Source organism: Pontibacillus sp. ABV4_188 (assembly GCF_056311905.1).
The window spans coordinates 2,477,457-2,590,934 of the sequence record NZ_CM149975.1; the positions used below are offsets into that span (position 1 = coordinate 2,477,457).

Below are 113,478 nucleotides of genomic sequence, written 5' to 3' on the forward strand. Positions count from 1 at the left end.
TTTATTGAAGCGTATGAGAACGATGTTAGTGCTTCTATTAATAATTATGAATGAAATGACAAAAAGGCTTGGAATGATTTCCAAGCCTTTTTGAGTGCTGTTTTTGTTTCTGATCATATATTTGATATAAAAACTAAACTAAGGGTTAATTTTCCTCCCCGGAAACTTAACTAATCTTCTTGAGAAACAACTATGGAAGAAGCGACGCTCTTGTTCAGCAATCGCACTCATTAGCCTTAAAACAGAACTAATTATTCTAAAACTTTCCAATCTTCATATGTATTAGCTTCTAAACCTAAATTTCCGGTACTTAACCAATCAAACGCTTTTAATACAAGTGGAAATGCATTGTTTAAACAGTAAATATCTATTTGAACGCTATCCCTTTAATGATATAGGCTCTACTTGATTCATAGGAACACTTCTCTCCTTAAGAGAGTAAATATAAATGGCAGGGATCATTAAAACCAACGCGCCTATAACTAACGCTGCATTTGTTGTAGCAAAAGCGGGGATGGCTCCAGATAAGAACGAACCCAGCATAGCGAAAATCCCTCCTAACACGTAAGTGGAACTTCTCACCCTTGAGAGGGCTCCATCAGGTGTGATTCCTTGATGAACAGAGGCTTGCACGACAAACGCCATCGATAAAGCTCCATCAAATAAGACCATACCGAAACACGATAACCAGTAATTATAGCTGATGCTTAATAAAAAAGTTCCCGCCCCTGAGATCGCAAGAAGAACAGCTAATGTCGGGATCCAACTCAGCTGATTCATCCACTTTAACAAGAGAACACCTACTATATTACCGATTCCTGCACACGCTAGAAGAAAACCTATTGAATCAGGGTCAAGATTGAGGGTATTCTTCCCATGAATAATTACAGTTAGCACGACGAAAGAGGTGGAAAAACTTAGTACACATATCGTCACTGTACTAATAAATTGGAATTCATTATCTACCAAGTACTTGAATCCTTCTTTAGATTTCTCCGCAAATGACCTCATCTTCTCACGGACCTGGTTCTCTTTTGAAGGAGATGCACCAACATCTTCTGTATACTTTACCCTCCACATCCAGATCATCGAGAGTAAAATAAATAGACCACAAATCGCCATAGTCATAGAAGCCCCATACCTAGCAATAAGGATTCCACCTATAAGGGGTCCAATGAGGGTCGCAATAGCATCTGCTGCCTCCAAGCTTGTATGAGCATTTACGAGTTTATCTCTCCCGGACACAGATGGGATCATAGCATTAAAAGCCGTTCTGCTTGCAAGGCCACTCACACCTGCCAAGAATAATAACGAAGCAATGAGCAGACTATTGATGTGATTGGACAATAGCAGTAATGACAGAAAGGAAACAATAATAAAGGAAAAGAGTTTTGAAAATACCGCAATAGTACGCTTATTCTTACCTTCAATCCAAGTTCCCATTGGCACTGCTAGTAGAATAGAACCTAGTTGCTGAGAAAGGGCTACTAAACCTGTAATGAACGGAGATTTAGTTAAACTTAAAACAATGAGCGGAATGGCTAGCTCCTTAAATCGCCCTCCTAATATACTACTTAAATTTGATGCCCACATTTTCATGAAATTGCGGTTCACCAAATAGTATGAAAACATTTTCAACACCTCTATTGATTTGATAAGAAAGTGGCAAAAATCTAAGTTTCTACTTTCATCTCCTGCATGATTCTTTCGACGCTTAACCCACATAAGAATATGTTGCCTTAAGCCCTTTTCCATACCAAACGAATAAATCAGTTCATAATTTTAATTAGTAAAAGTATTAATAACACAATTAAAGTTAAAATTATAAATACCACTGAAAGAGACACAATTGGGACATAACTCAAAAGACCACCTCTTTTCTTGCCATTAATAGTAATCAATTCTTTCAGGTGCTACATCAACCTCTATGATGATCACCTTTCCCAGCGGTTTCGTACCCATTCATGAACTACCGTTACAACCACTCTAATTGTTAGATGATGTAACCCCTAATAAAGTTTCATTTATTTATATTTTTAAAATAAAGTATGGGAATTAATAAGAAAATAGGACACGCCAGCATCCTTAGAAATTTCTTAAATATCGTTATCAAAGGGTATAAACTTCACCAAATCAGGCAATATGAATCACTCAGATATCTATATAGTTACTCCATCAATCCTTTCCCAATGATATATGAGAAGCGATAATTCAGCGCCACCTATTTTAATTTCCTCTTTTCTTAAAAATTTTGCACCATAATGCTCATAAAAAAATCGAGTTTTATTATCATCTAATACTTCGACAAATATTTTATTACAGCTTAACTCTCTAAGTTGTTGAAAAACCCGCTTCATCAGCTGTTTCCCTATCCCTTTACCCTGTTGCTCTTCAAGAAGATAAATTGAAGTTAAGTCACCAGCATTCTCATTGCTGTTATGTTCTCTCTTTCCACAATCGGCAAATCCGACGATCTCCCCATTTTCCTTTACTGCAACAAAAACAAAGTTACCATCTTTTGAGATATTCCTTTTCCATAACTCTGTTCTCTGTTCATAAGATAAATTTTGTAAGAACTCGTCAGGTATAATGTTTTTGTAAGTCGTCCTCCAACTATCCACATGTACCTTAGCAATCCCCTCGGCGTCACCATCTGACGCTCTTCGAATCCTCATTAAACCCCTCCATGTATAAATGATATTTGTAATAAAAAGTTAGTTGAGTCTACCTAAGTTCCCTTTCAACAAGTTTGTTTTTCCTAGCTGCATATATGCGACTTGACGGATTGTAATAGATATTCCTTTTACCATTCTCACTTATTGGCTTCAAGTGCTTTAATTCTTTTTTCCAATTTTTCTACTTTCGAAAATGCAAATAATGCAAGGCTTGACGCACCTGTCGCAAGAGAAAACGCCAAAATTACCATAGTGTTCATACCTACATCCACCCCATTAATGAAAGAAACGAATACTCTTATTCAGCAATCGCCCCTCCTCTAGTTCAAGACCTTTATCAATTCAATCTCATCTCTTATAGGAATACCATCATTGCCAATTAAAGGTATCTCTGGTTTTAACTTTCTTGCTTTTTCAACTGCATTACGTTTTATTTGATACAGGGTAAAACCTCGTTTTTGGTAAAACTTTAAAGCTGATAAGTTATCGTTTGAAGTTATTAGTTTAAGAAGTTTACACTTACTCTTAATAGCAAGATTTTCTACTTCTTGAACTAAGGAGGATCCAATCCCCTTACCTTCTTCAGTACTGTCTAATGAAATAATTTCACATTCATTATCTTTAATTATATATGTAATTAAACCAATGATTTCATCTTCTCCATTTAAAATAGTAAAACCATCTAATGCGCTACAATCGTATACGCCACTTGAGATCACCATTTCAGGGCTTCCCCAATGAAACTGAAAAAAATCTATTATTTTATTTCTCGATAAATACTTAGTTTGGAAGATTTCCATTATAAGCACCTCAATTGTTCTATACACTTTTTATATTAACTTGTTCCTTTACCTCAATAGTAAAGTGCTACCTTAACAACACCCCCCGCAGCACAAGCGGCAACTATTTCTTTGAACAATCTGCTTTTCTTGTTATTTTTTAGAAATAATATATTCTATATCAAAGCTTTTACCTGTATCTCTAATAATTTTCATCATGACCTCCTGATTAACCATTTTACTTTTTATTACTTCTTTCTTAAACAAACCTGCCGATTGTACAACTTTATTAAACATTACTTCCGCGTTACTAATAAAAGCGCTTGTACTTGCTCAACAATAGCACCCGTTTGTTGAATAAAATAATTTTTATTTAGACAACTCAATAAAGTAGTTTCTTATATCGGTCGGTAACTCTTCTACTGCAAGAATTTTTAATCTTGGTGTTCCTGGTGAAGTCATAATTACATAAGTTTTTTCCCCATACTCAATCAAAGTGAATTGTCCTACGCTATCAGCGTTCGTATCTAACCTATTTATAAAATCAAAATCTTCTTTCTTAAAGTTATCTTGATAACCCTCTAAGGTTAGTTGTTGTGCCTCTTCAAAATCATCTGCAAAAGAAATCGCTTGATATAATTCAAGTGAATTCTTAGGTGTATAAAAGTAAACATAGTATAATGAACCACCCAAAGAAATAAAGAATACGATTATAAAAAGAATCCACCATTTACGATTGTTTGTCTTTGGAATCCGCATGCATTAATTTCCCCTTCGCGACCCAATTTACCATAGTAACCCATTATCTTTATTAAATAACTCTTTGATTTAAGTTAAGTTGGTTCTCCAAATTCCAATTTTATTTTAACATATAATACCAGACACCTCCTTACTTTCCAGTTTTTTCAACACCCCGAACAACAAACTTATTATCTCGGGGATTTGTACGGTTACAAATAAAAAGGCTCTGTTAAAGAGCGAAGCGAACGAGGAAGCTTGGGAGTTCGTCCACAGGAAAGCGAGTGTTTTCCCCCGGCCCTTCTTACTCCCAACCCAATAAAAAACGTTAGCCTTAACTCACGATCAGTGGCAAATGATCTTAGTTTCGAGTCTTTCATTTAAGGGGGACTTATATGGAACAACATCAACACTACAAATTAACAGAGCCAGTAAAAATAGACCAAACACACTTGATTTGGTCTTCTAACTAGAACGTTAAATTGTAAGTTTCTCCACAAAATAAACGGGACTATTTATACCATTATTTATCCTTTTTGTCAGGTCTACTTTTGATTTCATTCTATTCCCTTTAAGAAGACCTCTACTAAATGTATTCTTGATTCCTCAATCTCGATACCGATCTTAAACCGTTCTTTCTTATGAAGATCAGTTTAGTTTAAGCCAGGTCTTGCGGTCACTATTTATTTTCCTTTCTCTAATGAACGTTTGGCATGCTGTATGGCTTTTTTCATATCGCTTGACGGGTCTTTTATAGAATTGCCGTGTCCGACTGCCAAATAAGTTGGATGATAGGATAAGAGTTTCTCTGCTGTCTGAAGAGCTACCTCCTTATTCCAGGTCGCCAATGCTGGAAATGGAAATGTCCAACGAAGATCTCCTGCTACCGCAATCCCACCTCTGGTTTGTAAAGCATCACCAGCTATTAAGCTATTTGTTCGCTTATCCAGGTAAGCCATCTGCCCAGGGGTGTGCCCAGGTGCTTCAATGGCCATTAACGAACCGACTTTGTCTCCTTCAGTAAGTAAGCGGTCAGGCCTCGTTCTTACATTTTTCGGTGCTCCGCCTTTAATCGTGTTTGTGCCTTCTCCTTCTTCTAACGATAAATCACCCTCGAGGATTTTTAATTCCCTTTTCGGGATAATGACTTCAACGTTTGGAAGCTCAGCTACTAATCCATCAAGAGCGCCAATGTGGTCGCTATGAACATGAGTTAATACAATTTTCTTTATCGGTTTCCCTATAACGCTTGCTGCTTTTAAAATCGCTTTTTTGTTTGTAGCAAGTGCAGCATCAATAAGAATAAGGTGGTCTACTTCCTCAACAAGATAACAATTTACAGGGAAGAGGTGCGGCATATAGGTTAACTGATAAATGTGATTTTCCTTCGTCACTCTCATCCAATCACTCCAAACTAATGGTATTCGTTTTACAACTCCTTTTTTCTCCACCCCCAAGGAGGACGGAGTCTTGAAAATACGAGTTTATGGAGTTGATCACATTTAAATTGGACCTCTTAATAATGAGATCCATGTATTATTCAGGAGGTCTGTTCCACCTTATCACTTCAGCATTAGTGATATTCACTTCTCCTAAGCTCAGGATATGTGGTATATAATGAAACATCCCAAATCGCTTCTCGCCTTTATGGTGTTGTTCCTCGAAGTATTCAATCGTTGCAGACGGAAGAGTCGTTAGCTCTTTATAATTGCTTGAGTTAATGATATGGATTTGATCCTCTCCAATTGCCGACGCCGGCCCCTTGTAGCTTTCTTTCTCATTTAGATAAATCACATTTTGATTATGATCTAAACTTGTAATCGGGATTTTATAAAACTGTAGTTGGCTACTTATGTTTACACCTAAGTCCTTTAAGGTTTTGTATACGAAGTATGGTTGAACAGGTAAAAAATGAACAACATCATTCCACAGGCAGTCTAGTTTGGGAATTCTCTTTTCTAACAACTTAGGTCTTTCTGGATGATCGTAATACTTTTTCTTATAAAGGTTGAGCAACTCTTTATCTTTTAAACGATTTAGCGGAACTAAACTTTCACCTTTCATGTTTTTAGGTACCATGTGATAAATGTATTGGATGTAGCATTCCCCCTTTAGAATCATACTCTATACATATTACCAGAATATTCCGGTAAATAAATAATTACATTTAATGGTTATTAGTGTTATAATAGTACTAGAAAAAGGTAGCCTGGTTATTTCAGGTTGCCTTTTTTTATTTATAACGTTAAATATAATACCCTTTATTTAGTGATGTTCATGATAACGGGTATAGAACTGTAATTAAGGTAAGAGTGCTATACTGAAGAAGTCCATAACATAACTACAGAAAAGGAGACGTGAAATGTGAATGCTATTCTATTACTGTTTATTGGTATCATCTTGACCACATTGTTATCCCTTCTTCTATATCAGCTTAGCCGGAATAAATCACATTGGCTTATGAAATACATACCTTCTGTTGCTGCAGCTTTAAGTATTGGTATCGTTTATTTAAAAATGATTTATATCTCTCAATCCTACGAGCCCATTACTGATATTGTTCTTATGATTATTCTTTCATTTGTGTTTGGAGTATCTTTATTAGCAGCTATTCTTATTGAATTCGTTTCTAGAAATATGTAAATTCTTTTAATTAGCCAGCCTAATGACTTCTCTTTCTTATTCTAATAAGAACGATTAAAAAACTCGTTCACCATCATGTTATAAACTTCAGGACGATCCATATTTGCTGTATGACCAGCATTAGGAATTAGTCCAATATTAATATTTTTATTCTTTTCTTTTATGTATTGTACAGCATCTACTTCGTGCATATCGTTACTGCCGTTAAGAATCAACATTGGCACCTTTAATTCCCTTAAGGTTTCATCAGAAACAGTTGGATAATGATAAGTCTGAGAATATAAGACCTTCCTTAACGTGTCATACCACTTATCTCCGTGAAGTTCCTTTAATTGGTTAGCAGTATTTGGCTCATTCTGTTCGATATTGGTGAAATAGTGGTATTGTGTTTCCATAACACTCTTAAAATGGTCTGGTATAAACGGGGAATAACCAGTTAGGACAATGCCCTTCAACAAGCTTGGCTCTCTTAATGCAACATGAATAGCAAGAGAAGCGCCTAATGATAATCCTAAAATATACCCTTCACCTTTCTCTTTGATTTGTTCAATAACCCAATCTAAAGCTTGGTCAAAATAGTCTTCATTAGCCTCCACTTTCGACGTTCCGTGTCCAGGTAGATCCATTACAATCGTTTCATAGCTGTCTTGAAAGAAAGATATTTGTCCTGAGAAGTGCGAGGGACCTGTTCCCATAAACCCATGTAACATATATACTTTATCCATTTATTTCACCTCAATTTAAATAATCTTAGACTACTTCTTATATTTCAATTAGGGGGAATCCATGGATCCCCCCTAACTTCTTACATATGAACCTCGACCTCTTGCGTTTTGCTGTATTTCGGAAACACCAATCTATTGAACATTAAATAAATCGTGCCTATCAATAACAGAATTCCAGATAACAGAAACACATACTGAACACCAAACCACTCTGTTAAAGCTCCAAACAGCAAGGTCGATACTCCGAATATGAGGGAGAAAACGCCAGACTGAAGGCCATAGATCTTGGGAAGTTGTTCATCTGTAGCTTCTTTCTGTAAAAATGTGTTCAGTGCCACACCTTTTACTTGGCCGAAAATGCCATGGAGGAAAGCCAGGGCTAACGCTAACCAGGCTACCTGGGTAAAGCCAAACGAGAGTGTCATGACCACGACAACAAAAGAAGCCCCTACCATGTATGAACGTAAATTGTGCTCCAAACGATTGTGGTATCTAGCACAAATATATCCTCCTGCAATCATACCAAGGAAGAAACATGTGTTAAGATACCCCCACCACGCCTCAGATCGACCAAGCACTTCTTCGACATAGACATAGATAATCGCAGCCACCCATACGACATTGGCAATAGCCTGCATACCCATTTCAATATGAATAACGCGAAACAGCTTAGAGCGCCAAATCACATTAAACCCTTCGTTTAGCTCTCCTATCATTCTCTTTTTTCCATTTTGTTTCTTAAAAGGAATTGGATCCCTTACCCCATTTAAGAGTACAGTTGAGGTGACAAAGAGAATAAAGGTTAACCAAATTAAGTTTTGTCCACCGATGAGGGAGGCAAGTAGCCCACCGATCGCCCATCCCCCTAGCTGTGTACTCTCTGTTACAATCGAGACGAAGCTGCTCGCCTTCACGAGCTCCTCTTTCTTCACTAATCTAGGTAGCATTGCATCTGTTGCTGGTAACGCCCAGCCATCTAACAGTGCAATGCTCAGAATAAATACGAACAAGAAGAGAATGGGAACTTGTGAAAGTGTATTCCATGTGGCTAATACGGACAAAACGACTGTTTTACTCACCTGTGAAGCCACAAGCAATGCCTTTAAAGGATACCGATTCATTAAGATTGGAGATACCATTCCGCTCATAAACCGGCCGAATGTATTCAAGAACGGAAGCATGGCTAATACAAATGCCGATTCCGCTGAAGCATACAGAAACGTAATAATCCCAACTATATATAGCACATCACCAAAATTTGCGAGCATCTGACCGCTCCATAGTAATCGAAAAGAATTCTTCATCATACGCCCTCCTATTTATCAATTGTTCTTTCTGATAAAAAGGAGTTTCTACATTGCGTTATGACCTACTTTCTTTCTAAATTTCACATCAAATCTTCTCCAAGACGATTCGTTCTCTTTTTCGTTCACAAGTTTCAAATGTTGGAGGGGATGATGAAGGAATCTTTTACGAAACAGGACAATAATGATTCGCAATCTTAAGTAGGCGATTAACATCTTCCGTTGCCACATGTTCACTTAAGCGAGCACCTGCAATGATAGGCGCCCATTGTAGGATTTCCTCTTTCTCCAAACCGCTCTTCTCACAGTATAGACGTAGATACAAATCTGCCAGTTCTTGCGAGTGCTGCAGGTAAAGCAAATACGTACGATACACATCAGCTCGAGGATCGCCCGAACTTGCATCAACCCAGTCAATAATCGTAATATCTGACTCCGATTGAATAAGGTTATATAAGTGAAAATCTCCGTGGCAAATCTTCGGATTATATTGGAATCCCTTTAGTAAATCTATTAGCTTTTGTTTTTGCACAGACTCAATCATAGGAGCTGAAGCAATTTGGTTTGCTAGTTTCTCAGTCATAGACTCCAAACCGTCACCAGGAAATGAATGCATGGTGACTTGAACCTCCACAGACCGCTTTAAATAGCGTTCAGCATGGTCAGGACTTTCCGTAAAGCGTTCTCCAATCGATCTTCCCTTTATGTATTCCATTACAAGGGCCGGTTTACCTTCATGAGTTAGCACGTCAATAATCCGGGGCACAGGAATTCCACAGGAACGGGCATATTCTTGTTTCTTCGCTTCTTTCAGCGCCTCTGTACTTGGTAAATGGTCTTTAAACACTTTTACTACATGTCCGTCACTCATATAAATAATGGCCGTATTTCCTTCTGCGATAGGTTCCCCAAGAATCATGTGCATCTCTCCTTCTATTACTTCAATGCTTGCTTATTCCCAAATTGAGCATAGCTAGATTATTAAAACTTTTTCTTTTTTGGGATGATTTTTATGACTTTTTAATACTTTTAACAATTAAGACACCAATTCCTACACCTATTACCAACATTACTAACATAAGAATGATGCCGAAGATTCCAAAATTACTTAACATCTTATTCACTCCTTTATAAACAAGGTCTACTTTAAACGTTTATCATGTTATATATGCAGGGTTTCCCAAGCTAACAATGCGCATAGTCACAAAAACTGTTAATATTGTAACATATTTGAATTATCTGATTTATGTAAATTCAGGAGGAAATACAAATGAGCTATGTTATGGAACTTAGAAAACTTGTAGGTTCAAGCCCCTTACTATTGCCTGGATCGGCCGTCATTATTATTAATGAGGAAGGTAAGCTATTGCTTCAACATCGGCGTGATGGTGAGTGGGGGCTCCCTGGTGGGTTGATGGAACTGGGTGAAAGCTTGGAGGATACTGCAAGAAGAGAAGTGAAAGAAGAGACAGGTCTTACTCTTGGTGAGTTGGAACTGCTGGATGTTTTCTCTGGACCTGAATATTATTTAAAATTAAGTAATGGAGACGAACTGTATTCGATCACTTCAGTCTATGTGACTTACAATCCATCAGGTAGCATTCAGATGGATGAATCAGAATCTATTGATCTTAAGTATTTCCCCATTCATGAATTGCCTGAAGGACTTAATGAATCATATTGGAATTACATACAAGCGTATTTTGAAAAAAGTACTTTATAACCCTTTCATCCCTGAGGAGGTATTGACTTGAAAATAAAACACATCCTACTCATTGTCGCTTCGGCTACAGTATACATCATTATAATGGTCAGCATCCTCTTAATGATCATGAAGCCTGACAATTCGGATTATGCCTTGTGGCTAAAGAATCACTATGATGTCCGATGCCTCGATGTAACCTGCGATTCATTTGAGGCGGAAGTAGAAAATGAGAACGGAAAAGAAAAGCAAATCACTATGGTTACCGCAAAGGAGAGTTATACTTCTGGTGTATTTACCATGAGAAAAGATGTAGCTTACCGCAATCTCGCAGACCCTTCCTACCACTTGGACTTAAAAGTAAGAGGGTTCTTTGATGAATTTTCAATTATTGAAGAAGAAGTAAACTTGCCCTCTAAGTAAGTTTTATAAAGATAAGGAAGAGACTGGACCTACATCACATGGTCTCTTCCTCCCTTCACTTCATTCACCTTAAATGTTTTTACATTTCTTCCGGTACATCTATTCCGAGCAGACTCAACCCCTCCCAAATCACAACGGCTACAGCTTCTGTTAACGCTAAACGTCCACCTAAGTAAGGCCCTTCTTCTAATATACGTACATTCGCATAATAACTGTTAAACGCTTGACCGAGCTTCAATAGATATTTAGCCACTTTCGAAGGGTCATAGTTTGCTGCAGCCTGTTTGATGACTCCAGGAAAACCATCTAGCTTTTGAACAATAGACCATGTGTACTCCCAGTCCTCTTCTTTAAAGGCATAAGGGGTAGTGACTCCTTCAGCTTTTCTCAAGATCGACTTGGCACGAGCGTACGTATACTGCAAATAAGGAGCCGTGCCCCCTTCAAACTTCAGCATCTCTTCATAAGAGAATTCTACGTCATTGAGGCGATCGTTTTTTACATCATGGAACAGGACTGCTCCAACACCGACCTTCTGTGCCACTTCTTCTTTCTGATTAAGGTCAGGATTCTTTTCTTCAATATTCTCTTTCGCAAACTGGATCGATTTCTGTAGTGCTTCATCTAAGAAAACAACTTTCCCTTTACGAGTGGACATTTTCTTACCGTCTTTAAGCATCATGCCAAAGGGAACGTGCGTAATTTCATCTGCCCAAGTGTAGCCCATTTTCTTCAATACAGCGCGAAGTTGCTTAAAGTGGAGGCTTTGTTCATTTCCAACAACATATAAAGAGGCAGCATAATTGTACGTTTCCTTTCTATATATAGCTGCAGCTAAATCGCGGGTTGTATAAAGTGTCGTACCGTCTGATTTCTGAATCAGAGCAGGTGGCATCCCTTCTTCATCTAAACGTACGACAAGAGCTCCATCCGACTCCTCAAGCAATGACTTCTCTTTTAACATCTTCAAAATCTCTTCGGATTGCTTATGAAAAGAAGATTCTCCTTTGTAAGAATCAAAGGAGACATTAAGAAGATCATAGATCGACCCGAAGGAATGAAGAGATTCTTCTCGAAACCATTCCCATAACTTCGTTGCCTCTTGATCACCTTGTTCGAGTTTTACAAACCAGGAACGTCCTAACTCCTCAAGGGACGGATCTTCTTTTGCTTGATCATGAAATTTCACATATAGCTTAAGTAATTCCTGAATGGGATTGGCACGCACTTTCTCCTCTTCCCCCCACATCGTATAAGCAGCGATTAATTTACCAAATTGCGTCCCCCAATCGCCGAGGTAGTTTAAACGAAATACAGTATAGCCACACTTCTCTAGAATATTGGCTACTGCATTTCCGATTACAGTTGAACGAAGATGCCCCATCGAGAAAGGTTTTGCGATATTGGGACTGGATAAATCCATCGTGATCGTCTTGCCATTGCCAAATGTGTGAGCACCGTAAAGCTTACCCATTAACTGAACGGCTTCTAAAACCTCTTCTGTAAAGGATGTTTTGTTAAAGAAAAAATTCACATATGGTCCAACCGCTTCCATATGAGACACAACAGAAGGTGATGGTTGTAAGTGTATGGATAGCTCATCTGCAATGGAAGCTGGACTTTTCTTGAAGATCTTTGCCAGTTCAAAGCATGGAAATGCAAGGTCACCCATCTTGCTGTGTTTCGGTACTTCCAGTAACGCTTCAATCTTTTCGGGTGATAGGTGTTCGTCTAATTCGTTTGCCAACAACGTCGTAATCTCATGTGTAACATTCATTCTCATATTCCCCTTTCTGCATCAAAAAACCCGCCTCTCCTCCATTACAGGAGGAGAGACGGGTATCGTTTCCGCGGTGCCACTCTCATTACCTTTCAGAAAAAGAAAGGTCAGCTTATGTACTTGATAACGGCAAGTCCCGACAGCCCCTACTTTCATTCAGAGCTATACCTCAAAAGTCCGGTTCATCGCTTGTTTACCACCAGGCTTCCACCATCCCCGGCTCTCTAAAGGTCATCAAACGACTACTCTCTTCTTCACAGGTTAAAATTGTTTAATTGGAAATTATTATATAGAAGGGCTTAAGGTTTGTAAAGGCATTCTGACGAACGAATCACCCTTCTTGTTGGAAATAAACGTTGAGACGTTTATAATAATATCAGAAAGGAGGAAACAGAAATGAAAACACTAAAGAAAGCAGACGTTATTAAAGAAATAAACGAGTTGATTCAATCCTTATCAACAGAAGACAGCGACCATATTAAAACCGACTTGGAACGAATCAAATCCATGATGGAGCAAATCTTAACTGAAGAAGATGAACTGTATTATAACCTTATCAATAAGTCTTTAGGCGAAGACTGGAATAATGAAAAGGATGATGCTTATAATGACATTTAACTCTAAAGACATCGTTTTAGTACCCTTTCCATTTGTCGATCAGAATACTTCCAAGAAACGTCCGGCCATTGTTTTAAATATCTTCACTCACACTCAACAATATAACAAATTAATTTGCGCGGCCATTACTAGCAAAGAGAAAAACCCACATCATGATCGGTATGAACATCAAATTACAAAAACCTCTTCGAACGGTTTACTTTACGAACAACAATGGGTTCTTCCTAATAAAATTTTCACTATAGAAAAAGAACTCGTGTTTAAGAAAATAGGTATAATAGACAATCACGACTTCCACACCACTATGTTAATGCTCCTCGACCTTTTCCCTCACTCCCCTAATTCCATAAATACGTAAGACACCTCATTGCAACTATCATTGATCTACTTCAAAAATACGATCTTCAAAGGACTCACCTTCGTATACCCTCTCAACAAATCGAATTTGGTTTTGGTTTTGATAGACCAATGTAGAAGCTCTTGTTCCATACTTCGGCGTATCAATAAAGAGAGGAGATAAGCTTCGCTCCCATTCTAGAGGAATGCCAGTGTCAGGAAGATCTTGATCACTAGCAGGCTCTGCTCGTTGAAGCGTTTGAAATAGACAAGGATCCAATTCACTTGAGCCACTGTCCAAGCACGCCCCCAATCCTTCTTTACCTTTTTGCACTTTCGGCCACGGTGTATCTAACAGATGATTGCTCAGGCCATAAATGCCTGGCTCTAGTTTCCGAATATCCCGTTCGCGGTTTGAATAATAGAATAAAGATTCCCCATCTGAAACGACGAGATTAAAGCCTGGGTATGAATGGTTCCTCTCATGAACAGCCTCTAGATATTCTCTCGGTGACGCGGTTCCTTTCAAGAAATCACTTACCAACTCCCCGCGCGTACGCTTTCCTTCTGTATCTTCACCTGGGTCTCGATAATTTGTCAGTGCTGCAAAACGCCCTTCCTTCGTGACACCTAGCCATGTTCCCATCTTTTCAAGATCTCTCCCTGCAAGCACATGTGGAGCATCCTCCCAAAAGTGGGCTTTGGCTGTTTCCCTTTGGTAAAACTCATCGCGGTTTGCTGCTACAACTAAATCATAAGTATCATCTATTTTATAAGCAAAGTTAATTAAACACATTGTCCATCCCCTCAATCTTCTATGAACTATTCTGCAATATTGCAAATATCACTAATGACAGTTTGAGTGTCTTTTGCGCCTTTTATTACAAACAAATGATCCGTCTCCGATACTGTAGGTGGTAAAAGATCTTCTTGTTCATTGACAGATTGCCCCTTTAGCACTTCTTCAAACGTAGTGGCAACTCTAAATATGTCGGTACTTCGATTCGTTCGTTCTATTCTTTCTTCCAGGACTTGATTAGGAAGATCGAAGTAAACGAGTATCGTCTTAATCCCTCTTTGGCGAAATTGGTCCAACAGCTTTGAACGACCCACTCTCGATAAATTTGCATTAGATAGAATCAAGTGGGCCTGGGTATAATCTAGTGCATAATCGAGAATGGACTGTGATACGACATATTTCAAAACGTTTGGCCCCTCTTCAGGAAGCATATCTTTATAATGCGTATTTATAAACGTAGCGTGATTGTCCTGATCAATGATATGGGAATTTGATAGATGGTGGTGCAACTCTTTAGCAAATGTGCTTTTACCACTATGGGTTTTTCCAACGGTTAATATAGCGTAGCGATTCAACCTTAATACCTCCTACAACTAGGTTTACCATGAGAACATAAAAGACATGCTTCTATCCATGAAACTAATTCTTTTCTTATTCCCTTAAAACAGCATACACGAGCACTTCCTTACCTGATAACTTAATAAACCGTTCTACTATCATTCCATTCTTTTCAGCTACTCTTCTAGAAGCCATGTTCTCAGGCTGGATAAGGGATATAAGTTTCTTAGCCTTTAAGTGTCGGAATCCATAATGCTTCAGAGAATTAGCCACCTCTGTTGCATAACCCTCCCCCCAATAAGGACGGGCAATCCAATAGCCAATCTCCCATTCCTCTGTCCCCTCAATTGTCTGAGGAACAATTCCAGCGTGTCCAATCTTGACATCATCTTCTTTTCTTATCAGCATCTTCAAACCGAGACTCGGATTCTTGTCATATGTGTCCAGAATCTTTCTCATGAAACGATGAACTCCTTTATCGTCCCTCGGTTTCCCCTCTCCTATATAACTCATCATCTCAGGATCTTGTAGCATAGAAGCAAGAAACGGTTCATCATCCATTCTGTAGTCCCTAAAGTATACTCTCTCCACACCCTCACCTCACCACTGCATTCGTATTACACTAATTATTTCAAATCAACCCACAATCGTCTACTAAATCATGGGATTTCGTCATGTTTTCACCCTGACAAGAATAGTTAATAACGAATGGATTTTTTAGATGAACGATTAAAATTAATTGGAACCGCTTTTCAAGAGTAGTACAATGTGGGAGAAATTTATGCTTTTATGAGGAGGAGATCCAATGGAACGTCCAGCTGGGTTTGGGGTTCGTTTTCTGGCTAACCTTATAGACGGAATCATTGTCGGGGTAATCTTAAGCTTTATTACATTTCTTTTCTATGGTGATTTCTATAAAGAGGATTATAATATTACAGATTTACTAAGCATCCTATACTTAATCATAGTCCCTGTGGTCTGGAAAGGCTATGTGATTGGAAAGCGGTTAATGAATGTTCGGATTGTCAAGAAGAACGGTGAGAATGTTACGATTCTAACCATGATCCTGCGTGTAATCGTTGCAGGTCTTCTTTACGGATTAACAATAGGAATTGCCTTTATCGTCAGTTCCATTATGGTCGCTGTAAGGGAAGACAAGAGAGCGATTCATGACTTTATTGCTGGTACGTATGTGAGGGATGAAAGATAAATAAAGATGTTCCTTTAACCTCACTACTTCTATACGACCCGGCTTGTATGACAGTTAAAAAAATAAGAAAAACCGCAATTCCTAATAGGAATGCGGTTTTTATTTATACAAAGCATTTTTAGATTTAATCTGGACACCTACCTATTGTACAAAAACAAGTTCTGCACTTTCCCCTCTCTTCTTAAGGCTACGCTTCACTCTCCAAATCACAATTCGAGAATGTGTGGCGCTCACCCCAGATGAAATTCTGTAGAACAATTCCCAAGAGTCCTATCACTGCCAAACTTAACCCAATTCCCCTAAAAGCCAGCAATACCCCAAATTGGCTAATGAGAATACCTCCAATCAAGGGGCCAGCGATAAATAAGACACTCAAAGTAGAATCCACAATTCCTGACACCCTGCCAATCGCTTCTTGAGGTGGTTCTTTTTGTATAAGGTAATTGATAGCTGTAAATGTTATTCCATTCCCTATTCCACCAATAATTGAAAGGCCTAGGGCTACAGTCACTAGGTTGAAGGGATCAAGGAAACCAAACCCAAGAACCATGATTCCTATCAACGCACTACCCATACCGAAGAACCATCCATACCTAAGGATTTCATCTAATCGATTTAAATAAAGAACTACAATAAGGGAACCCATCCCAATGCCAGAAATCGCCCACCCCGTTAGTTCAGGTTTATTAGGAAATACCTCACTAAACAACGTTACGATTTGAGTATCAATCATTTGAATCGTTAATGTGCTTACAATCCCAAACATCATGCTGGCAAAGAGGACCTGGCTTTTTAAAACGATACGCCATCCTTCTTTCCATGAAGTGAAGAAACCGCTCGCTTCTTTGATCTCTTGAACTTCATTCTCCCCAAGGTCTTGATGTTTCACTTCTACCTTAAGTAAAATCATCCCAGACAGTATAAAGGAGGCAGCATTCACTACTATGGATACTTCTGGTGAGAAGAAACCCGTTACGGAACCACCGATCAGGGGGCCTACAACTTTCATAAGTTGATATAAGCTTCCATTAATCGTTACTGCTTTCATAATATCTTCTTCTACTACGATGCTTCTCATTAAGCCTTGTTGAGCAGGAAAACTAACTACTCCCACAGCGTTGCGCAAAAAAAGGACAGGGAGCGCAAACCAAGGTGAAGTGGTTAATACGATCAACAGAGTCAGCCCTCCACGAATCCAGTCTGAGTAAATAAGTAGTTTCCGTTTATCTTTTCGATCTGCAAATACACCTGCAAATTGTCCTAATAGGATACTAGGTATAGCATACATAATCGGGATTAGCGCAATTAACATCGGATCTGCTTGCCACGTATATCTGAATAAAATAAGAACAGCTACAAAGTCAAACCAATTGCCAAGGTTCGATAGGGCATTGGCTAAAAAGTAAGGTACAAAATTTCGATTTCGCCAAATGGATTCCTTCTTTTCCATCTTCATCCTCCTCTGATTTTTTTCTTAATCACATCATAATGTGCGAATGTCAGAAGATTATCAGAGGAGAAATTTTAGGCTGCTACCCTAAGTGGTCGTGTAACTGTTTATATATCTTTTGCTCTAAATCCGAAAAATGAAAGCTTTGAGCATACTGATCCATAAGGTGTTGATAACGCTCTGTAATAGCCCCTTTACTATTAAACTCTTTCATAAAGAAAAGAATAAGATTCACACTAATTAACTCACCTGGCGCGTAGCTCGCTTCCGTAAATTGTTTAAACCCTTTGTGGAACCATCTTTCTGCACCCTCATGGTCGTTTTTGTAGAGATGATAGATGCCTTTTATAATAAAGAAGGTGGACTGCTCTCTAGAATAAGGGTATTGCACTAGTAATTGTTCCATATCAAGCAGCTTTTCTTCTATTACTGAGCCGCTTTTTTTCAAAAATGCCAGATATAACTCTGTTAAGTAGAGGAGTGGGATAAAGCCCTCAAGCTCCCTCTCATAAATCTCTTTCTTAGATTCTTGAAACAATTGTTCCGCGTCTTCCAAGTGCTTAGTAAAAATGAGGAGTGGGATACGATTTAAAAGTCTGATTTCGTCTTTATGAAAACTTGGAATGTCCGGTGTATTCATAGCCTTTAAAAAGTAAGATAAACTCTTCTCTTGATCGGGCTGTATGTAAGAATAGATATGTAAAAGATAGTAGCACTTTTCCCAAAAGGTGACTTCCTCCGTTTCGACAAGTCCTCTAATATCCCCTTTCATGAATTGGAGATAAAGGCGACTCTGGCGATCTAAGGTCACACCAAATATGGCTTGATTCTCTTCAAGAACCTTCAAGGCATCCCCTTGTCCATACAAGTGATATTTATGAAACAAAGTATTTACGTTTGTAGATACTTCCCCATCTTTTAATAAAGGACTAACTTGTGTCTCTTTATGAACTCTCAAACGGTACCCCTTCCCTCTTACGGTCTCAATCTCAACCACAGAAGATAAAGCTTTTAGCTTTTTGCGAACTCGGTAGATGTGGTCATCGACCGTTCTGTCAGTTGGGGCTTCTAAATTCCATACCACATCAAGGAGTTCATCTCTTGTGAATATTCTTGAAGGCCATTTATACAGGTATTGAAAAAGCTGGAATTCCTTTGGTAGCAACTGAATGGAAATTGTCCTATATTTTATAATACCTTCGTTTTGTAACAACATAATTTCTCCCATATATCCACCCTCCAAAAAGACTCCTTATACCAATTATTTCAAAACCTTCTGAATCAGTCTATAAAAAGGCCGCAATTTCATTCTAAAATTGCGGCCTTTTCGTAGATAAGAATTAAAGCGTTACACGGCAGGAGGTCCAAACTTCCCATCTCTGAAATCTTGAAAAGCTTGCTTAATCTCTTCCATTGTATTCATAACAAATGGACCATGGGGAACGATGGTCTCCTTAAGTGGACGACCAGAATAAACAAGCACCCTTGTTCTTCTCTTGTTTGCTTTAAGGTGAAGTGTACTTAGCTTTTCTGTGTCTCCATCCTCCTCATAACTCAGTGTAGCAACACCATGTTTCTTTAAGCTAGTACTCTCTTCTCCAATTTCTACGTCCCCTGACAGGACATATAGAAAAGCATTATGATCCTCAGGGAGCTCTAGTGTATACGATGCATCTTCTGTAAGGTTTACTTCGGATAATGTAAAGGGAACGATGGATTCCATTGGCCCTGTTACTCCTGCTATGTTTCCGGCATACACTTTAACGGTGCCTCCGTTGAAACTAACTATCGGAGTATCCTCCGCATACACGTTCTGATAAAGTGTTTCGGTTTGCTTTTGATCTTGAGGTAGATTAAGCCATAATTGAAGAGTGTGAGCAACGTCATCTTCTACTCCATCTTCCGCATGACGAGCAGCCCACCCGGCATTCATATATTGAACATCACCAGGTTCAAGTATATCTCGCCCGCTTCCGTTATCGATGTGCTCTAATCTTCCATCAATCACATACGTAATCGTTTGGAAGCCTCTGTGGGGATGATCTGGAAATGTACCCTTCTTAAACCAATCCTCTGCCATTAGAATAAACGGGTCCAACTCCCGCCAACGCTCGACCGGAAGCACCCAGCCTTTTTGAATAGCCGGGAAGTTCATTTCTTCATACTCCACGTACCAGTAATCTCGTACACTTCTATTTACCTTTTCTTCATTCGCCATAAGAGTAACTCCTCCCAGTTTAATCGTAGTCATAGCAACAACCACAAGATCAGTTCTTCTCCCTGCATTGACAACCTCTTCGTATATTATTATACTAACGTAAGTGAAATAGTTTGTATAGCAACTAAATTCAGGAGGGTATCTTTTGAAGTTATCTTTTCAAGATTATATTAGTATTAAAATTCACCAGACTGACCTGAATCTTACAAAGTTTATTAAATCTAAATTAGAAGATTTCAATCTGGCACCTGAGCAAAACTTAATCATGATGTTGCTTTGGGAAAAAGATGGCCTGACCCAAAATCAACTAGCCGAGAAGCTTGATAAGGACAAGACGAACATAGCAAGAATGTCTTCAAGTCTTGAGAAAAAAGGATACATTTATCGGGCGCACCCTAAGGAAGATCGTCGTTCACTTATGCTGTTCCTTACAGATCGTGGAAAAGAACTTGGTGAAAGAGTCATTCCAGTCGCAGAAGAATTTAATGATATTGTTTGTAAAGGAATCTCAGATGACGAACTAACCGAGCTTGAGCGATTATTAACAAAGATCAATCAGAATGTCCAAAAACAATAGTGGGCTATTCTCCTATATAGTTGCTATAACAACAATTACTTACTGGAGGCATTATTTATGGCAAATGTACTTTTTATAAAAGCAAATTCAAGACCGATTGAACAATCTGTAAGCGTGAAGTTATACCATACATTCTTAGAACAATATAAAGCAAAGCACCCTGAGGACCACATCACTGAGCTTGATTTATTCGAAGAAAATCTTCCTTACTATGACACGGATAAGATCAACGGTATGTTTAAACAAGCAAAAGGAATCGAATTAACGGATCAAGAAGAAGAAGCGGCATCTGTTGTAAACCGTTATTTAGAGCAATTTCTTGCTGCAGACAAAGTTGTGTTCGCCTTCCCTCTTTGGAACTTCACAATACCAGCTGTGTTGCACACGTACTTCGATTATTTAGCACAAGCAGGAAAGACATTCAAATATACAGCAGAAGGACCAGTAGGACTGTTAACGGACAAAAAGGTTGTTCTATTAAACGCTCGAGGCGGAGTGTACTCAGAAGGCCCAGCTCAGTCTGCAGAAATGGCTGTTAATTATGTGACAAATATCTTAAGTTTCTGGGGAATTGAAGATATTACAACACTTGTCATTGAAGGACACAACCAGTTCCCAGACCAAGCAGAAGAAATTATTCAAGATGGCTTAAAGAAAACAGAACAAGTAGCTTTGACATTCTAAAAGAGAAATGAGCCCGAATTTATATAGATTCGGGCTCATTTACTTAGGTTATTCTTTCATTCTATATGAGAGATAAAACAATTGTATCCTAACCATTAAATGTATATTAATATATTTAGGTATAAATGAAAATAAATAACTCATTGCCTCTATCACAATTACCTGATAGTATTACTTTTATTGAATTATCAGAATTAATCATACATAGAATAGGGGCAAGAATTATGCAAAACAAACTCTCAATTTCTAACTACGCCCTGATCGGAACCATGCTGTTTGGTATGTTTTTCGGAGCAGGCAACCTAATCTTTCCGATCCAACTCGGTCAGATGGCAGGGACAAACTTTTGGGCTGGTCTAATTGGATTTTTAATAACAGCAATCGGGCTTCCGTTTATGGGGATCTTAGCCATCGGGCTGTCACGTAGTAACGGCTTACAAGACTTAGCCAGTCGAGTACACCCATTATTCGGAATAACCTTTGCGACGGTACTTTATTTGACGATTGGGCCATTCTTCGCCATTCCGCGTACAGCCACTGTTCCATTTGTAGTCGGCTTTGAGCCATTCTTAAGTGATGGCCAAGTTACATTATGGCTTGGGGTGTTCAGTTTCGTATTTTTCGCTATTGTTTATTATTTTTCTTTAAATCCTGCTAAAGTTATGGATTATATCGGCAAATATTTAACCCCACTTTTCCTGATCTTTCTATTTATTCTGATCGGAGCGGCTATCATAAATCCAATGGGTGGGTTCAGTAGCCCTGCGAGTGATTATATGGATATGGCCTTCATGACAGGTTTTACAGAAGGATACAATACTATGGACGCTTTGGCTTCCCTTGCATTCGGAATCGTGGTCATTAATGCGATTAAATCAAAAGGCGTTACAGAACCTAAGGCTATTGCACAAGCAACATGGAAAGCTGGTGTTGTAGCAATGGGACTCATGATGCTCATTTATGGGCTAATCACTTACATGGGAGCATCAAGTGTAGCTGCGATTGGAACCTTTGATAATGGAGGTCTGATCTTCGCAGAAGTGGCTCAATATTACTTTGGCCCTTTTGGCTCTGTGTTACTTGCCATCATCATCGTGTTAGCTTGTCTAAAAACAAGTATTGGACTCATTACATCATGCAGTGATTACTTTCACTCCATCGTTCCGAAGGTCAGTTACAAATCATTTGTTCTTACTCTATGTCTTGTTTCATTTATCATCGCAAACTTCGGTTTAACGAACATTATCCAGTTTGCGATTCCTGTATTAATGTTCCTATATCCATTAGCGATTGTGCTCATTTTATTAGGACTCACATCCCCGTTATTTGGAAACAAGCGTAGTGTATACACCGTTTCGATGTTTCTTACCTTCTTTGTTAGTGTCATTGACGGATACAAAGCACTAGTTGCGAGCATCCCTGGATGGACCGTATCGGTACTAGAATCTGTTCAATCCTTTTATGCTGACATCTTACCCCTTTATAGTTTAGGGCTTGGTTGGATGCTCCCTGCGATGCTTGGAGTTGTGATTGGTCTTCTATGGCCTAAGCGTTCTGTTGAAACGCCTTATATGTAGCCGAATCAGGAGAAGGCAGCTTCCTCAAGGGAGCTGCCTTCTTGCTATCTCGCCAGTAGGTTACTACTCATTCTTGTTGATCTTTAAGGGGATCAACTTCGCTTCACACGCCTTCTCATAGAATTCTACCGGGCCAGCCTGATCAATAATTGCATAGGGATAATGAAGATTAGCCATCTCTACTAAACACGTATCCAACAATTCTCTGCCAACAAATTGGAATCGCTTATCCTTTGAGGTACCCATCGGCCCAAATACTCCCTTTTCATTGCGAACAAGATCATAGCAGGCAAAGCCTATAATAGAATCGTTTTGTTCAGCAATAAAAATAGGAAGTTCTCCCCTCTCAGGAGAGTCATTGATGTGCTCAAGCCACCTCTCTCCAAATTGAGAACGAATATACTCTTTTAAATAAGGAAGATCCGAATCTGTAACTCTTCTAATTTTATTTTGAGTTGAGAGTTCTTTATGTGTATAACTTCCTAGATACACAGTCATATCTCTTGGTACACATGCTATCTGGAAAACTTCTTTTAACATCTTTTTTGAGAATGTATCTCTAAGAGATGTGTCCAATTCCAATACCGCAAATAGAATATGGCCTTCGTTTATAAGAGCTTGGCCGTAGTTCTCTTTCTTCTCATTTGCACGTTTCAAAACATTCTCTAAAGCCGAACCAATCTTTAACCCATGAAACTCTATGTATTCTTCTGATTCTGTTTTACACGCCGCTTCAATCTGTTCCAAGAAATTATTGCCCAAATGCTGGTACAGATATAAGTGAAGTTCGCCGCACACCCCTGTCGCCTCCTCACAAGCACTAATTAAGAAATGATAAGGCTCTATTATAGTGTTACGACGTCTTAACAAATTAAAAATTCTATCTGCTCGATTGGTAACATTATAGAAGTTGCTCTCCAAATCGTTTCTCCTCCTTAAGCAACATAGTCTACCAATTATTTCAAAAATAGGTGTAAAAAACAATTTTCATTCCTCTCTACCTACTAAAAAAGGCTTCTCCAATGTCTATACGGAGACACAGGAGAAGCCAATTCTATCAATCCATTCAATTCGTTGACGCACGTCCAAGCACCCAATAAGAAACGGAAGCAATACTTGCACAAGAAGCAATAACAATTCCTAACGGAAGAGCAGTTGTGCCGTTTCCTATTCCTACAAGTGGAGAAACAATCGCACCGAGCAAGAATGGAAGCAGCCCTAGAAGTGCTGAAGCACTACCTGCTCGATCTCCCTGGTTATTCATTGTTAATGTAAAGGTAGTTGTGTTCACAATACCAACGCTCGTAATTACAAAGAACAGAGCCACACAAACCCAGATCACCGAAACGTGAAGAACAAGCACAACAAGTAGGAATAAGCTCGACACAATGGATTGAAACAGTCCATATTTGAACATTGAAATTTCTTTCAACCATTTGCTCCCTCGCCCGGTGATTTGTGTAACGAGGACGAGTCCTAATCCATTTATGGCAAAAACCAAACTAAACTGTTGGGCACTCATCCCGTATATGTCTTGTAAGACAAACGTTGACCCTGAAATGTAAGCAAACATCGAACTCATAATAAACCCTTTAGATAATACAAAGCCCATAAAGGTTTTATCTTTTATGAGTTCTCCAAAGGTCAGGAATACTTCTTTGATTCCTCCTGTTTTTCTTTTCTCAATAGGAAGCGTTTCTTGTAAGAACGAAATTACCACGATTAGCATGATCCCCCCTATTGCCGTTAAAACAGCAAAGACACCTCGCCAAGACATCACCTGAAGAAGCTGCCCACCAAACACTGGGGCAACAATTGGCGCAAGACCATTTACAAGCATAAGCGTTGCAAAGAACTTAGTTAAGCTCGGTCCTGAGAATAAATCACGCGCTGTTGCACGTGAGATGACAATCCCCGCCGCTCCCCCTAACCCTTGGAGGAACCGAAGAGCAACAAACGCCCAAATAGAAGTTGTAAAAAAACATAATAGTGATGCTAACGTGTACGTTGCTAGAGCAAATACTAACGGTTTCTTTCTTCCCCTTATATCGCTTAATGGACCCATAATTAACTGACCAACAGCTAAACCAATCAAGCACGCCGTCAAGCTAAGCTGGGTTATGGATACGGATGTGTTTAACTCATCGGCAATGGTAGGTAAAGCCGGCAAATACATATCAATTGTTAACGGACCAAAGGCACTAAGAGAACCTAAAATAATTATAAATGATAAGATATAACTTTTTTTATACATTGGTTCTTCATAATAAGCTGTAGAAGCTTGATTCATAGAACCCCTCCAATCTTTTTTGTACCACGCTATCTTAATCTATACATGGGCTGGAGAGTCAACTAAATAAAAAAAAAAGCAAGTCCCTTACTAATATAAGGAACTTACTTCTTTTAGTGTTTAGGTGTAACTCTTATTTGTATTTCCCTAATATGTTCTTGCTCATTATGAGATATAAAAGATTCAACAATCGTTCTTATGAAAAACGGACCTTCCGGCTCATAACCCATATCAGCAACACACTCTAGAAAATGTTGATAGCTTACTGCTTCTCTAGTTTCCTCTACACCTAGATAAGCCATGGCATAATCTCCTTCGCTCATGATGGTATGCTGGTAATGCCCAATTACACTCGGCTCATCAACCGTAACGAAAATCCCATCATAACCTTCAAGCTCATCTTCCATCACTTGTTCTAGAGAAACCGTGAAACCTACTGTCCCTACCATAACAGGGATATGATCTTTTTTCAGTTCCCTTAGGACTTCTTCAATGTCTTCTAGGGAATGAAACGTACCGCCCACCTTCACAATTCTTCTCTCAGGAAATGTTTGTATCACAGGCTGTTTTGTAACGGAGCTTCTCGAATTTCCAATATCGTTAATCTTTTGTTCTAGAATGGTATTGATGCGTTGTAACTCTTCAACCTTTTGTTCATTCTTTTGTTTATAGGCTGTTAGAATTTCTACGAACTCTGAGACGGTGCTATGTTCTACTTTCTTTTTAATTTCTTTAAGAGGGACACCAATGGACTTAAGAAATGTAATCATATCAAGTCTTTTAAACTGTTCTACAGAGTAGTAACGATACCCTGTTTGCGGGTCTACCTCATGAGGAGTGAACAATCCAATCTCATCATAATAGCGCAAGGTTTTAATAGGTATATTATTTAACTCAGACATTTGACCAATGGTGTATTTCTCGGGCATTTTAGAAAAACCTCAATTCTGCTATTGCTCTAAAGCAGATTTCACTTCATCAGCCATCATACCAACTGGTGGTAGACCACTAGACAAATACCAAACCTCTGGATCAAGGTAAACGATCTGATCGTTTTGGTCTGCTTTTGTTCCGTTAACTAAATCGTTATCTAATACTTCGCTTGCAACTGTATCTCCACCTACTACTTGATCACGGTCTATGACAAATAAATAGGAAGGATTTTGTTCAGAAATGTACTCAAATGATATATCCATTCCATGTGTAGAAGCATCAATATCACTAGCAGCAGGGGTAACACCAAACACATCGTGTAAGATTCCGAATCGAGAACCAGGTCCATAAGCACTTACCTTACCGCCATTTGAAAGGACGATTAAACCATCTTTATCGTTCTCTTTTGCAACGTCCTTAATGGAGGTTACCTTTTCTTCTAATTGCTGTAATTGCGTATCCACTTCTTCTTCTTTCTCAAAAATAGTGCCTAGTGTCTCTAAACCGTCTTTATAAGAGTTCATAAAGTCTTCTGTATCTGCTGATAAGTAAATAGTTGGTGCGATATCCGAAAGATCTTCATAACTTTCTGATTGACGACCTGCGATAATAATTAAATCTGGGTCCATTTCATAGATTGTTTCAAAGTCTGGTTCTTTCAAGCTCCCTACGTTCGTATATTCATCTCCTTCGAACTTTGAAAGATAAGAAGGAATGGAACTTGATTGAGCTACACCACCAACTTCTACATCTAATTTGTCTAACACTGCTAACGTTCCGTAGTTGAACACAACTACGTTTTCTGGTTTCTTATCTACTTCTGCTGTTCCTAGTTCATGCTCAATTGTTATTTTATCTTCCTTTTCATTTGATTCCCCATCAGAAGAAGCCCCTTCTGCATTCCCGTTACAAGCTGCAAGAATCAAAAGCGTAAAAGCAAACATACTCATTAGTAAACCTTTTTTCATCGTTTCCACTTCCTTTAATTTTTATTTGAAATACACGCAAATTCTTTCACCATTAATAACCTGAACCGGTATATCCATTTCGTAAACTTCCTTTAACACAGGACTTGTAATCATTTCATCCCGTGTGCCTTCTTGAACGATCCTTCCATTTTTCAAAGCGACAATTCTGTCTGAATAACAAGAAGCGAAATTAATATCATGGATGACAATGATAACGGTCTTCCCTAATTCTTCCGTCATCTTTCTCAATGCTTTCATAATCTGAACTGAATGCTTCATATCCAGATTGTTCAATGGTTCATCTAATAGAACATAGTCCGTATCTTGAGCAATGATCATAGCAATGTAAGCACGCTGCAATTGACCACCACTCAATTCATCAATATAGCGATCTTCAATCTCTTCTAATTCCATATAGCGAATAGCTCGGTCTACTTCTCTTTTATCTTCTTTCGTTAAACGTCCTTCTGAATACGGAAAACGACCAAAGCTAATCAATTCTCGGACGCGTATGCGAATAGTAATGTGATTACTTTGTTTTAATATAGATAATTCTTTGGCAAGGTCGTTTGGTTTGATGGATTGTATATCACGACCGTGTAAGTAAACGGCTCCTTCATCCTTTGAGATCAACCGGCTGACCATTGATAAGAGTGTACTTTTTCCGGCTCCGTTTGCTCCGATAAAGGAGGTTACCTTCCCTGGATGAATCTGAACAGACACATCGTCGACGACCTTCTTATTTCCGTATGACTTGGAAACCTTTTTAACTTCTACCACGATTGATTCTCCTTTAGTAATAAGTAAAGAAAATAAGTGCCACCTACAAAGTTCACGATTACACTAATCGGCACCGAGAACACGAATAGCCTCTCTACAATGAGTTGACCTCCAACAAGTGTAACGATGCTAATCAACATCGCTCCACTAATTAAATGGAGATGTCGATAAGTCCGGAATAGCTGATGAGACACATTAGCAACAAGTAATCCTAAAAACGTAATCGGACCAACTAAAGCTGTCGAAATGGATACTAGAATGGCTATAATTACAAGCCACTTCCGAACAATCTTGTCATAAGGAACTCCAAGATTAACAGCTTGGTCTTTCCCTAGTGACATAACGTTTAAATACTTTACTAATGGTTTCGAATAAACCCCTATCAAAATTACAAGAAAGAAGGATAGAAGAAGTAATTCATCGTTAACATTATTGAAACTGGCAAACATCGAATCTTGCACAACTGAAAACTCATTCGGGTCAATTAACATTTGCATAAATGACGATATACTAGAGAAGAATGTCCCGCATATGATTCCAATGAGAAGAAGGAAATAAATGTTTCTGCCTTCCATACGGAATACGAGTCTAAATAGTAAGAGTGCAAACACAACCATTAACCCAACAGATAAAAGAAAGTGCCATCCCTTATCCATCATAGCTAGCTGCTGACCACCAAATAAGAAAACAATCGCTGTTTGAATCAGCATGTATAATGAATCGAGACCTATTAAGCTGGGTGTTAAGATTCTGTTATTCGTAATGGTCTGAAAGATAACAGTAGAAAAAGCAATGCAACTCCCAGTCAGAATTATAGCTGCTACCTTTGTAAGTCTTCGTGGAAACACATATCCAAAAGCATTTCCAACATCCCAAAATAAGAATAAAGTAATGAATAAAACAGAAAGGGTGAACAATAGGACGTAACGACGTTTAAGATTCATAGGCTTTCCTCCTCAGCAACAAATAGAGGAAAATACCACTACCTAAAACCCCCACTGTTAATCCAATCGAAATTTCATATGGGAAGATAAGCACTCTACCCAAGATATCGCAAATAAGAACAAACAAAGCTCCCAATAAGGCTGTGTGAAATAGATTCTTCTGCAGATGATCCCCCTGGTAGATTGAAACAATGTTTGGAATAATCAATCCTAAAAATGGAAGCGTCCCAACGGTTAGAATGACAAGAGAAGAAACGAAAGCCACAATGGTAAGCCCAATGTTCCTCACTTGCTGGTACCGTAGGCCAAGGTTACTTGCAAAGTCTTCTCCCATACCAGCAATAGTAAAGCGATTAGCGAATATGTAAGCAAGTAATAAAGCTGGAATACTTAAGTAAAGGAGCTCATACCTCCCCTTTAAGATCATAGAGAAATCTCCTTGTAACCAGGACCCTACGCTTTGAATGAGATCAAAACGATACGCGATAAACGTTGTTAAAGACCCGACAATATTCCCAAACATCAGACCCACAAGTGGAATAAAAATCGTATCTTTAAATTTAATACGATTTAACAGTTGCATAAAGATGAAGGTTCCACCTAAAGCAAATAAGAAAGCAACGGCCATCTTGGTTAGCATGTTTGCTGCAGGAAATAGTATTAATGCAATCAATATTCCTAGACGGGCTGAATCCATAGTACCCGCGGTCGTTGGAGACACAAATTTGTTTTGACTTAGTTGTTGCATTATAAATCCAATAACGCTCATACTCATGCCAGCGATCACTACACTTAATAGCCTTGGGATTCGACTGATTAAAAGAATGTCTCGCTGATGCTCGGTTAGCGATCCAATGTCAAATATCGTTATGTTTGAGACACCTACGAAGACCGACACGAACGATAGCAAGAGTAGCGTAATAACTAAATACCATACTCTCATAAGCTGACTTCTTAATTGATTCCTTATCACGCACGACAAAGATAATCATTCTCAATTAAAAAAGCGTAAACCTCCCCTCTCCATCCTTCATATTCATACATTATACCGATAACGATTATCATTATCAACTATATTTTTATTTCTTATCGTTCAGATGGCTACATTATTCACCTCAAAACTACGGTTAATAGTAAACCCTCCAGTTAGTGGAGGGTCAATATTTTATAGTAAGATATTTGAGTTTACTGACTAGTTGCTGCTAGTTAGTGATGAGACATTAGTCTTTTTACGCCCTAGTGAAAAATGGTTGCTGACATATTCATTGAATACCTCACTCCAATCATAAATATAGTGTTAGGAAAGGAGGTACGTATATGAAACGTTTGTCTAAGGGTTCTAGCACGATCCGCAGTACGCTTAACTACCCTTCTGATATGGTCACCACAATAAAAAAAGGGTTAGACCCAACTTCCACCAAAAAGGATGTCATCATTATTGGCGCGGGGCTTGCTGGTCTTGTATCAGGCTCACTCTTAAAAAAAGCCGGGCACCAGGTGACCATTCTTGAGGCGAATGATCGGGTAGGAGGAAGAGTGTATACAAAGAGAGAGCCTTTTTCGAAAGGGAATTATTTAGATTTCGGCGCAATGCGCATCCCCGACAATCATCCCCTCGTCTTTCAATACATAAAACAATTTAACCTTCCTTATAATCGTTTTCTTAATTCAAGTCCAAAAGATGTGATCTATGCTAATGGCGTAAAGACAACAAGAGAAGAGTATAATCAAAATCCAGAGGTGTTGAATTTCCCCTTAGAACCAGAAGAACAAGGAAAAACCGCTGCGGAATTACTCATTAATGCTGTTCAACCGTTTATGACACTGTATGAGGCAAGCAATGAAGAGGAACGGAAAATCTTATTAGAAAAATTTGATCGTTATTCAATAGAGAACTATTTACGATTTAACCCCCTTGGCCCTTCTTTATCACCTAATGCAATTCGATTAGTTAAGGTGATGCTTGGTATTGAAGGATTTGCCGAACTATCATTTACTAATATCTTGTTTGACATCGTCAATACCGTTTTCAACGAAGACTTGGAATTTTATGAAATTACAGGTGGAAATGATCAATTGCCGAAATCTTTCCTAACAGAACTCAAAGGGGATATTAAATTTAATGAAAAAGTTATACGAATTATTAATCGCGAAGATGAAGTATTGGTGCTAGCTCGTAACACAATAACAGGTGAAATTGATACGTATCGAGGGGACTATTTGATTATTACCGTACCTTTCTCAGTGTTGCAATTTATTGAGGTGTATCCGTATGAAACGTTTTCGTTCGATAAATGGAAAGCGATACGGGAATTACATTACGTGGCCGCTACAAAAGTAGGAATCGAATTCAAAAAGAGATTTTGGCAGAAAGAAGGCTTAGAAGGAGCAAACCTTATTACAGATTTCCCTAACCGCTTTATTTACACCCCTAGCCCCGCATCTCCCACTCAGGGTCCTGGAGTTGTTCTAGCAAGCTACAGCTGGGGGGATAACGCGAAGCTATGGAATGCACTCCCTGAGGAGGAGAGAATAAATCAAGCTTTACAAGATCTTGCGAAGATACATGGGCCAGAAGTTTATAGTGAGTTTCTAAATGGAGCTTCTTATAGTTGGAGTCAAAATCCTTATTCAGCAGGTTGTTTCACCCTTTTTAAGCCTAACCAAGGCGCAACCTACCCTGAGATTATTGAAAAGCCAGAAGGACGCATACACTTCGCAGGAGAACACGCTTCAGATTTCCACGGATGGATCGAGGGAGCCATTCAATCCGGTATACGGGCTGCAAATGAAGTGAATAATCGGGAGTGAATCACTAATAGCCCGGTTTCTCCTATGAGAAGCCAGGCTATTTTGGGATGATTCGATACTGAATGGTTAAAAAGGGAACAGAAAATAACCACATCTTATGTATGGCGCGCAGGTCTCCTTCCCCCACTTCTTCCACGAGAAAGTATTCTTCAATCGGCAATTTGAAGCGCTTTTGTTTAACTGTTAAATACGTTCCTGAATCAGCTTTTTTTGATGTGAAGCGTTTGCTAGATAAACTCAAGCGACTTCCCATTTGATTCAGCTCAAGAACCCCTGTCATAGTAGACCAGGGCAAGGGAAGTCCGATATTCATATAGGTACGCTCTCTCGTCTTATGAAAAGAATAGATGGCAATAAAACAAACCTCTTCCCCTATTCTTCGCACCCACGCCCTAGGACGGGGTCTACCATCTGTCTCTTCTGAAACAGGAACAATATCGCCTGTCATTTCCACTTCCTTACTCGATAAGGGCAAGTTAATTTGTTCTGTTCTCTTACTAAACATGCGATAAACAAAGGCAAAAGGCTTAAACCATGTTTTCCACTTTACTTTTGCAAATAAGCGATAGGACGTTGTTCGTTCATAAAAGTCAATAATCACGGGGGACAAGGTATGTAGATCAATATCTTCATATATTCTCATGTCTTCTACTAACCCTACCTCTTTCCTTCGCTTATCCTTGTGTTCCGCAAGGACTTCTTCACCGACATGAAATGCACCTCTAATTCGACTAGTTGGGATGTTACGTATCATTTGTAAATTCACCTTCATAGGAAAAAATCGTACCCATCATAGGATTCTGGACACTTACATAGATTTCATAAACTCCACGCTCGTCATTAAAGGTTTCAACCACAGTGGCTATCCCTTGAAGGAAGCGTGGCAAAGGAAGTTCCTTTTTCCCAAATACCGCACGCTGTCTCTTTGACTGAATGTGTAAGCCACCGTTTTCAAGGACGGTTAAAGCTAAATCAGAATACATCACAGATGGTTCACCTAGATAGTCTTTAATAATCTTTCGGTCAGGATCGAGACTCATAAGTGCATTGAAATACCGCTTCTTACCGTTGAAATAAAACACCCGCTCCCAATGTACTTGTTCCTCGCCCATCTCACCAAATTGAGGCTTATGCTGAATCGTAAAAGGAATGAACGTTCCTTCCTCAGGAAACATGAGCTTTCTTCTTGTCCCCATCAACTTTAGAGGGAACATCCATTTTGGGCCACCACATATTCTTTTCATGACTCCAGATCCTTTATATGTATTGTTTTCGATATGCTTGTAGCGTTGTTGAAGCATGGGATGTAACTTCTTGAACTCATACCCTAATACTTGTGAATAAATTGGCATTAAACTGCCTCCTCCCTCTTACGCTTGCAATTCTTAGCAGTTGGTACATCCCTACTCACTGCAAGTCCCAGTAAAGACAACAGAAATAAGCCACTATTGAAGGTTAATGGGCTAAACGGATGAGTTAACGTACTTGGGTCTGACATAATGGCCGATAAGGTAAGTACAGGAAAAGCGAACACCTGCAAATAATACAGCCACCTTCGCCTCTTTATAAACCACCACGTGAGACCAAATAGAATTTCTGCAATTCCCATCCACACGACTACAGAACCCGCTCCTACCGAGAAGGGCAGTAAACTTTCTGCTAGCGCTATTTCTTCTGGATGTTTATACAGGACTTTAGGAATCAATCCATGATAAATCCATACAAAGGAAAAGAAAAAGGATAAGATCCAATAAGCGAAGAACTGTATGTACTGGGTCTTAGGTGCTACCCCTTTTTCAAGCCATCGTTTAAGGACATCAAAACTCAGTGCTGTTGCCCATCCAATCATAGGACGAAAGAACAATGTGTCTATCCATGCCCCAACCTTACCAAATCTTGTTTGATAATCGTATTGAGTTAGAAATGTCATCTCTTTATCCGATTTCGGGATGTACTTCCAGTAGCCTCTTCCTTCTGTAATGATAGAGATCTTTTGATCTGTACCAAAGTGAAGAGAGGACGTTTTTGAACCATCCTTACCATCATGAGTCCCCTTACTTCTCCCCCATCCCTCAACGGAAAGACCCAGTCCTATGTTTGTTTTGTATGTAAACTCTTGCGGTTCATAATCGTGGTTCTTAGGTTGATAAGTAATTGAAGAAAAGCGTAGATCCCACTGTTCATGCCTGCCTGGACTTTGCGAAGCTTCCCATAAATCATCCATCTCTGCACGGATAGGAATCTCTACATAGATCGGATTCCGATTCACCATATATCATCACTCCTATTCTCCTAACTTACTCCTATAAGTTTAGCAGGAATAGAAAGATTCTGATAACCCTAACTAGAGGCATAAAGACCTAATTTGATAGAGACCCAAAATACTAAGTCTACTATCCTATTTTATTTTTCTGAAAATTTTGTTAATATGGTGAACGACAAGAGAGGAGGAATTATTTTTGAACGTTAAATCAAAAGAAGAAATTACAGAACACTATTCGATGCAAGAAACGATGCAGGCTATTGAATCATTCTACAAAACTGGGGACGATTCTTATATTTCCCCTGATCGTATGCACATTAATGACGGTAAGAATACCGCTTTATTGATGCCTGCTTTTTATGGGGATTATTACGCCACGAAGCTTGTAGGGGTCGCTCCTGAAAACTCACAAGTGGGAAAAGACACGATCCATGGGCTTATGATCCTTCATAACCGAAAGACGATGGAACCGTTATTACTATGTGATGCAATTGCCATTACCGCATTACGAACAGGCGCACTCGGAGGACTCGGGATATCCTACCTCGCGAGGAAAGATGCGAAAACACTTGGCATTATTGGGACTGGGACTCAAGGGTGGAGTCACTTACAATCTGCGCTTGTCGCTAGAGATATTGAAGAAGTACATATCTTTAACCGAACGAAAGAAAAGGCAGAAGCTTTTAAAGAAAGAGCCGAGCACGCATTCCCAACCGTAACGTTTAGCATTTCAACTGCTGAAACGCTAGTTAGAGCCTCAGATATCATTGTCACCACGACTACCTCAACTGAACCTGTATTACCCAATTTGAGCCCAGCTGAATGGAAAGGAAAATTACTTGTAGGCGTGGGATCCTTCCGGCCTGATATGCAAGAGATGTCAGATGATGTATTAGAGCAAGCAGCGGAAATCTATGTAGATGCACCATCTGCATTACACGAATCAGGAGACATGATACGTGCCAGTGCATTAAGAACCGACCTTGAAGATGCATGGGACTTGGAAAGAATTATTACTGAATACCATACTCCAAAAGCCCCTGAAGAAAAACTAATTGTGTTTAAATCTGTCGGTGCGTCCATTTTTGACCTAGTCGTCTTTCAATCTATTTATGAAAAACTCTATCAATAGAAAGGAGCGTGGTGATTAAATGGAAAAATTAACGAAGAAAAAGTGGAAAGACCCTGGAATTATCATGGTCATCCTTTTATCTACAATCGCTTTGATGTTTTGGATTTGGTGGCCTACTGATACCTACATCGGCGGTATATCTCTAGTAGGATGGGCCATGTTCGCTTGTTTCTTCATATGGCTCGCATTAACCATAATCTACGTGATTTGGATGGAAAAAATCGAGAAGCATGAAGCTGAATAAGGAGTGAGTCTATGCAAATAATGGAAGCTACGATACTTGGAATATATTTATTAATTATGACCGGCATTGGCATATGGTTTGCTAAGAGAGCCCACTCTTCTGAAGGAGATTATTGGACTGCAGGTGGTAAGATTAATAGTTTTGTAGGTTCTTTCGCCTTCTTCGCTGCAGTAGCTAGTTCAAGTTCTTTAATGGGGGCTGTTGGCTCAGGTGTAGCCCTTGGTATACCGTTCTTGCTAGCCTATGGATTTGGTGCTGTAGCCATCCCTTCGTTCGCCATGTTTCTCATCTCTGGTCAAATCAGACGAGCCGGTGTGAAAACTTTACCTGAATTCTTTAAAACAAGATATGGAAAGTCAGTCCAAATTGTATCTGCTATTATCGTTGTCCTTTGTATGACCTTTTATATGATTCCTCAATTAACAGCTTCTGGCCTAATTGGGTCCTATGTGTTAGGGATTGATTATGTAACAGCCGTCATCATATTAGGTCTTGGGTTCACCTTATATGCAGCCCTGGGAGGAATGTGGGCCATTACATATACGGATTTAATTCAAGGTGCCGTTATGGTAATTGGAATGTTGATCTTAACTCTCATTATAGTGATGGACCATGGCGGAGTTAGTACGTTAATCCAAGATGCTCTGGCTGTTGATCCTCAATTTGGTGATGTTACGCAGCCTTGGATGTCCTACTTTGGTTTATTTGTTGCCTTCTTATGGTTTGGAGTAGTCTCCCCTTCAGCTGTCATGAGAAACTTTGCAGCTCGTGATGCGAAAACAGCTCGACGCTCTGCACTGGGAGCTTGTTTCCTGTATGTTACGGTCTTTGTTTTCGGCTTCTTCATCGCTTCAGCAGGTGCAAGTTTAGGTGTTGCAGAATCGCTTGAGAATCAGGATATGATTTTCATATCCGTTATTGAACACTATATGCCACCTATTCTAGCTGGGGTAATGTTAGCGGGGTTATTGGCGGCAATCATGTCTTCTGCTGATGCGATGCTACTCGCTGTTGCCGCCGGTATTGCTCATGATATTTATAAGGAACACATCAACAAAGAGGCTTCCGAGAAGACGGTTACTCGACTAGGTCTTGTCGTCATGATTCTTGCTAGTATAGTCGGAATTATCTTCGCTATTAATCCACCTCAACTTATTGCTGTTATGGTTGGTTGGGTAAGTGGAGCCATGCTCTCGGCATTTGGATTCCCGCTCGTACTTGGATTATGGTGGAAACGCGCGAACACAGCGGGAGCTCTAGCAGGAATGGTAGGTGGTACCGTAACATTTATTATTATGGCACTCCTTCCTTTTGCATTAGTTTCAGAACACCTGGTTTCTGCACCCGTTTCTGCGATCTTAACCATCGGAGTGAGCCTAATGACAGCCTCTCCATCTCAATCAACTCAACTTCAAGTCGATCAGTATCATACCAACATACAAGCATAAGCAGGTGATTCAATGAATGTTACGATTATAGGTGAAGGAAAAATTCAGGAAACAGATTTATCTACATCTATTTATAAAAGCGTGAAGCCCACTTTGCGATGGAACCGTCAATTCAATGAAAAGACAATTCAAGAAGGTATTAAAGAGAAAACTAAAATCTATTATCCTATGTGGATTGTTAAAATGCTGGTTATTGCAGACCGAAAACCGTTTCCTCCGAAAGTAAAGCCTAACATGGTGTTTATCGATGCCATTACAGGGTATCGCGGGTTATTTCCAAACATTCCGCCAACCGCTCAGAAAAAAGTACATGCATCTGAAGTAAAAGAAGCGGTAATCAGTAAGGAAGATCTGTTAGCTCGCTATGTGCCGGATGTGCAGGATAAACAAATCAACAGAAACTACGTGCTTAAAAAACCGAGGTATGAAATTAAAGAAACAGAGTTGGTTTATTTACCTCTTTGGGACGTTGAGTTAAATACTCACTTTTTAACTAAGTCCTACTACATTAACGGAAATACAGGTGAGTCAGAAGAGTTAATGCGAGAACTTGCACAGTCTAATACGTGGAAACTTTAAAAAAAACCTCAAGCAGATTCGCTTCTGCTTGAGGTTTTTTAGTCCAATTTTTTTGATAGATCATACATTAGCTTTTATTTTACGAATGACTTCCTCGTAAAACGTATCCTCATGTGGAACAAAATCAGATCGTCCTAGTCGATTTTCGTAGAGTTCTCTACCCCCATGCCCATCTACCTTAAAGCCATACCCGATGATACTGTCTGTTTGATTGAACCAGAGCTGTTCAAAATCCCTTAACTTTACACGCATCATTCCTGTTACCTCTTCTATCTGGAGATCGAAATCATTAAAATCGTGATTCCCCTTATATAAGAACGCATTTGCATACTCTTTATTAATAATTTGTTGAGTCTCAACTTGATAAGAAAGAATCCCTAACGATATCAATTCTTCAAATGCAACTCGTAAACCTAACTCTTCTTCCACCTCTCGTATACCATCCTCTACCGACTCCTCAGCAAGTAGATGACCAGCAGCTGTTATATCGTATAGACCTGGATAATCTTTCTTATTGGGACTACGCAATTGTAAGTACAGGTATGCTTCTTGATTTATTCTTGTAGTCATCCAGCAATGAAACACCTCATGCCAGTAACCATATTTATGAACATCTGCCCGTGATGCCACCCCAATAGAATTCTTCTCTTTATCAAAGATTCTTAGCTGTTCCTCCATACTTCATCTCCTACTCGTTATCCTTTGCTGCTTCTTCTCTAAAACGTTCAATAAGGTTTCCAGGAGAGGACTCATCATATTCCTCTCGTAGTTTAGGAATGAATTCATTATATAAAACGACACAAAAAATTGCATAAGCTATTCGTTTGTTCACCATAACGCCCTCCGCCCCCTTTGATCCTAAACCAAGTATTTCAAAAAGGAAAGTTGAACTCAACCGCTTACCATGCCTAGTGTAGATTAAACTTTATAAAAATAGAGGGCATGGTTTCCACCAGTGCCCTCTTCCTCTACTTTAATTTCACTCCATAAAATTTCATTTCTGTCATATCCTCTATCGCGTACTTAACCCCTTCTCGTCCGATTCCACTTTGTTTCACACCACCATAAGGGTGATTATCCTGACGATAGGTAGAGATTTCGTTAATCCACACCCCGCCCATTTCAATCTGGTCAGCAACTCGGAAGGCGCGATTAATGTCTTTAGTGAAGACCCCCGCTTGAAGTCCGTAAATCGAATCATTAGCGGCTTTAACTACTTCTTCTTCCGTCTCGAATGGAATAATCGATACTATTGGGGCAAATACTTCTTCTGCGATAATTTTCATGTCGCTTTTAACATTCGTCATAATCGTCGGAGTTAGAAGCGTGCCTTTTTGTTCTCCACCTGTTTCAATCTTTGCTCCGTTTTTCACGGCATCATCGATCCACGTTTTCGCGCGTTCAGCTGCTTCTTCTGTAATCATTGGTCCAAAGTCCGTACCTTCTTCAAGAGGATCACCAATGGTAAGATCTTCGGTTTGGGTTTTATATTCCGATAAGAATGATTCAAACAGGGAATGGTGAACGTATACGCGCTGGGCGGATATACATACTTGCCCTGAAAAAGCAAAGGCGCCTTTAACTAAATCTGTAACCACTTCTTTTACATCCGCATCCTCAAATAAAATGTTAGGCGAATTTGAACCAAGCTCAAGCGTGACTTTTTTAAATCCTGCTTTTTCACGAATTCTTCTGCCCACAGGAAGACTACCGGTAAAGGTTACTTTATGAACGTTGTCATGCTCAACTAGAGGATCACCTAGTTCTTCCCCTAACCCAAGAACTAAGTTTAAAGCTCCAACAGGCAGGCCAGCTTCATGAAAAAGCTTTACGAGCATGTAAGCTGAAACAGGTGTTTTCTCAGCAGGCTTAAACACAATCGTATTCCCTGCTGCAATCGCAGGGGCCAATTTATGAAGGGACAGATTGAGCGGAAAGTTAAAAGGTGTAATCGCTGCAACAACACCGAGTGGCATTCGCTTCGTAAAGCCTAATCGACCTTGACCTCCAATCGCAGCATCCATTGGAATAACTTCACCATTAATGTCTTTCGCTTGTTCAGATGCAAAGCGGATAACTTGTACAGAACGTTGCACCTCACCACGACTAAATTTTATAGGCTTCCCCGCTTCTCGTGAGATGATTTGAGCAAAGTCATTTTCTCTTTCTTCCAACAGATCAGCAGCCTTACGTAGAATATCCGCTCGTTTATGTGCAGGCATCTCTTTCATCGTATCGTGAAACGTTGAAAAACTTACATCAATTGCTCTATGTAAGTCTCCCACTTTCGCTAGAGCCATTTCCGCTACTACTTCCTGATTATAAGGATTCTTTACTTCTAAAGGCTCTCTCGTTTCGTCTTTATACTCTTCTCCGTTAATGATCGAACTGATCCTCATCATGTCACCTCATTCACACGTTATGTTCTTCAGCATTTCGGTTAATTTCATGTTTTCACTGTAATCAACAGGACAATCTATCAAGACTGGACGCTTCATGGCGACCGCTTTTTCAATGGCTGGTTTTAAATCCTCAGCTCGGTCCACACGTATACCTTCCATACCAAATGACTCAGCAAACTTTAGAAAGTCCGGATTCCCAAAATCAATATGAGCAGGACGTTCAAACTTTTTCATCTGGTGCCATTCAATAAGTCCATATCCTTCATCTCTCCATAGTAAAATGACAATCGGTAAATTCAATCTCACCGCTGTTTCAACATCTGCACCGGTCATAAGGAAGCCGCCATCTCCACACACTGCCACAATCGTTTTGTCCCTTTGTGCTAATTTCGCACCGATTGCCCCTGGTACAGCCACTCCCATTGAAGCTAACCCGTTTGAAATGAGGCACGTGTTTGGTTGTGCGGTATGATACATTCGCGCGATCCACATTTTGTGAGCTCCAACATCTGATATGACAATATCTTCATCTCGTAATACCTCGCGAAGGTCAGCAATAATCTTCTGTGGTTTGACTGGAAAGCCCGTATCATTTCTATAGGAATCAAGTTCCTTGAGCGCTTTATTGCGAATCGACTTCGCCCAATCCAAATGACGAGCTTGTTCTGGAACCTTCTCCATTAATTGCTCTAAATTTTTCTTAATGTCTCCCACAACATTTAAAGAAACAGGATAATAAGCATCAATTTCAGCTTCTTCTGTATCAATATGAAGAATAGGGGTTTCTCCTGTAGGGTTCCAGTTTTGCGGAGGAGTTTCAGCCATGTCAAAACCAATTGTAAGAATGAGATCAGCCTGCTTAAACCCACAAGTAATGTAATCGCCTCCGCTCAATCCAGCTGTAAGAAGACTTAAGTCGTCTTTCCAAGACAAGGCCCCTTTTCCCATGAAAGAATGAACAACAGGGATTTGCGTCTTCACAGCAAATTCACGAAGATGCTTGCTTCCTTCGCAACGAGTTACCCCATTACCAGCTAAAATCAAAGGAGAATGGGCTTTAGAAATCAAAAGAGCCGCTTCTTTCAGAACGTCTTCTCTCGCTTGAGGTAACACATGCTCTGTTATGTACAGAGGATCAAGATCCACTTCCATCCCCGCTACATCTTCAGGCAAATCAATATGGGTCGCCCCCGGCTTCTCCCCTGCTGCTAATTGGTATGCTTTCCTTACGACTTCCGGTACGATCTCTCCTGTTTTAATTTGAGCATTCCATTTCGTGACGGGCTCATAGATATCTACGAGGTCGTAATACTGATGGGAAATCTTATGTTGGCGATTCAGTCCAGCCTGCCCCGTGATTGCAATAAGTGGGCAATGGTCCATATTCGCGTTTGCTACACCCGTCAATAAGTTTGTAGCCCCTGGCCCAAGCGTCGCCAAACAGACTCCAGGTTTCCCAGTTAAACGACCGTAAGTTCCCGCCATAAAGGCTGCACTTGTTTCATGACGTGTCGTAATGAATTCAATCTTTGAGTCTTTAATCGCGTCCATCATATCAATGTTTTCTTCGCCCGGAACGCCGAAGATATATTCTACACCTTCATGTTCTAAGCATTTAATAAGCAATTGTGCAACGTTCATATCTGTCACTCCCTAATCTCAGTATTTATAGGGTGTGTAACGAATGAAGTTCTTATTAGTAGAAGGTGAGGGTCTTACACACATAAGCAACTTTGTGTGGAAGAATCGAGGCTGAGGCACTTATGTGTGGATAGGGCCCTTACGCTTGTTGAGTGCTTGGGGTGTCCGGGGTATGACCTTGCCTGAGCCATAAATAAAAAAAGGAAGCCCCGGTACACGTAAGTAGTCCCTTACTGTGTAATCTAAAGTAGGATGTGAAATGTTATGCAAAACATACTATGTGTAGGATCATTACTAACAGTATATATAGCAAAAAAAGAATGCTTGGGTAATAAAACACACAAGCGCTCTTTTTATAGATCATCTTCAACTATCTCATCCGTTAGCTTAAGAATGTTTTTTAGCAATGAAATAAGTGTTGTTCTCTTTATAAATGATTGCATCTTTACTTTTCTTGCTTTTATACAAAGGTGTCCCTTTCGGCAATCCCGTTGCGTCAAAATTGACTTCATTGAGTTTTCCAGCCGTATCCAAATCGGCGAGATCTCGTTTAACCTCTCCAATCTTATCTCCTACATTCCTTTCATTTACCTCTATACTAGTTAGCTCATAAGAAATATCATTATACTTTACAAACTTGAACGCCCATGATGTTGTTCCAGCATTTCCTTCCTCATCCAAAGTAGTCTCCTCACTTGTCCCATGGTTACACCCGACTAAAAATATTAAGAATAGAATGAGATAAATAAAATTCTTACGTTTCATATAAACCTCCTTATGAAAATAGTCGCAGTGCTTCCAGAGAAGTTTCATTGAATCTATTCAAAACTTATGCTCCGATAATGTAACAAACGGGTACTATTGTTCAACAATCGTCACCCGTTTGTTTAAGTATATTTGAAACAGTTACCCTAAGTAATTATGAAAACACTAAACAACTAGAAACATACTCACTATCCCCCAAGCTACGGTACTCCATATCCACCAAATTACGGACTTAGCTTTTGTTGAACTTTCCTCGCTTTCTATAGTTGCTTTAATAAAAGCGACCTTAATTTCCATACCTTTTTTCAAAGAAATGAGAGCGACAAATCCAATTATTGTAAACCCAATAGTTATCCAAATCAATAAGTCCATTTTTTACACCTCTTTTTTGGTGGATTCAAAAACATTCTGTCATATCATCTTGTATAGCATTCCTTTAGACTATACAAGATGATCGTTTTAACATTTACATTCCATATCTTAGAAGGAGAAAGCTACTCACCCACAAAACAATGGCAACTTGTGTTATGAAATACATGACATATTCAAATGTTGTGAGTTTTCTTTCTCGCTTCGTTTTTTTCAACTGTCTAACATAAAATAATGAACATAACAGCAGTATAGCTATCGATAGTTCATATATGTTTTCTAACACCTGAATCAAAAGCCCCCTCCTTTAATAAAACAATGAACGAATCTCCTTCAATAATCGCACCGAAAAAATTAGAAGGGATCAATACTTCCTTATATAATCCATCCGCCCTTGAACGAGAATTCCTTTTAGCCCAATATCCACAAAGTTTCCATTATATTCATTTTACCACAACCTTACCAGTATATGGTTTAATCAGAACTGACCGGGGCTCAAACAACTGGAAATCAAATAAATTGATAAGTTCATTGCTTTTGTATATCTATCAGTCGATTTAGAGGTTTTTTAGCGTTACTATAGTATATAAGATAAAGAGCGTTCTTCAACCAACGAAGTAATTAAGGAGGGCTTTCATGCTTTGGGTCATCACACAGAGTAAAAAAAGTTTAATAAATGTAAAAGAGGTTACAGTTAAGGGTAAGAATATTGAAGGTGTTATAGGTAGAAGTTTTTTTACCGAGCGGAGCAGAACTCTAGGAAGATACAACTCGAGCGAAAGAGCAACTGAAATTCTTAATGAACTATACAAGAAAATGGAAGAGGGGAATAATCTTCCGATAACTTTTAAAATGCCAGAAAAATAATAATTGATCTTAACGTAACATGAGTGTAATCATGAGCATGTTCTAGTAAGGAATTTGCTCTTTTTTTTGCGGTCAAAACCCTAAAAAATGAGCATCAAATTGCTAAGCAATCTAACACTCATTTCAGAATATCCTTTCATTTTTTGATCTAAATTTGAACGACTTACTAGTAGCCTTGCACTCTTTCCAGTATTTATTGACCGTTTGTGCTTTAGCATTTGTTCCATTCGCATACTCAGAGAACATATTCTGATAATGCACTAGAACCTGGAATGGACTTCGCTAGTCAACCTAATGACTCCTTGCATTCACTCCGCTCGTCACTTTATACACAATACTGCTAAACGCAATCTTGATAGGATATAATGACAGAATGATCGCCACAATCACACTGAAGGTCTTCATCACCCCTGTTACGTGCAGTATATCATTGATTATGTAACTAGCTAATTGAAGAAGACCATAGACTATGGTGACGGCCAACACAAACGTAAACAATAGGAGCATTACTTGTCGTATGGACAGTTGTGTGATCTTTTTCCATTTCTTTATGCTACCGTCGTGAATGGAAAAAGAGATATACGCCATTGGAGTTAATAATAAGTACCAGTTTGAATAACCAACTACGACCCATGAAATCCCCATGACCAAAAATAAAAGCCATCCAATTTTGTTAAAAATATTACTTTTCACTACATCACCTCATAACACTGTGTTCGGGGGTTACACCATTTACAACACTATGATAATAGCTTTTGAAACAGCGTGAAAGTTATTATCCCTGTAGACAAAGACCCAGCAGATAGTAACGGTATCATTTTCCACCAGTTTATTTCTTTTGAAGGTTTTATAGCCTCTTTAGAAACGATTATCCAAAGTGCAATCGATACAATTGATATTATAAAGATTCCTTCTGTAGACACAATGAACACCCCCATCACTCAAATTACATTATGTATATTGAATACGAACTTGAAAATCACACACTAGGTTTACTCAATTAACGAAATGTCTCCATCCTTCTGCTAGTCAAATAGAAATTCCATTTTCCGACTCTTCGTTTTCATTCCTAATGACTCATAAAATTCGATCGCAGCAGCATTCCCCTCAGAAACTCCTAGTTCTATCCCATCAACTGAAAGACTCCGACCAAGATCAAAAGCATGCTCCATTAACTCTCTACCAATCCCCTTCTTCCGCTGCCCTTGTAAAACGGCTAAACTTTGAATCACTAAAACTTTCCTAGCTTTAACAAAAGAATTTTCGGTTATCTCCTCTACCTTCATCACGCCTACTCCGACGATCTCATCCTCTATTGTACCGACATAAATATGGTAGGTTTCATCATTCAGTTGGTGTTCAAAGAGTTTTAACCCGACTGGATTTGAATGATCATTATACAAATCAGGCCTGAGGGAAACATGTAAATCGTGGACCTGGCTAAATAGAGTCAACAATGACTCATAGTCGCTTACTTCGGCGTTTCGAATCACGAGCTTCATAGCCCCGCCCCGCCTAATTCTTGAATCATCTCAACCCTGTTCCCAAAAGGGTCTCTAAATTCGAACCGATCATAACCAGGAATAGGAATACCTTCTATGATTTCAATTTCATGTTGTTGGAACACACGCTTCCAGTAAGAGAGATCCTCAACCTGGTACGCTAAATGGGCTTTTGTTATTAAGCGATCAAAATCCTCCTCTGTCCCAACGTGAACCTCTCGATCTCCCACTTCCAACCAAAACCCTCCTCGCCCTTTTAAGGATTCAGGCTTTTCCTTCTCTTGTAGACCTAGAAGATCACAATAAAAGTTCTTCCCCTCTTCTTCTGCCCCTTTAGGAATCGTGATTTGTGCATGGTGTAATCCAAGTATCATTGAATCCCTCTCCTATAAAAGATCTTTTTTTAACATCTATATACATTTTATCTCTTCAGTAGTTATATGGAAAATATTTAATGATTATTGGGGGTGATAAGTTTTAGTAATAGAAGAGACAGAAAGACAAGTCTCTATAGATCTCACTCATTCCACTAGCTACTAAAAGGGTCCTCCACCTCCACCTCTACCATTACCTTTTTGAAATTCAGTGAGTTTTTCTCCCCTTTCTTTTTGGTCTTCCATTTCCCTTTGCGGTTTACCTTCCCACTGCTTTGGTGGATGTTCTTTCTTTTTTTTAATGTCTTTATACTTTGAAATAACAATTATTAACACTGTTAAAATTAAGAACATAATAGCGGTAAGGGTTTCCAAGGGGCATACCTCCATTTCCGTTTCTTCTTGTTCCATTAACTCTTTAATACTCTTATACCGCAATTGCTCATACTTATCTATTGTTATATTTTCAACAACTAATATTCTATCTTTTTCAATTTCTACCACATATCCCTCGATCTTACTACCGCCCTTTAACACAATAGGAGCTTTTGCATCGACAACGTCTTAGTATACTATTGAACCCTTTAGTGGAAGAAAAAAGATTAAAGCCTCCCCCTATCAAAACCTTTACTGTTCACTTGAAAGGTCAATAACCTCTTCTTTTTCATTCCACTCAATTGTAATGACAAAGTCCTCTGATTCTTGGGGTGTGTTACAACCAGAACACTGAGAATTCGCTCCCTTATAAATTCCCTCATCCAACCTTATATCAGTTCCTGCTTTCCCATTATCAAACTTATAATTAATTTGCTCCGGGGGGTTATTATTACCTATATATCTAATCTCCAAGTTTGAAGATTGGGTACTTTCACTTTTAGTAGATACATAATATGTAACCTCCCAATTATGGCTTTCTCCTGTAAAATCATACTTATTTTGGCTACATGCGATTAATGTGATGGGTAATAGAAGTAATATAAAAATCTTTTTCATAAAATCCCCCCTCTAAAAATAAAGTGGTTTATGCTCACAACTAGCTTAACTAACCCGCTACGCTTGGATAGTAAACACTTCAGATCTTATTTTAACATTAAATCCTATATATTTAATCGAAAATTCTGATAATAAACAAATCAGTACATGTTTATGGCATTTTAAAAATGTAGGCTTTGGCAGTATGTTTTTTGTATATAAAACTGACCACAAAATAAAAGTTTTGTATACAACTTTGCATATTTTGCGGTCTGTTCATTTACTGTTTATTCCAGGTATGCGCCCGATTGCGAAAGACTTGAATTTGAGATAAACTCCATTAAATGATAAAGATTGTGAAGACCAGAATCAGTAAACTTACAATAAATGAGAGCCTAACTTGCCTTTTGTTATCAAGCCTATCTTTTTTAAATTTATGAATTACACTCAAAACAATGAGGTTAAATATATAAAGAAAATAATAGAGAATTAAATAAACTCCCCAACGATTATTTTGTAAGACTTCATTTAATGGACTCATAAAAAATGCACTTATAAATATTATTAGAGATACTCCCCCAATTAAAATTAATAAAATATGCATTTTTCCCCATGCTGGATGACTCAGGAATGTGGTACTCTTCCTTGACTGAAGAAATAAAAATAAATTGAACCCTCCCAGTATTAGCGCTAGAAAGAGTATTGTCATTAACATAGGTGGCATGGTATTAACAGCTGAAACACCTATTGGAACTGAGATGCTTTGATTAAATACTTCCGCCAGATATGGTAACACCCCTAAGAATATCAGTATTAATATTTGGTAAAATGTCCAACGCGAAAAAAACATTGTTTCACTCAGTCTCCTTGTATCTTCTAGTAATTCTATATACGTACACACCTTAACAATGTTTCATTAAAATTATTATTCTTTATACATTTGAAAACCAGTTTATTTATCCACTTTCCTAATAAACATACTGCCAAAACCTACATAGAATAAATGCCATATACCCAATGTAAAAGTCTCATTTGAATTTCATCTGGTTATCGTATAAGGGGAATTGTACCGTTTTAAACACAGCAGTATTAATTGGTGGATTAGTTCAACAAATGTTAGGTAATCATGCCACCCGTCTTTTAAACAATGTCACCACTTGAGCTCATCCAAAGCATACTTGGTCATTAGAAGAGTGAAACCACAAGGACTAAGCTAAAGAATCAAGCAAGAATTATATAACAAATGCTATTAAGAAAGAGCAGCGTCTTATGACTAAGTAGTTCAGTTGTGAAGTAGAACACACCAATTCTCAAACGAAATAACAAGGTGAATCACATAACTTTTGACAGCAAAATCGCACAAGAAAACGCAAAGGTTTATGTTCCTCTGCGTTTTCAATGATTTATTGACTTTCTTTAACTAAAGCTCCCTTTAATAAAAGACTTGAATTCAAAATATCAGTAAAGAGTTTTGTAAATAAGTACGTATGTATATCCGGCAAATAGTACTGAAATTATTTGCTAGAGCATTGCTCGAACCTTACTAAGTTAACAAAACCAGATCAAAACCTGAAAGGAAAGGAACCTAAGAAAACAGAAAGTCAAAAGGTGCAGCGCGGCATACTTGCGATCATGCTCGCACTTAGGATTTTGATGCCGAAAGTCCAGTAGTGGTTAGGAGCTTGACCGTTAGAGGATGAGGGGGGGAATCCTCTTCCTTTTATTGTGCTTTCGACCCTCTCACAACCGTAACCGTATTCATCTTTTTCATATTAAACGTGTGAACAATAATTCCTAAAATAATAAACAAAACGCCTACTAAAGCAATTCCTGTAGGGAGCGGACTCGCTAACATTAGCATTTCACCTGCGATCACAAACAGAATCTGCGTCGACTGCGTGGCTTCCACTGTAGCGAGCTTTCCTTGGTGATGCTTCACGCGATTCGTCGCGATGAAGAATAGTGTTGTCGCGATAACGCCTGAACAGATTGCGACGATAAACGATTGCGTCACTTGACTCGCGCTCGGTAAGCCAACTTTGACGACTGCTACCCCGCTAATAATCAACCAAAATGGTAAACTTGCGATCGTCATCCCAAGTATTCTCTGAAACGTATCGAGCTTTCCTTCACATAACTCCATCATCTTGCGGTTTCCGAGTGGGTATGCGAACGCTGCTAAAATGACAGGACCGATCCCAATCATAACCTGAACGATCGTGAGCTCACTCGCTTTTTGCTGTTGAATCAATAGGACACCGATCAAGATGATAAGCGAAATGACAAGGGATTTTGTTTGGATGCGTTGTCGTCGTTTCACGATGCCAGTGGAAGTTCGTTCTACTTTGAAAAAGAAAGGAGCGACGAGAATCCCACCAATAATCGTGAATTGCCATGTACCAGCCACTAACCAGCCTGGTCCATATGTTGCAGCGTACGTTAGAGGGGCGTAGAAAAGGACGAAACCTACAAAACTCCACGTCAGCCATTTCCAAGGTTCCTTTTTTAGTTCGTTAAAAACTTGTTTTCGGTTGCTTCTCATTAGTACAATGAGGAGTAGAAAGGGAACCATGAAGAGGAAACGAAGGGAAGAACTCCACATCCAGCTTCCACCTTCAAGTTCCATCGAGCGGTTCAAGATAAATGTAACGGCAAAAAACATCGACGAAAGAATACCGAGGGCTATCTCTTTCAATAAAATCGCTCTTTTCTATATAGTATAGTTAATAATATGTATATTATAGTATATGTAGTGAGATGTAAAATTGTTTGATGGAGAGGGTATCATATGAGTGGAAAAAATAACTGGGAAGATCCAGAGAAATTATCGAAGCAAGTCGGTGAAACGCTACGATCGATTAGGAAGGAACGAAACCTTTCGTTATCAAACCTAGCAGAACGAACGGATGTTAGCAATCTAACGTTAGGGAAAATTGAAAGAGGAGAAGCGAATCCATCATTAACGATTATCTGGAAGATTGCAAATGGCCTCGCGATTCCGATTTCATCGCTGCTCGCTGAAAAACAAGACGTGGTAATATCAAAGAAACACGAAGGGCAGAAAGTACTTAGCGCAAACGAATCTTTAGTCCTGGAACCGATGTTCAACATGAAGGGGTATGGTTCATTAGAAACTCATCGAGCGTTTCTTGAGCCTAACAGCAAGTACAGTGCAGATGCCCATCAGCAAGGTGTGACCGAGTACATCACTGTGATGGAAGGACGTGTGAACGTGAAAGTCCAAGATGAGATCTATGAGTTAGAACTGTATGATTCGATCAAGTTTCAGGCTGATCAAAATCATGCTTATATCAATCCAGACTCAGTTGGGGCCGTTCTACATTTCGTGATGATCTATACGCAGACATAGAAAACGCTGCCGATTCGGTAGCGTTAGTCTCCTTTGTTGAGATCGAATATCTGTCAAAGCGTGTTATCATTTACAATTTGATCATCAAAAATATACCTTTGCGATACTCAAACGTATTTGAAAATCCCATTATTGTTTCAAATCTGGCTATTATCTCGAATTCAAGTCTTCAACTAACCTGCCCTAATCATTAACAAGAAGGCAAATGTTTTGTTAAAGAATCGCCTCTGTTTCTTTAAGACTTGAGTTCTAGATTTATCTTGGGGAGTCTTTTACTTTAGCACCCGTTAGCTTAATAAGGTTTATTATTTTTGCTTTTCATAAAATTCTTTTTCATTTTCAGTAGCATCTAATATTTCGCTATCACAACATAAATCTGTCTCATAAGAAATTTTAATAAAGACGGTATCTTTATTGCTTCCTTTTAATAATGTAACTTTCATGCTCTGGTTAGATTCACCTTCTATATTTTCGTCAATATAGGATACCTTTGCTTTTTTATGCTGATTAGCGTAAACATACGTGGTTCCCTCTTCTAACGTTAAACTATGGATTCTTCTATCCTCAGAGTCTATATTGATCAACCATTGGGTAACGTCATCTGGGATTTCATCTTCTTTGGAAAGGTATTCATAATCGACTATGTATTGATCGTTATTTTGTTCGAAATCACATGCACTTAAAATAAGTAAAGAAAGCATCATAATTGCACTGAAATATCTCATAAACATCTCCTCTCTTCCTATAATAATCAGATGAAAGCCTGATTATTTTGCGGATTGGTCATTTAACCCGCCCTTTGATTTAATGAGGAAGGGATAATCTTCTTGTTGAAGTAAAGCTCCCGTTAGCTCAATAAGCATTTCTGTATAAACTCATTAATTATTGGTAAATCAGGCGGACTAATATTAGAAGGAAGTTCACTTAAATAAAAAAACTTTAATTCTTGAACTTCTTTTTCCTCTCTTCTTAATCCTCCTTCATAGTCCCTACATATGTAAGCTGTCACTACATTATATACTTCATCTCCATGAGGGTATTTATAGTAAAAATCTTGTCCTGAAAAAACATTTAATAAAGTTAAATTATTTGCTGTCAAACCAGTCTCTTCAAATAATTCCCTTTTAGCTACTTCTTCTAATGTTTCTCCCATCTCTAACGAACCGCCTGCTAACCCCCAACGATTATTGTCCTTACGAAATTGTAATAATAACTCATTATTATTATTTACAAGAATTACACACGCCCCTGACATAATTAGAGGGCGACTACCTACAATTTTTCTTAAATTCATAATGTATCCCATAACATCCTCCAATTATGTTTATTCCATTAATCTGCTCCTTTGTCACAATAAGATTGCCGCCTCGACAACTCCTTATCTCACTATTGCACCCGCTAGTTGAAATACCGATACTTATTTTGAAATTCCTTCTTCAACTTAAAATCAAGATAAATAGATAAACCCCCAGAAATAATTAGACAAGTGTAAGTGATGTATACCAGGGCACCGATATAATAATCATAGATAAAATATGAAATGCTGCTTAATACTGTACTTAATATTCCTAACAATAGAAGTACATTCTTGAATATTTTAATTACCTTCATGCAATTTATCCCCCAGTAATGTTGTACTACTCTTTTCTGTTTCACTAACCTGCCCCGTTAATGGAAGATGCGATTTCTCTTCTTCAACAATCGCACCCGTTACTTTAACAACCGTTATTGCATTTGATTTACTAAATCGAGTAGTGTTTGTTTAACTTCATCTGTTTTTAAATCAGTTCCAGTAAATTCAGCAGAATAAAAAATATTATTATTCACCCATGACACAGTACCCGAATGCCATTCTGATAACTTTTTATCAGGGTGAAGAAAATAAACATCTTGGTTGTTATCCAAAGAAATTTTCTCTGCTTCACTCTTAAATGAATTTAATATCGACATATCAAAATCCCTTGCATAGATACTTAATAAACTATCATCATCTTTTGAAGTTGCTCTTAATTCAATTGCTATATCTTTTCCGTCTTCGGTGTCGTTCCAATCCGTAATAAATATTGGTTGAAACTGATTAAACGTACTTGGAATTTCTGTTGGTACTTTTAATTGAAAAGGCAATGATTTAATTGCTACATCTAATGATTTTGCTTTATAGTGTGTTGCTTCTTCATTGTTGGCACTTTTATCAACTTCGATATTTTTTATATCTAAGGTTTTATCATTATTTTGACAAGCAACAAGTAAAGTTAAAAAGAATAGAATTAAAAATTTCCTCATATAACCCTTCCCACCTAATAACCTAATCTTAACATTAAAATCCATTTCTCTTATTAAAGATTACTGCTTCGTTAATGAAAGAAGCGATTGCTCTTCTTCAGCAATCGCACCCGTTTGTTTAAGTACATTTGTTCACAAGCTAACAAAAATGAAATGCATATTTTTCTTAAACCACCCTAATCCTTTAATGCAGTAAGAGTTCCTGAAACGCTAGCTTATATTCTTTAACTCTTGTACCGAATTTTTTAATTATATCCTTCTTATATTTATTACACCCCAAGAAAACAAACAAGTAATTCCAATAAAAAAAGCTTCTATTGTATATGATTCAAAGTCATTCATATGTACAGCGAAAAAATCAGATGTACTTGCAGAATAAAAATAATACCAAACCCACAAGTAAGTAATTACAGATATGCCGAAGTGTATTAAAGGTCCGATAATAACTTTTTTAACAGACCATGCTGACAAGGTTCCCAATAAGATTGCAATTGGTATTTCAATCACTTCAAGTGCATAAGGATTAAACCAAGTAGATGCACTTACCATTAGTAGACACCTCATTTATAATCTTAAATTTTGAAACTAAAGTGCATTCTTAGCACAATATGAACTGCCAATATCAAGAACTCCTTGATCCACTAAAGCCCTCTTTACTTTATTAAGAATTAAAACTTTATGTATGTTGAATTTCGAATAAGTCTTGATTTCTTTGCAACTACTCCATATTCAATATAAACTTTTTGTAGAAACTGGGCACTATCTCATTAATAAAAGTAAGCAGGGTATCATTTGCAATTTTCTCACACTAAGACATGTTTGTACTTTAACAGATAAAGAGTAATTCCCAGAATACTTAAGACCATTCCTAAGTAAATCGGCCATATATTGTCTTCTTTTATTCTTCTGAAAGTAGATAATGCGTAGAAACAAAAGACCAACGATAACAAAGGGATTACAACATAATTATTTCCAAATGCAAAACCTAAACCACTTAATAACATAGATAATATTCCTTTGTGGTTCTGTTTTGGTAAGGAATCAAGATACTCTTTTTCTTCCTCATTTATGTCATCATCCAGAAAGTTATACCTAAACCACTCGTATATGCTTTTGATACATATCACTATCCTTTTACTGTCTCAAAATTTTGTTAATGGATTCGTACCACTGGGCCTGCGCTGAATACATTTGTTGTATTCTCCCTTCATACTCATTAGCTACTCATGAGAACCTTCTCCTACTATTAACATTGTCATACCCGCTATTGTCAACAACATATAGAGTACAAACATATTCAATAAGAGTTTCCCCATCGACAACTCCTATTCTTTAACAATCGCACCCTTTAGTGAAGTAAGTTCCCAAATAATAAAACAAACCCCAGAAAAGCTGATAAACCAAGTGTTACTACTATTGTGGATATACTTCTTGCCACACCTTTCCAAGTCCTAACGCCTGAGAAACCGTACACACCAAATAGAAGGGTAAATAACGTAGCAGATAAAACTATGTTTAAAGGGTGAATTCCCCATATGTTACTTGTAAACCAACCTGAAAAAGAAACAGTTAGAAACAAAATTAAACAAATAATTGAAGAGATAAATGACCATATGTTTATTTTTTCTTTCATCTTACTCCTCCTAAAAATCTTTATTCAACTAAACCCTCTTTAACACAATAGGAGCTGCCGCATCGACAACTCCTTATTTCACTATTGCACCCGTTTGTTGAAGAACAATATTATCTCCAAAACTAGAGCGTTACCAAGGTTTCCACAAAAAGAGACCTCTTAATAGAAGTCTAGATTAATTTGCTCTTAGTTCATGCTGTTTCTTACTTTTTCAGGGATCATAACTACTTCTGTCTTCAAGTCATATGGCTTAAAGGTTTCATCTATACATTCATCCCAGAACTCTAAATGTTTTTTATCTATCCAATGATCCGATTGCTCTACTTCTTGTCCGCCTTCACCTTGTACTGAATGCCAGTATAAAAACTCTTCTCCGTTTAAATGCTCTCTAAAAATGGTTTCAACATACATTTTTTCACCTTCTAACGTAAAGAGAACATCTTTCATATTATCGTTCAAAAACTTTAACCATTCATCCACTCGTTCTGACTTGCCCTCTTTAACCCTAAATCTCGTTATTTCTACGTTCACAATATACTCCTCCCTTTTTTGGGTTTCAAAACCCACTGTATTTTAACAGAAAATTTAGAAATTTATTATTAAAAAGCACACACAATCTCAATTTCCACTTAGTTTTTATCTCATCTTTGATTAATCGAACCTGTTATTGTACCCGTTAGTAAAAAGCGGTCGTCCATTATTGAACAATCGCACCCGTTAGTTTAGCAACACTATTAAACGCATTTTAATATGAAGGCTATGCTTAAGTTAATGTTCTATTTTAATTAAATTTAAAATAGAACTTCCTTTTTCCAGGAAGTCCTTTTGGCATTTTCACTTCCGACCTATATGAATGGCTACTCAGGAATAACCTTATAGCTCGGATATAAGACTAGCTATATGATATAGCTGTATCTACAATTAAAAGAAGAACAGTTAATGTCGCAGCTATTCCCCATATACCCATTACTGACCGCTTCTTCTGACTCCCGCTTAACTTTTTACTATACATTACTTCACTAACAGCTGTAAAAATCCCTAATAAAGATATGCAAATCCAAAAGACCATAATTCACCTCCTAACCACACATAATAGGTATTAAAACTAAGCTCTCAATTTTAGATAAACTAAGCGTATCACACACTTCCATATTTGTAATTATTTCCCTTTTTATTATCTTCTTCAACATACCTGCGGTTAATGGAAGATGCGATTTCTCTACTTCAACTAAAGCACCCGTTTGTTAAGTAAATAATTATTTTTTTCTAACCCTAAGTTTTCTTGAACAATAGAAACATAACAAACCAGTAACTAAAGAAATGAGAAAAGGAATTATTGCAATTAAAGGCATAATAATTGCCCAAAAGAGTAAATATGCACTAATTGCAAATATTAAACAACTGACTATAAATAAAAAACTCGACGTAAACTCTTTTAATGCAAGCAAAATATCCGCCCCCTTTTGTACTAATTTTAATACTTGTTCTTTCAGTAAACTGCCGCGTTAATGAAAGAAGCGATTGCTCTTGTTCAACAATCGCCCCTTACTATAACTAATCTTTAACCTCTATATCTGGATTTTCAGATTTTAATAAGTGTATAAACTCTTCTTTATTATTCGGCGAAATACCAATGACTTTATAATTACCATAAAGTATTGATAGTCTATCAATTGAAAGAGCAGGTGCAGTAATCGGACTTCTTTCATTACTTATTTTGATAATATCTCTTCTGTCAATATACCTCTTAAACGGACCAAATCTAATTGTTAGTTTTCCATTTTCAACAAAGTACCTTGTCCTAAACCAAATCCATGTTATTAGGCCTAATAACACACCTGTTAGAATATAGCCGAATATGCTGTTATAAGTAATAAGCTGAAATCCTAAAGGCTCTGAACCAAAGCTGTAAATAAATATAATAAATAATAAAAAACCATAGTAGAATAATCTTGACCAAATATCCTTTTTTGATGAGAAATACATCGAATCACCCCTATTTAAAAATCCCTCTAGTATTAGAATCACTCCAGAAAGCATATTCATTTTCTTCTCCTTCAATTACTTGGAAGGAGTATATTTATAACCCAATATAATGTACGACTAGTGCCAAAAAAAGTTTCATCCCTACAAAATCTTACAATTAACTATACTAAAGTACATTGGTTTTGACCATGGTGTTAGCACCACTTTAACTTGCAAACAATAGCTGTTGTCCAGTTGCTAATCCTTGTTCTAAAACAGTTGTTATTTAGACGTAAAACCACAATAAATCTTGTCATAACAATAAAAAGAAACATGCGAATTCCTATGTGAATTCGCATGTTAAAAGCCTTGTTATTTTCATTTTTATATCTCTGAACCGAACTACTTAGGCTTATGACGTCGCTCTTTTTCACTATAGCACCTATTAGAGTTAAATTATACCAATTAATAATTCTTATTTATACTTTATAAATAATAGAACTTCTAAGATCGCTAATGCTCATATCCATTAGTATCATGTTTGTAACTGGCGTTCTGATTATTCACCTTAATCTTATTAAATATCTTTTTTAATGTTTTTAGTACAAGATAACCCAAGACAGCCCCTAAAGTATTGAGTATAATATCATCAATATCAAAAGCCCTTATTGGTAAGAACAATTGTGAAAACTCTATAAACAAAGAGCTTAATAAACCGACGATCCCAACTCTTTTTACACTTTTTAACCTACCGTATTTTAGTGCCAGCACAAAACCTAATGGCATAAACAAAATAATGTTTCCTGCAATATTCCTTAAAGGAACCATAAAATATGAGTGGTTCAACATACTTTGTATGCTTGTAAATGGGGTGAAATTGTGGTTGTTCCCATATTTATGAGGAACACCAATTTCAAGCGGGAAAATTGTCATTTTAATGATCCATAGCACACTTGCCAAGAAGACCAGGTTAATTACTTCCTGCCTTAAAACGATTTTTTGTTTCTTGTTAATTACGTTAAAACTTCTAATGATAATCCAGAAAGCTATGATAATTATTGCTGGTAACAGAAAGTTTATCCTCAATTTGCACTTCCTCTCGAGATTATTTGAATGCAGACTGATCTTCATAAGTTATTTATTGAAAGTATTAAATTTAGATCGCCCCCTCTGTTAAGGGGAGTAAGAAAGATCTTATTTTACAAATAGAAAACTCTTCCTAAGTTTAACTACTTGATTACTTTTTCAGTACTATTAATAATCACTGATTTAATTTCCATAGGGTCTAAAGGTATGTCAGACTCGAACTTCATTATAACCTCTCCATTTTCGTTAATAGCTTTACAAGCAGGAAGGGTTACAATCTCATCGTTGGTAAGCTTAACATCTACATTTGGTTTGTTACCTTCACTTAAAATTCCTTCTCCCTGAAGAGTTACTCCTAATGGATGAATCGTTAATTGATTAGATGTCCATCCATCCATGCTCATTTCGAATTTCATTTCTAACAATGACGATTCTTCTGCCTGTAATTTGAATGTTGTGTTCCAATTCCCTTCTTCAAACAACCCTGAAGCTACAAAATTACCGCTTAGATCATAATTCAAATGGTCCTCACTCTCTACCTCGAAAATGTACTCAGTGTATTCTCTGCCATAAGAAGTTTTGCTACCATCAAAACCAAATTGAACACTGGAGGGTTTTATACTACTTCCAGTCTGATCAGTAAGTGTTAACTGTCCGTGACTATCAACGTAATCCTCATCCCAGCGAACTTGAACATGTATACGATCTTCAATTAATCCAATATTCGTTACCTCCATAAAGTCATGCTTGAGAATGTTATTTTTTGATGGGGCGGGTTGGAGAACCTGTATCGTTTCTTGATTCTCTAACGAGCGATACAACTCGCCTCCTCCGCCAGGTATATTGTCCATATCCAATGTCACTGTTTTTGCTTCTTCTTTTAAAATAGAAGAGATGTTTCTTTTTTCAAATTCATGTGTTTTTTTGTGACTCAAGAACGACTGAATTTGGAACTTAACCTTTTCCCCGTTGAGGTCCTCCCCACCATTCGCCTGTATTCTAAGTGTGGCTGTTTTCGTAGTTTCATCAAAAGCAATAACCTTGCTGTTAAACATTTGGGCACCACTTAGTGAGAAATCATAAAGGTCTAGGGTAGAGTCAATACGATCTCCCGACAAATCTTGTAGTGTTATATAGATAACAGCCATTTCATCATCGCTTATAGCAGCAATTGTCTCCATCTTGATATCGTTATCAACACTCGTTTCTTCAATAGGTTTTAATAGCATAGCAATCTCGGGACTGACTAATGATACTAAATTATTAACAAAAGGATTATAGGCGGTGACAACTCCAGCAGAAAAAAGAATCATTAAGGATGCCAGAATAGAAGTTAACCTTTTGTTTAACTTTCTCTTCTTATGCTTTTTTCCATCATGAACACTTGCAAAAAAGTTCGTCCTGTCCTCTTCCTTCAATAGAGGAGCTTCCCCTATATACTGATCTAACTCTGTCTTAAAGCGATTATTCATCTATACATCCCCCCAGTTTCTGTCGCAGTTTAAATTTTCCTCTAGAAATTCGTGTCTTGACCGTTGATTCTTTTATATCTAGAGCTTCACTAATTTGTTGTATGCTAAATGATTGATAATAGCGTAATACAAAAATTTCTCGATATTTAATAGGGAGTGATAGAACATTCGCTGCAAGACGGAGGTTATTTTCCTTTAGAATCACTATGTCTTCCGCAGACTTCTCCTTTTCAGAAAAAATAGTATCGTTCAAGCTTGTTATACGTTTTATAGGGGAACGCAAATGATCTTTACATGTATTAATAGCAATCCGATACAACCAAGATCTTAGTTTTGCTTCCCTTCTAAAACTACCGATTTTCTTATAAACCTTTATCAAAAATTCCTGAAAAATGTCATCTGTGGTGGCATAGTCCTTCATATATGTAAAAATAAGACGTTTTATCTCTTCGCCATATTGATCAATGATATAATTCATTACCTCTTCAATTGATTCATTGAGAATATCCTCATCCTCTTCTAATTCTTCTCTTTCCAATCTTTATCACCACTTTCCATATTTCTTTAACTTAAGACGAGCACCCTTAAAGAAAGGTCCCATGTTTTTCAAAAATCTTTAAGCTAAAAGACATTATCATAATAAGTTCGTTAGCTTTTTTCAAGTTTTTCTATAAAAAAAAGACGCATCAAAGAATGCGTCTTTATAAATTAATAGTATATATAAAAAAAGATGAATGCTTTCTACACAGATTTTTTATTTTCTTACAAATACAGAATAACTTTGTGGATTTTCAAATCCCAATTTCTCAGCGAGTTTGATTGAAGCCAAATTGTCCACCGCACACTCCCAACGAGGGATGATCTGGTTATTTCTACATTCTTCAATAAATTCTTTAGCTAATTGGGTTGCTACACCTATACCTCTATAACTTGGGTTCGTTATAATATCTAATTCTGCGTAATCAGGTGATGCAAATATCGAGACACATTCACCAGCTATCTTTTCACCATCTTTTAGATAAAAGCCGATACCTTTATCCAGAAAATTATTGACTTCATCCCAATATTCTCGATAGTAACCTTCATTAAACTCTTCACTTAATGCTATATGGGTTTCATCAGTTTTGGATATTATTAAATCAGATCGTAATCCCTTACCCAGGCGTAAGTTAATATTGGGGTTGAATTGAAAAGAGTATCTCTTAAATGACCTAACATGATTCCCTAATAAATCTACAATCCGTTCATCCCATTCTTTAGAAGGAGAGAACAAAGTAAATCTCTTGTTATTCGCTAAACGTTCATTAAATAAATTCAACATGAGTTGGTGAAGTTCAGTATTTGTCGCCTCTCCCGCTACAACATAAACACCTGATGAAGTACCAAGCAATGCTGATTTTTCCGTTGTATCCATGTAAATATCGCCATCTATATATTTATTTAAAATAGAATATGCAAAAGTAGGAATAATTTCTTGTTTGTTATCTATCAAGAGTGAAACTTTTTTATATTTCTTCATCATTATTGGAACTCCTCAAATCACTTATTTTGTAAGGTTATGAATATTTTGTTCCACTAAACTGCACCGTTTTATGAAGGAAGATCCTCCTTGTTCAGCAATCGCACCCACTATCACAATTAGATTTTGCAGAAACTTTCAATTGGAAAAATAACACAACCATAATCTAATAGTGGATAGGTCTTTATAATTTATAAAACGTCTTTTAAAAAATAAGCATTTATGTATTTATAGGCTACATCGTAGCTTAGTCTTAAAATTTCGTCTATCGTATTATATTCTAATAATAGACTAACAATCTTATCACCATAATAATAACCTAACCGATACATATGTATTTCTTTGAAGTTATCAATGCTGAATAACCTATTATAGAGTGTACCGTCAAATGTCCCCCCTTGCAAAACACCTTCTAATTTACTCCCAATATCGCCTTTCATTTCTTCGCAATTATTAATCCAACGATTCACATCTTTAGTGTCAAGAAAACCAAACCAATATTTTTGTTCATCTGAATTATTCGTCAATATACTACTTATTTTTGTTGCAATTCCTTCCGATAAGATAGTTTTGTGATATCTCTCTGCTGGTAACTTGAAATTCCCAGGGTAAAAATCTGGATTAATAAAATAATGGATTGGATGAATGAGTTCGTGAGTGAAGAAAGTATCAAGATCGTACATACTAATTCGAGGTATAATTGCTGTTAAATCAAGAAAAACATAAGGTTTTCCACCAAATAATAATTTTCCATGACCGTCATAGCTACTGTCCCCAAGAAATACAACAGCTCCTACTTCGAAATCTAATGACAATGTATTATGGATAGTACTGAATACTTCAGATATTGATGTTTTTATAAAGAGATAGCTTCCTCAATTTCTTCCGTTGTGAAATTTTCCATCAATTTATTGGCCGTATGAAAAAAATCATCATTAAAATTAAATACCTTGAAGTATTCTTTAAAAAATGGATGATTCATATACTTTCGATCATTACAATTCAATTGACTGTGTGCTAAATTAATAAATTCCATACATATCCCCTTTTTACCAGTTATCTCTTATTAAACTAAACCTCCGGGATAATAAAAGAAATATTATGCTTATTCAACAATCGCATCCTTTAGTTTAAAATGCTTCTATTAAATAAAATAATCTCTTATATCCTTCCAATTGTTCACTCTATAATAACCAGTTTCCGAGGAGTTATAAGGTGAACTAAATAGCAACCCTTTACCTCTAAATCGCTTAAAGTGTTTAGGGTTGTCATCAATTAGATAATCTGCATCAATGATGCTTTTATCACCACAAAATACAAATTTATTCTCATTTAAAAAACTAAAATTGTCTTTTAACCATTTATATTTGGAGGCAAAAGAAGTCGGTAATTCCATAGCAGCTGTAACGATAAAAATTTCATGAAACTTATTTAGTTCTTTTAAAACATCTTGGCTGTCTTGCATTACGTTTAAATCACGAAAAAAATGGGGCTCAGTTAAAATAGTCATAATTTCTTTTTGTAAATTAGGGCGTATTTCTGTTAAGTATCTACCTTGTAAGTCTTGAATGGAAATATCCTCATTGAACCTTTCATTAAAAACTTCTATGTGTTTAGATAAAGGGTCGGCTATTACGTCGTCCATATCTACTGCTATCCTTACCATAATTATCCCCTCGCAAATCGTTATTTACATTGCTGCCCCGTTAATGAAAGAAGCGACTGCTCATGATCAGCAAAAGCACCCGTTTCTTTAAGACTTGAGTTCGAAATATATGAAATTATACTTTGCCACCCACTACTTTTCTTTCCTTTTTGTCTTCTTTTTTTCATCATCAAAAAAAACCGAATATAATTAACCCCGCAATAATCAGTGGTAGCCTCACCAGCAAGTCCATTTAAACACCACCTAAAATTATAGATAAACATTTACACAACTACTTTAACTAGTAGAGTTCAGCACCTTTTTGTTTAAATACGGAAAGCCTTTGTAAAAGTTTCATGAATGATACATTTTTATTACTTCAAAAATGAGTCTTTAACTAACCTACTCTGTTAATTTAAGTATAACCCTTCACAAACTCACTATAAATTTTAACATAATATAACAATTAACTACTTAGATTCAGGAAATCAGTATGTACATAGCATTATAAATAACTTTTGAGATATAAGATAAAAAAGAGACCAAACCCTATTCGATTCGGTCCCCTAATTAGTCTACTTTTCTGTGGGTTTCTCTACCAAAATGGAATGACTTACGTTATACGCGACTCCCCACTTTAAACTATTTCTTATTTGCTTGTCTTCCGCTCTTTTTTTGACTCTGATGCTTCGAATTTCCCTTTTGCATATCTTCAGCCAATTCTGCTTCGTATTTTTTATTCTTTTTAGCGATTTCAGCGGTTTTCTGATTGTGTTTGGATGGGCCTTTTTGAGACATGTTCATCTACTCCTTTTAAAAAGTTATGCCTAGTATGCCTCGGTTGTGGAGTAGATATGTTCGACCCTGCGCTTTTTTCAGTTACAATGGAATTAATAAGTTACAAGAAGGTGATGTAATGGACGAGAGTAAAATAGCAATTGTAACAGGAGCGAATACAGGCATGGGATTCGCTACAACTGTAGCCTTAATGAAGAAAGGATTTTTTGTTATCATGGCCTGTCGAAGCAACGAGCGAGGGCTTAAGGCGCTTCAGAAGGCTAAGGATGAAAGCAATTCAGACCAAGCAGATTACATACAATGTGATTTAGGTTCGCTCCAAAGTATCCACGATTTCGTACGAGAATTTCGAAGTCGTTTTGATTATTTAGATGTTCTCATAAACAACGCAGGTGTTGTGAATACGAAACGAATAGAGACTACGGATGGATTTGAAGGCATGATGGGAATCAATCACCTTGGACATTTCTTAATGACTAACCTATTACTTGAACCTCTACAAAATGCTAAACAAGGTCGCATTGTGGTTGTATCTTCTGGTGCCTATAAAGTTGGCAAGATTCACTTTGATAATCCCCACCTACATAACCAGTTCAGTGTCATCAAAGGATATGGTCAATCTAAGCTCGCTAACCTGTTGTTCACACGCGAGCTAGCGAGGAGATTACAAGAGACGTCGATCACAGTAAACGCAATCCACCCAGGGGCCGTCAGTACGAGCCTTGGAGTCAGCCGCGAAACAGGATTTGGGAGTACCATTCACAAGTTACTTCGTCCGTTCTTCCAAACACCTGCAGAAGGTGCTGAAACTGCTATTTATTTAGCCACAGACCCTAACGTTACATCGAGCGGAGGGTATTATTACAAACGAAAACCGACACCGCTAAAGAAGAATGCCAAAGATGACGAAGTAGCAAGACGATTATGGGAATGGAGCGAAGAAGAAGTTCACTTAAAATAAAGGTTCTAAGTCAATTGTTGGGGTAGGAGGCAAGCTCCTGCCCCTTTATCTTTATCCAACTTGAAAGTCTTTTGTATTCTTGTATTGATGGTGAAGAAGGACTTTTAGACGAAGGCGGTCATACCTTCTGAATCCAAATGCGTTTCGCTTAATAACCTTAGTTTGATTATTAAGTCCTTCTACAAAACCATTGCTATAATCAAATGCAAAACTGTTAAGGATTTCCTTCTGCCAGTTCTTAAGGGTCTTAATCCCCTGCATAAACTCGGATAATCCAGCTTCATGTACCTTTTGATAGAAGCTATGTAACTCATCCTTTACCTTCGAAGGTTGTTCTACACCAATCTCTTTAGCCCTCTCGAACCACTCACGAAAAGCTTCCTTTAAATCATACGCCACCTTCAAGTCTGGAGACATACTTAGATAACGCTCTAGGTGCCATCTCTGATTCTCAGTTAAGTTCTCTTCGCGTTTGTAAAAGATGTGCTTCTTGCGTTTACATTTCTTTCGATCATAGTCATCAAATTCGCTTTGAACCCGTCTCCTCACACGTTCAAGGGCCCAATAGATATATCGACAGATCGACAGAAGTGAAAACGATCTGCCACGATAACAGGACTTCCCAGGGCTTTCTTTACCGCAGATTTAAAGGCGTGGCTCATGTCCATAATGACCATCTCTACCTCGGATCCCTTCTCCCGAAGGTATTCTTTCACAGTATCTACCGAGCGATCAGGAAGGATATCTAGGAGTTGGCCAGTGTCTCCGTCGGCGATAACGACTTGATATTTCCCTGCACTTGTATCGCCCTTATACTCATCAATCGCGATGACTGGAGGCAGGGTTTCTACTTTTTTCAACATCGGAGTGGCTAGCTCATCAAACCGTCGCATCACTGTAGTGGGTGAAGTCCGAAACAACGCGGCTGTATCTTTGAAATTCTTGCCCTGTATAACCCGAATACCTAAAGCTTGATTCCACTCCTTTGAGTGGCGCTGATATCGTTTTACGAGATGGTTATCTTCAAAGAAACGCTTTCCACATATACAGACATAACGACGCTTCCGGTAAAAGAGATAAGTTGTACGTTCAAAGATCTTGAGGTGTTGGATTTTCTGAGTTCGATAATCATGAATGCGCTGAGTCCACTCGCCACATTGTTTACATCTATGCTTCTTTTTCGGCACTTCCACATGAAGATGAAAGTCCCCATTCACTTCATCACTTTTCTTTATAATTACATTTTGTAGTCCTGGCACTGGCATGTTAGAATACACGTACACGCAACTCCTTTACTTCTTGTTTCTCGTCAATTCAAGTGTAGTAAAGATTGGAGCTTGCGTGTTTTTTTATGCCAAATTTTCTAATACCCCAACAAATATTTTAGAGCCAAAATAAAAGGGAACTCCCATAACGGAAGTTTCCCAGTAAACATTATTTAGTTGAACGTTCTACATACGGATAAATCGGATCCTTTAAGTGGAACTCATATGTTTCCCCGTCTACGATTCCAACTACCTTGTTACTATCGTAAAGGTCTAGTAAGAAATGAGCCATTTCTTTTGCAGTATGGTACTGAGGCACGTTTCCTTCGTAAGCTATATCATCTACATCAAACGAGCGCTTCATAAATTCTGTTTCTGTAGCTGCGGGAGCAAGTACTTTCGCTCTCATCTTAGCGCCTTTTCCTTGAAGCTCTTGAGCCAAACCTTCTGTAAATGCGCTCACATAAAACTTGGTTGAACAATAGGTCACAGCACCTCCCACAATATTGTACCCGCCGGCTGATGAGATATTTAGGAGCTGCGTTCCTTCTTGATTTTCATAATCACGAACAAACAATGTTGAAAGAACCGTTAACGCTTCAACATTTAGACGAAGCATTTTTTGAATTTTACCAAGGTCTTGTTCTGCCACTGGATCAAAGTTCCCAAATCCAGCGTTGTTCACAAATGTCTCTAACGTGTACGTCTTGAGGTCTTCATAAAAGGCGTGAACATTTTCAGGCTCAGCTAGATCAGCTGGCTTAATGACCACATCTACATTGTGCTGTTGTTGAATTTCTGCCTTTAACTCTTCTAATTTCTCTTCGCGACGAGCGACTAGAATAAGGTCCTTTCCTCGTTCCGCGAATGCAATCGCTGCTTCATAACCAATTCCTGAACTTGCTCCAGTAATAACTGTATATGCCATATATGATCCTCCTCTTAATAATGTGATACACTATAAGCCTACTCGTTAAAGTGCACTTGAAGTCAAGCATTCATGCGCAACGTATATGTTAAGGAGGTATTCCAATGTATTCCATAAGCCAAGTAGCCGAGAAGTTAAACATCAAACCTCATACGCTTCGTTATTATGAGCAAGAAGGCATTTTAGAATCTAATCGAAATCATGCCGGCATCCGAAACTATACAGATCAACAGGTCAAATGGCTTCGTTTTGTCCTGAAACTACGCGAAACCCATATGCCTGTTTCAACCATTCAAGAATATGTAAAGCTCTTGCAAGAAGGTAAACATACGGTTAACGAGCGTCTTCAATTATTAGAAGATCATCGTGCCTCTATACAGCAACAAATAAGAGAACTGCAAGGTACAGAACAGATGCTTGCGAAGAAAGTATCTACTTATAAGGATATGATGGGTAACGAAGTTCTTCCTTCTATTTCTTCGTATATAAAATAATAGCCACAATCATAAGGACCATACCCGAAATCCGAGACCAGTCCAGGGGAATCTGCTTCATCCCAAGCCAACCAAAGTGATCAATCAAGGAGCTCGCAATCAATTGCGCCGAGATCAGTGTGAAGATTGCAGCTCCCACACCTATTCGCGGGACAGCCAAAACCATTGTAGATACGAAGAAAGCCCCGAGTACTCCTCCAATTAACTGCCACTTCGGCACAGAAAACACTTGTACAATATTACCTTTACCAAAGAAAAGCATAACTAAAAATAGTGTTACAGCTCCGACTAAAAAGGAGACAAATGCTCCTTCAAATACACCTATCTTTTGGCCTAAGCCTCCGTTAACAGAAGATTGAACAGCCACACCGATACCGCCTACAAACACCATAAGCATAACTAAAAACTGCATATATAAACCTCCTCATTATCATAATGATTTACCTTGTTAAAGCAACATTATCATTATTTCAGAACGAGGGAATGAACTCAATTCATAGACTCCAAACAAAGAACCATCCGGATATCTCGGATGGCTCTAACACTTTAATAACCCCTATTCAACCATATTCTTCTGTACGTAAATAATCATACCAACGTGCGCTATAGCTATGAGCGGGACTAATATGCCCATAACCGCAGGAAGCTGAGATCGAGGAGTTAATACCCCTGAAACAATCAGAACAAGGCCGGTGGATAAATCTAAGTGGCCAACTAACTTGGATAACCTTTCCTTATCTCGAACTCGACGCTGGTTGAACCCACTTAGCAACCATGTATGCTTCTTTATACCAACCATATAAGCAAACAACAATAAAATGATTCCAATAGCTAAAGGACCCTCATTCAAATACATCGAACCATTCCTTTCCTATAGAAGCAACTTTGCATGCAAACTCATATGATAGATGAAAGTAATACTGCTTCTGCTTGAAAAATGAAGATTACCTACATCTCAATAGCTCCATATAAACGCTGCACTTCGACATCTTGCCCATTCAGCCAATCTGGAAATCGAAAATCTAATCCCTTTGCGCCTCGAGCAATCGTGGTGACGATCCTACTCTCTTGAAATGAATAAGAAAATGTATGTAGTGTTCCAAACAATTTGTCATACTCTGTAAAAAATAAAGCGGAAGCAGGATCGGAAAACATTTGAAACAGCTTTTCACGACTTAACGCTTCTTTTTCATACTGTTGTAAATAATGCTCTCGCTTTAGAGATCCTTCTATACTTGGCCTGTTCTTGTCTTTCATATTTGGTTGCTTAAAGTTGTTAAAACATGAAAGAAACTCTTTATCCCGACGTATACTGACTCCTTTTGGACTTACTTCCACAACAGCGAAATTACCCGGGTCACCAAGCGAGAAATTGTAACAGGCTGCATGAGGGATATCTTTTAAGAGATTAATAGCCTCTTCAACTGATGAACACGTATCTAAAATGATCCGCACCGTAGTCCAGGCTGATAATCCTTTCGCGAAATGAATATTGCTCACGAAGTGAAGACCAACTACTACCCCTTTTTCGTTGACTCCGTCGTGTCGTCCAATACCTTGAAGGTTGTAACCTGCTGAGGCAAAACCCTGGTTTGGTTTGATTATGCTGAAAATACCATCATAAAATTCAGGGGAAAAATCGTAATTTCGTACATAGAAAGAGTTTGTCACATAAGCCGTACACCCCATGGCAGCCACTCTCGGAACATCGTATCCGCTAAACAAAGATGCAGCCTTTTTTGCCGGTATCTGTAGCGTTTCCCCCAATCCCTCTAACTCTTCTAATAGATGGGGAGCAAATTGAAAGAAAACATCCTTCATACTTTCATAATCAATGCTATCTTTTGTGATGCTCTCTAGCATCTCGATCTTCCCTCGCTCTTTTAGAAGTTCAGCTGTTCTAACCCCAATTGAGTGGTGATTCTTTTTCATCTGCAAAACATCAACGTTGAACGGATTCATATATATCCACCTCCCTAATTACAAAACAGTATATCATACCATTTTATTCCACGAGTAATGGTAGCCATATTCTTGGGAAGACTTCTCTATTCTCGAAGGTTTCAATACATATTTCATAGATGAACTTGTTTAATGATTTGTTTGAAGTTTTACTCTTAAATTGTGATACTGTATCACATAGGCTATTTCCATTGTTTAAAAAGGAGATTCATATGAACCATCAAAAAGAAACTTCTAAAGATAGACGCAAACGTATGCGAGAAACGAACGGTAGAAAGTATGTAAAAGAAGATCATGAAGATTGGACTAGCGTTGATTATTTCAGTTTAGGTCATATAGTGGGAAGAATGGGGTGGAAAGGCACCGGTCTTTTAATCATTTTCATGATTGTCGGATATGCCATCTACAAAATGGTATAAAAAAAGACTGCCAAAGATGGCAGTCTTTTTTATCGCAAGTAATAAATTACTTTTGAACGTTCGCAGCTTGTGGGCCACGGTTACCTTCAACGATTTCGAATGAAACCGTTTGGTTTTCTTCTAATGTTTTGAAGCCTTCGTCTTGAATAGCAGAGAAATGAACGAATACATCGTCTTGACCTTCTACTTCGATGAAACCGAAACCTTTTTCAGCGTTGAACCATTTAACTGTACCTTGTAACATAATTGTTACCTCCTGCGTGGATCAAGTCCACATTGTATTACTATTATTGCTCTGCATATTCATTCCAGACGAAAGTGACTTAATAGTTACTTTTTCTTTCACTCGTAAACGAACAAGAATAATTAATACCTACTATATCAGCTAAATGTAAATCCGTCAAGTTTAGCTACTAAACTATTTATAAACTTCTATTATTCATCCATCCAAAAAGAAGAGCTACTCTCCCCTTCTAGGAGAATAGCTCTTCCTTAATCAATTACTAATTAAGACGGGAACCCAAGAATCGCTTTCTTCTCAAGATATTCTTCAATTCCATAATCGCCCCACTCACGACCAATACCTGATTGCTTATACCCGCCAAACGGTGCATTGAAATCATGGGAGGCATCATTTACCTTGATGCGTCCAGCACGGATGGATGTTGCAACTTTTCTAAGTGTTTCTGGGTCTTTACCATAAACGTACCCTGCTAGTCCATATACAACATCATTCCCTATTTCAATCGCATGATCGATGTTGTCATACGTAATAATACTCATAACAGGTCCAAAGATCTCCTCTTGTGCAATGACCATATCATTCGATACATCAGTGAAGATCGTTGGTTGAGCGTAATACCCTTTGTCTAACCCTTCTGGAAGGCCTGTACCGCCAGCAATTAGATTTGCACCTTCTTCAATCCCTTTTTCAATATAGGATTGAACTGTGTCCCACTGTTTCTTGGATACAAGTGGTCCAACATAATTTCCTTCGCGAGGATGACCCACTGGGAATTCAGGAAGCACTTCTAATACGGCTTGTTCAAATTCTTCCTTCTTAGAAGCTGGAACAATCATTCGCGTAGCTGCAGAACAAACTTGTCCGGTGTTAGTAGCGATATTGCTTACTGCATTTCGTGCAGCATCTTTCATATCCGCATCTTCAAGAACAATCAATGGAGATTTACCACCTAGTTCAAGAGCAACGTTTTTAATTGTTTCAGAAGCATTTTGCATTACTTTCGTTCCAACTCCAGCTGAACCTGTAAACGATACAAAGTCAATATCAGGGTGTGAGCTAATGCCATCACCAATCGTTTCGCCTGTACCGTTAACTAGGTTGAATGCACCCTTAGGCACGCCTACTTCATCGAAGATCTCCGCTAACATAATGGCAGCAAATGGCGTCATTTCAGAAGGTTTTAGTACAACTGGGCTACCGGCTGCAAATGCGCTGGCAATTTTCGTTGAAGCTTGGTTTGTTGGGAAGTTCCATGGTGTAATTAACCCACTTACCCCAACAGATTCCTTTACTACCGTATGGTCGCCACGGTGTTCCATAAATTCAATATTTTTAAGAGATTCAGCCGCTTGAGCAAAATGATTATAACCCATGCTGTAGTGTACCTTCTCCGAAATTTTAAGAGGTGCACCTAACTCATCTGTCATCACATCAATAAATTCATCTTTGCGTCGTGCATATGCTTCGGCTATGTTCTCAAGCATTTCAATACGTTCTTCTTTAGAAGTTTGAGAGAAACTTGGAAAAGCATCGCGAGCTGCTTGAACAGCTTTATTCAGGTCTTCCTTCGTTCCTAAACTAATTTGACCCATTGGTTCTTCCGTTGCAGGGTTAATAACGTTATATGTGTCATTACCAGTTGATTCAACCCATTCACCGTTAATGTAGTGTTTTAAGTTCGTACGCATATTCAAATTCTCCTTTATAAAAAAATTGTATTTGTAAAAAGTTGTATAGTTTTGCTTACGTAGTCATGTATTACCGCTTATGCTCTAAATGAAACATCTCGAATTTAAAGCAGTATTTTTGAGGTTGTTTCCGATTGCGCTTACACTATTGGTATAGAAAGGATGATTAAATTGGCACAAGAAGTTAAAGGAAAAGTTGCTTACATTACAGGGGCAGGTAGTGGTATTGGTCGCGCCACAGCAATCCAATTCGCTAAAGAAGGCATTCACCTTGGACTTATAGCAAGAACAGAAAGCAAACTGAAGGAAGTTAAAGATGTAGTTGCTTCATATGGGGTCAAAGCTAGCTATGCAAAAGCAGATATTGCGAGCCTTGATCAAGTAGAAAAAGCTGTAGAGCAATTAAAGGAACAAGTTGGACCAGCGGATATTTTAGTGAATAACGCTGCGATAGGCCTAAATGGTTCGTTCTTAGATTTAGACCCAGATGAATGGAAGCGCACGTTTGAAGTAAACGTTTTCGGTACCTATCATGTTACAAGAACGGTTCTCCCACATATGGTGGAGAAAAACGAGGGAGACATTGTCAATATTTCTTCAAGCAATGGGTTAAAAGGAACAGCTGGTTCTACTTCCTATAGCGCATCGAAGTTTGCTATTCAGGGGATGACTGAAGCGCTTATGCAAGAAGTTCGCCGCCAAAACATACGAGTCTTCACGTTAAATCCAAGTCTCGTCGCCACTGAACTAGCCTTTGGTGACAAGCTTGAGGAACAAGATAAAGAAAAATACATGCAACCTGAAGACATTGCTGAATACATGGTTAGCCAGTTAAAGCTGCACCCTCGTATCTTTATTAAACAATCCCTGCAATGGGCCACAAATCCGTTTTAATAGTACAACATGCATGCGATCATCTGTTTGTAACTCCTTATCTAAGGGTACATGAGGTATAAATTGTTTAAGGGGGCGTCCTAATGGATTTCGATCATTTAGTTGTTTTAGCAAAATCTCCTGAGAAATCTCAACAAGATATGAAAGGTAAGCATGGTATTCGAGGAGAGAAAGGTGGGGAACACAAACAATGGGGCACATACAACCATTTAGCGTTTTTTGAGAATGGGGCTTACATAGAATGGATTGGAATTACAGATTATGATACAGCATCAGATTCCGATAATCCATTAATCAAACAAACTGTCCAAGCACATGACAAGGATGTAGAAGGTCCTTTTACATTCGCACTCAGAACATCACAAATGGATCAACTTATTGAGCATTGGGAAGCCGAAAATCTTGACTATCAAGGACCTTTCGAAGGAAACAGAACGACTCCAGACGGACGCCAATTGAGCTGGCGTATGTTGTTCCCAAATGCCGAAAGCTCCTCCCCCCTTCCTTTTATCATTGAATGGAAAGGGGAACAGAATAAGCCTAGCAACCCTGAAGATCTAAATTCATTGCCATTTGAAACAATTCACGTTGGTGTGGAGGATCTAGAAGCTGCTCTTCACCAATGGACTTTATTCTATCAATTAGGTGAACCTGAACATACACACGACTTAGCTGGTAACCTCGCCTACGAATGGAAGTTAGGAAACGGATCCCTCTCATTATCAGAGGGGAACGGGGTAAACGCGAAATTCGGAGATATTAACCTTTAATAGATGTGAAAACCATCTTATTTTCTTAGGGTAAGTAGTTCAGTTTTGGAGAACAAATAGCGAAAATGTATTATAAAATGAGCGTTGAATTGCACAGCAATTTAATGCTCATTTTACTTTGTTAGCCACATTTAGCCTATAGTTGAATTACATCCTTCTAATTTGCCCTTTCAGAAAATTAGTTGATATTGCAGATAATGGAGCTATTGCTAGTAGAATGATAATAGATAGTATAAATGGAAAAGAAGGAGGTAATATGTGATCAATTACATAAGCTAGAATCAAAAAATAAGTCACGCAAAACATAGTAAATAGAATTACATTTACAATCTTCTCATTAAAAGACGTCAAAGTAACATCTCCAAATTAAAAATTTTTGTTCAACAAACTGACCGTTAGTAAAAAGCGATAGTCCTTTATTAAACAATCGCATCTGTTAGCGAAGGATCGCATTCAGCAAAATTTCATACTACATATAGCTATTTTTCTATTTGTTTTATAGATAGCATTAGTCGCTTATGACTTTAACTCTACGTTCCACAATAAATCCAATTATTAAGCCGAATACTATAGGAAGTATTGCAATATCCGCATTGAAAAACAACCCATTTTCTAACGGTTCGTTTAATTCGAATGAAAACCTAAAAAGAGATACATTGAATATATTTCCAAACCAATACAATAGAGCCATCGTCCCAAGTGACGCTAATAAAGGAAGCAATATTTTTCTCATATAAACACCCCTTTCAATGCTTTTTATAGAACTGCTCCATCAATTTTCTTCATAATACCTCCATATCTTTATTTAAGAACTCTATAATCACTTCATCAATTCCAACTATTTCAATTCAATCTATCAACTCACTGATGCGAACAGAATTCTAGGTTATTGAGCAATTCTTTTTCTTAATTGATGACATATAGACAACAACGGCAATAAGCAGTAAAAATCCTAAATTAATGAAGCGGTAAATAAGAGCCACCCCATCAAATATATCTAGTACACCGTGAATCAATACAGTAAAGAAAATGAAATACATTATTATGTTTTTCATAATACCCCTCCCTTTTTGTACTCCACATTCATTTTAACACTAAATTACAATATCTTCCTAATCAGAATATTACATAAACAAAAATTCCAATATTGTATTGCAAAATAGAACGATTTATTTTTAGGTGGCTGTTTTTTGTTCTCACAAAGCATAATTGAGCACATAGTTTAATAGGAAAACGAATAAACAGGAGAATTGCGATGACAAACCATTATTTAGATTTATTAGCTCACTTTGGAATAGGCGGAGCTCATCCAGGAGGATTCGAACTGAGCAAGCAAGTTTTCGAACAACAACATTTAGAAAAGAACCATCATGTTTTAGACATTGGTTGTGGGACTGGACAGTCGTCCGAATATCTTCGGGAAACATATGGATGTGAAGTCACCGGAATTGATATTCATCCGCTTATGATTCAAAAAGCCAATAAGCGAAAAACGGATGTCACATTTTTAGAAGGAGATGTAGAACATCTTCCCTTTACCGATCACAGCTTTCAATTTGTCTTCACAGAATCCACTCTGAGTTTCACAACTATACCAAGAGCCCTCAAAGAGATTAATCGCGTCCTTACACCTAATGGTACGGCTCTATTCTTGGAAATGACCGCCGAGTATTCTCTTTCTGATCCTTTAAAAAAGCAGGTCAAGGACCTTTATCATATTCCAGACATTTACCTCGAATCACAATGGAAGGAAAAAATGACAGCCGCTGGTTTTTCAAACATTGAGTGTCTAGATATTCCATCGAATTTAAAAGAGAGCCCTCTTTCCGATATGAAAATGAGTCCCTTTATTCCAGAATCCCTATATGAGCTTTGGGATCTGCACATAGAACTTGTTGAAACCTGCAAGGAACATTTAGGATTTCGTATATATCGTTGCTGTAAATTTTAAACTTATAAGAGAATGTTCTTTACAGGTAACAAGATAATGGGATAACTCCCCTCTTTATCGGAGCGGAGTTATTGCCATTTTTAAAGTTGCCCATACTTAAGTATTAACTTCGTGTTGTGACAAATGTAGACTCTCTAATAATTTTCTCAGTCGACACATTGAATAAATCTTCCATTTTTTGAAGCCCCTTCTTTCTGCAAAATGCATCCACAAGATGATAGGCTGCATTGTATCCCATCCACTTAGGTGGTCTTCCGAATTTATTTCCATACATCAGTTTCATATTTTTCTCATGGTCTTTGGAATGTAAAACAGGGGCAAGGTATTTGTGCCAATAAGGCTTCATTTCATTTTCCTTAAAAACTGACGTCCACGGCGCCATAAATTCTTCTCCATACATACGCTTCACAGCTTGCTCTGCAGTCCCTTCTAATACAAGCAACTCATCAAAGCGAAGATCCATTTCTGATAGCCCCTGTACAGTCATACGACACACATGGTGATACTCATGTGCCAATATAGCTTTGAGTTCATTTTCACTATGTGCGTCTGAGAGGAATAGAAAAATGCCTCCTTTAATAGCCAATCCATTCCTCCCCTTTTCCTTTCTTTTATCATACCCTCGTGTGATGGGGAACACATAGACCGGGGTTTCCGGCCCTTTCCACTGCTTTTTTAAACTCAGATATTCTCCTTCAATTGTCTTCCAAACTTCTTTTTCCTTCATTGATTCTACCAATGTTTTAATATTCCGCCATTCTCCAGGTTGAAATAATCCATTTTGGTGCATATGGTATAGAACTTCTTCAGGAGTTGAAGAAAGGAAATGCCTACTAATGGGTTCACCAATCTTCTTCAATTGAGAATCGTAAGAATCAGTACGCTTCTCTTCGCACTCTTCCACTAACTCTTTAATCCACTTATCCGTCTGGATCACACTCATATAGCTCCCCCTTTTCCACTTGGATACTAACCTAATCCAGGGATTCTTTGCCGAAATGTCTAGTCCATGAAAGACCCACTCGCATACGTTATGACTACATACTGATATGTATATCAGGAAAGAAAGGAGGATATGTATGTCTCATCACATGTATGATCGTTGTTGCCGTTATAAAGGCAGAGTAGTCCGCTTAGAATCAAGAGGTAGAGTTCATGTTGGAGAAGTTACCCGAGTTACAAGAAGTCATGTGTGGATTCGACCTAATGGTGGCCCAAGAGGGTTAGGATGGGGATATTACGGATATGGATACGGAGGATTTGGGGTACCATTTGCACTTGGTGCTATTACTGGTATTGCCCTAGCAGGAGCGTTCTTATGGTAGTAGTTTGGGCTTAAGCCCATTTGCAAGATATTTTTATCAGATTAGGAATGCACCTACACACCTTTTTCCTAATTCCATATGATGAGATAGTGTAAGGTCCACAAAGTGGATTCATACAACATCTAGTAAAGGAAGGAGAGGTTTATATGTCATACGGTTGTGGTTATGGCGGTGGCTATGGCGGCGGATACGGTAGCAGCTTCGTATTAATCGTTGTATTGTTCATCTTGCTTATTATTGTTGGAGCTTCTTTCGTTTACTAATTTCCTTACACCTGACCTCAAAGGTCAGGTTTTATTTTTATAAGGATGACTTTGGCCCTAACACAATAAAGGCCATCCACATATAGTAACAAGGTACCTTACTGTAGAGAGGAGTTGAGAATATGTCTGGAGGATACGGCGGAGGTTTCGCGTTAATCGTTGTGTTATTTATCTTGCTTATCATTGTTGGAGCAGGAGCATTTAGCGGAGGACACGGATACTAAAATAAAAACCGAGAACCTCCTTTCTTTAGGAAGTTCTCGGTATTACTAATTTGGAGGTGGCCACGATGCCATTAAAATTTTGCTTATTTCCTGGCTATAAATACTGTGGCCCAGGATGCAAAGGACCGGGCAAACCAGTAAATGCTGTTGACGCAGCATGTAAAGCTCATGATGAATGCTACGAACGATTTGGCCCTAGTTGCGAATGTGATCAACAGTTCATCCAACGACTTGCCGCTTTACAAAACCCACATACACAAGAAGGGCGACACGCAAGAGCCATGTACAACTACATGAAGTTTCAGACCTTATTTACGTGTAGTAAATGGTGAGGGGAATCGAGCTACCAGCTCCAGAACACTCCTTAAATCTTCAATCACTACATCCGCTTCTTCTAACTCTCCATCTTGGGAAAAATCAAACTTACAGCCTACAGCTAATAGATTATTATCCTTTGCTGCGCGGATATCAGACCTACGATCCCCTACCAGCAGAGCCTCGGAAATGTTATAGTCATTCATAATCTTATGTACTAAATCACTTTTATCCCCAGAGTTGATAACCTGAATGCTATAGACACCTGAAACCCAGTCATGTAAAGCGAACTGATTCGCAATCGTATGTAAATATTCTTCTTCTCCATTACTCGCAATAAACACAGAGATAGATCGATTGGTTAACTCTTGTAATACTTGTTTTGTATAAGGATACAGTTCTCCCAAACCGTTACGAATATTTTCTATTAAGCTTTTTTGAAACCATTCATTAGCCCGTTTCTGCTCATCATTTGTGTGGTTAGGCAGGAGCGTTTCCCAGACAACAGGAAGGGAGACCCCCATAATCGAACGGTATTGTTCCAACGGTGTTTCACCTTCCCATAGATTCGCTTCACGTAGTCGTCGAAACGTATCTTCTAGAGAAGGTTCTAATATGAGATCAGTCTGAAAAAGCGTTCCGTCCATATCAAATATTACAGCTTCGGCCATAATCATCCTCCTTCAAAATTCATTATATGATTTTTTCTAAGCATGAAAATTATCTAAATAAAACAAGGGAAATTCCTAACTACTCCCTACTTCAACCTTAACATTCTCCGGATTTACAAGTGTAAATGTAATCTCCTGGTCCATTTCAAAACCTGGCTCATAAATAGCTTTGAACATTTTAGACCCATCTTTCTCTTCTAGAAGCTCTTCGAGATTATTGTAATTTTCTGTAGGAAAGCTAAAGGATACAGGCATCTCTTCTGTTAATTTTTTAGCTTGGGAAACCCGAATAAGCCGACTAACTGTTTCTTCTCCTTTTATTCGTACAGATTTCGTATACGTATATGTTTTGGAGTCGTCTTTCTTCCACCCCTCTTCTTCAACAATACGCACACCCTCTCCAGGTTCTACTTTAAATTCAATTGGCTCTGCTTCCCAGTTGTTCTTTGTTTCACTTATCCTAAACGTCATCTTAGGTATGATGGTTACTCCTGTCGGCCCCCCTCCATAGAGAACCTGCTTTTCACCTTCATGAGCTTCAAGCATGTAAAAGGTTTCTCCGTCCTCTGACCATTCGTTATACGTTCTTAAAAGGTCTTCTTCATTTAATGATGATTGTACAGGTTCATGAAATACTTTCTCTGAAGTGTCGATCTTCTTTTGGTGAGGTTCCATAGCAAAGATCATAAAAAGGAGGAGTAATGTAAAAGTGGCGGTAACTGTAATTCTTTTCATACGGAACGCTCCATTCAATAGAATTTATATACATATTTTACCACGTTTCACCGAAAAGTTCTTCCTCTCTCATCCATTATATTGTAAAATATAGTCAAATTTTGTTGGAGGTGGAATGATGAATCATCCGATCCTTAATGAAGTAGGAACTGTTTTTATCCCTGTAAAGAACATTGAAAAGGCACGTGACTGGTATTGTGACATTTTGGGACTAGCTGCTGATGGTGATATCGAATTCGGTCACTTGTATGTATTGCCGATGAAGAGCACAGGAATTGTATTAGATAGTAAGATATATTCCGATCAAAACGTTTATAAGATGGCACCTTTCCATTTGAATACCACCGATATTCAGAAAGCCTATACTTATATGCAAGAAAAGGAAGTCCCTCTTACATCAGAAATCCAACATAATCATTACTTCACCTTTCAAGACCCAGACGGAAATCACCTCATGGTTTGTCAGTGTTAACGTGGCCCCCCCTAAAGGATGGAGTGTTTTTCATTTTCACGATTAGCTATCTCTCTATATAGACGAATAACTTATGCCAAACGTTTCAAAAATCTGGTTTTTTCCCATGAAAAAAAGAGCTTACCTCATAGGTCAAGCTCTCTTCCTAAACATGTATTTGGACACTTAAGATCGTCATCTTGTTTCTATGTGCTGTACTATTCATCCTTCATCTTAAAGACTAAAATTCCAATAACCATTACAAGTAAACCAGCTAATTTCGTAAAACTAAAAGGTATTACTTCACTGCCAAATAAGCCAAACGAATCAATAATGAGTGCTAATAATAACTGGGCTACTAGAACAATGGAAACCGCGTATGCAGGGCCTAGAGCTCTAATCCCTCTCATAATGCTATAAACAATGCCTACTCCAAACAGTCCCCCTGTCATATATAGCGCATTTACCTTTTCTAAATGGAAAAGGGAACCCTCGCCAACAAGCAAGAAGACAGGAATGGCAACAGCAAGACCGACTACAAATACTAATGTTGTCGTAGCCCACAATCCAAAGCGCTCGCTCACCCTTGAATTAAATACAGTTTGTAAACTAATAAATACACCTGCAATTACGGAAAGGATAATTCCTTGCATATGTCTTCTCCCCCATTTATTCGTATATATTTCCGTGAGCACGCTCGCGTAGCAAGTCATGATTCTTAATGTATATACGTTTACTTTTCTTTTCAATTATACCTTCTTCACACATTTGCTTAATCACACGATTTAAGTGCCTATAACTTGTCCCAATAAGATCTGCTATATCCTTTAGGTTTGTTGTCTTCATTTCTTGGTAGAATAACGTACTCTTCTCAGTCGTTGCAGTCGAAAGAAAGTAACTGGCCAAACGGGTCTCAACAGAATTCAAATGATTGAGAGTTGATGCATTGGATTCTGTATAAAACTTATGAGTTACTTCTTCTAGAAGAAATTGAAGAAATGGCGGATGGTCATAAGCTATACGGGTGATATCTTCATAAGATATTCCTAATAAGGCTCCTTCTGTTACCGCTTCTACCGTATTGAAAACCAGGTTCTTCTTTAAATACTCGACATCCCCTACAATATCTAATGGATTTTTAAATCGTAATAATCGTGATCTCCCCTCGGTAGAAACTGTATAGATCTTCAATTTCCCTTTTACAAGAAAATACATTTGATTAAGTTGCTCTCCCTCTGTACAAATCGTTTCACCCTTTTCAAAGTGGTACAATCGAGTTCTTTCTTGGAGAGCTTTTGGAAATGTATGATGAAGTTCATGTTGTTCTAAGAAACTGTGAATGAACTTCCGATCCATCACTTGTTTCATTCAACCACTCCTATAACTTAAAAATAATGATTCCTAAAATCATAATGGCGATACCAGCGACTCGGTTCAAACTAAAACGAATCTTTGGAACTCCAAATAATCCTTTTGAGTCTATTAAGAACGCAAACATTAGCTGAGATACTAACAAGAGTGATACGGCAAAACTCGCCCCTAATAAGGAGATCCCCATCAGTTCACCAAAAACGATTAAAACACCAAAGGCTCCTCCTAATAAGTACATTGGCTTCACTTCTTTAATTTGCTTCACATGACCGTCTCGTGCGAATAAAAATATCGTGCCTGATAGCAACAATCCAACGATATGAACAATAACAGTTGTATGCCAAACTCCAATCGTTTCTCCAAGACGAGCATTAAATACACCTTGGATCGTGATAAAAAGTCCAGCTATTAATGAGAATAAAATCCCTTGCACATCGATAACCCCCAAACGTTGTTTTCACCTCTCTTATTAAAGTACATCGAGCAACAAAACTAAAAGGACATATGTCCTAAAAACACCTAAAAAAATATCACAGTAATTCATTACCGTGATAAAGCGTGCCAGACACCAAGTGTAGCTTTAAAGCACTAAAGTGAATTCGGTGCCGTTGGCTGATGGTCACACTAGGTTACCTGCCCTTTTTATATTACGTTTCTATTGTGCTTGAGATTTCTACGCCTTTTAAAGCTTGGGTGGCAAGTCGGTCTGACTCTTGGTTTTTCTTACGAGAGACTGCTTCATACTCCGGCTTCACATGTAAGCTTTGTAATTTCTCTTCAATTCGATCTGCCCACCTTGATAATGTCTCCTCGTAGCATGGCCATTCATCAAGAAGTTGGTGGATAACTACTTTGGAATCCCCTATAATTTGAATAGGCATATGATGAACTCCGAGTGCTTCCACTTCTTGTAACCCTAAATGGAGGGCCGCGTATTCCGCTTCATTATTAGACTCTAACTCCTCAACACGAGCATTCTTTCTTAATCGATAAGCTTTACCGTTTTGTTCATAATAAACCACACAACCGAGTCCAGATACCCTTGATTGCTGGTCAAATCCTCCATCAAAGTAAACTGTGATATTGTGAGGTTCTGTTTCGTATTCTTTCATATATTCTTTTAGTTTCTTCAAGTCCCAAACTTGTTCATAAGCATCCATAAACTTCATCGATTTCACACGGCCAGTTCTTTCAAAATCTTCGGCAATTAAAAGCGCCTGAGCTCCTTGTATCATTTCTGAAGAAAATGCTGCTTCTGCTCCTATTGGAGTCTTATAAACGACTTCTATATGTACTTTCATAATGACTCTCCTTTACCCTAAATAAATGGTTACCGTTACATTGGCTTTTTGTAATAGCTTACCCTTAACTCTACCTCATGTATTCCCAGTCTAGAATAGAGCCTCTTATTACGTATACAAACACATGTATACCCTTTAAAATTTTGCCTCAATCTCTTTGAATTTTATGAGACCTCTCAACACTTGTTGATTGGAGCACAATCCGAATTGTATAATAAACTCTACTATTACAGTATGAGGAGATCGACGAATGAGTAATATACAAGGACAAGTTATCATCATTACAGGTGCTAACAGAGGACAAGGAAAAGCAATTGCAGAACACCTTGTTTCACTTGAAGCAAACGTGATTGTTGGAGCAAGAAACTTAGAAGACGCACAAAAAACCGCTACAGAGATTGGAAAATCAGCCTTTCCTGTTCAACTAAACGTTACATCAGAAGACCAATGGCAAGCAGTAGTCCGAGATGTAATTAAGAAATTCGGTCGTATCGATGGCCTTGTAAATAATGCAGGGGTCCTAATCCGAAAACCTTTTACAAAAATGACAATGAGCGATTATCAACAGATGATCCAAGTTAATCAATTAGGAGTATTTCTTGGCATGCAAGCCGTCATTCCATATATGAAAAAACAACAAAAAGGGGCAATTGTGAACAACGTATCCATCTCTTCCTTTGCTCCCATCCGTAAATCCTCTGCCTATGCTGCGACTAAAGCAGCGGTTGTTGCTATGTCCAAATCGGCAGCAATTGAACTAGGACCAGAGGGAATTCGCGTCAATATGGTGCACCCTGGAGGCATTGAAACGGATATGGCAACCGGAGGTCAAGGAGTACCAACCTTTTATGAATCTGTCCCGCTCGGCAGGATCGGACAACCCGTCGAAATCGCAAAAGCTGTTGCTTTTTTAGTTTCTGACGAGAGCTCTTATTGCACAGGGACAGAGATTGTAGTCGATGGTGGTATGACGTTAGGGACCTCTGATCAGTAGACACATATACGTAACGAAAAAGGATCTGGCTATCGCCAGATCCTTTTTACTTTCTAAGCTTTTTTCTTTTTACGTCCAATCTTACTTAATGCTTCATACACAACAGGTACGATAAGGAGTGTCAGGAGCGTCGAGCTTGCTAGTCCTCCGATTACGGTAATACCTAGTCCCTTACTGATGATCGAACCACCTTCAAAACCTAAGGCTAATGGTAATAGAGCACCTATAGTAGCAAGTGCTGTCATCAGGATTGGTCGGAGGCGTGTTGCTCCAGCATCTAGTAAAGCTTCACGAGTAGAAATGCCTTCTTTCTCTCGTTGGATCACACGGTCGATCAATACGATACCGTTTGTGACTACAATACCGATTAACATAAGCGCTCCGATCATCGCAGAGATGCTTAGCGTTTCCCCACTTACTAACAGACCCAGTACGGCACCGATAATAGTAAATGGTAAGGAGAACAGAATAGCAAATGGCGCTAATGCTCCTCCAAAGAAGATAACTAGAACTACATAGACGATCGCAATAGCAGCAAGCATTGCAATACCTAACTGACTAAACGACTCATTAATATCCTCTGTAACTCCGCCGATCTTCATTTCAATTGTAGCTGGATGCTCAATATTATCTAATTCACTCTGAACATCAGCTGATACAGAACCAATATCGTCTGTCGTGGCTTTAGCACTAACATTTGCATATACTTTGCCATTTTGACGAGTAATTGTGTCCTCTGTTGTTCCTTCTTCAACCTCAATAAGTTCGCTTAGAGGAACGGATTGACCTAGAGGTGTTTGAATTTCTTTATCCGTTAGTTCATCAATATTGTTATATTGATCCTTCTTCACTTCCAGATAAACTTGAAGTTCTTCCCCATCTTCCTGGACTGTTGTAACTTTTGGTCGTTCACGGTCAGGGCTTAATTCCATACCAATTTGACCAGCTGTTAAACCAAGTTCACTTAATTTCTCTTGGTCAGCCACGAGGGTATATTCTTCATAAGACTCAGAAAGGCTTGATTCAGGGTCACGTAAATCTTCTTGGTCATTCAAGATTGTTTTTACATCTTCAATATATGGCTTAATATCATCCATGTTCTCCCCGAACACTTGAACTTGAATTTCACTACTTGAACCCGTAGCAGAGAAGTCTTGACTCGACCATTCTCCTTTTTCTGTCATAGCTTTCAGATCGTCCGTAACAGTCTGCTTTTCTTCCTCAAAGTTTTCCGTGTCTTCATCATATTCTACAAAGAAAGCAGCTTGATTGCTCACTCCAGGGTTCATAGGGTTTTCTCCACCCACAGAATACTGAATTGTTTTAACGCCTTCACGATCTTTGAAGTATTCATATGCATCTTGTGCTGTTTCTTCTACGTCTTCAATGGTTTGGCCTGGTGCAGGACTATACGTTGGCATAACCATCTTCTCACCTTCAGAAGGTAAGAAACTCGTTCCAACTAAAGGTACAAGAGCAATGCTTCCAACCAAGATTGCTACCGCCACAACTGAAGTAATAATTTTATGATTTAATACACTGTTTAAAACGGAGCGGTACCCATTTGCTAACTTACCAGGACCTTCATGATGACCTTTCATTGCATTTTTCTTATTCAGTAATGAATGAGACATCATCGGTACGATTGTAACGGCTACCACAAGTGAAGCCAGTAATGCAAATACGACCGTTAATGCAAATGGTAGGAATACTTGCCCAACTACCCCTTGCACTAATCCTAGCGGAAGGAATACCGCAATGGTTACGATTGTAGAAGACAAAATCGGCATAAACATTTCTTGCGTGGCAGCACGAACCAATTCTTTGCCTTCTAGCTTCTCATCTTTCAAGGACATTCGTCTGTATATATTCTCAACAACTACAATTGAATCGTCTACAACACGTCCAATGGCAACTGTCATGGCACCTAATGTCATAATGTTTAGCGTAATGCCCATTTGGTTTAGGATCAAAATAGCAATGAGCAAGGATAATGGAATGGATACAATAGAGATCAATGTTGTTCTAAAGTTGCGTAGGAACATCAGAATGACAATGATTGCAAACAAACCACCAAATAAAGCTTTGTTAAGCATCGTACTTACAGATTCTTCGATCGGTTTACCCTGATCAAACGAATAAACGAATTCTACACCATCCATGTTCTCTTCGAATTCAGCAGCTCGGTCTTTAACCGCATTGACAACATCTACTGTATTCGCTTCCTGAGATTTAACAATTTGGATGGAGATTGAATCTTCCCCGTTGGTACGAGAAATAGATTCTGCTTGCCCTACTATCTCCAGGTCAGCAATTTCTTGCAGCTCAACTGTCGGGATACCTTGTGCATCCACGTTACCTTCTGCAGCTGCATTCCCTTGCGAACCAGAATTCCCTTCTTGAGCAGCTTCTGGTTGTTGGCCAGCTGGAGCTTGTTGAGCAGCTTGAGCTGAAGATCCTTGAGATTGTGATGGTACCATCGGGATCTGTAATTGTTTCAAATCTTCTAAAGTAGCAATGTTACCGTCCATCACCACAGATTTTTGCGTATCATCAAAGTTATATAACCCTAATGGGAAGTTCACATTTGAACCTTTTATTATATTTTGAACAGTTTCTTTGTCCATACCACGCTGTTCTAGCGCTTCATCATTAAAACTCATTTGTACTTCTTTAATTTGTTGACCTGATACTTGAACAGAAGCGACTCCTTCTAGCCCTTCAAGCTCAGGAATGACCAAATCTTCAACAGTCTTAGTGAGGTCTTCTAAACTTCCCTCTCCATTTAGAACACTCATACTTATAACTGGAAATGCATTAAAGTTAATGCGTGAAACGTCTGGATCTTGAGCGGAATCTGGTAACTGTAAAGAGCTCACAGCTTCTTGAAGCTCATCTTCTGCTTCATCAAGATCTTTACTATAACTGTATTCGAGCTGCAGATTTGATGCATTTTGGAATGAACTTGAGCTAACTGTTTTCACACCACTCAGGTTCTGCACTTGCTGCTCAATAGGCTCTGATATTTCATCCGCCACTTCAGCTGGCGTGGCACCCGGATATACAGTAGTTACCGTAATAATCGGTGGATCAATGTCTGGTATTGTTTCTAACTTCATGTTTAATCCCGAGTATAAGCCTGCCAAAGTAATAATTATGGTCATCAGCCATACAGCAAACTTATTGTTCATCGAGAAATTAATGATATTCTTCAATATTTATATCCCCTTTCCTTCATAAGAACAAGCTCGTTGACTAGTTAGTCAGTACGATATACAATATACATGACCAGTCAGTCAGAGGTCAAGAAATAAATGCTGCTTCCTAGGTAAAAAGGGAGGATCTCATATGGATCAAAAGAAAATAAATATTATAGAAAATTCAATTAAATTATTCGCCCAAAAAGGCTTTAGTTCTACGTCAGTTCAGGAAATAGTGAACGCTAGCCAAATTTCAAAAGGAGGGTTCTACCTCCACTTTAATTCTAAGGATGAACTATTGCATGAACTATTCGAATACTATTGGCTTCGCATAGAAACACGTATCAACGAAGTATCATCAAAACCCTTAAATCCAAAAGAAAAATTTACAGACCAGCTAAAGGTTACTATAGAAGAAATCGCTACCCACCGCGACTTCATCATTATGCAAGTAAGGGAGCAAGCTATCCCCTTTAATGATACAATTGAACATTTCATTAGAAGAATGCGCTATCATTCTATTTTATTTTACAGAAACCATTTGCTAAGCATATACGGTCAAGAAATAGAACCTTATGTATGGGAAGCAAGCGTAATGGTACAAGGCATTTTGAAGAGTTACATGGATTTAATAATTGTCGATAATGTCGAATTTAATCACTACTTATTAGCTCAGTCCATTACAAATAAGATCGATTCTCTTATAGAAGGATACAAAGCACAAAATGACCCGCCAGTCATTACCGAAGAAATCGTCCAACAACTAACCCCTCCTTCTTATGATTTTCATCAAATAGATGACATCATAGAGCAATTAGAAGTGATCTCCACAAGTGACCCTGAGCCAGACATAAAAGAAACCGTAGAAGTATTATTACAAGAATTAAAGACCCCTTCTCCAAGAAAGGTCATTATTACGGGTATGGCTCACCATTTAGAAAAATACGCTCGATATGGGGATCTGGCTTCTTTACTTAGGGCTTACTTTATGTAGAGGGAATCTTAGGAAGGTTTCTTTTTAGTTTGAGCAAGGGTGTTTAGACGCTTTTAGCTGGTGTGTGGACGCTTTTGTGCTTTGTCTCGACACTTTCGGATGGCGTTCGGACGCTTTTGTGCTTTGTCTCGACACTTTCGGATGGCGTTCGGACGCTTTTGTGCTTTGTCTCGACACTTTCGGATGGCGTCTGGACGCTTTTCCCCTTTGTCTCGACACTTTCAGATGGCGTCTGGACGCTTTTCCACTCTGTCTCGACACTTTCAGATGCCGTCTGGACGCTTTTCCCCTTTGTCTCGACACTTTCGGATGCCGTCCGGACGCTTTTCCCCTTTGTCTCGACGCTTTCAGATGCCGTCTGGACGCTTTTCCCCTTTGTCTCGACACTCCCCCATGTCACCTCCAAGATCCACCATAAAAAAGAACTTTTCCCTAAGGGAAAAGTTCTTTCAATACTATTAAATCCCTATAAATCTGAAGATCCTTACAACGAACTACTTCATAGTTTTTCAACCGATTAGAGTATATAATACCTCCACTTAGCGATCTTTATCGTCACCTTCATCTTCTTCCTCTTCTTGTTCATCTTCCTGACGTTCTTCATGGAACTCTTCATTTGATTGACCCGTAATATGATCAAAGGGGGTATAATAATTATCGGGGCGTTCTTTTTTTATAATAACTTTGTAGACTACAATTATTATAAGCGCCACCACGATAAGCACAAATAGTGAAGAAGAAAACACTATATAATTCAACACAACCACCTCTTGTTATTTCAAGAAAACCACATATATCATTAGAATTGATCAGTAGTGCTGTTTTAACTCAAAATACACGATTCTATTACTAGCCTTTCAAGATACTACTCTTCATATGTTCGCTTTTGACTTAAGTTTAACGTATTACCGTTTATGATTAAGGTCGTGTCACTCTCCCATTCAATGGCGACACTGTTGACTCCTTCTTCATAGTAAACCCTTTTCTTAAACCAAAGTGGCCCGTCTAGCTCTCCTGTTACACCAAACGATCCTGTTGCTCCTGCATCAAAACTGTAGAAGTCGATTGAATGGTTATAGTTAGGTGAACTTACTGTTTTTAAGTATTCATTCGTACCTACGTCCGAGAAAAAGGAGGTAAATGCAAGAACTATAAGCAAGGAGATTATTAAAAGGATCGCCATAAAGAGCGTTACCCAACTTCTCATTTTAGCCTTCCATGTCCTCCTGTCTTGAAAACCTATCACGCCTAAAGCAAAAACTAGTAAGCTAATCAGTAGGAGAATATAACTTGGCGGGGCTAATATCCAGGTATTATTCACATGTGAATAGAAAGAGTAGATTCCGATCACTGAGCAAATGAGGATTAAATAAAAAGCCCATTGGTTACTGTGTTTAACCACAATACTCCCCCCTTTCTGTTCATTAGGAAGTTTACATGTATAGGTTACTTTAGAATAAGCAAGTTCAATATTAACATAAAATTACAATTCCCGCTTTCAAATTACCTTGCCTCTAAACCTTTCCACTGCGTATAACTATGATAAGTTGTACCTGCAAACCCTTCTGCTTGCAACTCTTCAAAGTAGCGTCTGAGTTCAGCTAATTCATACTCCATTTCTAAGTAGGTTTTGTCGTCAAAGCTAACATAGTCTAAGTAATGGGGCTTCAATTCCACACCGATTTCTACTTTAGGGGAGTTCGCATGTAGCACTTCATTTTCAGATATAGAGGTAATGCTATTAGAGCCTAGAGCTGTATTCCGATAAGCCATTACGGTAACATAATCTTGACGATCTATCATATTCTTATAAAAATCTGGGTCGTATGGGGCTACACTTGGGCCGTCTGTCCAAAATGGCAAATCACTTCCGACAATAAATCCGTTATCCTTTGCATAATCAACAAACACTTGGGATGAGTTTGACCACTGATTGATAACATTCTCACGCATCGTATCCCACTCATCTAATACATGTGGTTCTATGTCGAAGTGAATCCCTTTGAACTTTGCGGATTCTTTCACGTCACCGTTATAGACCATCACTCGGTCCATTCGATGTTTGCCTTCTGGGATATTCTTTTCTAACCCCCAGTGTGGTGCTCCCATTAAAGCATGAACCGTAACCCCCAATTGGTCCAGACTTGATATAAAATAAGGATAATGGTCTTCAATTAATGGGTTATAATGAAGGTATACATGATTAATATGATGGCTGCTTAAGAACTGAATGGTTTCATCTGGTCGTTCTGACACAGCTTTGCTGTCCCAAAGCCATACACTTTTCCTTGATTTGTATTCATTTAAGGCATCTTGAATAGACTTTGAATAAGCAATAAATTCATCCGTTTGTTCTTGGCTCGTTAAGGAAGCAAGTAAGTTTAAATCTCCCCCCGAAAACAATGCTCTGGCCTGCGCTTTTGTATATGTAATCGAAACTTCCTGACCCATATTAGAATTCACAACGGAGTTTACCGAAAAGCCATTTCGTTCTAAATGGTTGTTGAGCATGTCTACTAAACGTTTATTGCTCCCTTCAATCGTCGTTTCAACTGCCTCACCTTCCACGCCTTCTATAGAAACGACATTACTCACAGCACGTGTAACAGTTGGTTCTGTTTCAATAGTAGGAGAAGATGTGGACACATTAATTACACTGTAATGATTGTAGATCTCCCCTGCCGCACTTTGAGCGAGTAATGAAGAAACAGGCAAAAGTTCTCCTTCTTCTTTACCATTAATAAATACTTCAGATCCTAGGTCAATGTAAGAAAAAGCCCAACAACTTTCACATATGACCTCGTTTTTTGTAGCAACCTTTCCTTCTCCAAATACAGAACCGCCAATCCAAATCCCTATAATAAAGCTTAACGACAGAACCACTTGCACCTTGAATTTCATAGCTCGCTGTCCCTTTCGATGTTTAGAGTTTACTTTTTTATCGAACAAGATAAGACTATTTTAAGGGATTTTAATGCAAATCCTATTTTAGACCCAAGAATATTAAATTACTAAAGGTAAATAAGCCTACTTAATGGAATTATATGTTAAACTATACAAAACTTTAGAGGTGATACCTGATGGATTTTTTACACTGGTATGATTGGATTACTCCCACCAACCCGCAAGCTTCATTATTCTTAGGTATAATCATCACACTTTTTATTGGCATTTTCATTTGGTTTGAAACCAAGAAGCGTTCTACTGTAGTGTTAGCGCTTATAACAGGGATTACTGTAACTAGCTTAGGGGTATTCTTACTAAGATGGTTTGGCTTTTATATTTAACCCCCTCCTTATTACTCCCTTAATTACAAAAAAATTCCTTAAATTTATTGACTATTTGTTTCCAAGACGATATAGTTCAAATAGTGATATATCATTTAATGATATAAATTATATGATAAGGGAGCTCTTTTATGGCGAGAGGCGAGACATTTGAAGCTGGTGAACTAACGGATACTTCCTTCTACATATTACTCACACTTCAAGAGGCAAGACATGGATATCTCATCATGAAGAAGATTGAGGAACTTACTAGTGGGAAGGTTTCTATTGGACCAGCTTCTATGTATACCACAATCAAGAAATTACTTAATGCCGGATTGATCAAACAATACGGGGAAGGTTCAGGTAAGCGTAAGACCTATATCGCTACTCCTTCTGGGGTCCATCTTCTTATGAGAGATATAAAGCGTCGTGAAAGTATGCTTGCCCACGCTAAACTCATATTTAATGAGGAAGGAGAACAATAATGAAAAGAACGAAATATGTCATGAGCGGAGGACTTGCCTTTTCAGAGGAAAAAGATTTAGAAAAGCTTTCTTCTCTATCTAAAAAAGGTTGGATTACGAAGAAGCTCGCACCATTTGGATACGTTTTGAAACGAGGGGAAGCAAGACCTTTAATTTATAGAGTGGATTACCGTAAGGACGCAGATGAAGATTATTTCGCTTATTTCAAGGAGGCAGGCTGGGAGCATATATCCACAGCAGTGAATTATATCCATTTGTTCAGTGCTCCGGAAGGGACAAACCCCATATACACAGATCAATCAACGACTATTGAGAAGTATGAAGCGGAGAAGAGGATTATGGGGAAAGCTGCCTTACCAACGCTACTCATTACGATTGCTTTATTTATGCTCTATCCATTGAGTAACTTAGATTGGATGGCAGATATATTTGGTGAAGTTGGTATTGTATTAGGCTATGTATCTATGATCGTTCTCGTCTTTACCGGGATGCCTTATCTAGGATTTAGAAGGAAAGTTCAAAAACTCCGAAAATCATAGCTAATAAGGCTTTCTGGAATAATGACGAAAAAGTATAGGTAAACGAAAAACGCTCAGATCCATTTAACTATCACACCTGAGCGTTTTTATCATCCTATATTCTATTTAATGTGACGTGAAGTAATTAACCACACCATTAGCTGTATTCTTTACAAATTCTTCTTTATGAGCCTCATCTTGGATAGCTGAAAGATCAGACCAATTAGATAGGAAACCTATTTCAATTAGAACAGAAGGGACCGTGTTCATTCTGTTAACACGATAATGCGTTGTCCCATCTAATCCACGAGGGCTCTCACCAAATACTCCTTTGATCTCGGACCAAATCGATCTGGCTAAATCTTCGCTTTTTTCAGGGTAATCATTCTGCTCTCCTTCATCACACCATTCTTCTGATGTGTCGCAAGGGGTGGTATTATAAAATAACTCTGATCCGCTCACAGAAGGATTATTCACGCTATTAGCATGAATGGATAAGAAAATGTCGGCATTGTGTTCATCTGAAAGGTCAGCACGCTCATCTAATTCAACATATACATCAGAATCCCTGCTTAAGATGACAGTTGCGCCCATTAACTCAAGTTTTTGTTGCAAATCCTTTGAGTACTCAAGGTTGATATCTTCTTCTTGAGTTCGACCGTCGATTGCTAATGCTCCATTATCATTACCGCCATGACCTGGATCTAAGATGATGGTTTTTCCCTCTAACACTTGACCATTAGCAGAATCTTTTATGTAGTCAGTATGAGCCCAACCTTCATTTCCATTATAAGATACATAAGCCCATTCTCCACTATATTTCGTAATGGTTACTCGAGTCCCATAAGTTACTTGGTCTTTTACATATTCACCAGGGGCGCTACGTATGTTGAGTACATCTGCTGTCACAAAACCTTGTGTACTTTCATTCAAGATGTAATCAGAATGAACCCAACCCTTAGAGGCTCCATAGCTGACATAGTACCATACACCACTAGTTTTCAAAATGGAAACAGTTGAACCCTCAGGAATCTGGTCCTTTAAAGTACCGCTTAATGAAGGTTCAGTCCTTACATTAAGATAATCCGCTGTTACCGTTCCAGTCCTAATGATTTCAAGTTCTTGAGTGTCTGCATCCTGATAAACCCATGAAGGACCTAAATAAGTATTTACTTTATACCAATTTCCTCTTTGTTCCACAACATCCAATGTGACAGGTTTGGCCGCTCCAATTTTAGTGCTTTTATCAGGAGATTTATATATATTGAAGATTTCTGTGAACGAAACTTTGGCTGTTGACTCGTTTTGAGTGCTTTCTTTCTTGACCCAAGTAACACCAAGATAAGTATGTACTTTATACCAGTCCCCTCTTCTTTCGAGGATATCCATACTTGTAGGTTTAGCTGCTCCTACTTTAGTGGAAGTGTCTGGTGACTGATAGATATTGAAAATTTCATCAAAACTTACTTGACCAAGATCTTCGTTTTCATCAATGTAATTCATACTGGACCATCCAATTAAATCTTCAAACTGAACCTTCGCCCAATCGCCTTTTCTCTCAAGAATCTGTACTTCGCTATTGTCTTCTAACGACCCAACGATTGCTCCGTTAGTAGGTGCCTCTCTGACATTTAACGTGGATGCGGAATCCACATCTACTGTTCCGGTTTGAGCTGACACATTCATTACAGGGTTTAGTAACAAGGTAACGCCGAGTGCCGTTGGTGTTATAATCTTTTTGTAGTTCATGACTTACTCCCTTTCCTCTATTTATCTATGAAATTACCTTTTTTTATCTCTATAGGAAATTCCAAAGACCCCCTCTCTATATAATGAGAGATCAAACAAAAAGGAACAAGACCTAAGCGTAAATTTCGTAAAATTAAGTTTATTTTAAACAAATGTCTAAGTACTTACCAATGGTGCTTATGGAAATGACGACGTTTTTCAACTGATATTACGCATTACCTGCAACTAAATTTTGAAATAAGTACAGCAAGACTCCTTCATATAAGGGTCTATAATTAGTAATCAAACTTGTTTACTCTAAGAAAGGTCGCTTCTTTAGAAACCATTTCAGCCCAATGGGCACGATGATCACCACAAGGAGAAGTCTAATTAATTGAAGGGAGCTTACAATAGCAGGATCTCCTCCAACACTTTGAGCAGTAAGTGCCATTTCTAACAATCCTCCCGGAGCCACACTTAAAACGCCTGTAGCAAAACTTAGACCTACCCATTTGCTAAATACATATCCAAAGCCAAATGAGAGAAGAATTAACCATACTGCTAACCCGAAATAAATCAAACAATACTTCCCTGCTTTTTGAATGTCTTTTATCGTTACTTTATGACCAAGGTCTACTCCCAGCGTAATTTGAGCAAAAATGAAAAGGACTGGTGGAAGAATGAACATTTGAAAACCGAGTGATTGAAGTGTTCCGACAATAATCATTGGGATGATGACGAAGGCTGCAGGCACTTTGTTACTTAGCTTGATCGCTAAGAAATAACAGCCTACATACACAAATAGTGTATACCAGTGGCCACCACCAGTTTCAGATAACGCAAAAGAAGCCACTTTCCCTTCATATAGGAAGTGAGTAGCCACAAACGGAATAATAAATAACACAGCCATCAACCGAATCGTATGAAAAATGGTGACAAGAACGGTGTTACTATGTAACGAATCGCTTAAGGCAATAGATGCAGATAACCCACCTGGTATAGTAGCAAGCAATGATGTGTCCATTTGCACCTGACTCCATTTTGAAACCATATATCCGTTAAACAAGCTGATCGCGATAATCAATATCGAGAATAGCACGTAGGGAAAAAAATACGGTCCGATCTCAGCAAAGGTCCCCTTAGTAAAAGCCGAGCCAAGCTGAATCCCTAGTAAAACAAAGCTAATCTGTTTTAATAGTTTAGAAGAAGCCACCTCGGAGCTTATTGTGATCTTATAAAGGAGTAAAGCAAAGACCGCCCCAAGTACCCATGGTAAAGGTAAGTTTAGAAAGTAAAATATTACACTACCAACAAGCGAGATGATATAGGTTTTTAAGAGGGGCATAATTGTACTTCCTCTCTTTAAGATTTTCTATTATATAAACATACAGTTAAATTGATTCAAAAAATAAAAAGCTCTTTATCCAAATGAATAAAGAGCTTGCCCACTATTAAAACATTGGGATTGGGACACTTTGCGGTTCTACGCCAACTACTACCGCTAAAGCAGCAACAACTAAGTAACCTGCCATTTTTTTCATAATTTTACACCCCTTGTTTCATTTTACTCCATTCTGGTATTAAGTCAATGAAAATTCTCACAACTTCTGGATGAAACATTGTACTTTCATTGTTTTTCAATTCTTCAACAGCTTCATGTATACTCATTGCTTTTCGATAAGGGCGATCTGTTGTCATAGCATCAAAGGCATCTACCACACTTACAATAGAAGCTAAAGGAGAAATTTCATCTTTATTAAGACCCTTGGGATATCCTTTTCCATCGTATCGCTCATGATGTTGTTCTACAATTTGAGCAGAAGCTTTCATATAAGGACTATCAGTTGCTTCTAACAATTCCTTCCCGTAGGTACAATGCCTTTTCATTTCCTCCCACTCTTCCTCTGATAAGGGTCCTTCCTTCAGCAGAATGGATTTAGGGATTTTAATCTTCCCTACATCATGAAGATATGATGCGTAGTTAAGAGTGCACATCTCAATAGGCGAAAGATTCATTCTTTCTCCTATCATCATGGACATTTGCATAATTCGTTCGCAGTGATCAGCTGTATACCCATCTTTAATAGCGACTTCTACTGCTAATTCTTGATTCTCTCTTAAAATACCAGAAAAGAACTGAAAAACAGGCTGTGATGATATGTAAATGAACTCAGTTTGTTCTATAGCTGAAAATATAAAGCCTTCCTTGACCGGAGAAGCGGACAACATATCTCCAGAAGATAATAATCTTGTTTCCCCTTTTACAGATACCTTCATAGAACCTTTGGTGATAAAGATACTTTCTGACGCGTTCCAACCTTCTTGTGCTTGCATCGACCATCTTGCTCCCTCTTCAAGCAAGTGATGAATAACTTCCGTACCATCACCGGTTGCAAGCAATTTAACTGTAAGACCTCTATAATAAACAGTTTCAATCGGGGTATCTATTGATGTTAAGTATTGATCCAAAGTATCCCTTCTTTCATTCGTTCTATTTATCCGTACTATTAGTATAGCAAAAAACAGACGGCTTCTTATAGTAGCCCACGCTTTAATATTATTGGTCTAGCGTTTATTTTTATTTATCGGCTTTCTCTTTCAGATATAAACTGTTTTCTAGTATAAAATGTGTTTACAATATAGGTCTCCCCGTCACCAGAAAAAATTGAAGAATTCTCTAACATCTTTTTTCTAACTTAACAAAAACCTTATAAAGGTATTCCTTTAAGCATCAAGTGATCAATAAAAAAACTCATAAGTCGGTTTCTTATGAGCGTCTTTCATTTATTATTTAGTGCCTTTTAACATTGGAATCAGATACGAGATTGGTTAATGAATGTACAATGAATTTCCCCTACTCCCCCCTCAAACAAACGACTAATATGGTATAATATATTCATTATATATAAAGTGGGGTTGGCTATGAATACAGAGAGAAGTCCTTTAGATTATAGCGGTGAGCGGTTCCCAGTCTATTTTGAAGTGGCCGATTTAGAAACCGCGTATTCAACATTAGAAACACTCAATTTTATTGGACAAATTGAAACGAGAGAGCACGGCTATATTGTATCCATTACGATGCAACAAATACCTGAAGTCGTTCGAACACTAGCACGTGAAAATATTTCTATTTACGCAATTATTCCTGATTCATAATAGACTCTAACGTACTTACTAGCGACTTATGATTCTTACCACGCATGGGCGTCAGAAGTTATTTGAAGGGGATCTGTCTCGCTACTATTAAACTTAGTTGTTTTGTCTCTCATCGAGCGAGCACTTCACTTGCCACGTTCTAATAGACTTAGGTCGATTTAGCCTTTTCGTCTAGAGACTAACTCTAATACAACTCAACAATTACTATGAACCCCCATTTATATGCTCCCTTGACGCCCCTGCGTTTTCAAATTGGACCAGACGTTCAGAGGTGGTTAGCCAAGGCATATTTTAACCAACAACTCGATTTACTGTACCTCATTTACTTCCTCTTTTAAGGCAAAAACGAATTGAGGTCATTTCCATAAAGGCTACCATAACCTGAACATGCTACACCTATTTCCTTCATCATTAAATACCACTTGTATTCATTAGAACAACGCGCCACCCATCTGGGTCTTCAATGGTCGTTCCTTTCTCTTCCCAATATGGATTTTCAGGCGGGACTTCACTATATCCCATCTCACTAAGACGATTAACCACGATGCTGATTTCATAGGAAGAAGGGATATAAAAAACTAACAGATTATCCTGAGTTGGGGCAGGACAAGGGCTTCCATCCTCATGCTTGGTAAATTCAAGGTGGTAGGGCGCATCTGGTAGTCCTAATATAACCCCGCGATATCCCCTGTGGCCTGAAAACTCTGTCAACCGACGTAGCCCTAACCCATTCTCGTAAAAGTTTACGACTTCTTCAAATTGGTCTGTCGGTCTTGCCACTCTAATTTGTGCTACAGTAAAATCATTAAATTCCATTAATACTCCTCCATTTCTTTTATCATAGCTCCGTTAAGGTTTAATTTTATTATCTCCTCGGCGAGTCGGCTTGTATGTAACAACAGTAACACTAAACATGAACAGATCCTTCATATTCATATTGTACACAAGAATTGAAGAGAAGGATGATCCACATTCATTATAACCTTTAATAATGAATGCTTATCACCATGACCACGCACATTTCTCGTCTGAACGGATAAAATATAACATCTAACATAGAAATGACGTCCGATTCGGAGGAGGAGAACATGAGCAAGCGACCTTTAATGGTTCTTATCTTACTTGTTCTAATATCAATCGCCGCCTGGGTTGCGTGGTACCTCTATCAAACTTCTGTTCTAGAAACATTTCATGAAATACCCTATCAAATAGGAACTAATGATTCATATAGCGCAGAAGCTTCAGAAACCCTTGAGCGTGCTCTAGAGTGACCTTCTACACTTATGAACCCCTTTGCAACAACATAAGAATCGATTCTTGTTATTGGTGAAGAGCAATCGAAACAAGTTGAAGAATAAACAATACAAGCTAAAAAACCCGCCTGACATACTAATCAGACGGGGATTTTTTTACTAAAATCAAAATAGTTAACAAACTATTCGGTTGAAGAAGAAGCGACTTCTCTCTTCCATTTCTGTTTTATCTCCTTATCTTTCTTCAACTCTTTACTTGCTGCTTTATAAAACGATCCACACATTAGCAGAAGAACTACTGAAAATGGCAAAGCTGAGATGATAAGGATATTTTGCAACCCTTGCGTTCCTCCGAAGTACACAATTATGCCCGCTACGAACGACAACATTAGACCCCATGCGATTTTCACCATGCTCGTCGGCTCTAATGACCCTTTCGAGGTCAACATACCTAAAACAAACGTAGCTGAGTCTGCTGATGTAATAAAGAAAATGGCGATTACAAACACAGTAATAAAAGACATCAATGTCCCTAACGGATAGTGTTGCAACATTCCAAATGTGGCAGTTTCAAGAGCATATTGTGATATTTCTGCCACACCACTCTGCTCTAATTCTAATGCCGATACGCCAAATACAGCAAAGAAAATAAAACATACAAGAGATGGCACTATTAATACACCAGCCATAAACTCCCTTAATGTTCTCCCCTTCGATATACGTGCGATAAAGATTCCAACAAAGGGAGACCACGAGATCCACCATGCCCAATAGAAAATCGTCCACGAATTAATCCAACCTCTATTATCCTCATTTAGTGGAGCAATTCGGAAACTCATATCCACGAAATTTGTAAGGTAATTACCCAGTGAGTTTGTGAACATGTTCAAAATCGTTAGTGTCGGCCCGACCAAGAACAATAAGATTAAAAGAAGAAAGCCAAGACCCATATTAATATTGCTTAAGTATTTTATTCCTCGGTGTATTCCTGAATAGGCAGAAATAATAAATAAGATCGTAGAAACCCCAAGAATAATCATTTGTACACGATATGTAGATGGAACACTAAATAAAAATGAAAGTCCTTCATTAATCTGGGCGGATCCAAACCCTAATGTTGCAGCAACTCCGACTACTGTGGCAAATACGGCTAATGTATCAATTAATTTACCAAGTATCCCTTCCATTCTCTTTTCACCTAGAAGCGGGACAAGCGTTGCACTTATTAGACCTGGATACCCTTTGTGGAACTTAAAGTACGCCAACACAAGGGCTACAATTCCATAAATCGCCCAAGCAGAAACTCCCCAATGAAAATAAGAATACTGAAGTGATTCCTTAATAGCTAAATCCGTACCTAATTCTGCATTGGGAGAACTCTTGAACGCATGGGAAATAGGTTCAGACGTTGTCCAAAAAACCATTCCCATTCCCATTCCTGCACTAAATAACATTGCGAACCACGTTGGCAAACTAAAACTAGGTTGATCAGATTCTTTACCCAATTTCAATTTTCCAAATTTTGAAAAAGTTAGATAAACACAAAACACAAAAATAACTGCAAAGAGCAAAAGGTAATACCAGCCAAACCTTTTAGATATAAACCCTGTCACATTGCTAGACACTGCCTCTAAATTATTAGGGGCAACTACCCCCCATAACACAAACAGACCACATACTGTAATGGCATACCAGAATACAGCTGTTACATTTTTCATTACTTCCCCTCCCGTAATCAATTCCTGTATAAATTTTGAACTACTTTAACTTACCTCTTCTTATACCAGTTAAAACCTCAAATTTTATTTTTGCATAACTTTATTTTTCTATTACTCTGTCTTTGAATTCGTTACCAAAAGTATTAAAGGAGGTTCATCACTACCCTTACAACCAAAACATTTTACAAAAATAATGTAGAACATTTACTATGGTCCAAAAATTAAAAAAGCCATTCTCCCTAAGGAAAATGACCTTTGTTTCTAATAATAGCTATAAGCTTAAACTGATTTTAATAAGTAATGAAGAATGGCTTTATGCACATGCAATCGATTCTCTGCTTGGTCAAAGACTACGGAATGTGGACCATCCATAATTCCAGAAGACACCTCTTCTTCTCTATGAGCAGGCAAACAATGCATAAAGATAAAGTCCTCTTTTGCAGCAGAACAAAGAGCCTCATTAACTTGATAAGAAGCAAAGGCTCCTTCTCGTTCTTCTTGGAGGTCTTCTTGCCCCATGCTTGCCCAAACGTCTGTCATCACTACATCAGCATTCTGTACGGCAAGAAATGGGTCATGGGTAATCGACACATAATCATTTGACAAAGCATTCATGACCTCATCATGAGGTTCATAACCTGGAGGTGTAGCCACACACAACTCTATTCCCATTGTACTTGCCGCTTCGATTAGTGAATGAGCCATATTATTTCCATCTCCGATATAGGCTACTTTGACAGACTGTAAAGGACCTTTTTGCTCTTCGATTGTCATCAAATCCGCCATAACTTGAGTTGGATGATGTAAATCAGTTAGGCCATTTATTACAGGTACAGTGGCACTCTTTGCAAATGTTTCGATCATTTCATGAGAGAAAGTCCGAATCATGACAACATCTACATAACGAGAAATGACTTTTGCTGTATCCTCAACGGTTTCTCCACGGCCTAGTTGAAGATCATCTGAATTTAAATACAACGCATTTCCTCCAAGTTGAAACATCCCTGCTTCAAAAGAAACCCTTGTACGTGTTGAAGATTTCTCAAAGATCATTCCAAGCACTTTCCCTTCAAGATAAGAATGAGGAATTTGCTTTTGTTGCATGTCTTTTAAGTAGTGTGCTTGCTCAAGAACGGATTGAATTGTCTCATATGTCCACTCCCCAATCGTTAAGAAATCCTTCGTTTGACTAAGTTGATCTTTTACCTGCATACCCATCCTCCTCTTATTTGATTGCCGCCTTCATATTAAACTGATGATAGTGTTGCAATGAGTGAACCTCATAGTCAGGAACTTCTGGTTCTAACTGCGCAAGAGCAAGTTGATCGATGTGGGTAAAGCACGGTATACCATATTTCGTAGCTAACGCCCGAACCTGATATCCTAGTCTCATTTTGTCTCGACCTTTTGTAGGTGTACAATATACCATCTTTATGAAACCTTGATCTATTAACGTTTCTATCTCACTAACTTCCCTTGTTACTCGCTGGACCGGCAACCCCAATCCTTCAATGTAATCCGCTGTACCAGGTGTGCCATATAACGTTACTCCTCTTTCCACCAATGTAGTCAGGGAATGTAAACGATCTGTTCGATCATTAGAGCTGAATGAGCAAAGGAGACCTCCTTCAGTCGGTAACGACGTAGAAATGGCCTTCCTCATCGCTTCCACTTCTGTATAAGCTAAGCCTAAGTTTTCTCCGGTAGATTTCATTTCAGGGCCTAAGAAATGGTCAACTCCACCTAACTTTCCATTTGAAAAGGCCGGAGCTTTAACTGAGAAGAAGTTAGGTTCGTCTAACAACCCTAATTCATGGTGTAGGTCACTTAGCGGAGTTCCAAGTTGTACCTGAACCGCCCATTCAATGACTGGCCTGCCTGTAACTTTGCTTAAGATCGGCACTGTTCTGGATGCACGAGGGTTTACCTCAAGAGCATAGACAGTCCCATTCTGTATAACGAACTGGATATTTATGATCCCTACAATGCCTTGGTCCTTCGAGATCTTCTCTGTGATTTCAACCATTTGCTTTTTTTCTTCATGAGTCACTGATATGGGCGGAAGTATGGTGGTACTATCACCAGAATGAACACCTGCCCGTTCTATGTGTTCAAAAATCCCTGGAATAATGACGTTTTCGCCATCACAAACCGCATCGAGTTCACACTCTTTGCCGTCTTTATATTCATCTAAAATCATCGGCCAGACTCGATCAGAGGAAACCTGCAGCTGTTCAGTATAAGAAGCTAGATCTTCTTCAGATCTTAAAATATGCATGGATTCCCCACCAATGACATAAGAGGGTCTTACAATCAACGGGTAGGAGAGATTCGTAGTTATGCGTTTCATTTCTTCAATACTATAGGCAAATGCTCCTTCTATAGCCGGGAGCCCTAATTTCTTAAGCGTTTGATAAAATAAGTTTCGATCCTCCATGCTAGCGATTGTAGCGACGCTTGTTCCAGCTATCTTTACTCCATATTTATTTAGCTCATTTGCTAGATTGATGGCTGTCTGCCCTCCAAATTGAATAAACACCTGACTTACTTTCTCTTTCTCAATGACAGACAGAACGTCTTCCACAGCAAGAGGCTCAAAGTACAAACGATCTGCAATTGAATAATCCGTACTTACGGTTTCTGGGTTATTGTTCATGACAATAGTTTTCACACCATTTGCTCTTAAAGCTTGTGTAGCATGGACAGAGCAGTAATCAAATTCGATTCCCTGTCCAATGCGAATCGGCCCAGATCCAAGCACAAGCACTTTCTCCTCTTTTTCATACGGAACTTCGTCGCTCCCTGTCCAAGTAGAATAATAGTACGGAGTAACCGCTTCAAATTCTCCAGCGCAGGTGTCCACTTGTTTATAACCTGGATACACACCAGCCATTTTCCTCATATACCTAAATTCTTCGAGAGTCATATGCAAACAAGTAGAAACCCATTGATCACTAATGTTCGCACGCTTTAATTCCCAAAGTTGAGCTACAGATAAAACACTTGATCCTTTAACACTGTTTTCAAGCCTTACAATGGTTTCGATCTTTTGTAGGAACCAGGGATCAATATGACTTATCTCATGCAAAAACTCTATCGTATACCCTCTGTTAATGGCTTCAGCTATTAAAAACAAACGTTCGTCTGTTGGATGAGCGATTAACTGTTGGAGTTGGTCATTTAAAAGGTGATGATAATTTTCTGATGTTAAGCTAAACTGGTTTACCTCAAGGGATCGAATCGCCTTATTACATGCTCCTTCAAACGTTCGATCCATTGCCATCACTTCACCAGTTGCCTTCATTTGTGTGTTCAACGAACGTTCTCCATTCGTGAACTTATCAAAGGGAAATCGAGGCATTTTGACAACGATATAATCAAGAGCTGGTTCAAATGCAGCAAACGTCTGTTCTGTAATTGGATTCTCGATTTCATCCAGGTTATAGCCAATGGCACACTTTGTTGCAATTCGAGCAATCGGAAATCCAGTCGCTTTAGATGCTAGTGCAGAAGACCGACTGACCCGAGGATTCACTTCGATTACTTTATATTCATCAGAATAAGGATCTAGCCCAAATTGAATGTTGCACCCGCCTACAATATTTAAAGAACGTATGACTTTAATCGAAGCATCTCTCAACTTCTGATATTGACGGTCTGACAACGTTTGAGAGGGAGCCACTACTATGGAATCTCCTGTATGAACCCCGACGGGATCAAGATTCTCCATATTACAGACAATCGTACATGTGTCATTCGCATCTCGTATAACTTCGTATTCTACCTCTTTCCACCCAAGAATACTTTCTTCAAGCAGCACTTGATTGATCGGACTTGCGTTTAGTCCAGACCTTACAACGTTTGCTAGCTCTTCTTCATTATGGGCAATCCCACCCCCTTCCCCTCCTAATGTATAAGCAGGTCGAATAATGAGCGGGAAACCGATAGCTTTTGCAAATTCAAAAGCTTCTTCAAGCTTATGGATCCGAGTTGATTGAGGGATAGGCTCCTCAATTTCAAGCATAAGATCTCGAAACAAATCCCTGTCTTCTCCTCTCTTGATGTTTGCTACAGAAGTACCTAACACTTCTACGGAATAACGATCTAATACTCCTTCTTCTTTTAAATTAATTAGTAGATTTAAAGCCGTTTGTCCACCGAGGGTCGGTAAGATTCCATCTGGTGCTTCTTTCTCTATGATCTTTGTAACAGTATGAACATCCATCGGTTCGATATAGACTTCATCCGCCATTATAGGGTCCGTCATAATGGTTGCAGGGTTATTATTCACTAATATAACCTTAATCCCCTCTTCTTTAAGTGCAAGGCAAGCTTGTGTACCTGAATAATCAAATTCTGCCGCCTGCCCAATCTTTATAGGACCTGATCCAAGTACAAGTACTGTTTTCAAATCTTCACGAAGCGGCATGTGCATTCTCCTTTACCAACTGAATAAACTCTTTGAGGATGAAGCTCGTATCAGAAGGGCCAGCATGAGCTTCTGGGTGAAACTGAACCCCAAGGACCGGTAATCCTTTATGTACCATCCCTTCCACAGTGCGATCATTTACATTTAAATGGGTCACTGTAAATGACGTGTGAACTAAACTGCTTTCCATCACTTCATATCCATGGTTCTGAGAAGTTATATAGACTTTATTTGTCATTAAATCTTTTACCGGATGATTCCCACCTCTATGTCCGTAATGAAGTTTAGTTGTAGAAGCTCCATGCGCCAGAGCTAAAAGTTGATGCCCTAAACAAATACCAAGGCATGGATAATTCTCACTTAGTTTCTTAATTGTTGGATAATAGGACGATAATTCTTCCGGATTACCTGGGCCATTGCTAAAAAGGATCCCATCAGGATTTAATGAAGATATCCATTCGTAAGACGATGAATAAGGAACAATAGTAACCCTACACCCTTCTGCTTGGAGACTAGTTCGAATCGATTTCTTATATCCGTAGTCCACAATCACTATATGAGGAGATCCTCCCTCAAAATAGACTGAACTCTTAACAGAAACCTCTTTAACTAGAGAGTGTTGCTTATGTGTAAAGAATGGATTAGTCACCTGCTCATGGATAGAAGAAACAATTTTCCCTCTCATTGTACCTTCTTTTCGAATGATCTTAACAAGCGCACGTGTATCAATATTCACCAATCCACTAATGTTGTACTGATTCAAATAATCTACAAGAGAACTTTGAGATTCATAGTGACTCGGGATGTCGCACGCCTCTCCAAACACAGCTCCAGATAGTGCGTGAATTTCACTTTCACCGTCAACGTCATTCATTCCATAGTTGCCTATAAGAGGATAGCAAAAGACAATAATTTGATCTGCATAAGAAGGATCAGTAAGAATTTCTTGGTAACCTGTCATGCTCGTATTAAATACAACTTCACCTGTCATGTCTTGTGTATTTCCCACTCTAACTCCTTCAAAGAAAACCCCGTTCTCTAAGAGCAAATAGCCTTTCTCATTCATACGCCGCCTCCTTCAACTCTTATTTCAAGACTCTCAATATACATGTTTTTGTATAAAAACAATACTTAATTGCTTTATTACGAATTATTATACATAATGATAAATTAATATACAATAATTTTCAGATTTTTTAATAACTTTTTTCATATCGATTGTTATGTTTTTCCCTATTAACAAATTGAAAGGCCTTCTTTAGGGCTATCCAAAGAAGCATAAATAAGCTAGTGAAAAAGTTAAAAAAAGAGCACGTTCTAGATGTCAGAACGTGCTCTTTCTATTTAATTTCCTGTAGTCGTCATCGTTGCAACACCAGTGATAATCGGAAAAGCCATTAATAATGGAAGACAAACCATGAAGAGCATACGTAGCTTTTCTTTTGCTTGTTTATCTGCGTCCCCCATAAGAGTGAGGTAAGTTTTGAACACATGGCCTCCATTAATCACTGTAATAATCGCCACTAGGATGAGCGGCGTTACCGGATTAATGGTCGATTGATCAAGATTGATAAAACCAAGGACTACTAATACGATCGGAATCACTTCAACTAAGGCAACACCTATAAATAATTTCGTTTGAATGGATTGTAGGTTACCAGGCGTTTGAGCTACATCATTAAGGGCTTTTCTTGATATAAAACTAATCCCTCCGGTAGCAATTAATACGGCAATCACAAAGAAATAAATTGGATCCATCCTTATAACTCCTTTCTACTAAAATATATGTATATGCTTTTCCATTATACAAGATCGTTCCTATGTTATTAACTGGAAATTAGAGTGAGAAAGACAAAGGAACCCCCGCGTAACTCTTATCAATCAAAAAGTTAACAAATTTGTCACTGTTCTAGACAGTTCCTTAGTGAATCTTTCTTTTATTTTCGCTATACTCGAAAATGAACGATTTATCTAAGAGAGGTTGAGAGTCTTGCAAATTGAGAAAAATTTCAACTATGTACCGTGGGTTGTAGGTCTATCCATTGCCATTAACGCCATTGTCGTAGCCCTTTTATTTATACCGAAAATCGATAGCGGATCAAGCTTTGATATTACCATATTGCCACTTATAAATGCTGTCTTAAACTCATTTACAACGGTCTTCTTATTCGCTGCTTTATTTATGATTATCCGCAAAAATGTAAAATGGCATAAACGCTTTATTTTTGCTGCCTTTACATCAACAGCTCTGTTCCTAGTTTCGTACCTCACCTATCACTCTATGGCGAGCTCTACATCTTTTGGGGGAGATGGATTCATTCAGTACGTTTACTACTTTATCCTTATTACTCATATTGTTTTGGCAGCCGCCATCGTGCCACTGGCCTTGCTCACACTTTTCCGTGGACTTGCCATGAAAGTTGACAAGCACCGTAAAATTGCACGTTGGACAATGCCTTTGTGGCTATATGTTAGTATTACCGGCGTAGTGGTGTACTTAATGATATCACCTTATTATTAGGCAATGTCATATAATCCTCCTTATTCACAACAAACGAAGTAGAGATATTTTAGCTGAAAGGGGCCGTTACGCTTATAAGTGCTTGGGATTGCTCGGGGACAACTCGCTTTCCTGCGGGGAACTGGGAAGCCTCCTCATTCGCTACGCTCACTGCGGGGTCTTCCCTAAGCTCCTTTTCCCGCGGGAGTCTCGCAGTCCCCGAGCAATCCCTGGCTATGAAGAGGTGAACGGGCCCGCAGATCGTACCAGGAGGTCTAAAATCACCCTATATGACATGTTTTCGTTCACCCTTATATGGCAAAGGTGGGCCTGGAAGACGGCTTGCCGTCTGAGGAGATTCACCAGCTACCCACAGGAAAGCGAGTGGTTTCCAGGCCCGCCTTACGCTGAACTAACGCGAACGAAAGCACTCTCTCAGCTTTGAGTCTTCAACGATGCTGGAACAAACATTGTCTAGACAATAACAACATTAAACGTTACCAGAGCCTAAAAAAGTCAGCTTCCTAAAAGGAAGCTGACTTTTTTATGATTATTTCTTGTGTGCCTTTGGCCCGTGAAGCATTCGATTTATACGGTGGGTGCTGTATTGTTCTTTCAGCGCCAAACGATGGAGTTCTCGTTTTAATTTTTCATAGTTCTTTAGACGTCCTTCATCGAGCTCTCCTATTTCAATGGCATGTTTGACAGCACATCCGGGTTCGCTGTGGTGCTTACAATCGCGAAACTTACACTGAGAACTGAGCTGTTCAATGTCAGAGAATGTCTTCCCTACAGTATCTTCATTACCCCAGAGTTGCAATTCTCGCATACCAGGTGTGTCTATTACAGTCGTCCCATTTGGGAGAGTAAATAGTTCTCGGTGCGTTGTCGTATGACGCCCTCGATCATCATCAAAACGAACTTCTTGGGTGATCTGTTTTTCCTCGCCCATTAACCTGTTTATTAGCGTCGATTTCCCTACACCTGATGAACCAATTAGAGAAATTGTCTCTTCCTTCTTCAACTCATTCTTCAATTCTTGAATACCTTCTCCAGTAAGATTACTTACCGCATAAACCAGAACACCAGGCGCAGCAAGTCTAAGTTCTTCCAATCGAAGGTCGATATCTTCACACAAATCTTGTTTCGTACAAATGATTGCAGGTACGGCTCCACTCTCATACACTTGTAGCACATATCGTTCAATTCGATTGATATTAAATTCGTTCGTCAAAGCTGTCACGATAAAAACTTTATCAATGTTTGCTGCAATAATCTGTTCTCCATGTGTTTCTCCAGCTCTTTTTCGCGATAACAAAGTGCGTCTTGTTAGCACACGTTGAATAAGACCTTTCTCCCCATTATCGTATGGAACAAACACGACCCAATCTCCAACTGCCGGAAGTTCTCTTGGGCCTTGTGCCATATGATACAGACCTCCTGAAAGACGGCCTTCAAGAATTCTTTGCTCCGCGAACAACGTGTAGTGTCCATGCGTTGCTTTAGCAACACGCCCCACTCTTTCATCTTGCTTTAACTCACATGAAACTTCATTCATAATTCCGGTCATTTCATTCCTCCATTAGTTTGGAGGACGCGATCAGAGTTGATGGGCCCTCCATTGATGATTTTGTAATGATTGGTTAGATTTAAGTTGTACATTTGCCATAACACATCAACTCCTCGCATTTTAGTTCCTTTCATTATATCAGAACATTTAAATAAATCTATAATAACTTCCAAAATCTGTTGCTTAATTATATACATACTACTCTCAACGTTCTACTATATACCTCGAAAAAAGACTACTCTCAACTTTATTAAGAAGCTAAGAATAGTCTTTTCTCACGACAATTTAGTTAGTAAGCTGAATCTAATAGCCACAGCACCTCTTTAAAAAGAGCTTATTCGTTCGCTATTTTCCAATATTCATAAGCATGAACAGCATTACCATGATAGCTTGAGTTATCTTTGAAATGACTTTTCGTTTCATCTAACTCTTCTTCCATAACCTGTTTCCCCTCTTCGTAGAAGGAAATGTGTTTATGTTCCTCCATCTGTTTCATTTCTACAGATACGAGAAGTTCCTTGCCTAGCTCTTTTGCAAACTCCATTTCAGTCTTCGATACATCAATAATTCCATTCGAACCTTCAGCTGAATCCCTGAAAGCCATAAGAGTCGTGTGATCTAATTTACTGATGACCCACTTACTGAAGGAAATGTCATCTTCACCCGGTATTTTGTGATTGTCTAGCCATATTGCTAAATCTGCACTTGTTTCTAAATCGGATTCCCTCTTCACTTTGTCATTAAAGGATTGTATATTCTTTTTCCAAGTTGTTAACACATCCTCAGAATTTCCGTCCCAATGCTTTAAGACATATGGTTCAATATCAAGGTGAATGCCATCAAATTGTTGTCTTGGAGGAACAACTTTTTGATAACTGGTAACATAGTCAATAAACATATTAAGACGCTCTTGCCCTTCTTTAAGAGCCCAATTTGGGTGACCTCCCATAGCATGTACCTCTATACCAGCTTCATGAGCTTTCTCCACGAATTCATTGTAAACGGTGTAGTCTTGTGTACGATCTAAACGAGTATAAAGCAAGTTAATATCATGTTCTTTTGCAAACTTTAGGATTTCATCCGGTTCCTCTATAACATTTTCAGCATGCCATATGTATGTTCCACGAATATCCTCATTATCAACTGGTTCAAAATTAGGATCTTCTTTAGCATCAGACAAATAGTTTTTAAACTGATTATCCATTGTACGTGCTAAAAAGATTGAGAATTGTGCACGAGTCGTTGGGGCGTTAGGACGGAACGTATTGTCAGGAAAGCCTACCGAAATTCGATTAGAAACAACTTCACTAACATACTTACGGTTCCCACTCACATCATTAAATTCTTTAGAAATCGGTTCATTCTCTAGATTATAGGCTCTTGTTAATACAGCAGCCATTTCAATTCGTTTTATGTTCCGGTCCGGTTGAAATTCATTCGAATCAGTACCTTGAATGATGCCTTCATCCACTAATGCAGCTACATACTTATAATGAGGATGTTCTGTTGTAATGTCATCAAAATTAGGGTTTGGGCGATTCTCGGTCGATAAGCCCAATTCTCTCGTCAACATGATTGCTGCTTCCATACGAGAGACGTTGTCCCCTGGACGGAACGTTCCATCCTGATACCCTTTAATAATTCCTTGATCCTCTAAATACTGAATTTCCTCATTCCCTGTAACTTCTTCATTAACATCCGGAAATTTTGTTTCACCATGAGCAATCGGTGCACTCCAAGCTGATACGGCAAATAAGCTTGTTAAAAGACTTGCTGTCACTTTCTTCGTAAATCCACTCACTTGTGTTCCTCCTCTTAAATCTTTAAGAGCGGCCTTTCATCGATATTGCACAATGACTCCACCCATTTTAGAATCTTCGAATAATTCATCTATTATAATGGGGGTGAAAAGGGATCCATCTTCACATAAGATGGAAAACATAAAAAAGGCCCCCTTAAATGGAGGAACTTGGAACAGGGAGGGAGACAATTATCTTAAATAATGTCGTCTATAAAACAAAAGACCCTCCTCAACTTCACGACAAGCGAGAGAATAGCCCTTCTTTAGTACCGATTATCACTACTTTACTTATTCAATCAACAAACTCTCTTTTAGCGGCCTCTTCCAAACTTTCTCCTTCTTCGACTCCCCCACCAGGAAGCTGCGTTACTTTCATTTGAACAGGTGCTCTAAGTTGATTAATAAGAATAAAGGAATGTCCTGAGTGAGCGAGTACGACCACTGATTCTTCACGATTTTGTTCTTTCATTAATTGTTCACACCAATCTATTTGAGACTAAAAGATAGTCAACCTCCTGATCATACAAGAAGAGCCGCTTCCCTACTATAGATGCGGCTCTTCTTGTCGATCATTATTTGTTATGTGTCTCTTCTGTACCCCAATCATATCCAGACCTCTTCCAATTAACAAGGAATAAAGCTGGTGCAACTATCATCAATATAGCAATTAAAAGCTGCATCATAAGCCCCTTTCAATATGAAACCTCATATTATTTTCTAATTATTACTATTATTTCAAAAGGATCTCTCTTAATCAACCATTTTATCCCATTCTAACGTAAACCATTACATCTTTACTTAGCGTCTCTTAAGTTATGTATTAGCTTATTTAAATCTTTTCCATTTTTGACAAAGACCACTTTATCCAAATCCACTCCCGATTCATATAAAAACGTGAATCTCTGACCACTCTCAAACGTTTTATTCCACTTAAACATGTTACGTAAAATTTGTAGAGTGGGTCTATAATGAACCTCCTCTAGTTTTAGCTTCTGTTTTAGAAAGCGAGATAAAAGCCGGCTTCTTCTCTGATGATAGTGTAGATCAAGAAAAAGGATCACATCTGCTTCTCTAAAACTATTTCTCATCCATGGACCTACATGCACCCCCTCTATAATCCAAGTATCAGACCCTATAATCTCTTGAACAATCTCCTCTCGCTCTATCTCAGAACGCCTAACATCTTCAGATGGCTCTCGATCCCAAACCATATTATCTAGTTCATAATAAGGAATCTCTAAGGAGTCAGATAATTTCTTAGCAAGCGTTGTTTTCCCACTTGCCACTGACCCAAAAATATGAATTTTTCTACAGCATTGCATACTCATGACATGTCCCCTTCCCTACAACAAATTCCTAAAAAGAATCTCAATATTATAAATGGTAATTACACCAAGAGCGAGGTAGACGATCGTAATCACATATTCTTTTGACCCTTTCAAGAACATCCATTGTATGATGGCTTGAAAACCGAATTGAGCCACATAACCCCCCAACAGGTACCACTTCATTCCTGGCGCATCAGAAAAAATGGCATAACTTAATACACTAATTACGATTAAAACGAGCATACCTCTTCCCCATCGGTCGATGTGCTTTCCTTTTGTGTCTGTTACGTATCTACGTTCAATATTAAACTTTTTTCTAATGACAGTTTCTAAGCTTAACAACAGGATTAATAAGATAACTAAAGCTCCGTATATCAATATACTACCCCCTTACCACTTTATTATAAAGAATATTCACACTACTCGGTAGTATGTCCATTAGTCCTTCCATGTTAGTCGCTTCGTTTTCACCCTTATTACGGAACACTCGTTTCGTTAAAATAATAAATTTGAACATTGTAAGAACATTCCTGAAAAAGACTGTTTTTTCAAATTCCCCGGAGTATAATAAAAGTGTAGAAAGATTGTGAAACAATGAGCATGATTTTAAAATCCCATTACTTCCCCTTAGAGGAGGAAAAGAAGATGAAAACACTCGATATGACGACAAGCAGTCCACCTTGGAACGGTTTTAAAGAAGGTAAATGGCAAACCACTATTGATGTCAGAGATTTTATCTTACAAAATTACTCGCTTTATGAAGGAGATGAGGCCTTCCTAGAAGGACCTACCTCAAATACGCAAGCGCTATGGGAACAAGTGATGAAACTGACGAAAGAGGAACGAGATTCGGGTGGTGTCCTTGACTTAGACACACGAACCGTCTCAACGATTACTTCACATGGTCCGGGTTATTTAAATGAAGAACTCGAAAAGGTCGTTGGCTTCCAAACTGATAAACCTTTTAAGCGCTCTCTCCAACCTTTTGGTGGAATTCGTATGGCAGCTGCATCTGCTGAATCATATGGGTATAAATTAGACGAAGAGGTAGAGAAGATCTTCTCTGAGTACCGAAAGACCCATAATCAGGGTGTATTTGATGCCTATACTCCCGAGATGAAACTAGCTCGAAAAGCCGGCATTATCACCGGCCTACCTGATGCGTATGGGCGCGGTCGCATCATTGGAGATTATCGCAGAGTCGCTCTCTACGGAGTAGATCGTCTCATTGAAGAGAAACAGAAGGATAAAGTCTTCTTTAGCAAGGCTGCTATGACTGAAGAGATCATTCGAGAAAGAGAAGAAATTTCAGAACAACTAAGGGCTCTCCAAGAGCTGAAAGAATTAGGAAAAATTTATGGGTATGATATCTCTAAACCAGCTAACACGGCTCAGGAAGCATTCCAGTGGCTCTACCTTGGTTACCTTGCTGCCATTAAAGAACAAAACGGTGCGGCTATGAGCCTTGGGCGTGTCTCTACTTTCCTTGATATTTATATCGATCGGGATATTAAGTCAGGAAGACTTACAGAAAAGGCTGCTCAAGAGCTTGTCGATCATTTCGTTATGAAGCTTCGTCTCGTTAAATTTGCTCGTACCCCGGAATACAATAGTCTCTTTAGTGGAGATCCAACTTGGGTTACTGAGTCCATTGGGGGTATGACTGAAGACGGTCGTCCTTTAGTAACAAAGAGTTCGTATCGGTTCTTGCACACGCTCGATAACCTCGACCCTGCACCGGAACCAAACTTAACGATCCTTTGGTCAGTAAACCTCCCTTCTGCATTTAAGAGATACTGTTCAAAGATGTCTATTAAAACAAGTTCTATTCAATATGAGAATGATGACATCATGCGTGAGTATTACGGAGACGACTACGGCATTGCTTGTTGTGTTTCAGCTATGGCAATCGGAAAACAGATGCAGTTCTTCGGAGCCCGGGCTAACCTTGCAAAAGCTCTTCTCTACACGATTAACGGGGGAATAGACGAAATTTTGAAAGTTCAAGTAGGACCAGCACATTCTCCAGTGACTTCGGAATATCTAGACTATACAGAAGTAATGGAGAAATACGATCACACACTTGAATGGCTTGCAGAACTTTACGTCAATACACTAAATATCATTCATTACATGCATGATAAGTATAGTTACGAGCGTATTGAAATGGCTCTACACGATAAGGATATATTTCGCACGATGGCTTGCGGCATTGCCGGATTATCAGTTGTAGCTGATTCTCTTAGTGCCATCCGCTATGCCAAAGTAAAAACAATAAGAGATACAAATGGTTTAGTCATAGATTACGAGGTTGAGGGAGATTACCCGAAATATGGCAATAACGATGAACGAGTCGATCAGATCGCGGTGGATCTTGTGAAACGGTTTATGAACAAGATTAGAAAACATGAAACGTACAGAGCTTCCACGCCGACTCAATCAATTTTAACGATTACATCTAATGTCGTATACGGCAAGTTAACAGGTAATACACCAGATGGACGAAGAGCTGGAGAACCTTTTGCTCCAGGAGCTAATCCGCTTCACGGCAGAGACACAAAAGGCTCACTCGCCTCTTTAAGCTCCGTTGCCAAACTACCATATGACGAAGCGCTTGATGGCATTTCAAATACATTTTCGATTGTTCCGCGAGCACTTGGTAAAGAGGAAGAAACCCGTTACGCCAATCTCGTTGGACTTCTTGATGGTTATATGATTAAGAAAGGTCACCACCTTAACGTAAATGTATTTGATAGAGAGACACTACTAGATGCTATGAATCATCCAGAGCAGTACCCTCAGCTAACCGTAAGAGTGTCCGGTTATGCCGTTAACTTCATTAAGCTTACACGCGAGCAACAAATAGATATCATAAACCGCACGTTCCATGAAAGTTTGTAAATCCATTGTTTGAAAAGGGGAGAAACAAAAGATGTGTACAAATCACGATACAATGAAAGCAGCTGTTGTTCATCAATTTAAAGAAAACCTTGAAGTCCAATCCGTCCCTAAACCGCACGCAGGAAACGGCCAGGTCCTTGTTCACATTAAAGCAAGTGGTGTTTGTCATACCGACTGTATTAGTAAACAATTAATTAGGAGGTGACCTTCATGAAAGGACGTATCCATTCTATAGAAACGTGCGGTGCAGTTGATGGTCCAGGTATTCGTTATGTGCTATTCATGCAAGGTTGCCTGCTTCGTTGTCAGTTCTGCCACAATGCTGATACGTGGACATTGAACGGAGGAATTCAAAAATCCGTAGAAGAGATTGCGGCAGAGGTGAAAGACTTTCTCCCCTTTTTTCAAGCATCAAACGGAGGAGTTACGGTTAGCGGCGGTGAACCACTCCTCCAGATCGATTTCTTAATCGAGTTATTTAAAGCATTTAAGTCGATTGGTGTCCACACCACCCTTGATACATCAGGAGGTTGCTTTAATAGATCTCCTTACTTTCTGAAAAAACTAGATAAGTTGTTAGAGATGACGGACCTTGTCCTACTTGACTTAAAACAAATCAAACCTGACAAGCACAAAGAACTAACAGGAATGACGAACACACATATTTTACGATTTGCTACTTACCTATCTGACAAGAATGTTCCTATATGGGTGCGCCACGTGCTAGTACCTACAAGGAATGATAATCAAGAGGATTTAAATGAGTTATCTCGCTTTATTGGTACCCTTTCTAACGTTCGAAAAATCGAAGTTCTTCCCTATCACAAACTCGGTGTATATAAATGGGAGAACTTAGGTATCCCTTATCCACTAGAAGGTGTAGAGCCACCTTCTAAAGAACAAGTAAAGGAGGCAACACGTATTCTTCACAATCCAACAACTATACAAGTTTAATTAAAGAACACCGAATACGTTAGAATTCGGTGTTCTTTAGTGTACCTTTCCTATCTATTTATCTTTTTAGTTCACTGACTAATCAAACCACTTCTCCCAACACTAACACCATACTTACTGCAAATAGTAAAAGAAATACTCCCATAATGACTAAGCCTGGTGTAACCTTTAAACGGTCACCCATTCTCATCTTCAGTTTAGGAAGCGGTTGATGGGATGTGCGCCCTGTCGGAATCCATGGTGCTTTCTGATAGTCCGTTTGGAAATGATTTTGTAATCCTCTTGCTAATAAGACAAATGAACTTGTTGCCAGGACAAGTGCTACTAGTGGAACCATCAATATAAAGTGGTTTCCAAAAATATGGCCTCGTGATTGCCCAATTAATCCTGCCCACTCGTTTGTCATAGATAAATAGATACTTGGCATGGTTTGCTTAATGGTCCCCCCCATAAATAAGTGGAAAATTCCAAGCTGCCCCATGACCGTCATTACGAATACAATTTCCATCACAAACATTATCAGAAGCCCTTCTTTTAGCTGAGGAAAGATATGCTTCCATATAAGCCTGTTACGGCGAGCGCCAAGAGTTCTGGCTA

The 113,478-nt window shown here is 38.5% G+C and carries 131 protein-coding genes, 1 pseudogene and 1 other annotated feature (2 of these 133 running past the window's edge); of the genes and pseudogenes, 41 read left to right on the top strand and 91 right to left on the bottom strand.

What is annotated here, in order from left to right:
- Nucleotides 1–54 carry the 3' portion of a DUF2268 domain-containing putative Zn-dependent protease gene (locus ACYX4O_RS12745; protein WP_476351448.1) on the top strand. It extends 783 nt beyond the left edge of the window, so only the last 54 of its 837 coding nucleotides appear in the window; its start codon lies off the left edge, out of view; the stop codon is at nt 52–54.
- 324 nt (nt 55–378) lie between these two features.
- Here the strand turns inward: ACYX4O_RS12745 and ACYX4O_RS12750 are convergent, their stop codons facing one another.
- The 7 genes from ACYX4O_RS12750 to ACYX4O_RS12780 all read right to left on the bottom strand — a co-directional run bounded on the left by ACYX4O_RS12750 (nt 379) and on the right by ACYX4O_RS12780 (nt 6,271).
- Entirely contained in the window at nt 379–1,599 is a 1,221-nt protein-coding gene (locus tag ACYX4O_RS12750; RefSeq protein WP_476351450.1) for an MFS transporter, read from the bottom strand.
- A gap of 560 nt (nt 1,600–2,159) precedes the next feature.
- Nucleotides 2,160–2,675, bottom strand: coding sequence for an N-acetyltransferase family protein (locus tag ACYX4O_RS12755; RefSeq protein WP_476351451.1), 516 nt, complete (start codon nt 2,673–2,675; stop codon nt 2,160–2,162).
- Between the two features lie 137 nt (nt 2,676–2,812).
- Nucleotides 2,813–2,935: a hypothetical protein gene (locus ACYX4O_RS12760; RefSeq protein WP_476351452.1), complete on the bottom strand. Its 123-nt coding sequence runs from the start codon at nt 2,933–2,935 to the stop codon at nt 2,813–2,815.
- 60 nt (nt 2,936–2,995) lie between these two features.
- Nucleotides 2,996–3,475: a GNAT family N-acetyltransferase gene (locus tag ACYX4O_RS12765; protein ID WP_476351453.1), complete on the bottom strand. Its 480-nt coding sequence runs from the start codon at nt 3,473–3,475 to the stop codon at nt 2,996–2,998.
- A gap of 348 nt (nt 3,476–3,823) precedes the next feature.
- On the bottom strand, nt 3,824–4,213 hold the full coding sequence (locus ACYX4O_RS12770; protein ID WP_476351454.1) for a hypothetical protein: 390 nt from the start codon (nt 4,211–4,213) through the stop codon (nt 3,824–3,826).
- Between the two features lie 662 nt (nt 4,214–4,875).
- Nucleotides 4,876–5,592, bottom strand: a complete 717-nt coding sequence (locus tag ACYX4O_RS12775; protein WP_476351455.1) for an MBL fold metallo-hydrolase — start codon at nt 5,590–5,592, stop codon at nt 4,876–4,878.
- A gap of 136 nt (nt 5,593–5,728) precedes the next feature.
- Entirely contained in the window at nt 5,729–6,271 is a 543-nt protein-coding gene (locus ACYX4O_RS12780; RefSeq protein WP_476351456.1) for a group-specific protein, read from the bottom strand.
- 285 nt (nt 6,272–6,556) lie between these two features.
- Between ACYX4O_RS12780 and ACYX4O_RS12785 the strand changes: the two genes are divergently transcribed.
- Nucleotides 6,557–6,835 (top strand): hypothetical protein, encoded by a 279-nt coding sequence (locus tag ACYX4O_RS12785; RefSeq protein ID WP_476351457.1) that lies wholly within the window; start codon nt 6,557–6,559, stop codon nt 6,833–6,835.
- 41 nt (nt 6,836–6,876) lie between these two features.
- On the opposite strand, the gene ACYX4O_RS12790 is transcribed toward ACYX4O_RS12785, so the two are convergent.
- The 3 genes from ACYX4O_RS12790 to ACYX4O_RS12800 all read right to left on the bottom strand — a co-directional run bounded on the left by ACYX4O_RS12790 (nt 6,877) and on the right by ACYX4O_RS12800 (nt 9,783).
- Nucleotides 6,877–7,560: an alpha/beta fold hydrolase gene (locus tag ACYX4O_RS12790; protein ID WP_476351458.1), complete on the bottom strand. Its 684-nt coding sequence runs from the start codon at nt 7,558–7,560 to the stop codon at nt 6,877–6,879.
- An 80-nt stretch (nt 7,561–7,640) separates the two neighbouring features.
- On the bottom strand, nt 7,641–8,864 hold the full coding sequence (locus ACYX4O_RS12795; protein ID WP_476351459.1) for an MFS transporter: 1,224 nt from the start codon (nt 8,862–8,864) through the stop codon (nt 7,641–7,643).
- Nucleotides 8,865–9,030: 166 nt separating this feature from the next.
- Complete coding sequence (locus ACYX4O_RS12800) at nt 9,031–9,783, bottom strand: phosphotransferase family protein (protein ID WP_476351460.1); 753 nt, start codon at nt 9,781–9,783, stop codon at nt 9,031–9,033.
- A 351-nt stretch (nt 9,784–10,134) separates the two neighbouring features.
- Between ACYX4O_RS12800 and ACYX4O_RS12805 the strand changes: the two genes are divergently transcribed.
- Nucleotides 10,135–10,587 (top strand): NUDIX hydrolase, encoded by a 453-nt coding sequence (locus ACYX4O_RS12805; protein WP_476351461.1) that lies wholly within the window; start codon nt 10,135–10,137, stop codon nt 10,585–10,587.
- 27 nt (nt 10,588–10,614) lie between these two features.
- The gene (locus tag ACYX4O_RS12810; protein WP_476351462.1) at nt 10,615–10,989 is read left to right on the top strand and encodes a hypothetical protein; all 375 of its coding nucleotides are present in this window, start codon (nt 10,615–10,617) and stop codon (nt 10,987–10,989) included.
- A gap of 79 nt (nt 10,990–11,068) precedes the next feature.
- Here the strand turns inward: ACYX4O_RS12810 and argS are convergent, their stop codons facing one another.
- Nucleotides 11,069–12,766, bottom strand: coding sequence for an arginine--tRNA ligase (gene argS, locus ACYX4O_RS12815; RefSeq protein ID WP_476351463.1), 1,698 nt, complete (start codon nt 12,764–12,766; stop codon nt 11,069–11,071).
- Between the two features lie 51 nt (nt 12,767–12,817).
- Nucleotides 12,818–13,036: a binding site (T-box leader), on the bottom strand.
- Between the two features lie 129 nt (nt 13,037–13,165).
- Here argS and ACYX4O_RS12820 point away from each other — a divergent pair.
- Both ACYX4O_RS12820 and ACYX4O_RS12825 read left to right on the top strand, forming a co-directional pair.
- On the top strand, nt 13,166–13,387 hold the full coding sequence (locus tag ACYX4O_RS12820; protein ID WP_476351464.1) for a hypothetical protein: 222 nt from the start codon (nt 13,166–13,168) through the stop codon (nt 13,385–13,387).
- Nucleotides 13,377–13,745: a type II toxin-antitoxin system PemK/MazF family toxin gene (locus ACYX4O_RS12825; protein WP_476351465.1), complete on the top strand. Its 369-nt coding sequence runs from the start codon at nt 13,377–13,379 to the stop codon at nt 13,743–13,745. The genes ACYX4O_RS12820 and ACYX4O_RS12825 overlap by 11 nt, the downstream gene beginning before the upstream one ends.
- Nucleotides 13,746–13,763: 18 nt before the next feature.
- On the opposite strand, the gene ACYX4O_RS12830 is transcribed toward ACYX4O_RS12825, so the two are convergent.
- From ACYX4O_RS12830 to ACYX4O_RS12840, 3 genes are all read right to left on the bottom strand, one after another.
- Entirely contained in the window at nt 13,764–14,519 is a 756-nt protein-coding gene (locus ACYX4O_RS12830) for an NRDE family protein (protein ID WP_476351466.1), read from the bottom strand.
- A gap of 26 nt (nt 14,520–14,545) precedes the next feature.
- On the bottom strand, nt 14,546–15,097 hold the full coding sequence (locus ACYX4O_RS12835) for an ATP-binding protein (protein WP_476351467.1): 552 nt from the start codon (nt 15,095–15,097) through the stop codon (nt 14,546–14,548).
- A gap of 76 nt (nt 15,098–15,173) precedes the next feature.
- Nucleotides 15,174–15,671, bottom strand: coding sequence for a GNAT family N-acetyltransferase (locus tag ACYX4O_RS12840; RefSeq protein ID WP_476351468.1), 498 nt, complete (start codon nt 15,669–15,671; stop codon nt 15,174–15,176).
- Between the two features lie 214 nt (nt 15,672–15,885).
- Between ACYX4O_RS12840 and ACYX4O_RS12845 the strand changes: the two genes are divergently transcribed.
- Nucleotides 15,886–16,290, top strand: coding sequence for an RDD family protein (locus ACYX4O_RS12845; protein WP_476351469.1), 405 nt, complete (start codon nt 15,886–15,888; stop codon nt 16,288–16,290).
- A 187-nt stretch (nt 16,291–16,477) separates the two neighbouring features.
- Here ACYX4O_RS12845 and ACYX4O_RS12850 read toward each other — a convergent pair whose 3' ends face one another.
- From ACYX4O_RS12850 to ACYX4O_RS12860, 3 genes are all read right to left on the bottom strand, one after another.
- Nucleotides 16,478–17,740 (bottom strand): MFS transporter, encoded by a 1,263-nt coding sequence (locus ACYX4O_RS12850; RefSeq protein ID WP_476351470.1) that lies wholly within the window; start codon nt 17,738–17,740, stop codon nt 16,478–16,480.
- Nucleotides 17,741–17,822: 82 nt separating this feature from the next.
- Nucleotides 17,823–18,968: a winged helix-turn-helix domain-containing protein gene (locus tag ACYX4O_RS12855; RefSeq protein ID WP_476351471.1), complete on the bottom strand. Its 1,146-nt coding sequence runs from the start codon at nt 18,966–18,968 to the stop codon at nt 17,823–17,825.
- A 120-nt stretch (nt 18,969–19,088) separates the two neighbouring features.
- Entirely contained in the window at nt 19,089–19,958 is an 870-nt protein-coding gene (locus ACYX4O_RS12860) for a pirin family protein (protein ID WP_476351472.1), read from the bottom strand.
- 145 nt (nt 19,959–20,103) lie between these two features.
- Between ACYX4O_RS12860 and ACYX4O_RS12865 the strand changes: the two genes are divergently transcribed.
- The 3 genes from ACYX4O_RS12865 to brnQ all read left to right on the top strand — a co-directional run bounded on the left by ACYX4O_RS12865 (nt 20,104) and on the right by brnQ (nt 22,796).
- Nucleotides 20,104–20,535, top strand: a complete 432-nt coding sequence (locus ACYX4O_RS12865) for a MarR family winged helix-turn-helix transcriptional regulator (RefSeq protein ID WP_476351473.1) — start codon at nt 20,104–20,106, stop codon at nt 20,533–20,535.
- A gap of 57 nt (nt 20,536–20,592) precedes the next feature.
- Nucleotides 20,593–21,219 carry an FMN-dependent NADH-azoreductase gene (locus ACYX4O_RS12870; RefSeq protein WP_476351474.1) on the top strand — a complete coding sequence of 209 codons (627 nt, stop codon included), beginning with the start codon at nt 20,593–20,595 and terminating at the stop codon, nt 21,217–21,219.
- Between the two features lie 224 nt (nt 21,220–21,443).
- Nucleotides 21,444–22,796, top strand: coding sequence for a branched-chain amino acid transport system II carrier protein (gene brnQ / locus ACYX4O_RS12875; protein WP_476351475.1), 1,353 nt, complete (start codon nt 21,444–21,446; stop codon nt 22,794–22,796).
- A 63-nt stretch (nt 22,797–22,859) separates the two neighbouring features.
- On the opposite strand, the gene ACYX4O_RS12880 is transcribed toward brnQ, so the two are convergent.
- From ACYX4O_RS12880 to ACYX4O_RS12910, 7 genes are all read right to left on the bottom strand, one after another.
- Complete coding sequence (locus ACYX4O_RS12880; RefSeq protein WP_476351476.1) at nt 22,860–23,780, bottom strand: GNAT family N-acetyltransferase; 921 nt, start codon at nt 23,778–23,780, stop codon at nt 22,860–22,862.
- 82 nt (nt 23,781–23,862) lie between these two features.
- The gene (locus tag ACYX4O_RS12885; RefSeq protein ID WP_476357129.1) at nt 23,863–25,050 is read right to left on the bottom strand and encodes a multidrug effflux MFS transporter; all 1,188 of its coding nucleotides are present in this window, start codon (nt 25,048–25,050) and stop codon (nt 23,863–23,865) included.
- Nucleotides 25,051–25,199: 149 nt separating this feature from the next.
- Nucleotides 25,200–26,015, bottom strand: a complete 816-nt coding sequence (locus tag ACYX4O_RS12890; RefSeq protein WP_476351477.1) for a MerR family transcriptional regulator — start codon at nt 26,013–26,015, stop codon at nt 25,200–25,202.
- Between the two features lie 21 nt (nt 26,016–26,036).
- Nucleotides 26,037–26,987, bottom strand: coding sequence for a siderophore ABC transporter substrate-binding protein (locus tag ACYX4O_RS12895; RefSeq protein WP_476351478.1), 951 nt, complete (start codon nt 26,985–26,987; stop codon nt 26,037–26,039).
- Between the two features lie 21 nt (nt 26,988–27,008).
- Entirely contained in the window at nt 27,009–27,767 is a 759-nt protein-coding gene (locus ACYX4O_RS12900; protein ID WP_476351479.1) for an iron ABC transporter ATP-binding protein, read from the bottom strand.
- The gene (locus ACYX4O_RS12905; RefSeq protein WP_476351480.1) at nt 27,761–28,711 is read right to left on the bottom strand and encodes an iron chelate uptake ABC transporter family permease subunit; all 951 of its coding nucleotides are present in this window, start codon (nt 28,709–28,711) and stop codon (nt 27,761–27,763) included. Before ACYX4O_RS12905 ends, ACYX4O_RS12900 begins: the two co-directional genes overlap by 7 nt.
- Nucleotides 28,701–29,654, bottom strand: coding sequence for an ABC transporter permease (locus tag ACYX4O_RS12910; RefSeq protein ID WP_476351481.1), 954 nt, complete (start codon nt 29,652–29,654; stop codon nt 28,701–28,703). Before ACYX4O_RS12910 ends, ACYX4O_RS12905 begins: the two co-directional genes overlap by 11 nt.
- 374 nt (nt 29,655–30,028) lie before the next feature.
- Here ACYX4O_RS12910 and ACYX4O_RS12915 point away from each other — a divergent pair, with 374 nt between their 5' ends.
- Nucleotides 30,029–31,522, top strand: a complete 1,494-nt coding sequence (locus ACYX4O_RS12915; RefSeq protein WP_476351482.1) for a flavin monoamine oxidase family protein — start codon at nt 30,029–30,031, stop codon at nt 31,520–31,522.
- Between the two features lie 37 nt (nt 31,523–31,559).
- On the opposite strand, the gene ACYX4O_RS12920 is transcribed toward ACYX4O_RS12915, so the two are convergent.
- The 3 genes from ACYX4O_RS12920 to ACYX4O_RS12930 are packed head-to-tail and all read right to left on the bottom strand — an operon-like array spanning nt 31,560 to nt 33,794.
- Nucleotides 31,560–32,276 (bottom strand): hypothetical protein, encoded by a 717-nt coding sequence (locus ACYX4O_RS12920; RefSeq protein WP_476351483.1) that lies wholly within the window; start codon nt 32,274–32,276, stop codon nt 31,560–31,562.
- The gene (locus ACYX4O_RS12925; protein WP_476351484.1) at nt 32,266–32,874 is read right to left on the bottom strand and encodes a DUF4166 domain-containing protein; all 609 of its coding nucleotides are present in this window, start codon (nt 32,872–32,874) and stop codon (nt 32,266–32,268) included. Before ACYX4O_RS12925 ends, ACYX4O_RS12920 begins: the two co-directional genes overlap by 11 nt.
- Nucleotides 32,874–33,794: a DoxX-like family protein gene (locus tag ACYX4O_RS12930; protein WP_476351485.1), complete on the bottom strand. Its 921-nt coding sequence runs from the start codon at nt 33,792–33,794 to the stop codon at nt 32,874–32,876. Before ACYX4O_RS12930 ends, ACYX4O_RS12925 begins: the two co-directional genes overlap by 1 nt.
- 187 nt (nt 33,795–33,981) lie before the next feature.
- Here ACYX4O_RS12930 and ACYX4O_RS12935 point away from each other — a divergent pair, with 187 nt between their 5' ends.
- From ACYX4O_RS12935 to ACYX4O_RS12950, 4 genes are read left to right on the top strand one after another with little or no spacing between them, the layout of a single operon-like run.
- Nucleotides 33,982–34,917 (top strand): ornithine cyclodeaminase family protein, encoded by a 936-nt coding sequence (locus ACYX4O_RS12935; RefSeq protein ID WP_476351486.1) that lies wholly within the window; start codon nt 33,982–33,984, stop codon nt 34,915–34,917.
- 19 nt (nt 34,918–34,936) lie between these two features.
- Nucleotides 34,937–35,161, top strand: coding sequence for a hypothetical protein (locus tag ACYX4O_RS12940; RefSeq protein ID WP_188655810.1), 225 nt, complete (start codon nt 34,937–34,939; stop codon nt 35,159–35,161).
- 11 nt (nt 35,162–35,172) lie between these two features.
- A complete protein-coding gene (locus ACYX4O_RS12945) occupies nt 35,173–36,609 on the top strand; it encodes a sodium:solute symporter family protein (RefSeq protein ID WP_476351487.1) in 1,437 nt (478 codons plus the stop codon).
- Nucleotides 36,610–36,621: 12 nt separating this feature from the next.
- The gene (locus ACYX4O_RS12950; protein WP_476351488.1) at nt 36,622–37,188 is read left to right on the top strand and encodes a hypothetical protein; all 567 of its coding nucleotides are present in this window, start codon (nt 36,622–36,624) and stop codon (nt 37,186–37,188) included.
- A gap of 60 nt (nt 37,189–37,248) precedes the next feature.
- Here ACYX4O_RS12950 and ACYX4O_RS12955 read toward each other — a convergent pair whose 3' ends face one another.
- The 7 genes from ACYX4O_RS12955 to ACYX4O_RS12985 form a co-directional block, all read right to left on the bottom strand.
- Nucleotides 37,249–37,866: an NUDIX hydrolase gene (locus tag ACYX4O_RS12955; RefSeq protein ID WP_476351489.1), complete on the bottom strand. Its 618-nt coding sequence runs from the start codon at nt 37,864–37,866 to the stop codon at nt 37,249–37,251.
- Nucleotides 37,867–37,876: 10 nt separating this feature from the next.
- Nucleotides 37,877–38,023: a hypothetical protein gene (locus tag ACYX4O_RS12960; RefSeq protein ID WP_476351490.1), complete on the bottom strand. Its 147-nt coding sequence runs from the start codon at nt 38,021–38,023 to the stop codon at nt 37,877–37,879.
- A 133-nt stretch (nt 38,024–38,156) separates the two neighbouring features.
- Nucleotides 38,157–39,590, bottom strand: coding sequence for an aldehyde dehydrogenase family protein (locus ACYX4O_RS12965; RefSeq protein ID WP_476351491.1), 1,434 nt, complete (start codon nt 39,588–39,590; stop codon nt 38,157–38,159).
- Nucleotides 39,591–39,596: 6 nt separating this feature from the next.
- Nucleotides 39,597–41,231: an acetolactate synthase large subunit gene (locus ACYX4O_RS12970; protein ID WP_476351492.1), complete on the bottom strand. Its 1,635-nt coding sequence runs from the start codon at nt 41,229–41,231 to the stop codon at nt 39,597–39,599.
- A gap of 387 nt (nt 41,232–41,618) precedes the next feature.
- On the bottom strand, nt 41,619–41,996 hold the full coding sequence (locus ACYX4O_RS12975; protein WP_476351493.1) for a hypothetical protein: 378 nt from the start codon (nt 41,994–41,996) through the stop codon (nt 41,619–41,621).
- A 165-nt stretch (nt 41,997–42,161) separates the two neighbouring features.
- Nucleotides 42,162–42,368, bottom strand: coding sequence for a hypothetical protein (locus ACYX4O_RS12980; protein ID WP_476351494.1), 207 nt, complete (start codon nt 42,366–42,368; stop codon nt 42,162–42,164).
- A gap of 94 nt (nt 42,369–42,462) precedes the next feature.
- Complete coding sequence (locus tag ACYX4O_RS12985; protein ID WP_476351495.1) at nt 42,463–42,660, bottom strand: hypothetical protein; 198 nt, start codon at nt 42,658–42,660, stop codon at nt 42,463–42,465.
- A 341-nt stretch (nt 42,661–43,001) separates the two neighbouring features.
- Between ACYX4O_RS12985 and ACYX4O_RS12990 the strand changes: the two genes are divergently transcribed.
- On the top strand, nt 43,002–43,232 hold the full coding sequence (locus ACYX4O_RS12990; protein WP_476351496.1) for a hypothetical protein: 231 nt from the start codon (nt 43,002–43,004) through the stop codon (nt 43,230–43,232).
- Nucleotides 43,233–43,523: 291 nt separating this feature from the next.
- On the opposite strand, the gene ACYX4O_RS12995 is transcribed toward ACYX4O_RS12990, so the two are convergent.
- Nucleotides 43,524–43,925 (bottom strand): disulfide bond formation protein DsbD, encoded by a 402-nt coding sequence (locus ACYX4O_RS12995; protein WP_476351497.1) that lies wholly within the window; start codon nt 43,923–43,925, stop codon nt 43,524–43,526.
- A 72-nt stretch (nt 43,926–43,997) separates the two neighbouring features.
- Between ACYX4O_RS12995 and ACYX4O_RS13000 the strand changes: the two genes are divergently transcribed.
- Complete coding sequence (locus tag ACYX4O_RS13000) at nt 43,998–44,222, top strand: hypothetical protein (protein WP_476351498.1); 225 nt, start codon at nt 43,998–44,000, stop codon at nt 44,220–44,222.
- A gap of 35 nt (nt 44,223–44,257) precedes the next feature.
- Here the strand turns inward: ACYX4O_RS13000 and ACYX4O_RS13005 are convergent, their stop codons facing one another.
- The 5 genes from ACYX4O_RS13005 to ACYX4O_RS13025 form a co-directional block, all read right to left on the bottom strand.
- Entirely contained in the window at nt 44,258–44,734 is a 477-nt protein-coding gene (locus ACYX4O_RS13005; protein WP_476351499.1) for an N-acetyltransferase family protein, read from the bottom strand.
- Nucleotides 44,731–45,108, bottom strand: a complete 378-nt coding sequence (locus tag ACYX4O_RS13010) for a VOC family protein (RefSeq protein WP_476351500.1) — start codon at nt 45,106–45,108, stop codon at nt 44,731–44,733. The genes ACYX4O_RS13005 and ACYX4O_RS13010 overlap by 4 nt, the downstream gene beginning before the upstream one ends.
- A 162-nt stretch (nt 45,109–45,270) precedes the next feature.
- Nucleotides 45,271–45,612 carry a hypothetical protein gene (locus ACYX4O_RS13015; protein WP_476351501.1) on the bottom strand — a complete coding sequence of 114 codons (342 nt, stop codon included), beginning with the start codon at nt 45,610–45,612 and terminating at the stop codon, nt 45,271–45,273.
- A gap of 123 nt (nt 45,613–45,735) precedes the next feature.
- Nucleotides 45,736–46,101: a hypothetical protein gene (locus ACYX4O_RS13020; RefSeq protein ID WP_476351502.1), complete on the bottom strand. Its 366-nt coding sequence runs from the start codon at nt 46,099–46,101 to the stop codon at nt 45,736–45,738.
- A 1,699-nt stretch (nt 46,102–47,800) separates the two neighbouring features.
- Entirely contained in the window at nt 47,801–48,775 is a 975-nt protein-coding gene (locus tag ACYX4O_RS13025; protein WP_476351503.1) for a DMT family transporter, read from the bottom strand.
- A 93-nt stretch (nt 48,776–48,868) separates the two neighbouring features.
- Between ACYX4O_RS13025 and ACYX4O_RS13030 the strand changes: the two genes are divergently transcribed.
- Nucleotides 48,869–49,450 (top strand): helix-turn-helix domain-containing protein, encoded by a 582-nt coding sequence (locus ACYX4O_RS13030; RefSeq protein ID WP_476351504.1) that lies wholly within the window; start codon nt 48,869–48,871, stop codon nt 49,448–49,450.
- A 305-nt stretch (nt 49,451–49,755) separates the two neighbouring features.
- Here ACYX4O_RS13030 and ACYX4O_RS13035 read toward each other — a convergent pair whose 3' ends face one another.
- The 17 genes from ACYX4O_RS13035 to ACYX4O_RS13115 all read right to left on the bottom strand — a co-directional run bounded on the left by ACYX4O_RS13035 (nt 49,756) and on the right by ACYX4O_RS13115 (nt 61,851).
- Nucleotides 49,756–50,181, bottom strand: a complete 426-nt coding sequence (locus ACYX4O_RS13035; RefSeq protein ID WP_476351505.1) for a hypothetical protein — start codon at nt 50,179–50,181, stop codon at nt 49,756–49,758.
- A gap of 116 nt (nt 50,182–50,297) precedes the next feature.
- Complete coding sequence (locus tag ACYX4O_RS13040) at nt 50,298–50,756, bottom strand: NUDIX hydrolase (RefSeq protein WP_476351506.1); 459 nt, start codon at nt 50,754–50,756, stop codon at nt 50,298–50,300.
- Nucleotides 50,757–51,175: 419 nt separating this feature from the next.
- On the bottom strand, nt 51,176–51,733 hold the full coding sequence (locus tag ACYX4O_RS13045) for a hypothetical protein (protein ID WP_476351507.1): 558 nt from the start codon (nt 51,731–51,733) through the stop codon (nt 51,176–51,178).
- A 249-nt stretch (nt 51,734–51,982) separates the two neighbouring features.
- Nucleotides 51,983–52,282 (bottom strand): hypothetical protein, encoded by a 300-nt coding sequence (locus ACYX4O_RS13050; RefSeq protein WP_476351508.1) that lies wholly within the window; start codon nt 52,280–52,282, stop codon nt 51,983–51,985.
- 799 nt (nt 52,283–53,081) lie between these two features.
- The gene (locus ACYX4O_RS13055) at nt 53,082–53,366 is read right to left on the bottom strand and encodes a hypothetical protein (RefSeq protein ID WP_476351509.1); all 285 of its coding nucleotides are present in this window, start codon (nt 53,364–53,366) and stop codon (nt 53,082–53,084) included.
- Nucleotides 53,367–53,552: 186 nt separating this feature from the next.
- Nucleotides 53,553–53,897 carry a DUF6176 family protein gene (locus ACYX4O_RS13060; RefSeq protein ID WP_476351510.1) on the bottom strand — a complete coding sequence of 115 codons (345 nt, stop codon included), beginning with the start codon at nt 53,895–53,897 and terminating at the stop codon, nt 53,553–53,555.
- Nucleotides 53,898–54,258: 361 nt separating this feature from the next.
- Nucleotides 54,259–54,435, bottom strand: a complete 177-nt coding sequence (locus ACYX4O_RS13065) for a hypothetical protein (RefSeq protein WP_207527600.1) — start codon at nt 54,433–54,435, stop codon at nt 54,259–54,261.
- A gap of 485 nt (nt 54,436–54,920) precedes the next feature.
- On the bottom strand, nt 54,921–55,412 hold the full coding sequence (locus ACYX4O_RS13070) for a PH domain-containing protein (protein WP_476351511.1): 492 nt from the start codon (nt 55,410–55,412) through the stop codon (nt 54,921–54,923).
- A gap of 432 nt (nt 55,413–55,844) precedes the next feature.
- Nucleotides 55,845–56,282: a VanZ family protein gene (locus tag ACYX4O_RS13075; protein WP_476357131.1), complete on the bottom strand. Its 438-nt coding sequence runs from the start codon at nt 56,280–56,282 to the stop codon at nt 55,845–55,847.
- 278 nt (nt 56,283–56,560) lie between these two features.
- On the bottom strand, nt 56,561–57,889 hold the full coding sequence (locus ACYX4O_RS13080; RefSeq protein WP_476351512.1) for a hypothetical protein: 1,329 nt from the start codon (nt 57,887–57,889) through the stop codon (nt 56,561–56,563).
- Nucleotides 57,882–58,427 carry a sigma-70 family RNA polymerase sigma factor gene (locus tag ACYX4O_RS13085; RefSeq protein WP_476351513.1) on the bottom strand — a complete coding sequence of 182 codons (546 nt, stop codon included), beginning with the start codon at nt 58,425–58,427 and terminating at the stop codon, nt 57,882–57,884. Before ACYX4O_RS13085 ends, ACYX4O_RS13080 begins: the two co-directional genes overlap by 8 nt.
- 216 nt (nt 58,428–58,643) lie before the next feature.
- Nucleotides 58,644–59,411: a GNAT family N-acetyltransferase gene (locus ACYX4O_RS13090; protein WP_476351514.1), complete on the bottom strand. Its 768-nt coding sequence runs from the start codon at nt 59,409–59,411 to the stop codon at nt 58,644–58,646.
- A gap of 188 nt (nt 59,412–59,599) precedes the next feature.
- Nucleotides 59,600–60,223 carry a hypothetical protein gene (locus tag ACYX4O_RS13095; RefSeq protein WP_476351515.1) on the bottom strand — a complete coding sequence of 208 codons (624 nt, stop codon included), beginning with the start codon at nt 60,221–60,223 and terminating at the stop codon, nt 59,600–59,602.
- Between the two features lie 41 nt (nt 60,224–60,264).
- The gene (locus tag ACYX4O_RS13100) at nt 60,265–60,444 is read right to left on the bottom strand and encodes a hypothetical protein (RefSeq protein ID WP_476351516.1); all 180 of its coding nucleotides are present in this window, start codon (nt 60,442–60,444) and stop codon (nt 60,265–60,267) included.
- 108 nt (nt 60,445–60,552) lie between these two features.
- Nucleotides 60,553–61,074, bottom strand: coding sequence for a 5' nucleotidase, NT5C type (locus ACYX4O_RS13105; protein ID WP_476351517.1), 522 nt, complete (start codon nt 61,072–61,074; stop codon nt 60,553–60,555).
- A 20-nt stretch (nt 61,075–61,094) separates the two neighbouring features.
- Complete coding sequence (locus tag ACYX4O_RS13110; protein ID WP_476351518.1) at nt 61,095–61,244, bottom strand: hypothetical protein; 150 nt, start codon at nt 61,242–61,244, stop codon at nt 61,095–61,097.
- A 451-nt stretch (nt 61,245–61,695) separates the two neighbouring features.
- A complete protein-coding gene (locus ACYX4O_RS13115) occupies nt 61,696–61,851 on the bottom strand; it encodes a hypothetical protein (protein WP_188655790.1) in 156 nt (51 codons plus the stop codon).
- Between the two features lie 118 nt (nt 61,852–61,969).
- On the opposite strand from ACYX4O_RS13115, the gene ACYX4O_RS13120 reads away from it, so the two are divergent.
- Nucleotides 61,970–62,812 (top strand): SDR family oxidoreductase, encoded by an 843-nt coding sequence (locus ACYX4O_RS13120; protein ID WP_476351519.1) that lies wholly within the window; start codon nt 61,970–61,972, stop codon nt 62,810–62,812.
- A 51-nt stretch (nt 62,813–62,863) separates the two neighbouring features.
- On the opposite strand, the pseudogene ACYX4O_RS13125 reads toward ACYX4O_RS13120, so the two are convergent.
- Both ACYX4O_RS13125 and ACYX4O_RS13130 read right to left on the bottom strand, forming a co-directional pair.
- Nucleotides 62,864–64,095 (bottom strand): annotated as a pseudogene (locus ACYX4O_RS13125) (ISL3 family transposase).
- Nucleotides 64,096–64,246: 151 nt separating this feature from the next.
- The gene (locus ACYX4O_RS13130) at nt 64,247–65,005 is read right to left on the bottom strand and encodes an SDR family NAD(P)-dependent oxidoreductase (protein WP_476351520.1); all 759 of its coding nucleotides are present in this window, start codon (nt 65,003–65,005) and stop codon (nt 64,247–64,249) included.
- A gap of 104 nt (nt 65,006–65,109) precedes the next feature.
- Between ACYX4O_RS13130 and ACYX4O_RS13135 the strand changes: the two genes are divergently transcribed.
- Nucleotides 65,110–65,499 carry a MerR family transcriptional regulator gene (locus ACYX4O_RS13135; protein ID WP_476351521.1) on the top strand — a complete coding sequence of 130 codons (390 nt, stop codon included), beginning with the start codon at nt 65,110–65,112 and terminating at the stop codon, nt 65,497–65,499.
- Here ACYX4O_RS13135 and ACYX4O_RS13140 read toward each other — a convergent pair.
- The 3 genes from ACYX4O_RS13140 to ACYX4O_RS13150 form a co-directional block, all read right to left on the bottom strand.
- Nucleotides 65,477–65,911, bottom strand: a complete 435-nt coding sequence (locus tag ACYX4O_RS13140; RefSeq protein WP_476351522.1) for a DMT family transporter — start codon at nt 65,909–65,911, stop codon at nt 65,477–65,479. The genes ACYX4O_RS13135 and ACYX4O_RS13140 overlap by 23 nt on opposite strands.
- 144 nt (nt 65,912–66,055) lie before the next feature.
- Nucleotides 66,056–66,355 carry a DUF3784 domain-containing protein gene (locus ACYX4O_RS13145; RefSeq protein WP_188655784.1) on the bottom strand — a complete coding sequence of 100 codons (300 nt, stop codon included), beginning with the start codon at nt 66,353–66,355 and terminating at the stop codon, nt 66,056–66,058.
- Between the two features lie 92 nt (nt 66,356–66,447).
- Entirely contained in the window at nt 66,448–67,461 is a 1,014-nt protein-coding gene (locus ACYX4O_RS13150) for a C45 family autoproteolytic acyltransferase/hydolase (protein ID WP_476351523.1), read from the bottom strand.
- Between the two features lie 212 nt (nt 67,462–67,673).
- Between ACYX4O_RS13150 and ACYX4O_RS13155 the strand changes: the two genes are divergently transcribed.
- On the top strand, nt 67,674–67,880 hold the full coding sequence (locus tag ACYX4O_RS13155) for a DUF6366 family protein (protein ID WP_476351524.1): 207 nt from the start codon (nt 67,674–67,676) through the stop codon (nt 67,878–67,880).
- Between the two features lie 46 nt (nt 67,881–67,926).
- Here ACYX4O_RS13155 and ACYX4O_RS13160 read toward each other — a convergent pair whose 3' ends face one another.
- Nucleotides 67,927–68,124 carry a cold-shock protein gene (locus ACYX4O_RS13160; protein ID WP_027446191.1) on the bottom strand — a complete coding sequence of 66 codons (198 nt, stop codon included), beginning with the start codon at nt 68,122–68,124 and terminating at the stop codon, nt 67,927–67,929.
- A 263-nt stretch (nt 68,125–68,387) separates the two neighbouring features.
- Complete coding sequence (locus ACYX4O_RS13165) at nt 68,388–69,812, bottom strand: aldehyde dehydrogenase family protein (RefSeq protein WP_476351525.1); 1,425 nt, start codon at nt 69,810–69,812, stop codon at nt 68,388–68,390.
- Between the two features lie 171 nt (nt 69,813–69,983).
- On the opposite strand from ACYX4O_RS13165, the gene ACYX4O_RS13170 reads away from it, so the two are divergent.
- The 3 genes from ACYX4O_RS13170 to ACYX4O_RS13180 all read left to right on the top strand — a co-directional run bounded on the left by ACYX4O_RS13170 (nt 69,984) and on the right by ACYX4O_RS13180 (nt 73,427).
- The gene (locus ACYX4O_RS13170; RefSeq protein ID WP_476351526.1) at nt 69,984–70,706 is read left to right on the top strand and encodes a 3-ketoacyl-ACP reductase; all 723 of its coding nucleotides are present in this window, start codon (nt 69,984–69,986) and stop codon (nt 70,704–70,706) included.
- 83 nt (nt 70,707–70,789) lie between these two features.
- Complete coding sequence (locus ACYX4O_RS13175; RefSeq protein ID WP_476351527.1) at nt 70,790–71,476, top strand: VOC family protein; 687 nt, start codon at nt 70,790–70,792, stop codon at nt 71,474–71,476.
- Nucleotides 71,477–72,731: 1,255 nt separating this feature from the next.
- Nucleotides 72,732–73,427, top strand: a complete 696-nt coding sequence (locus tag ACYX4O_RS13180) for a class I SAM-dependent methyltransferase (RefSeq protein WP_476351528.1) — start codon at nt 72,732–72,734, stop codon at nt 73,425–73,427.
- Between the two features lie 103 nt (nt 73,428–73,530).
- Here the strand turns inward: ACYX4O_RS13180 and ACYX4O_RS13185 are convergent, their stop codons facing one another.
- A complete protein-coding gene (locus ACYX4O_RS13185; RefSeq protein ID WP_476351529.1) occupies nt 73,531–74,370 on the bottom strand; it encodes a DUF2268 domain-containing putative Zn-dependent protease in 840 nt (279 codons plus the stop codon).
- 136 nt (nt 74,371–74,506) lie between these two features.
- On the opposite strand from ACYX4O_RS13185, the gene ACYX4O_RS13190 reads away from it, so the two are divergent.
- From ACYX4O_RS13190 to ACYX4O_RS13205, 4 genes are all read left to right on the top strand, one after another.
- Nucleotides 74,507–74,752, top strand: coding sequence for a hypothetical protein (locus ACYX4O_RS13190; protein ID WP_476351530.1), 246 nt, complete (start codon nt 74,507–74,509; stop codon nt 74,750–74,752).
- Between the two features lie 146 nt (nt 74,753–74,898).
- On the top strand, nt 74,899–75,015 hold the full coding sequence (locus tag ACYX4O_RS13195) for a YjcZ family sporulation protein (protein ID WP_084599432.1): 117 nt from the start codon (nt 74,899–74,901) through the stop codon (nt 75,013–75,015).
- A gap of 122 nt (nt 75,016–75,137) precedes the next feature.
- The gene (locus tag ACYX4O_RS13200; protein WP_476351531.1) at nt 75,138–75,239 is read left to right on the top strand and encodes a YjcZ family sporulation protein; all 102 of its coding nucleotides are present in this window, start codon (nt 75,138–75,140) and stop codon (nt 75,237–75,239) included.
- Between the two features lie 65 nt (nt 75,240–75,304).
- The gene (locus tag ACYX4O_RS13205; RefSeq protein WP_476351532.1) at nt 75,305–75,571 is read left to right on the top strand and encodes a phospholipase; all 267 of its coding nucleotides are present in this window, start codon (nt 75,305–75,307) and stop codon (nt 75,569–75,571) included.
- Here the strand turns inward: ACYX4O_RS13205 and ACYX4O_RS13210 are convergent.
- Together ACYX4O_RS13210 and ACYX4O_RS13215 are read right to left on the bottom strand one after the other, a co-directional pair.
- Nucleotides 75,548–76,225: an HAD family hydrolase gene (locus ACYX4O_RS13210; protein ID WP_476351533.1), complete on the bottom strand. Its 678-nt coding sequence runs from the start codon at nt 76,223–76,225 to the stop codon at nt 75,548–75,550. The genes ACYX4O_RS13205 and ACYX4O_RS13210 overlap by 24 nt on opposite strands.
- Nucleotides 76,226–76,300: 75 nt before the next feature.
- Entirely contained in the window at nt 76,301–76,960 is a 660-nt protein-coding gene (locus ACYX4O_RS13215; protein WP_476351534.1) for a hypothetical protein, read from the bottom strand.
- A gap of 118 nt (nt 76,961–77,078) precedes the next feature.
- On the opposite strand from ACYX4O_RS13215, the gene ACYX4O_RS13220 reads away from it, so the two are divergent.
- Complete coding sequence (locus tag ACYX4O_RS13220; RefSeq protein WP_476351535.1) at nt 77,079–77,432, top strand: VOC family protein; 354 nt, start codon at nt 77,079–77,081, stop codon at nt 77,430–77,432.
- Nucleotides 77,433–77,629: 197 nt separating this feature from the next.
- On the opposite strand, the gene ACYX4O_RS13225 is transcribed toward ACYX4O_RS13220, so the two are convergent.
- The 4 genes from ACYX4O_RS13225 to ACYX4O_RS13240 form a co-directional block, all read right to left on the bottom strand.
- Entirely contained in the window at nt 77,630–78,064 is a 435-nt protein-coding gene (locus tag ACYX4O_RS13225) for a DMT family transporter (RefSeq protein WP_476351536.1), read from the bottom strand.
- 16 nt (nt 78,065–78,080) lie between these two features.
- Nucleotides 78,081–78,779, bottom strand: a complete 699-nt coding sequence (locus ACYX4O_RS13230) for a Crp/Fnr family transcriptional regulator (protein ID WP_476351537.1) — start codon at nt 78,777–78,779, stop codon at nt 78,081–78,083.
- Between the two features lie 10 nt (nt 78,780–78,789).
- A complete protein-coding gene (locus ACYX4O_RS13235) occupies nt 78,790–79,215 on the bottom strand; it encodes a DMT family transporter (protein ID WP_476351538.1) in 426 nt (141 codons plus the stop codon).
- Nucleotides 79,216–79,429: 214 nt separating this feature from the next.
- Complete coding sequence (locus tag ACYX4O_RS13240; RefSeq protein ID WP_476351539.1) at nt 79,430–80,083, bottom strand: reverse transcriptase-like protein; 654 nt, start codon at nt 80,081–80,083, stop codon at nt 79,430–79,432.
- Nucleotides 80,084–80,333: 250 nt separating this feature from the next.
- Here ACYX4O_RS13240 and ACYX4O_RS13245 point away from each other — a divergent pair, with 250 nt between their 5' ends.
- Nucleotides 80,334–81,077, top strand: a complete 744-nt coding sequence (locus ACYX4O_RS13245) for an SDR family NAD(P)-dependent oxidoreductase (RefSeq protein ID WP_476351540.1) — start codon at nt 80,334–80,336, stop codon at nt 81,075–81,077.
- Nucleotides 81,078–81,130: 53 nt separating this feature from the next.
- On the opposite strand, the gene ACYX4O_RS13250 is transcribed toward ACYX4O_RS13245, so the two are convergent.
- Nucleotides 81,131–84,292 carry an efflux RND transporter permease subunit gene (locus ACYX4O_RS13250; RefSeq protein WP_476351541.1) on the bottom strand — a complete coding sequence of 1,054 codons (3,162 nt, stop codon included), beginning with the start codon at nt 84,290–84,292 and terminating at the stop codon, nt 81,131–81,133.
- Nucleotides 84,293–84,425: 133 nt separating this feature from the next.
- On the opposite strand from ACYX4O_RS13250, the gene ACYX4O_RS13255 reads away from it, so the two are divergent.
- Both ACYX4O_RS13255 and ACYX4O_RS13260 read left to right on the top strand, forming a co-directional pair.
- Nucleotides 84,426–85,271 (top strand): TetR/AcrR family transcriptional regulator, encoded by an 846-nt coding sequence (locus ACYX4O_RS13255; protein WP_476351542.1) that lies wholly within the window; start codon nt 84,426–84,428, stop codon nt 85,269–85,271.
- A 62-nt stretch (nt 85,272–85,333) separates the two neighbouring features.
- Nucleotides 85,334–85,792, top strand: coding sequence for a hypothetical protein (locus ACYX4O_RS13260; RefSeq protein ID WP_476351543.1), 459 nt, complete (start codon nt 85,334–85,336; stop codon nt 85,790–85,792).
- 18 nt (nt 85,793–85,810) lie between these two features.
- Here ACYX4O_RS13260 and ACYX4O_RS13265 read toward each other — a convergent pair whose 3' ends face one another.
- The 3 genes from ACYX4O_RS13265 to ACYX4O_RS13275 all read right to left on the bottom strand — a co-directional run bounded on the left by ACYX4O_RS13265 (nt 85,811) and on the right by ACYX4O_RS13275 (nt 88,172).
- Nucleotides 85,811–86,029: a DUF3951 domain-containing protein gene (locus tag ACYX4O_RS13265; protein ID WP_476351544.1), complete on the bottom strand. Its 219-nt coding sequence runs from the start codon at nt 86,027–86,029 to the stop codon at nt 85,811–85,813.
- 107 nt (nt 86,030–86,136) lie between these two features.
- On the bottom strand, nt 86,137–86,478 hold the full coding sequence (locus ACYX4O_RS13270; protein ID WP_476351545.1) for a DUF5412 family protein: 342 nt from the start codon (nt 86,476–86,478) through the stop codon (nt 86,137–86,139).
- A 296-nt stretch (nt 86,479–86,774) separates the two neighbouring features.
- Complete coding sequence (locus ACYX4O_RS13275; protein ID WP_476351546.1) at nt 86,775–88,172, bottom strand: poly-gamma-glutamate hydrolase family protein; 1,398 nt, start codon at nt 88,170–88,172, stop codon at nt 86,775–86,777.
- 179 nt (nt 88,173–88,351) lie between these two features.
- Here ACYX4O_RS13275 and ACYX4O_RS13280 point away from each other — a divergent pair, with 179 nt between their 5' ends.
- The 3 genes from ACYX4O_RS13280 to ACYX4O_RS13290 all read left to right on the top strand — a co-directional run bounded on the left by ACYX4O_RS13280 (nt 88,352) and on the right by ACYX4O_RS13290 (nt 89,564).
- Nucleotides 88,352–88,558 carry a hypothetical protein gene (locus ACYX4O_RS13280; RefSeq protein WP_476351547.1) on the top strand — a complete coding sequence of 69 codons (207 nt, stop codon included), beginning with the start codon at nt 88,352–88,354 and terminating at the stop codon, nt 88,556–88,558.
- A gap of 131 nt (nt 88,559–88,689) precedes the next feature.
- Nucleotides 88,690–89,025 (top strand): PadR family transcriptional regulator, encoded by a 336-nt coding sequence (locus ACYX4O_RS13285; RefSeq protein ID WP_476351548.1) that lies wholly within the window; start codon nt 88,690–88,692, stop codon nt 89,023–89,025.
- Complete coding sequence (locus ACYX4O_RS13290; protein WP_476351549.1) at nt 89,025–89,564, top strand: DUF2812 domain-containing protein; 540 nt, start codon at nt 89,025–89,027, stop codon at nt 89,562–89,564. The genes ACYX4O_RS13285 and ACYX4O_RS13290 overlap by 1 nt, the downstream gene beginning before the upstream one ends.
- 105 nt (nt 89,565–89,669) lie before the next feature.
- On the opposite strand, the gene ACYX4O_RS13295 is transcribed toward ACYX4O_RS13290, so the two are convergent.
- From ACYX4O_RS13295 to ACYX4O_RS13305, 3 genes are all read right to left on the bottom strand, one after another.
- The gene (locus ACYX4O_RS13295; protein ID WP_476351550.1) at nt 89,670–91,292 is read right to left on the bottom strand and encodes an N-acetylmuramoyl-L-alanine amidase; all 1,623 of its coding nucleotides are present in this window, start codon (nt 91,290–91,292) and stop codon (nt 89,670–89,672) included.
- 292 nt (nt 91,293–91,584) lie between these two features.
- Nucleotides 91,585–92,616, bottom strand: a complete 1,032-nt coding sequence (locus ACYX4O_RS13300) for an AbrB family transcriptional regulator (RefSeq protein WP_476351551.1) — start codon at nt 92,614–92,616, stop codon at nt 91,585–91,587.
- A 200-nt stretch (nt 92,617–92,816) separates the two neighbouring features.
- The gene (locus ACYX4O_RS13305; RefSeq protein WP_476351552.1) at nt 92,817–93,740 is read right to left on the bottom strand and encodes an HD domain-containing phosphohydrolase; all 924 of its coding nucleotides are present in this window, start codon (nt 93,738–93,740) and stop codon (nt 92,817–92,819) included.
- Nucleotides 93,741–94,193: 453 nt separating this feature from the next.
- On the opposite strand from ACYX4O_RS13305, the gene ACYX4O_RS13310 reads away from it, so the two are divergent.
- Nucleotides 94,194–94,427 (top strand): hypothetical protein, encoded by a 234-nt coding sequence (locus ACYX4O_RS13310; RefSeq protein WP_476351553.1) that lies wholly within the window; start codon nt 94,194–94,196, stop codon nt 94,425–94,427.
- Nucleotides 94,428–94,838: 411 nt separating this feature from the next.
- Here ACYX4O_RS13310 and ACYX4O_RS13315 read toward each other — a convergent pair whose 3' ends face one another.
- On the bottom strand, nt 94,839–95,243 hold the full coding sequence (locus ACYX4O_RS13315; protein ID WP_476351554.1) for a VOC family protein: 405 nt from the start codon (nt 95,241–95,243) through the stop codon (nt 94,839–94,841).
- Between the two features lie 272 nt (nt 95,244–95,515).
- Here ACYX4O_RS13315 and ACYX4O_RS13320 point away from each other — a divergent pair, with 272 nt between their 5' ends.
- Nucleotides 95,516–95,698: a hypothetical protein gene (locus ACYX4O_RS13320; protein ID WP_476351555.1), complete on the top strand. Its 183-nt coding sequence runs from the start codon at nt 95,516–95,518 to the stop codon at nt 95,696–95,698.
- 164 nt (nt 95,699–95,862) lie between these two features.
- Here the strand turns inward: ACYX4O_RS13320 and ACYX4O_RS13325 are convergent, their stop codons facing one another.
- The 5 genes from ACYX4O_RS13325 to ACYX4O_RS13345 all read right to left on the bottom strand — a co-directional run bounded on the left by ACYX4O_RS13325 (nt 95,863) and on the right by ACYX4O_RS13345 (nt 103,585).
- Nucleotides 95,863–97,398, bottom strand: coding sequence for a BCCT family transporter (locus tag ACYX4O_RS13325; protein WP_476351556.1), 1,536 nt, complete (start codon nt 97,396–97,398; stop codon nt 95,863–95,865).
- A 279-nt stretch (nt 97,399–97,677) separates the two neighbouring features.
- Nucleotides 97,678–98,610, bottom strand: a complete 933-nt coding sequence (argF, locus tag ACYX4O_RS13330) for an ornithine carbamoyltransferase (protein ID WP_476351557.1) — start codon at nt 98,608–98,610, stop codon at nt 97,678–97,680.
- Between the two features lie 13 nt (nt 98,611–98,623).
- Nucleotides 98,624–101,827, bottom strand: coding sequence for a carbamoyl-phosphate synthase (glutamine-hydrolyzing) large subunit (carB, locus tag ACYX4O_RS13335; RefSeq protein ID WP_476351558.1), 3,204 nt, complete (start codon nt 101,825–101,827; stop codon nt 98,624–98,626).
- Nucleotides 101,814–102,893, bottom strand: coding sequence for a carbamoyl phosphate synthase small subunit (locus ACYX4O_RS13340; protein ID WP_476351559.1), 1,080 nt, complete (start codon nt 102,891–102,893; stop codon nt 101,814–101,816). Before ACYX4O_RS13340 ends, carB begins: the two co-directional genes overlap by 14 nt.
- 278 nt (nt 102,894–103,171) lie before the next feature.
- Complete coding sequence (locus tag ACYX4O_RS13345; RefSeq protein WP_476351560.1) at nt 103,172–103,585, bottom strand: hypothetical protein; 414 nt, start codon at nt 103,583–103,585, stop codon at nt 103,172–103,174.
- Between the two features lie 232 nt (nt 103,586–103,817).
- On the opposite strand from ACYX4O_RS13345, the gene ACYX4O_RS13350 reads away from it, so the two are divergent.
- A complete protein-coding gene (locus tag ACYX4O_RS13350; protein ID WP_476351561.1) occupies nt 103,818–104,348 on the top strand; it encodes a DUF420 domain-containing protein in 531 nt (176 codons plus the stop codon).
- A 529-nt stretch (nt 104,349–104,877) separates the two neighbouring features.
- On the opposite strand, the gene rsgA is transcribed toward ACYX4O_RS13350, so the two are convergent.
- From rsgA to ACYX4O_RS13380, 6 genes are all read right to left on the bottom strand, one after another.
- On the bottom strand, nt 104,878–105,897 hold the full coding sequence (rsgA, locus tag ACYX4O_RS13355; RefSeq protein ID WP_476351562.1) for a ribosome small subunit-dependent GTPase A: 1,020 nt from the start codon (nt 105,895–105,897) through the stop codon (nt 104,878–104,880).
- Complete coding sequence (locus tag ACYX4O_RS13360; RefSeq protein ID WP_476351563.1) at nt 105,894–106,031, bottom strand: hypothetical protein; 138 nt, start codon at nt 106,029–106,031, stop codon at nt 105,894–105,896. Before ACYX4O_RS13360 ends, rsgA begins: the two co-directional genes overlap by 4 nt.
- A 200-nt stretch (nt 106,032–106,231) precedes the next feature.
- Nucleotides 106,232–107,698 carry an S-layer homology domain-containing protein gene (locus ACYX4O_RS13365; protein ID WP_476351564.1) on the bottom strand — a complete coding sequence of 489 codons (1,467 nt, stop codon included), beginning with the start codon at nt 107,696–107,698 and terminating at the stop codon, nt 106,232–106,234.
- Nucleotides 107,699–107,990: 292 nt separating this feature from the next.
- Complete coding sequence (locus tag ACYX4O_RS13370) at nt 107,991–108,167, bottom strand: NUDIX domain-containing protein (protein ID WP_476351565.1); 177 nt, start codon at nt 108,165–108,167, stop codon at nt 107,991–107,993.
- A 325-nt stretch (nt 108,168–108,492) separates the two neighbouring features.
- Complete coding sequence (locus tag ACYX4O_RS13375; RefSeq protein ID WP_476351566.1) at nt 108,493–109,026, bottom strand: P-loop NTPase family protein; 534 nt, start codon at nt 109,024–109,026, stop codon at nt 108,493–108,495.
- Nucleotides 109,027–109,041: 15 nt separating this feature from the next.
- The gene (locus ACYX4O_RS13380) at nt 109,042–109,404 is read right to left on the bottom strand and encodes a DUF4181 domain-containing protein (protein WP_476351567.1); all 363 of its coding nucleotides are present in this window, start codon (nt 109,402–109,404) and stop codon (nt 109,042–109,044) included.
- Nucleotides 109,405–109,671: 267 nt separating this feature from the next.
- Here ACYX4O_RS13380 and pflB point away from each other — a divergent pair, with 267 nt between their 5' ends.
- From pflB to pflA, 3 genes are read left to right on the top strand one after another with little or no spacing between them, the layout of a single operon-like run.
- Nucleotides 109,672–111,927 carry a formate C-acetyltransferase gene (gene pflB / locus ACYX4O_RS13385; protein ID WP_476351568.1) on the top strand — a complete coding sequence of 752 codons (2,256 nt, stop codon included), beginning with the start codon at nt 109,672–109,674 and terminating at the stop codon, nt 111,925–111,927.
- A 31-nt stretch (nt 111,928–111,958) separates the two neighbouring features.
- The gene (locus ACYX4O_RS13390) at nt 111,959–112,132 is read left to right on the top strand and encodes a hypothetical protein (protein ID WP_476351569.1); all 174 of its coding nucleotides are present in this window, start codon (nt 111,959–111,961) and stop codon (nt 112,130–112,132) included.
- Nucleotides 112,133–112,137: 5 nt separating this feature from the next.
- Nucleotides 112,138–112,881, top strand: coding sequence for a pyruvate formate-lyase-activating protein (pflA, locus tag ACYX4O_RS13395; RefSeq protein WP_476351570.1), 744 nt, complete (start codon nt 112,138–112,140; stop codon nt 112,879–112,881).
- A gap of 82 nt (nt 112,882–112,963) precedes the next feature.
- Here pflA and ACYX4O_RS13400 read toward each other — a convergent pair whose 3' ends face one another.
- A protein-coding gene (locus ACYX4O_RS13400; RefSeq protein ID WP_476351571.1) for an ABC transporter permease crosses the window boundary here: on the bottom strand, nt 112,964–113,478 show its 3' portion. 565 nt of this gene lie beyond the right edge of the window; the window shows 515 of its 1,080 coding nt (coding positions 566–1,080); its start codon lies off the right edge, out of view — the gene reads right to left on this strand; it ends in the stop codon at nt 112,964–112,966.

Bases quoted from the DNA above. Each gene is read 5' to 3' on its own strand.
- ACYX4O_RS12750 (WP_476351450.1), bottom strand. From the start codon at position 1,599: ATGAAAATGTGGGCATCAAATTTAAGTAGTATATTAGGAGGGCGATTT.
- ACYX4O_RS12755 (WP_476351451.1), bottom strand. From the start codon at position 2,675: ATGAGGATTCGAAGAGCGTCAGATGGTGACGCCGAGGGGATTGCTAAG.
- ACYX4O_RS12760 (WP_476351452.1), bottom strand. From the start codon at position 2,935: ATGAACACTATGGTAATTTTGGCGTTTTCTCTTGCGACAGGTGCGTCA.
- ACYX4O_RS12765 (WP_476351453.1), bottom strand. From the start codon at position 3,475: ATGGAAATCTTCCAAACTAAGTATTTATCGAGAAATAAAATAATAGAT.
- ACYX4O_RS12770 (WP_476351454.1), bottom strand. From the start codon at position 4,213: ATGCGGATTCCAAAGACAAACAATCGTAAATGGTGGATTCTTTTTATA.
- ACYX4O_RS12775 (WP_476351455.1), bottom strand. From the start codon at position 5,592: ATGAGAGTGACGAAGGAAAATCACATTTATCAGTTAACCTATATGCCG.
- ACYX4O_RS12780 (WP_476351456.1), bottom strand. From the start codon at position 6,271: ATGGTACCTAAAAACATGAAAGGTGAAAGTTTAGTTCCGCTAAATCGT.
- ACYX4O_RS12790 (WP_476351458.1), bottom strand. From the start codon at position 7,560: ATGGATAAAGTATATATGTTACATGGGTTTATGGGAACAGGTCCCTCG.
- ACYX4O_RS12795 (WP_476351459.1), bottom strand. From the start codon at position 8,864: ATGAAGAATTCTTTTCGATTACTATGGAGCGGTCAGATGCTCGCAAAT.
- ACYX4O_RS12800 (WP_476351460.1), bottom strand. From the start codon at position 9,783: ATGATTCTTGGGGAACCTATCGCAGAAGGAAATACGGCCATTATTTAT.
- ACYX4O_RS12805 (WP_476351461.1), top strand. From the start codon at position 10,135: ATGAGCTATGTTATGGAACTTAGAAAACTTGTAGGTTCAAGCCCCTTA.
- argS (WP_476351463.1), bottom strand. From the start codon at position 12,766: ATGAATGTTACACATGAGATTACGACGTTGTTGGCAAACGAATTAGAC.
- ACYX4O_RS12820 (WP_476351464.1), top strand. From the start codon at position 13,166: ATGAAAACACTAAAGAAAGCAGACGTTATTAAAGAAATAAACGAGTTG.
- ACYX4O_RS12825 (WP_476351465.1), top strand. From the start codon at position 13,377: ATGACATTTAACTCTAAAGACATCGTTTTAGTACCCTTTCCATTTGTC.
- ACYX4O_RS12830 (WP_476351466.1), bottom strand. From the start codon at position 14,519: ATGTGTTTAATTAACTTTGCTTATAAAATAGATGATACTTATGATTTA.
- ACYX4O_RS12845 (WP_476351469.1), top strand. From the start codon at position 15,886: ATGGAACGTCCAGCTGGGTTTGGGGTTCGTTTTCTGGCTAACCTTATA.
- ACYX4O_RS12850 (WP_476351470.1), bottom strand. From the start codon at position 17,740: ATGGAAAAGAAGGAATCCATTTGGCGAAATCGAAATTTTGTACCTTAC.
- ACYX4O_RS12855 (WP_476351471.1), bottom strand. From the start codon at position 18,968: ATGGGAGAAATTATGTTGTTACAAAACGAAGGTATTATAAAATATAGG.
- ACYX4O_RS12860 (WP_476351472.1), bottom strand. From the start codon at position 19,958: ATGGCGAATGAAGAAAAGGTAAATAGAAGTGTACGAGATTACTGGTAC.
- ACYX4O_RS12870 (WP_476351474.1), top strand. From the start codon at position 20,593: ATGGCAAATGTACTTTTTATAAAAGCAAATTCAAGACCGATTGAACAA.
- brnQ (WP_476351475.1), top strand. From the start codon at position 21,444: ATGCAAAACAAACTCTCAATTTCTAACTACGCCCTGATCGGAACCATG.
- ACYX4O_RS12885 (WP_476357129.1), bottom strand. From the start codon at position 25,050: ATGTATAAAAAAAGTTATATCTTATCATTTATAATTATTTTAGGTTCT.
- ACYX4O_RS12890 (WP_476351477.1), bottom strand. From the start codon at position 26,015: ATGCCCGAGAAATACACCATTGGTCAAATGTCTGAGTTAAATAATATA.
- ACYX4O_RS12895 (WP_476351478.1), bottom strand. From the start codon at position 26,987: ATGAAAAAAGGTTTACTAATGAGTATGTTTGCTTTTACGCTTTTGATT.
- ACYX4O_RS12905 (WP_476351480.1), bottom strand. From the start codon at position 28,711: ATGAATCTTAAACGTCGTTACGTCCTATTGTTCACCCTTTCTGTTTTA.
- ACYX4O_RS12910 (WP_476351481.1), bottom strand. From the start codon at position 29,654: ATGAGAGTATGGTATTTAGTTATTACGCTACTCTTGCTATCGTTCGTG.
- ACYX4O_RS12915 (WP_476351482.1), top strand. From the start codon at position 30,029: ATGAAACGTTTGTCTAAGGGTTCTAGCACGATCCGCAGTACGCTTAAC.
- ACYX4O_RS12920 (WP_476351483.1), bottom strand. From the start codon at position 32,276: ATGATACGTAACATCCCAACTAGTCGAATTAGAGGTGCATTTCATGTC.
- ACYX4O_RS12925 (WP_476351484.1), bottom strand. From the start codon at position 32,874: ATGCCAATTTATTCACAAGTATTAGGGTATGAGTTCAAGAAGTTACAT.
- ACYX4O_RS12930 (WP_476351485.1), bottom strand. From the start codon at position 33,794: ATGGTGAATCGGAATCCGATCTATGTAGAGATTCCTATCCGTGCAGAG.
- ACYX4O_RS12940 (WP_188655810.1), top strand. From the start codon at position 34,937: ATGGAAAAATTAACGAAGAAAAAGTGGAAAGACCCTGGAATTATCATG.
- ACYX4O_RS12945 (WP_476351487.1), top strand. From the start codon at position 35,173: ATGCAAATAATGGAAGCTACGATACTTGGAATATATTTATTAATTATG.
- ACYX4O_RS12950 (WP_476351488.1), top strand. From the start codon at position 36,622: ATGAATGTTACGATTATAGGTGAAGGAAAAATTCAGGAAACAGATTTA.
- ACYX4O_RS12955 (WP_476351489.1), bottom strand. From the start codon at position 37,866: ATGGAGGAACAGCTAAGAATCTTTGATAAAGAGAAGAATTCTATTGGG.
- ACYX4O_RS12960 (WP_476351490.1), bottom strand. From the start codon at position 38,023: ATGGTGAACAAACGAATAGCTTATGCAATTTTTTGTGTCGTTTTATAT.
- ACYX4O_RS12965 (WP_476351491.1), bottom strand. From the start codon at position 39,590: ATGATGAGGATCAGTTCGATCATTAACGGAGAAGAGTATAAAGACGAA.
- ACYX4O_RS12970 (WP_476351492.1), bottom strand. From the start codon at position 41,231: ATGAACGTTGCACAATTGCTTATTAAATGCTTAGAACATGAAGGTGTA.
- ACYX4O_RS12975 (WP_476351493.1), bottom strand. From the start codon at position 41,996: ATGAAACGTAAGAATTTTATTTATCTCATTCTATTCTTAATATTTTTA.
- ACYX4O_RS12980 (WP_476351494.1), bottom strand. From the start codon at position 42,368: ATGGACTTATTGATTTGGATAACTATTGGGTTTACAATAATTGGATTT.
- ACYX4O_RS12990 (WP_476351496.1), top strand. From the start codon at position 43,002: ATGCTTTGGGTCATCACACAGAGTAAAAAAAGTTTAATAAATGTAAAA.
- ACYX4O_RS13005 (WP_476351499.1), bottom strand. From the start codon at position 44,734: ATGAAGCTCGTGATTCGAAACGCCGAAGTAAGCGACTATGAGTCATTG.
- ACYX4O_RS13010 (WP_476351500.1), bottom strand. From the start codon at position 45,108: ATGATACTTGGATTACACCATGCACAAATCACGATTCCTAAAGGGGCA.
- ACYX4O_RS13020 (WP_476351502.1), bottom strand. From the start codon at position 46,101: ATGAAAAAGATTTTTATATTACTTCTATTACCCATCACATTAATCGCA.
- ACYX4O_RS13030 (WP_476351504.1), top strand. From the start codon at position 48,869: ATGAGTGGAAAAAATAACTGGGAAGATCCAGAGAAATTATCGAAGCAA.
- ACYX4O_RS13035 (WP_476351505.1), bottom strand. From the start codon at position 50,181: ATGTTTATGAGATATTTCAGTGCAATTATGATGCTTTCTTTACTTATT.
- ACYX4O_RS13040 (WP_476351506.1), bottom strand. From the start codon at position 50,756: ATGGGATACATTATGAATTTAAGAAAAATTGTAGGTAGTCGCCCTCTA.
- ACYX4O_RS13045 (WP_476351507.1), bottom strand. From the start codon at position 51,733: ATGAGGAAATTTTTAATTCTATTCTTTTTAACTTTACTTGTTGCTTGT.
- ACYX4O_RS13050 (WP_476351508.1), bottom strand. From the start codon at position 52,282: ATGGTAAGTGCATCTACTTGGTTTAATCCTTATGCACTTGAAGTGATT.
- ACYX4O_RS13055 (WP_476351509.1), bottom strand. From the start codon at position 53,366: ATGAAAGAAAAAATAAACATATGGTCATTTATCTCTTCAATTATTTGT.
- ACYX4O_RS13065 (WP_207527600.1), bottom strand. From the start codon at position 54,435: ATGGTCTTTTGGATTTGCATATCTTTATTAGGGATTTTTACAGCTGTT.
- ACYX4O_RS13070 (WP_476351511.1), bottom strand. From the start codon at position 55,412: ATGAATATGCTTTCTGGAGTGATTCTAATACTAGAGGGATTTTTAAAT.
- ACYX4O_RS13080 (WP_476351512.1), bottom strand. From the start codon at position 57,889: ATGAATAATCGCTTTAAGACAGAGTTAGATCAGTATATAGGGGAAGCT.
- ACYX4O_RS13090 (WP_476351514.1), bottom strand. From the start codon at position 59,411: ATGATGAAGAAATATAAAAAAGTTTCACTCTTGATAGATAACAAACAA.
- ACYX4O_RS13100 (WP_476351516.1), bottom strand. From the start codon at position 60,444: ATGGAATTTATTAATTTAGCACACAGTCAATTGAATTGTAATGATCGA.
- ACYX4O_RS13105 (WP_476351517.1), bottom strand. From the start codon at position 61,074: ATGGTAAGGATAGCAGTAGATATGGACGACGTAATAGCCGACCCTTTA.
- ACYX4O_RS13110 (WP_476351518.1), bottom strand. From the start codon at position 61,244: ATGATGAAAAAAAGAAGACAAAAAGGAAAGAAAAGTAGTGGGTGGCAA.
- ACYX4O_RS13115 (WP_188655790.1), bottom strand. From the start codon at position 61,851: ATGTCTCAAAAAGGCCCATCCAAACACAATCAGAAAACCGCTGAAATC.
- ACYX4O_RS13120 (WP_476351519.1), top strand. From the start codon at position 61,970: ATGGACGAGAGTAAAATAGCAATTGTAACAGGAGCGAATACAGGCATG.
- ACYX4O_RS13130 (WP_476351520.1), bottom strand. From the start codon at position 65,005: ATGGCATATACAGTTATTACTGGAGCAAGTTCAGGAATTGGTTATGAA.
- ACYX4O_RS13135 (WP_476351521.1), top strand. From the start codon at position 65,110: ATGTATTCCATAAGCCAAGTAGCCGAGAAGTTAAACATCAAACCTCAT.
- ACYX4O_RS13140 (WP_476351522.1), bottom strand. From the start codon at position 65,911: ATGCAGTTTTTAGTTATGCTTATGGTGTTTGTAGGCGGTATCGGTGTG.
- ACYX4O_RS13145 (WP_188655784.1), bottom strand. From the start codon at position 66,355: ATGTATTTGAATGAGGGTCCTTTAGCTATTGGAATCATTTTATTGTTG.
- ACYX4O_RS13150 (WP_476351523.1), bottom strand. From the start codon at position 67,461: ATGAATCCGTTCAACGTTGATGTTTTGCAGATGAAAAAGAATCACCAC.
- ACYX4O_RS13155 (WP_476351524.1), top strand. From the start codon at position 67,674: ATGAACCATCAAAAAGAAACTTCTAAAGATAGACGCAAACGTATGCGA.
- ACYX4O_RS13160 (WP_027446191.1), bottom strand. From the start codon at position 68,124: ATGTTACAAGGTACAGTTAAATGGTTCAACGCTGAAAAAGGTTTCGGT.
- ACYX4O_RS13165 (WP_476351525.1), bottom strand. From the start codon at position 69,812: ATGCGTACGAACTTAAAACACTACATTAACGGTGAATGGGTTGAATCA.
- ACYX4O_RS13175 (WP_476351527.1), top strand. From the start codon at position 70,790: ATGGATTTCGATCATTTAGTTGTTTTAGCAAAATCTCCTGAGAAATCT.
- ACYX4O_RS13180 (WP_476351528.1), top strand. From the start codon at position 72,732: ATGACAAACCATTATTTAGATTTATTAGCTCACTTTGGAATAGGCGGA.
- ACYX4O_RS13185 (WP_476351529.1), bottom strand. From the start codon at position 74,370: ATGAGTGTGATCCAGACGGATAAGTGGATTAAAGAGTTAGTGGAAGAG.
- ACYX4O_RS13190 (WP_476351530.1), top strand. From the start codon at position 74,507: ATGTCTCATCACATGTATGATCGTTGTTGCCGTTATAAAGGCAGAGTA.
- ACYX4O_RS13195 (WP_084599432.1), top strand. From the start codon at position 74,899: ATGTCATACGGTTGTGGTTATGGCGGTGGCTATGGCGGCGGATACGGT.
- ACYX4O_RS13200 (WP_476351531.1), top strand. From the start codon at position 75,138: ATGTCTGGAGGATACGGCGGAGGTTTCGCGTTAATCGTTGTGTTATTT.
- ACYX4O_RS13205 (WP_476351532.1), top strand. From the start codon at position 75,305: ATGCCATTAAAATTTTGCTTATTTCCTGGCTATAAATACTGTGGCCCA.
- ACYX4O_RS13210 (WP_476351533.1), bottom strand. From the start codon at position 76,225: ATGGCCGAAGCTGTAATATTTGATATGGACGGAACGCTTTTTCAGACT.
- ACYX4O_RS13215 (WP_476351534.1), bottom strand. From the start codon at position 76,960: ATGAAAAGAATTACAGTTACCGCCACTTTTACATTACTCCTCCTTTTT.
- ACYX4O_RS13220 (WP_476351535.1), top strand. From the start codon at position 77,079: ATGAATCATCCGATCCTTAATGAAGTAGGAACTGTTTTTATCCCTGTA.
- ACYX4O_RS13225 (WP_476351536.1), bottom strand. From the start codon at position 78,064: ATGCAAGGAATTATCCTTTCCGTAATTGCAGGTGTATTTATTAGTTTA.
- ACYX4O_RS13230 (WP_476351537.1), bottom strand. From the start codon at position 78,779: ATGAAACAAGTGATGGATCGGAAGTTCATTCACAGTTTCTTAGAACAA.
- ACYX4O_RS13240 (WP_476351539.1), bottom strand. From the start codon at position 80,083: ATGAAAGTACATATAGAAGTCGTTTATAAGACTCCAATAGGAGCAGAA.
- ACYX4O_RS13245 (WP_476351540.1), top strand. From the start codon at position 80,334: ATGAGTAATATACAAGGACAAGTTATCATCATTACAGGTGCTAACAGA.
- ACYX4O_RS13255 (WP_476351542.1), top strand. From the start codon at position 84,426: ATGGATCAAAAGAAAATAAATATTATAGAAAATTCAATTAAATTATTC.
- ACYX4O_RS13270 (WP_476351545.1), bottom strand. From the start codon at position 86,478: ATGAGAAGTTGGGTAACGCTCTTTATGGCGATCCTTTTAATAATCTCC.
- ACYX4O_RS13275 (WP_476351546.1), bottom strand. From the start codon at position 88,172: ATGAAATTCAAGGTGCAAGTGGTTCTGTCGTTAAGCTTTATTATAGGG.
- ACYX4O_RS13280 (WP_476351547.1), top strand. From the start codon at position 88,352: ATGGATTTTTTACACTGGTATGATTGGATTACTCCCACCAACCCGCAA.
- ACYX4O_RS13285 (WP_476351548.1), top strand. From the start codon at position 88,690: ATGGCGAGAGGCGAGACATTTGAAGCTGGTGAACTAACGGATACTTCC.
- ACYX4O_RS13290 (WP_476351549.1), top strand. From the start codon at position 89,025: ATGAAAAGAACGAAATATGTCATGAGCGGAGGACTTGCCTTTTCAGAG.
- ACYX4O_RS13295 (WP_476351550.1), bottom strand. From the start codon at position 91,292: ATGAACTACAAAAAGATTATAACACCAACGGCACTCGGCGTTACCTTG.
- ACYX4O_RS13300 (WP_476351551.1), bottom strand. From the start codon at position 92,616: ATGCCCCTCTTAAAAACCTATATCATCTCGCTTGTTGGTAGTGTAATA.
- ACYX4O_RS13310 (WP_476351553.1), top strand. From the start codon at position 94,194: ATGAATACAGAGAGAAGTCCTTTAGATTATAGCGGTGAGCGGTTCCCA.
- ACYX4O_RS13315 (WP_476351554.1), bottom strand. From the start codon at position 95,243: ATGGAATTTAATGATTTTACTGTAGCACAAATTAGAGTGGCAAGACCG.
- ACYX4O_RS13320 (WP_476351555.1), top strand. From the start codon at position 95,516: ATGAGCAAGCGACCTTTAATGGTTCTTATCTTACTTGTTCTAATATCA.
- ACYX4O_RS13325 (WP_476351556.1), bottom strand. From the start codon at position 97,398: ATGAAAAATGTAACAGCTGTATTCTGGTATGCCATTACAGTATGTGGT.
- argF (WP_476351557.1), bottom strand. From the start codon at position 98,610: ATGCAGGTAAAAGATCAACTTAGTCAAACGAAGGATTTCTTAACGATT.
- carB (WP_476351558.1), bottom strand. From the start codon at position 101,827: ATGCCGCTTCGTGAAGATTTGAAAACAGTACTTGTACTTGGATCAGGT.
- ACYX4O_RS13340 (WP_476351559.1), bottom strand. From the start codon at position 102,893: ATGAATGAGAAAGGCTATTTGCTCTTAGAGAACGGGGTTTTCTTTGAA.
- ACYX4O_RS13345 (WP_476351560.1), bottom strand. From the start codon at position 103,585: ATGGATCCAATTTATTTCTTTGTGATTGCCGTATTAATTGCTACCGGA.
- rsgA (WP_476351562.1), bottom strand. From the start codon at position 105,897: ATGACCGGAATTATGAATGAAGTTTCATGTGAGTTAAAGCAAGATGAA.
- ACYX4O_RS13360 (WP_476351563.1), bottom strand. From the start codon at position 106,031: ATGAAAGGAACTAAAATGCGAGGAGTTGATGTGTTATGGCAAATGTAC.
- ACYX4O_RS13370 (WP_476351565.1), bottom strand. From the start codon at position 108,167: ATGAAAGAACAAAATCGTGAAGAATCAGTGGTCGTACTCGCTCACTCA.
- ACYX4O_RS13375 (WP_476351566.1), bottom strand. From the start codon at position 109,026: ATGAGTATGCAATGCTGTAGAAAAATTCATATTTTTGGGTCAGTGGCA.
- pflB (WP_476351568.1), top strand. From the start codon at position 109,672: ATGAAAACACTCGATATGACGACAAGCAGTCCACCTTGGAACGGTTTT.
- ACYX4O_RS13390 (WP_476351569.1), top strand. From the start codon at position 111,959: ATGTGTACAAATCACGATACAATGAAAGCAGCTGTTGTTCATCAATTT.
- pflA (WP_476351570.1), top strand. From the start codon at position 112,138: ATGAAAGGACGTATCCATTCTATAGAAACGTGCGGTGCAGTTGATGGT.